The organism is Streptomyces sp. NPDC014995, from assembly GCF_043080745.1.
Lineage (GTDB): Bacteria > Actinomycetota > Actinomycetes > Streptomycetales > Streptomycetaceae > Streptomyces.
Genome location: NZ_JBIBVX010000013.1, coordinates 166,298 through 277,304 on the forward strand (window position 1 = coordinate 166,298; position 111,007 = coordinate 277,304).

The following is a 111,007-nucleotide window of genomic DNA, read 5'->3' on the forward strand; positions in this document are numbered from 1 at the left end:
GCCCATCAGGAAGTCGAAGAGCGGGGTGAAGTACAGGGCGTACAGGCTCGCGATGAACAGCGGGATCGTGAACGCGGGGTGTGTGATCACCCGCATGTACCGGCTGTGCAGCAGCATCAGCAGCAGCTCACGCGGCCCCTTGCGGCCCTTCCCCGCGGTCGGCAGCGCGCGCAGCGCCAGCGTGACCGGGGCACCGAGCAGGACCAGGATCGGCGACAGCATGCTGATCACCATGTGCTGCACCATGTGCACGCTGAACATGACCATCCCGTAGTCGTTCAGCCTGGTGCACATCATCAGCGCCACGGTCAGCACGCCGGCCACGTACGACACGGTCCGCGCCACCGGCCACGCGTCCCCGCGCCGCCGCAACCGCACGACGCCCCAGGCGTACAGGCCCAGCCCCACCAGGCAGGCGACGAGGAAGAACGGGTCCGCCGACCACTGAAGACCCCGTCCCAGCGTGAACGGCGGCAGATCCATGGTCATGCCGTGCCCGCTGTGATCCATCCGCCGGCTCCTGATTCGTGGGGGGTTGTGCGTTTCCTGCCGCCCCAAGACTAGAACCGCCCCCGGCGACTCCTGTCACCGGGGGCGAGTGCACCTGCCCGGGGCGCGGGCGACCACACACGGCCCGCGCCCGCCGGACGGCCTAGAGCACGGTCTCCGCCTCCGCGTACCGCTCCGCCGGAACGGTCTTCAGCGTCTCCACGGCCTCCGCCAGCGACACCATGACGATGTCCGTCCCGCGCAGCGCCGTCATCATCCCGAACTCACCCCGGTGCACGGCCTCCACGGCGTGCCACCCGAACCGGGTGGCGAGGACACGGTCGTACGCGGTCGGCGTACCGCCCCGCTGCACATGCCCGAGGATCACGGGGCGGGCCTCCTTGCCGAGCCGGGACTCCAGCTCGATGGACAGCTGCCGCGCGATCCCGGCGAACCGCTCGTGCCCGTAGATGTCCTTGCCGCCCTCGTCGAAGGCCATGGTGCCGGGGGCCGGCTTGGCGCCCTCCGCCGCGACGACGATCGCGAACCGCTTCCCCGCCTCGAACCGCTCGCCCACCCGCCGGGCCAGCTCATCGATGTCGAAGGGCCGTTCCGGTACGACGATGGCGTGGGCGCCGGCCGCCATGCCGGAGTGCAGCGCTATCCAGCCGGTGTGGCGCCCCATGACCTCCACGACCAGCACCCGCTGGTGGGACTCGGCGGTGGTCTTCAGCCGGTCGAGGGCCTCCGTCGCCACCCCGACGGCCGTGTCGAAGCCGAAGGTGACGTCGGTGACCGCGATGTCGTTGTCGATGGTCTTCGGCACGCCCACGATCGGCAGGCCGCTGTCCGACATCAGCCGGGCGGCCTTGAGCGTGCCCTCACCGCCGATCGGGATGATCGCGTCGAGTCCGAGTTCCTCGACATGCCCGCGGGCCCGCTCCACACCGTCCCGCAGGTGCGAGGGCTGGACGCGGGAGGAGCCGAGGATCGTGCCGCCGCGGGCGAGGATGCCGCCCACCGCGTCGAGGTCGAGCTTGAGGTAGTCGCACTCCAGGAGGCCCTTCCAGCCGTCCCGGAAGCCGATGACCTCGTCGCCGTGGTCGGCGACGGCACGGTGCACGACGGACCGGATGACGGCGTTCAGGCCGGGGCAGTCGCCGCCGGACGTGAGGACACCAATGCGCATAGCCCGAACAACCTTCTTGACGTGGGCCGGGTCCGGACCACGTTGTCCGGCTCGATTCCCCGCCACCCTAGCGGCACCAGGGGGCGGGGCCGAAGCACACGTCCGCCTGCTGGACGTGCCCGCTCACCTGTGCGGACGCACCGTCAGACGGGCTGCTGACGGCACCCTGAAAATCAGGTGAACGTCCAGGTCGGGCAGGAAACCGCACAGCGACTGCCGCGCAGGCCGCCGCACCGTGATCACGCGGGCTGCTGCGCCGCCGCGATCCGCTCGTTGCGCAGCGCCTCGTACCAGCGGTCGTCGGTCGGCGGCAGCGCGTTCACGTCGAGCGCCAGCTTCAGCAGCAGGTCCGCGATGAGCGGGTTGCGGGCCAGCACCGGGCCGTGCATGTACGTGCCGAACACGGTGTCGTTGAACGCGCCCTCGGTGCCGTCGCCCGTGCCGTTGCCCCGGCCGATCTGGACCCGGGCCAGGGGGCGGGCGGTCGGGCCGAGGTGGGTGACGCCCTGGTGGTTCTCGAAGCCGGTCAGCGGCGGCAGACCCAGCCGCGGGTCGATGTCGGCGAGGACGTCGCCGACGCACCGCTCGCCCTCACCGCGGGTCGTGGTGACGTCGAGCAGGCCGAGGCCCGGCTGGCGCTGCCCCAGGTCGTTGACGAACTCGTGGCCCAGGATCTGGTAGCCGGCGCACACCGCGAACACGATCGCGCCGTTCTGCACCGCCTGGTACAGGTGCCCGTCGCGGCGCAGCCGCTCCGCCGCGAGCCGCTGCGGGCGGTCCTCGCCTCCGCCGATGAGGTAGATGTCGCCGGAGGTCGGGATCGGCTGGTCGCTGCGCACGTCGAGACGCGCCACGTCGAGGCCGCGCTGCCGTGCGCGGCGCTCCACGACCAGGACGTTGCCCTGGTCGCCGTAGGTGCTGAGCAGGTCCGGGTAGACCCAGACGACCCGCAGGCTGTTGTCGCTCATCAAGTGATCGTCCCTCGTGCTCAGTTGCCGACCCGGCGGCGCAGGTCCTGGAAGGCGGTGTAGTTCGCGATGACCTCGATCCGGCCCGGCGGGGCCATCTGCACGGCCTGGTCGACGCTCTCGCACACCTGGAAGTGCTGGTTGGCCACCTCCAGACGCACCGCGAGGTCCAGCTTGCGGTCGCCGATGACGAAGATCGGGTGGCCGGTCAGGCGGGTGTAGTCGACGTCCCACAGCCAGGAGGTGTCGGTGCCGTCGGCGCCGCGCGCGTTCACCGACAGGATGACCGGGGTGGGCGGCGGATCGATCAGGCTGAACGTTTCGAGCCAGCCCGCCGGGTTCTTCGCGAGCAGCAGCCGCAGGTCGCGCTGCATGAACTGGACGACGTCGTAGCGTCCGGCGACGGCCTGCACCTGGTACATGCGCTCCAGCGCCACCTGTGGCGGCACCCCGAAGACGGCGGCCACGGCGGCCGAGGAGGCGGCGTTGGCCTTGTTGGCGCGGCCCGGCAGCTGGAGGTGGATCGGCCAGGCGGAGCCGTGCGGGTCGAGGACGTGGTCGCCGGAGAGCGCCCAGCTCGGCGTGGGCCGGCGGAAGCCGCACTCGCCGCAGAACCAGTCGTCGCCCGGACGCTGCATCACGCCGCCGCAGGACGGGCAGGACCAGGCGTCGTCCTTCCACATCTGGCCGGCGGCGACCCAGATCACGTTGGGGGAGGAGGACGCGGCCCACACCACCAGCGGGTCGTCGGCGTTGGCGACGATGACGGCCTTGGAACCGGCCAGCCCCTCGCGCCAGTTCTCCGCGAGCATGCGGGTCTCGGCGGCCCGGTCGAGCTGGTCGCGGGAGAGGTTGAGCAGGGCGATGCACTTGGGGGCGGTGTCGCGGGCCACGCCCGCCAGGTACTTCTCGTCGACCTCGATGACGCCGTATCTGGCGTCCGAACCGCCTGCCAGGGCCGAGGTGATGCCGGCCGGCATGTTGGCGCCGAGCGCGTTGGAGACCACGGGTCCCGCGGCGCGCAGCGCCTCCGCGATGAGACGGGTGGTCGTCGTCTTGCCGTTGGTCGCCGACACGAGGACGACGTCCAGGTTCTGGGCGAGCCGGGCAAGGAGGTCGGGGTCGAGTTTCAGCGCCACCCGGCCGCCGATCACCGAACCGCTGCCGCGCCCAGCGGCACGCGACGCCGCAGCGACCGCCTTGCCCGCGGTCACGGCGATCTTGGCCCGCGGCGTGAGCGGGTCCGAGTTGCCTGCCATCAGTTCTCGATCCTCCTTGCGTACGCGCCGCGCCTGAAGCCTGACGGCAACGTGGTAGGTGGTCAGCCTATCGAGATCCATTCGCACTCCCGAATCCCGGCACCGCCTCACGCTGCGTACGGCATGCGCGTGTCAGAAAGGACCGTACCCTTGCCGCCATGCGACACGGCTCCATCCCGGGCGCCCACGGGCAGGTCCGGCCTCTCACTCTGCTCGGTGACCCCGTCCTGCGGGAACCCTGCCGCGAGGTCACCGGCTTCGGCCCCGAACTCGCCCGCCTCGTCGAGGACATGTTCGCCACGATGTACGCGGCCCAGGGCGTCGGCCTGGCCGCCAACCAGGTGGGGGAGGCCCTGCGGGTGTTCGTGTACGACTGCCCCGACGACGAGGACGTCCGGCATCTGGGACACGTCGTCAACCCGCGCCTGGTGGAGGCGGACGGGCTCGTCGTCCGAGGCCCGGAGGGCTGCCTGTCCCTGCCAGGCCTGGAGGCGGGGACGGAGCGCCACGACCACGCGGTGGTCGAGGGCTTCACGGTGACGGGCGAACCGGTGACGGTCCACGGCACCGGATTCTTTGCCAGGTGCTTGCAACACGAGTGCGATCACCTGGAGGGCAGGGTGTACGCCGACCACCTGACCGGCTGGCGACGGCGCAAACTGATGCGCCAGGCGGCGCGCGCCTCGTGGGCCAGGACCGGGTCGCTCACCTAGAGGGCGCGTCAGGGTGCGGCTCCACCGCGTGGCCGCGGCCGGTCCCGCGAGGCCGCACCCGGCACACCACCCTCAGAACCCGGGGCCGCCCATCTTGTCCCCCGCGGCCGCGAGCCGCCCCCACAGCAGGTCGGCGAGGCTGCGCACCAGCTCGGCCCGCGAACACGGCCGCTCCCCGAGCCACCAGTCCCCGGCCGCGTGCATCATCCCGACGATCCCGTGCCCCCACACCCGGGCCAGCTGCTGACTCCCGGGCCCGAGATCCAGCCGCTCCTCGATGACCTGGGCCAGCTCCTCGCCCATCCGCCGCAGCAGCGGGGCGCTGTGCTTACCCACGTCGAAGCCCTGATCCCCGCCCTGCCCGCCCTCGGAGGGATGCATCAGGAACCGGTAGACCTGGGGCCGGGCCTCGATGGCCGCGAGGTAGGTGTCGAGGGTCGCCTCGACCCGCTCCCGACGCTCGGCGGGGGCGTCCAGTGCCGCCCGCAGCGAATCCAGCAGAGCGTCCGTGTGGCGTTTGGCGAGAGCCGCGTACAGTCCTCCCTTGTCGCCGAAGTGGCGGTAGAGGATCGGCTTGGTGATGCCGGCCTCCGCGGCGATCGCGTTCATCGACGCCTGGGGCCCGTCCCGGAGCACCACTCGGTCCGCGGCCTCCAGCAGCTCGCGCCGTCGGCGGTCGGCGGACCGCTGCTGCTCGGTCCGCTGCGTGGTGTCCATGTGCTCTCCCCACCCGTGCTGATTCGGTGACGCCTGCGCAAACTAGCACCTGACAGCGGTCCGAGATCGAACGGGCTGCCGAGGTGTCATCAGGAGTTGACTTTTCCTACCGGCGGGTAACAGACTCGGGTTACCGCTAGTAACACGCACTGCCGCTGGAGGGGACATGGCCGAGTTCACCATGGAGCTCAACGACGAACAGAAGGAGGTCCGGGACTGGCTGCACGGCTTCGCCGCCGACGTCATCCGCCCCGCGGCCGCCGAATGGGACGAGCGTGAGGAGACTCCCTGGCCGGTCATCCAGGAGGCCGCGAAGGTCGGCATCTACTCCCTCGACTTCTACGCCCAGCAGTACTTCGACCCCACCGGCCTCGGTATCCCGATGGCCATGGAGGAGCTGTTCTGGGGTGACGCGGGCATCGCCCTCTCCATCGTAGGCACCGGCCTGGCCGCCGTGGGCGTCCTCGCCAACGGCACCGAGGAGCAGATCGGCACCTGGATCCCGCAGATGTACGGCGACGCCAACGATGTCAAGGTCGCCGCGTTCTGCTCCTCCGAGCCCGACGCCGGCTCGGACGTCGCCTCCCTGCGCACGCGCGCCGTGTACGACGAGGCCAAGGACGAGTGGGTGATCAACGGCACGAAGACGTGGGCCACCAACGGCGGCATCGCCAACGTCCACGTGGTCGTCGCGGTCGTCGACCCCGAGCTGGGCTCCAAGGGGCACGCGTCCTTCATCGTCCCGCCGAACACGCCCGGTCTCGCCCAGGGCCAGAAGTTCAAGAAGCACGGCATCCGCGCCTCGCACACCGCCGAGGTGATCCTCGACAACGTGCGCGTCCCCGGTTCCTGCCTGCTCGGCGGCAAGGAGAAGCTGGACGAGCGGCTGGCGCGGGCCAGGGAGCGGGCCAAGTCGGGCGGTGAGCGGGTGAAGAACGCGGCGATGGCCACGTTCGAGGCGAGCCGCCCCGCGGTGGGAGCCATGGCGGTGGGGACGGCCCGCGCCGCCTACGAGGTCGCCCTCGACTACGCCAGGACGCGGGAGCAGTTCGGGCGGCCGATCATCGACAACCAGGGTGTGGCCTTCCAACTCGCCGACATGCGCACGTCCATCGACGCGGCGCGCCTGCTGGTCTGGCGTGCCTCCTGGATGGCGATCAACGGGAAGCCGTTCACCGCGGCGGAGGGCTCGATGTCCAAGCTCTTCGCAAGCGAGACGGCGAAGAAGGTCACCGCTCAGGCGATCCAGATCCTCGGCGGCAACGGCTACACGCGGGAGTACCCGGTCGAGCGGATGCACCGGGACGCGGCGATCTACACGATCTTCGAGGGGACGAGCGAGATCCAGCGGTTGGTGATCGCCCGGACCCTGTCGGGGATGCCGATCCGGTAACGCGCCCGACGGTCGCGGGCGGCCGGTCGCGCCGTTCCCCGCGCCCCCGAGGTGGGTCCACCGCACCCGCCGAAAGGGACGCGGTGAACGGCGCGACCAGCCACGACGCACCCGCACCCGGCGACGAACCGGACCTCTTACGGCGCCCCGCCGCTGCTGTGGGCGATGCACGCCACGTCGATCCGGTCGGCCAGTTTCGCGAGCTCGATGGTCAGCGCAGCGACGGTGTCCTCGTCCAGCCCCTCCGCCCCGGCCTCGACGAGATGCAGCCACCGGCCGCCCAGCGTCCGCAGCAGCTTGCTCACGTCGGCCGCGGCCACCTGCAAGTGCCCGCGGTCGTCGACGATCAGAGGCAGAGTCACTTCGCGGTTCACAGACGGGATCGTAGCCGTGGAAGGGTCACGCACCGTGCCAAACGGTGGTGATGTTGCAGAACTCCCTGATTCCGTGCCCGGACAGCTCACGGCCGTAGCCCGACCGCTTGACCCCGCCGAACGGGAACGCCGGGTGGGACGCCGTCATGCCGTTGACGTACACGCCGCCCGCCTCCAGATCCCGTACGAAACGGTCGACCTCGGCCTCGTCGCGCGTCCAGACGTTGGAACTCAGGCCGAACGGCGTGTCGTTGGCGATGAGGACCGCCTCGTCCAGGTCGGCGGCCCGGTACAGCGTCGCCACGGGGCCGAAGGCCTCCTCGCGGTGGATGCGCATCTCGCGGGTGACACCGGCCAGGACGGTCGGCGGGTAGTACCAGCCGGGCCGGTCCGGCCGTTCGCCGCCGCACAGCACGCTCGCGCCGCCGCGCCTGGCGTCGTCCACCAGCTCCTCCAGGTCACCGCGCCCGCGCTCGCTGGCCAGCGGACCGATCTCGGTGTCCTCCTCCAGCGGATCGCCGATCTTCAGCGCCTTCATCCCCTCGGTGAAGCGCTCGGCGAACCGGTCGTACACGTCCGTATGGACGATGAACCGCTTGGCGGCGATGCAGGACTGCCCGTTGTTCTGCACGCGCGCCGTCACCGCGACCTCGGCGGCCCGGTCGACGTCCGCGGACGGCATGACCACGTACGGGTCGCTGCCGCCCAGTTCCAGCACCGTCTTCTTGATCATCTGGCTGGCGGTGGAGGCGACCGCGCGGCCCGCGGGCTCGCTGCCGGTGAGGGTGGCCGCCTTGATCCGCTCGTCGCGCAGGAGGTCGTCGACCGCGCCGGAGCCGATGAGCAGGGTCTGGAAGCAGCCCTCCGGGAAGCCCGCCCGGTGGAACAGGTCCTCCAGGTAGAGCGCGGTCTGGGGGACGTTCGAGGCGTGCTTGAGCAGGCCCACGTTCCCCGCCATCAGCGCGGGCGCGGCGAATCGGACCACCTGCCACAGCGGGAAGTTCCACGGCATCACCGCGAGCACCGGCCCCATCGGCCGGTAGCGGACCAGGGCGCGGGAGGCGCCGGAGTCCTTCACATCGGCCTCGGACGGCTCCTCGTCGGCGAGCAGCGCTTCGGCGTGCCCGGCGTACCAGCGCATCGCCTTGGCGCACTTCGCGGCCTCCGCCCGCGCCTGCCTGACCGGCTTGCCCATCTCGGTGGTCATCACCCGGGCGATCTGCGGCCCCTCCTCGTCGAGGAGGTCGGCGGCCCGGTTCAGCAGCCGGGCGCGCTCGGCGAACGCCGTGGTGCGATACGTGCGGAACGTGGCCTGCGCGAGCTGGAGCCGGCGTCCGAGCTCCTCCTCGCCCATGGCCTCGTACGTCTTGAGCGTCTCGCCGTTCGCCGGGTTCACCGTTGCGATGGGCATGACCGACCTCCTGGAAACTGGCTGTGCTTCGACCTTCGCGCGCCGTGCCGAGCCCCGCAACGCGACGCGTCCGCTCAGCCCGAGTGCTCCGCCAGCCGGTCGAGAAACGCCGTCTGGGCCCGCACGATCACCTCGCGCGCCCGGTCCAGGCCGTACCAGGCGACCCGGTCCAGCTCGGGGAACTCCTGGGTCCGTCCGGAGCGCGGCGGCCACTCCATGACGAACGTGCCCGGCTCGATCGCCGCCGGATCGAAGTCCGCCTCGACCGCCCACGCCGTGACGATCTTGCCGTTCGCCTGCCGGACCTCCCCGAGCGCGACCGCCTCGCCGTCCGGCGGCGCGACCCCCAGCTCCTCCTGGAACTCGCGGCGGGCGGCCTCCCAGGCGGGCTCGTCGGGTTCGTACTCGCCCTTCGGCACGGTCCACGCTCCGGCGTCCTTGCGCGCGAAGAACGGGCCACCCATATGTCCCAGCAACACCTCCAGGCCGCCGTCGCCGTGCCGGAACAACAGCAGGCCCGCGCTGTGCCCGGCCGTCACGGCCGCACCTCCGGGTGGGCGGCGAGCAGCGTCTCCACGGTGTCCGCCTCCTCGGGGCGCTTGTCCTCGCGGTAGCGGACGACCCGGGCGAAGCGGAGGGTGACGCCGGCCGGGTAGCGGGTGGAGCGCTGAAGGCCGTCGTAGGCGATCTCGACGACGAGTTCGGGGCGTACGGTCACCACCCAGCCGTCGTCCTCGACGGCCAGCTCCCGCAGGCGCTCGGTCTGCCAGGTGAGCATCGCGTCGGTCATGCCCTTGAAGGTCTTGCCGAGCATGGCGAAGCCGCCGTCGGCGGTGCGGGCGCCGAGGTGCAGGTTGGACAGCTTGCCGGTGCGCCGCCCATGGCCCCGCTCGGCGGCCAGGACCACCAGGTCGAGCGTGTGCACGGGCTTGACCTTCAGCCAGGACGCGCCGCGCCGGCCCGCGCTGTACGGCGCGTCGAGGGACTTCACGACCACGCCCTCATGCCCGCGCAGCAGGGTTTCCTCGAGGAACTCCTCGGCTGCCGGAAGGTCCTCCGCACCGGAGACGACCGTGCGCCGCACCCGCATCGGCTCGGGCACCAGCCGGGCCAGCTCCGCGTGGCGTTCGCCGAAGGACAGGTCGAGCAGGTCCCGGTCGTCCACCGACAGCGCGTCGAAGAAGACGGGCGAGACGGGCACCGCCCGGGCGGCCGTCGCCACGTCCACCCGGGAGCCGACACGGCCCGCCGTCTCCTGGAAGGAGCGGGGCCTGCCGGTGTCGTCGAAGGCGATGACCTCGCCGTCCAGGATGAACCGCTCACCCCTCAACTCCAGCGCCACGGAGCTCAGTTCGGGCAGGCGGTCGGTGATGTCGTCGAGGGTGCGGGTGTAGATCCGTACGCTGTCGCCGTCCCGGTGGACCTGGACGCGGATGCCGTCCAGCTTCTCCTCGACCGCGCAGGCGCCCAGCTTGCCGACCGCCTCGGTCACCGAGGACGCGGTGTGGGCGAGCATCGGCAGGACCGGGCGGCCGACGGTGAGCCGGAACCGGTCCAGGGCCGCCGGCCCGTCCGCGAGCAGCGCCCGCGCCACCGTCTGCAGCGAGCCGGCCAGCATCACCGCCCGCCGCACGTCCGTCGAGGGCGCCCCGGTCGCCTCGGCCAGCCCCTCCACCGCGACCGCGTCCAGCGCGCCCTGCCGGACCTCGCCGGTGATCAGCCCGAGCAGGAAGCGCTGCTCGTCCGCGGTGGCCGCGCCCATCAACTCCCCGACCAGGCGGGCCCGTTCGGCCTGTGAGCCGGGGCCCGCCACCGTGCCGAGCTCGGTGAGCCGGGCGTCCACCTCGCGCACGGTCAGATTCGGCGCGTCGGCCGGGGTGACCGGGCGGCCCAGCACCTTCCAGCCGATGCCGAGCCGGCCCTGGGGGAGCCGTCCGGCCAGGTAGGGGATGACGATCGGTACGTCGTCCGCCTCCGCGTCCCGGAAGAGCTCGGCGAGCAGAGCGATCTTGCGGGAGCGCGCCGAGGTGGCGGCGACCTCCCGGGACACGTCGGCGAGCCGGGTCAGCAGCATGCAGCCATGGTGCATCGCCGGCGCGCCGACTACACCTGGGCGGTCCTCTCCGCGCCCTGGACCGCCGCGTCCAGATCGCTCATCAGCAGCTCCGCGTTGATCGCGGCCCCCGCCCGGTAACCGCGGCTCGCCGAGTTGATCACCTGCTCGGCGAAGCCGGAGGCGTTGCCCGCCGCCCACAGCCCGGGGACGGTCGTCAGGCCCCTGGCGTCGACCACGGGGTAGGTGCCGAAGGGGGTCTCGTCCATCTCGGCGCCCAGCCGGCGCAGCAGGTCGGTCCGCGGAACCGCCCGGGGCGCGACGAACAGGGTCTCGCGGGCGTGGACGGTGCCGTCCGTGAGCCGGACGCCGGTGATCCGGTCGTCCTCGACGACGACTCCGGCCACCTCGCCGGGCACCACGTCGACCCCGGCGGCGGCGAGCCGGCGCAGGTCCTCGTCGGACAGTTCCTCCTCGGCGACCGTGTGCAGGAAGAACGTCACGTCCTTCGACCACTGGGTCACCATCAGGGCCTGGTGCACGCTCAGCGGGCTCGTCGCGAGCACACCGAAGGCCTGGTCGCGCACCTCCCAGCCGTGGCAGTAGGGGCAGTGCACCACGTCCCGGCCGAAGCGCGCGGCGAGGCCCTCGACCGGTGGCAGCTCGTCCCTCAGGCCGGTGGCGACCACGAGCTGCCGGGCGTGGACGGTCCGCCCTCCCCCAGAGGGGGTACCCCCAGCGAGCCGCACGGCGAAGTCCTCGCCCTTCGTGGCGTCGACCGCCCGGTCGCGGACCAGTTCCACGCCGTAGCGGGCGATCTCCGCGCGGCCCACCGCAAGGAACTCGGCGGGCGGCATCCCGTCCCGGGACAGGTAGCCCTGCATGTGGGCGGCGGGCGCGTTGCGCGGCTCGCCCGCGTCCACCACCAGGGTGCGGCGCCGGGCCCGGCCCAGGACGAGGGCGGCGGACAGGCCCGCGGCTCCGCCGCCGATCACGATCACTTCGTAACGGTCGGTCGCTCCGTGGTTCTCGGTCATGTGTGACCACCTCCACGGGCACGGTCGCCCCTCCCCTGCGGCATTGACAAACGTGTTTGCCGAAACTGCAATGGATCCCATGAGTGACGACGACATGGACGAGGTCCTCGCGGAAGTCGGCCCGCGGCTGCGGCGGATCCGCAAGGAGCGGGGCGCGACGCTGGCCGGGCTGTCCGAGGCGACCGGTATCTCGGTGAGCACGCTGTCCCGGCTGGAGTCGGGCCTGCGCAGGCCCAGCCTGGAACTGCTGCTGCCGATCGCACGGGCCCACGAGGTGGCGCTGGACGAACTGGTGGGTGCCCCGTCGGTGCGCGATCCGCGGGTGCGGGCCGAGCCGATCGTGCGGCACGGTCGCACCCACTGGCCGCTGACCCGGCAGCCCGGCGGCCTCCAGGCCTTCAAGGTGCTCGAACCGCAGCGCAGGCAGGAACCGGACCCGCGCACCCATGAGGGCTACGAGTGGCTGTACGTGCTGTCCGGGCGGCTGCGGCTGGTGCTGGGCGACCACGACGTGGTGCTGACGGCGGGGGAGGCGGCCGAGTTCGACACCCGGGTGCCGCACTGGTTCGGCTCGACGGGGGAGGGGCCGGCGGAGTTCCTCAGTCTGTTCGGTCCGCAGGGGGAGCGGATGCATGTGCGGGCGCGGCCCAAGCGGTCGTGACGTACCCGACTGTTCCCTGATCGGCAAGCGACCGCTTAGTATGCGATCGACCCCGGTCAGACGACGCAGTCCCGTGGAGGCTCCGCATGCAGGCATGGCAGGTGCACGAGAACGGCGAGCCGAGCGAGGTGATGCGGCTCCAGCAGGTGGAGCCGCCCACGCCCGGTGACGGCCAGATCCTGCTGAAGGTGCGCGCCGCGAACATCAACTTCCCGGACGTGCTGATGTGCCGGGGCCACTACCAGGTCCGGCCGCCGCTGCCGTTCACGCCCGGCGTGGAGATCTGCGGCGAGACCGAGGACGGCCGCCGAGTGATCGCCAACCCGGCGCTGCCGTACGGCGGTTTCGCCGAGTACGCCGTCGCGGACGCCGCCGCTGTGCTGCCCGCGCCCGACTCGCTGGACGACGCCGAGGCCGCCGCGCTGCACATCGGCTACCAGACCGGCTGGTTCGGCCTGCACCGCCGGGCGGCGCTGGAAGCCGGCGAGACGCTGCTCGTCCACGCTGCCGCCGGAGGGGTCGGCAGCGCGGCCGTGCAACTCGGCAAGGCGGCCGGCGCCACCGTCATCGGGGTCGTCGGCGGAGCCGACAAGGCGTCCGTCGCCCGGGAACTGGGCTGTGACGTGGTGATCGACCGGCGGAGCGAGGACGTCGTCGCCGCCGTCAAGGAGGCCACCGCGGGCCGGGGCGCCGACGTGATCTACGACCCGGTCGGCGGCGAGGCCTACGCCCAGTCCGCCAAGGTCGTCGCCTTCGAGGGCCGGATCGTGGTCGTCGGCTTCGCGAGCGGGACGATCCCGAGCCCCTCGCTCAACCACGCCCTGGTGAAGAACTACTCGATCCTCGGCCTGCACTGGGGCCTGTACAACACCAAGAACCCCAAGCTGGTCCAGCACTGCCACGAGCAGCTCACCGACCTGGCCGCCCGCGGTGCGATCAAGCCGCTGGTGAGCGAGCGCGTACCGCTGGACGGGGCCGCCGCCGCCGTCCAGCGGGTCGCCGACGGTGTCACCACCGGCCGGGTCGCCGTCGTACCGCAGAACGGAGCCGCCGCATGACCGACGCAGCCGAACTCAGGCGCCGGACACAGGAGTTGCTGTCCGCCCACCCGCCCGCCGGTACCGACCGCCTCGACTTCCTCAAGGCCCGCTTCGACGCCGGCCTCGCCTGGGTGCACTACCCCGAGGGTCTCGGCGGACTCGGTGCCCCGCGCTCCCTCCAGGCCGTCGTGGACGCCGAACTGGAGGCCGCGGGCGCCCCCGACAACGACCCGCGGCGCATCGGCATCGGCCTGGGCATGGCCGCGCCGACCATCCTCCAGTACGGCACCCAGGAGCAGAAGCGGCGCTTCCTGCGGCCCCTGTGGACCGGCGAGGAGGTCTGGTGCCAGCTGTTCAGCGAGCCCGGCGCCGGATCCGACCTGGCCGCGCTCGGCACGCGGGCGGTGCGGGAGGGCGAGGGGGACTGGGTGGTCAACGGGCAGAAGGTGTGGACGTCCAGCGCCCACGTCGCCCGCTGGGCCATCCTCATCGCCCGCACCGACCCGGACGTGCCCAAGCACCGGGGCATCACGTACTTCGTGTGCGACATGACCGACCCGGGCGTCGAGGTCCGGCCGCTGCGGCAGATCACCGGTGAGGCCGAGTTCAACGAGGTCTTCCTCACCGACGTCCGCATCCCCGACACCCACCGCCTCGGCGACGTCGGCGACGGCTGGCGGGTCGCGCAGACCACGCTGAACAACGAGCGCGTCGCCATCGGCGGCATGCGGCTGCCCCGCGAGGGAGGCATGATCGGCCCGGTCTCCAGGACCTGGCGCGAGCGGCCCGAGCTGCGCACCCACGACCTGCACCAGCGGCTGCTGAAGCTGTGGGTGGAGGCGGAGGTCGCCCGTCTCACCGGCGAGCGGCTCCGTCAGCAGCTCGCCGCCGGCCAGCCCGGCCCCGAGGGCGCCGGCATGAAGCTCGCCTTCGCCCGCCTCAACCAGGAGATCAGCGGCCTGGAGGTGGAACTCCTCGGCGAGGAGGGCCTGCTGTACGACGACTGGACCATGCGCCGTCCCGAACTCGTCGACTTCACCGGACGCGAGGCCGGCTACCGCTACCTGCGGTCCAAGGGCAACAGCATCGAGGGCGGGACCAGCGAGGTCCTGCTGAACATCGTCGCCGAGCGCGTCCTGGGCCTGCCCGCCGAGCCGCGCACCGACAAGGACGTCGCGTGGAAGGACCTCGCCCGATGACAACCCAGCCGACACAGCCCGACCTGCTGTACTCGGAGGAGGAAGAGGCTCTCCGCGCCGCCGTCCGGGACCTGCTCACCGACCACTGCGATGCGGCGGGCGTGATCGCCCGGACGGAGTCGGACGCCCCGCACGACGTGTCGCTGTGGAAGGCGCTCACCGAGGGCATGGGCCTCGCGGGCCTGCTCGTGCCCGAGGAGATGGACGGCCAGGGCGCCACGCACCGCGAAGCCGCCGTCGTCCTGGAGGAACTGGGGCGGGCGGTCGCGCCCGTGCCGTTCCTGACGAGCGCCGTGGTGGCCACCGAGGCGCTGCTGGCCTGCGCCGACGAGGAGTTGCCGGGCCGGCTGGCGTCCGGACGCACCATCGGCGCGCTGGCGGTCGGCCTGCACACCGCTCCCGACGGCGCCTTCAAGGCCGTACGCCTCCAGGACGGCACCCTGCACGGTGAGCTGACCGGGATCGCGGACGCGGCCGTGGCGGACGTGCTGCTCGTGCCCGCCGACGACGGCGGGCTGTACGCGGTCGACGCCTCCACCGTGACCGTCACCCCGCAGGTGTCCCTCGACCTGACCCGCCCGCTCGCGACGGTCACCCTCGACGGGGCCCCGGGACGGCGGCTCGGCGAGGCAGAACCCGCCGTACGGCGCGCCCTGCGCGCCGGGGCCGGACTGCTCGCCTCCGAGCAACTGGGCGTGGCCGACTGGTCGTTGACCGAGACCGTCCGCTACCTCAAGGAGCGCAAGCAGTTCAACCGGCCCGTCGGCGGCTTCCAGGCGCTCAAGCACCGGCTCGCCCAGCTGTGGCTGGAGGTCGCCGGACTCCGCGCCGCCGCCCGCAACGCGGCCGACGCGCTCGCCGACGCAGAGTCCGCCCAGGAGGCGGCCGTGGCGGTCGCCGTCGCCCAGGCCTGCGCGGCGCCCGTCGCCGTCCGCGCCGCCGAGGAGGCGCTGCAACTGCACGGCGGCATCGGCATGACGTGGGAGCACCCTGTCCACCTCCACCTGAAGCGGGCCAAGGCCGACTCGATCGCCTACGGCACCGCGGGCGCCCACCGGGACGCGCTGGCCGAACTGGTCGACCTCCGGGCGCCCTGACGTACGGCGGCGGAAGGACAGGGAAAGCCCGCCCCACCTGGGGCGGGCTTTCCCGTGCGCCCGGTGAACAGGCGGCGGCGGTCCGGCCAACTCCTGCCCCGCACACGCCCGTCGGGGCTGCCGGAGCGTGATACTCCCTGAGGTCCCGTACGGCATCCCAGGGAGGCAGGCATGGCCCTCACCACCCGTCGCAGAGCCCTCACCACCCTCGGCGCCGCCCTCACCGGCGCGGTCGCCGCGCCCGCCGGAAACGCGCTGGCGGTCGAACGCAAGCCCCACGTCCGCCCGTTGTGGCGCGCCCACGCCCACAACGACTACGAGCACCCCCGCCCCCTCCTGGACGCCCTCGACCACCGCTTCGGCAGCGTCGAGGCCGACATCTTCCTCGTCGACGGGCAGCTCCTCGTCGCCCACGACCCCGTGGACCTCGACCCGGCCCGCACCCTGGAGTCCCTCTACCTCGCCCCGCTCGCCGCCCGCGTCAAGGCCAACCACGGGTCGGTCCACCGGGGTGAGCGCACGCCGTTGCAGCTCCTCATCGACATCAAGACCGAGGGCGCGGCCACGTACCTCGAACTCGACCGTCAACTGCGGCGCCACCGGCACCTGTTCACCTCGTACGCCCACGGCCGGGTGCGCCGGGGCCCGGTCACCGCCGTCATCTCCGGTGACCGCGCCGCCCGTGTGCCCATGGAGGCGCAGACCGTGCGCCGGGCCTTCTACGACGGGCGCCTGGCGGACCTCGGCAGTTCGCAGGCCTCCTTCGCCGCGCTGATCAGCGACAACTGGACGCTGCACTTCACCTGGCGGGGCGTCGGCGCCTTCCCCGACGCCGAGCGGCGGAAGCTGCGCGGGATCGTCGGCGCGGCACACGCGCGCGGGCAGAAGGTGCGGTTCTGGGCCACCCCCGACGTGCCGGGCCCCGCCCGGGACGCCCTGTGGAGCGAACTCCTCGCCGCCGACGTCGACTACCTCAACACCGACGACCTGGCCGGCCTGGAGGCGTTCCTCGACGCACACCGGTCGGCCTAGAGCACCCTGGGGCGGTGTCCTTCGGACCGTCCCGAGGCCGCGGGGCCGAAGGGCACGGCCTGGACACCACTCGTTCGGGGGACAGGTCAGCCGCACGGACGAACCCTCCACTACGCCACACTTGCGGCCGAATGCCGCGAAAGCGGACGTGGCGGAGGAGGTTGACGTGGCCGTTTCCATTTCCGTGGTGCTGTTGCTGCTGATCCTGGCGGTGATCTTCCTGCGCAGCGGCGGACTGAAGATCTCGCACGCGCTGGTCTGCCTGCTGCTCGGCTTCCTCCTGGCCGGCACGAGCATGGCCCCCACCATCCAGAGCGGCCTCACGGCGACGGCCGACGTCCTCGGCAGCCTGCGGCCGTGAGGCCGGCCGGGATCACTGCGTGAAGACGCCGATGCCGTTCGGCACGGGGCGCTCCGCACCACCGGAGGGGTGGTTGCGCACCGTGACCTTGCTCGCGCCCGGCGCCCGGGCGACCAGCGTCGTCGAGCCGCCACCGTCCAGGCTGAAGCCCTCGGTGGCACCGAGGCTCTTCAGCGCCTTGGCGACCTCGGCGATCGTCAGGCCCTTGCGGTAGGCGGCAGCGCCGTCCACCGCGAACAGCAGGACGCGCTGTCCGCCGTCGGCGAGGCCCACGGCCGTGCGTACGGCCGAGGTCCGTGCGTCCAGCCCCGTCAGGGACTGCCCGCCGGAGAGCACCGGATAGCCGCCCAGGGCGAAGCGGTACGCGCGCTGCGACGCGGCCGTCAGGCCGTAGCGCACCGCCACCCGCTGGCCCTTGACGAGCTTGCGCAGGCGCTGAGCGCCCGCCTCCCGCCCGACGAGCACGGTCGTGTCCGCCGCGATGGTGCCGCTGCCCGGGGTGACCGAGGTCGACACCACCACGCCCTTCCTCACGGTCACCTCGTAGGTGCTCGCGCTGCACTCCGCGGCCCGTTCGGTGTCCGTGCCGCAGGTGGCCCGGAGCCGGGAGACGCTGCCCCAGTCGGACGTGTACGCGCCGATGGAGTCCTCCGCCAGCGCGTACTGGTTGAGACCGCCCAGCGGCATGCGTCGCCCGGGCGTGCTGACCGACCCGCTGACGGTCAGGCTGTCCAGCCGGGCCCGCCCGTCGGTGCCGACACCCACGACGTTCTTCGTGGTGGTGCCCGACGGCAGCTCGGGCCCGAACCGCTGGCCGTCCGGGACGGCGCCCTTGAGCACCTTCCCGGCGGCGATCGCCGGGCCCACACTCGCGCCGGTCGCGGTGACGCCCGGGTGCTGGACCTCGGTGATGTTGAAGAAGTCGCCGTTGACACCGGCGACGGCCTTCTGCGCCGTGGCCAGTTGGGAGACGGTCGCGCGGGCCGCGACCTTCCCCGGGTACAGCAGGCCGAGGCGGACGTGGGTGTTCGTCAGGTCGACGCTCAGCACGTGCACGTGCGTGGTGCCGGCCGAGGCCGACAGGTCGTACTGACGGTAGGTCACGCCCGCCGCGATGGTGGTCCAGGTCGCGGCGCCGGCCGGTGCCGCCCCCGCCAGCAGGCCGCCGGTCAGTGTGCCGAGGGCCGTCAGAAGTGTCAGCGACGTTCTGCGCGTGCCGGACCGTTTTTGACGTCGTGTCACAGACCCCCCTGGGTAGTTCGGGCCGCAACTCTCTCATGACCAGCGGGGACGTACGCCGGGGGGTCGGTGTCAACACCACGAGAACGGGTGAGAGACGAGTGGGAAAGACCACGTTTTCGGCGGCCTTGCTCACCCGTTCGGCCGCACGGCCGGGCCTGTGCCCCGCGTCGGACCGCGCGTCAGGGGGTTCGTCAGTTGCCGACGGGCGCCGCGTAACAGCGCAGGGCCACCACCTGGTCCGGGCCCCAGCGCTGGTCGACGACACCGAGGAGTTCCCAGCCGAGCCGCTCGTAGAAGGCGGCCGCCGGGTGGGAGTCGACCACGTCCAGGACCGGATGCAGACCGCGGGACCGCGCCTCACCGACGGCCCGCTCCATCAGGGCCGCTCCGACGCCCCGTCCGCGCACCGAGGGCGCGACGAACAACCGGTTGACGGAGGCGGCCGCGGCACCGGCCCGGCGCGCGCCCCACAACGCGGGCGCCGGATCGCCGTCCTCGCCCCGGCACAGCACCGCGTGCCCGGCGATCCGCCCGTCCAACTCGGCCACCCATGCCGTGAGCATCGCGGACGGAGTCAGCCAGGTGCCGGGATCGGACGGCCGGTTGACGGGATAGCCGCTGTGTTCGTGCACCTGGGCGAGCAGGGCGACGCAGGCGTCCATGTCGGCCGGGACCCGAGGACGGACGGAGCAGGGCGGCGACGTGGTGGGTTCGGATGTCATCGCCGCATGCAAGCACGGCCGGTGGCCGGCCGTCCACGCACTCGCGTGCGTACGGCCTGAGTTGGGCCGGCGGGGGTCGGTCGGGAGGTCCGGGCGCCAGGCGGCGGGGGAGCCGGCTCCCCGTACGGCCTGCGTGACCCCCGCCCTTCGGAAGGCAGTTCGCCGGAAAGGGGTTCCTCGGAGGGCGGTTCCTCGGAAGGCGGTTCTTCGGAGGGCGGTCGAGGCTTCGAGCGCGCCGTGCGCTGTCGGGCCGACGCCCGTGCGCTCAGGGACACGCCCCGCGCCCGGGCCGGTCCTAGCGTCGGTGCCCTGCGGCCGGTCGGACGGCCGTACGCACTACGAGAGGCGCGGGCATGAACGAGCGGGTGGATGTGGTCGTCGTCGGCCTCGGACCGGGTGGCGAGCACGTCGCGGGCACGCTGGCCGAGGCGGGGCTCGACGTGGTCGGTGTCGAGGCGGAACTCGTCGGCGGGGAGTGCCCGTACTGGGGCTGTGTGCCCAGCAAGATGATGATCCGGGCCGCGAACCTGCTGGCCGAGGCGCGGCGCGCCCCCGCGCTCGCCGGGGAGACGGCGGTGATCCCCGACTGGACGAAGGTCGCCGACCGCATCCGCCACGAGGCCACCGACGACTGGAACGACCAGGTGGCCGCGGATCGGCTGGCGGCCAAGGGCGGCCGGCTGGTCCGGGGCGTCGGGCGTCTCGCCGGTCCGCGCCGGGTGAGCGTCGGCGACCGTACCTTCGAGGCCCGCCGCGGTGTCGTGCTCGCCACGGGCGGCCGGCCCCGGATCCCGCCGGTGGAGGGGCTGGCCGGTACGCCGTACTGGACCAACCGGGACGCGATGGCGGCGAAGGAGCTGCCGGCGTCGCTGATCGTCCTGGGCGGGGGCGCCATAGGGGTGGAGGTCGCGCAGGTGCTCGCCCGGTTCACCTGCCGGGTCACCGTGGTCGAGGGGCAGGCGCGGCTGCTGTCCCAGGAGGAGCCGGAGGCGGGGGAGCTGGCGGCCCGGGCGCTGCGGGCCGACGGGGTGCGGGTCCTGACCGGCGTCCGGGCGCGCCAGGTGGCCTACGACGGCGCCGAGTTCAGCGTGCGGGTCGACGGCGAGGCGCTGCGGGCCGAGCGGCTGCTCGTGGCGACCGGGCGGTACGCCGACCTCTCGGCGCTCGGCGTGGAGACGGTGGGGCTGGACCCCGCGGCCCGGGCCGTGCCGACCGACGGCCGGATGCGGGCGACGGACGGGGCGGGACCGGTGGACGGGCTGTGGGCGGTCGGCGACATCACGGGGCGCGGGGCCTTCACCCACGTGTCGATGTACCAGGCGCAGATCGCCGTCCGCGACATCCTGGGCCGGCCGGGCCCGGAGGCCGACTACCGGGCACTGCCCCGCGTGACCTTCACGGACCCCGAGATCGCGGCCGTGGGCCCGACCGAACGGCAGGCCCGCGCACGGGGGCTGCGCGTCCGGACGTCCCTGGTGCCCCTCTCCTCCTCCACCCGGGGCTGGATCCACGGTCCCGGCGGGGAGGGTTTCCTCAAACTGGTCGAGGACGCCGACCGGGGCGTCCTGATCGGCGCGACCTCGGCGGGCCCGGCCGGTGGTGAGCTGCTGTACGGCCTGAACGTCGCCGTGCACGCGGAGGTGCCGGTGGCCCGGCTCCAGCACATGATCCACACCTACCCGACGTTCCACCGCGCGATGGAACCGGCGCTCGCCGCCCTGCGCTGACGTGCTCTAGTGGACGGGGTGCTTGCTCAGGATGGAGACCCGGTTGAAGGCGTTGATGGTGACCGCCACCCAGATCACCGCCGAGATCTGGTCCTCGGTGAGGACCTCGCGGGCCCCGGCGTAGGCGGCTTCCTGCGCGGCGGCGTCGGACGGGACGGTGGTCGCCTCCGCCAGCGCCAGGGAGGCGCGCTCCAGGGGGGTGAAGAGGTCGGTGTCCCGCCAGGCCGCGAGCACCCCCAGCCGTCGCGTGGTCTCGCCTCCGCGCAGGGCGGCCTTGGTGTGCACGTCGAGGCAGTAGGCGCAGCCGTTGAGCTGCGAGACGCGCAGGTTGACCAGTTCCACGACGGTGCGCTCCAGGCCCGCGTCGGCGGCGGTCGCGCGCACGGCCTCGGACGTCTGCACCAGCGCGTGGTAGGCCTTGGGGCTCTGCTTGTCGATGAAGATCCGTCGAGTCATAGTTGAATATCAAACATTCCTGGGAAGGGTGAGCGGCCGGGATGGAACCGACGAGAGGTGGTCCGCAGTGAGCAAGGTCGAGGTACTCTCCCCGCGGGCCGTGCCGCTGGGCGGCCCACGGGCCATGACCGTACGGCGGACGCTGCCGCAGCGTACCCGCTCCCTGATCGGCGCCTGGTGCTTCGCCGACCACTACGGCCCCGACGACGTCGCCGAGTCCGGCGGCATGGACGTCGCGCCGCACCCGCACACCGGCCTCCAGACGGTGAGCTGGCTCTTCAGCGGCGAGATCGAACACCGCGACAGCCTCGGCAGCCATGCCCTCGTCCGCCCGGGCGAGCTCAACCTCATGACCGGCGGTCACGGCATCAGCCACTCCGAGGTCTCCACCCCGGACACCGGCGTCCTGCACGGCGTCCAGCTCTGGGTGGCGCTGCCCGACGAACACCGCGCCACCGCACGGGACTTCCAGCACCACGCACCGCGGCCGGTCCGCCTCGACGGCGTCGGGATCAGGGTCTTCCTGGGCACCCTGGCCGGATCCACCTCCCCCGTGCGGACGTTCACCCCGCTCCTGGGCGCGGAGATCGTCCTCGAACCCGGCGCGGGGACCGCGCTGCCCGTCGACCCGGCGTTCGAACACGGCCTGCTCGTCGACACCGGAGAGATCCACTTCGCCGGGACCTCCCTGCACCCTGCGGAACTGGGCTTCCTGCCGGCCGGCGCCGCCCACCTGACCCTGGCCAACGAGTCCGACGCCCCGGCCCGCGCCGTCCTGCTCGGCGGTACTCCCTTCGAGGAGGAGATCGTCATGTGGTGGAACTTCATCGGCCGGAGCCACGAGGACATCGTGCGGGCGCGGGAGGACTGGATGGCGGGCCTCGGCGGCCCCCGCTTCGGTGAGGTCCGGGGCTACGACGGGGCGCCGCTGCCCGCCCCGGAGCTGCCGTCGACCCCGCTCAGACCGCGGGGCCGGGCGCGCTGACCGGGGGGTGACGCGCGGGCGCCACCCGGGTGGAAGGCCGATGAGCCGTTCGGGTGACCAGCGGGTGAGGTCAATCGACGTACGATTCGAGCGTGCCGCGACGCCGGATGTCGAGCGTCGCGCAGTGGAACGAGCCGCCGAACGGCGCGTAGTGCAGCAGGTCGCACGGGATCGGCTCGAACCCCCAACGCTCGAGCGCCCGCAGCATGCCGGTGTGGTGCCGCTCCGCGATCACCCGTTTCTCGTCGATCATCAGAACGTTCATGCTGAGCCACTTGCCGCACATCGAGGTGATCCTGAGCAGGCGTTCGTCGATGGGGTCCGGCTCGGGGGCGATCAGGACGTCCCACGAGCGCACGGCGTCGGGCAGGCGGTCGACGTCGACGTATTCGGGATTGACCAGCACCTTGCCGGGCCCCAGCGGGACGAACGTCGTGTCGATGTGCATCGGCATGCGGCAGCGGCTCTCGATCTCGTGGACGCGGTAGCCGGATCCGAGGTGACGGCGCAGCCATTCGATGCCCATGTGGTTGGTGACGTTGCTCCGCGTGACGAACAGATCGCGTCCCGCGCGTACGAAATCAGCCGCGTCGAACACCGGCTCGAACTCGGTGAGGATGTGGCGCACCGGCTCGCCGGCCTCGGGGATGCGGAAGTCCGTCTCGAACAGCTCGTCGGTGAGCTGCGGCTTCGGAGCCGCCGTCCAGCGCGCGCCGCGCCGGAAGTAGTCCTTGAGGATCGTGCGGTAGGAGTGGGTCTCGAAGTATCGGCACGGCCACGCCATCGGGGTTTCGATGATCTCGTCCCCGATCACGAGCATGCTGTCGCGCGGACAGGTGTTGCAGAAACCGCGCGAGGACCAGTCGGGGGTGCCGAAGCGCCGCCTGTGGTCGACCGGGTCCGGGCGCCTGACCGTGATGTCGAGGGACTCCAGGAGAGCGATGAACTGGTCCAGCTCCTGCCGCGCTCGCTCGATCAGCACGCGCGGATACCTGAAGCCGGCGGCAAGGCCCTGCAACCGTGCCGCCCAGGGTGGCATGTTGCAGGCCACGACCGGATGCTTGGAGGGGATCGTCGCGTCGTCGAGACGCCCGACGATGATCTCCTCCAGCGGATCCCACTCATTGTGCGAATTGACCGGCGAGCCGCCGGGCATGAGCATGATGATCTCCTTGTGCACGCCATCCGGGACGTCCGAGCACCGCGCCCGGCTCTGTGGACACTTCCCCCCAGAATCGCCCGGCCACGACGAATCCACCATCCCGTGTGCGCGGGGGAAGGCGGCCCGCCCCGCACGCAGTCACTCCTCGGCCGCGCCCAGCACGAGCACCTGGATGGCGAGTACGGCGGCGCCGCGGGCCCGGTCGTGGAAGTCGGAGACCTTGGTCTCCAGGCCGACCGGTGCGGCCAGGGGATGGCGGTGGGCGCGCGGGGTCTCCTCGACGGTGCCGCCCGCCACGTCCATCAGCCCGACGCCCTCCCCGGCGAGAGGATCTTCTGCGGCATCGCGAAGTCGGCGACCTGGGCGACCAGCGTGCCCAGGGCGCGCGCCGTCTCGGCGGCGACCCGTGCGGGCAAGGGGTCGCCGTCGGCGGCGAGGGCGAGCGGTGTCGGGGACCCCGGCTGACGGAAGCGGGGGAGTGGGTACGGCGGCGGATCGGCCCTTCGGGCCCGCGGCCGACCGCGGGTGGGAGTCAGCAGCAGTCCGCGGCGCAACCACCGGTGCCCGCTTCGGCGTCGGCGGGTGCGGGGGCGGCGGACGGAGCGCAGCATCCCTTGCCCCGCCACGCGTCGTGTCCCTCCTTGACCGCCACCACGGCGATCACCAGAGCGGCGATCGGGTCGGCCCAGGACCAGCCGAACAGCAGGTTGGCGAGCAGGCCGGCCAGGAGGATCGCGGAGAGGTAGGTGCACAGCAGGGTCTGCTTGGAGTCGGCGACGGCGGAGGCCGAGCCGAGTTCGCGGCCGGCCTTGCGCTGGGCGGCGGACAGGAAGGGCATCACCGCCAACGAGAGGGCGGCGAGCGCGATGCCGGGCACGGATCGGTCGGCTTCGCCGCTGCCCGTCAGCGCGCGTACGGAGTCGACCGTGACATAGAGCGCGAGGGCGAAGAAGGAAGCGGCGATGATCCGCAGCGCCGTTCTCTCCCGGGCTTCGCGGGCCGCGTGGTCGCGAGCGGAGAACTGCCAGGCGACCGCCGCGGCCGAGGAGACCTCGATCACGGAGTCGAGTCCGAAGCCGACCAGCGCGGTGGAGGAGGCGATGGTGCCCGCGGTGAGGGCGACGATCGCCTCGACGACGTTGTAGGTGATCGTCACGGCGACCAGCAGGCGTATGCGCCGGGTCATCGCGGCACGGCGGGCCGGACCGGGGGCGAGGGAGGTCGCGGCCATTCAGCAGCACCCGTCCTTCGCGGCGTCGGGGCAGGTGCGGTCCGCGTCCACGGCGACCACGGCGGTGCGCAGGTCGTCCAGTGCGTGTCCAAGGCGTTCGTCGGCGAGCTCGTAGCGGGTGCGCCGGCCGTCGGGAACGGTGACGACCAGCCCGCAGTCGCGCAGGCAGGCGAGGTGGTTGGACAGCCGGGTCCGGGAGATCTCCAGGGCGTCGGCAAGGGCGGCGGGGTAGGCCGGGGCCTCGCGGAGGGAGAGGAGGATGCGGCAGCGGATCGGGTCGGCGAGCGCGCGGCCGAACCGCGCCAGCACCTCGATGTCGGCAGCGAGAGTCAGCACCCCACGACAGTACATCGAATCCTGAATTCAGGAAATCGTGGACTCTTGGTCCGGCTGGGCGGCAGCGAGGTGTGCGGGTGCCGGGGAGGCAGACCGGAGCCGACCCGCTCCCGGGGCGGGGAGCGTGCGCGTCCCCTCGGGCGGCAGGGCGGACGATGTCCGGTCCGGCGTCCGAGGGGACTGCGGTGTCGCGGTGGTGTCGGCCGGTCAGGTGCCGTCGATCAGCGCCTCGGCCAGCTCCGGCGAGAACGAGCCGGCCGCCGGGGAGTTCGCCGGGCACTGCGCCGAGTCGCCGTCCGAGTCACCGGGGTTCTTGATCCACAGCTGGTACTCCGCCCCGCCGGCGCTGCCCGCGCGGGAGGTCACGCCGAGCTTGCGCCCGGGCGGATTGCAGAACCCCACGTGGCCGCTGTCGGGCGACCCCGGGACGACATGGCCGCCGTTGCCGTTGCGGGAGGTGTCGACCACCCAACGGGTGGTCAGGCCGAAGTCGGCCTCGAGCCGGGCGGCGAGCCGCTGGGCGTAGTCGTCGGATACGGCGGTGTCGTCGAAGTTGGACACGTTCACCGAGACCCCGCGGGCCATGGCGACACCGGAACGGTCGAGCAGGTACGCCATCCTCTCGAGCCCTATGCCCTGCGTGCCGTCGAGATCCGGGCCCAGCGTCCAGGTGGCGTTGCCGGCGTCCAGGTACGTCCGCACCGACGTGCCCTGCTGCCGCAGCCGACCGGTGGCGTGCCGGAGCATGTCGAAGCGCTGCTCGGCGCCACCGTTCATACAGGCGTCGTCCGAGGACTGGGCCACCGCGTCCGGCTCGAGGACGACGATCGCCGGGCGGCCCGCGATGCCCTGGGCGAACTCGTCGATCCACGCCTTGTACAGGTCCGGGGAACCGGCACCGCCGGAGGAGGCCCCGCCGCAGTCCCGGCCGGGGATGTTGTAGGCCACCAGGACCGGCAGCCGGCCCTCGGCCGCGGCGGCGCCGACGTAGTCGGACACCTCGGTCCGGATCCCGGTGGCGGGGTCGCCGTCGGCGTCCCAGTCCCCGTACCACTTCACGGTGTTGTGGTCCGCGATGGAGGCCTTGATCTTCGCGGCGCGGGGGTCGTCGGAGTGGTTCCCGGCCCAGGCCGCCGCGTTGTTGCGGGGGTCGGTGTAGAAGCCCTCGCGGGCGGTGGAGGTGGTCAGGGACACGTTGTCGAGGACGACGTCCGTCGTCACCGGCTGTCCGCCGAACTGGAAGGTGAGCGCGCCCGTCGTGGTGTCGATCCCGGAGGTGAACGTCCAGGAGAAGTGCCGGGAGACGGTCGTCAGGTCGACGGTCCGGTCCAGCGCCGGGGTGTAGGGCGCGGCACCGAGCTGCGCGGTCGCGCGCAGCGTCGCCGCCGCGGAGGCCCTGGCGTCGAAGGACAGCGTGTACCTGACGCCGGGACGCAGCCGGATGCCGCTCTGTCCGACCATGGCGTCCCACGGGTTCGCGGTCCCGGCGTCGACGGTGGCGGCCAGCGCTCCGTCGGCGGCCGTCATGGTGGCGCCCGCGGACCACCAGCCGGCGGTGCCGGCGACGAACGCGCCGTTGTCCGCGAGCTCGCCGTAGACCGGCTGCGCGTCGGCCGCGTCGGCCGGCAGGGTGGCGGACGTCAGAAGGGCGGCGACCAGCACGGGGGCGCCGACCGCCCGGAACAGTCCGGGTGTCGTGATCATGGGAAACGGTCCTTCGTCGGTCGTGAGGGGCCGGCCGAGAACGGCACACGGGCACACCCCGAGCGAAGGTCCCCCCTTTACGCAGGCCATGATCCCCTGACCGTCCCTCAGGGCACCGCGGAAGAGGGGAGCTGTGACGTGTGCCATACCTCCGGCCGGCCGCAGACATGGGAGCGCGTCCCGGTCGCCGGTGTCGGTGGGCCGTTCGGGGGGCAGTGCTGTGAGCCGGGGGAAAAGACGGGCACCCGTGGGGTGACCCGGTGCCGGGCGGTGGCGGATGCGGTGGACGGGAGTGAGGAGACGTGGTGGACGTCGACGCTTTCATGGGGCGACTGGACCCCGACATGTGCGTCGTCACGGCCGCGGTGGGCGAGGAGCGGTCGGGGTGTCTGGTCGGGTTCTCCTCGCAGTGCTCCATCCACCCGGTGCGGTTCGTCGTGTGGCTGTCCAAGGTGAACCACACCTACGGGGTGGCCCGCGGCGCGGACTGCCTCGCCGTCCATCTGCTGACCCGTGACCAGCACGAGCTGGCCACCCTCTTCGGCGGGGAGACGGGCGACCGGGCCGACAAGTTCACGCAGGCCCGCTGGAAGCGGGGACACGGTGGCGCGGTGGTCCTCGAGGACGCGGCCGCCTGGTTCGTCGGCACCGTCGAGCGGTGCGTCGACGGGGGCGATCACGTCGGCTTCGTCCTCGAACCCGTGCAGTGGGGCGAGCGGGCCGACGGCCCCCTGCTGCGCCTCGGTGACGCCCTCGACATCAGCCCCGGTCACCCCGTGGACTGACACCTCCCCCCGCTTGCCGGAGCCGCGGACACGCATGCGGGTCTGTTCTCCCTGTCCGCGGCTCCTGGCCTGCGGCCCGCTCCGGAGGGGCTTCGTCTCTCAGGCGGTGTGGCGCAGCCACCGCTGGAGGGCGGCGTTGACGCTGCGGGGCAGGGCGCTGAGCTGGTCGATGGCCTCGCGGTCCTCGGGGCGGGGCGGAATGCCGGCCGCGGTCAGGGCCGCGTGCAGGTCGAGGCGCCGACGGTCGCGGGGGTCGAGGGCGGGGGCGGGGTGCAGGCGCTGGGCGGGGTCGGGCGGCGGCAGCAGGTAGTCCGCGTCCGCGTCCTGCGGCTGCCCGGCCGGGGCCGGCCAGACGGGTTCGGTGTCGTCGACGGCGTAGGGGTCGACGAAGGCGTGGGGCGAGCTGTGCTCGACGGCGGTGGCGGTCACGTCTGTCTCCTCACCAACTGGTTGCGGATCTGCTGGACAGGAGCGCCGTGAGGCCCGCCCCGGTTGCGGATGTGGCGGCACGTCATGCGATCGGCGTCATCGGCAGCTCATCGTCCGGTCGGACCAACGCACAGGTGGACCCCGCCGAGTCCATGATCGCGGAGGAACCCGGCGGGACAACCCGTTCGGGGCAGCGGCAAAACGATCCACTGGGTGAACCGGCCGGTGTTCGCTCCGGCGGGGGTGCGGCGTGGTGGTCATCCTGTGGCGTGCTTTCCCACGATCAGATCCAGGGCGCCCACCACGCCGGCCGGACCTGCTGACCAGCTTTCCGGGGTGCGGCTCCCGTGCGGACGGGAGCCGTGTCCGGCCGGCCGGGGGCGGTGCCGGCGGCTTCCGCCGGATCCTCCGCCGGTCAGAAGCCCGTTCCCAGTGTCTGTGTGGCGTAGGCGCACTCCGTGTAGAGGTAGCCGGACGAGAGCTTGGCCGTGTCCGAGGCGGGCGAGGAGAGCCCGTCGTTCTTCGGCTTGTGCAGGAAGTACGTGGTGCCGGGCGGCAGGCTGATGGTGCGCTGCGGATAGTTCCTGCCGCTGTCGCCGCAGGGCTCGAAGCCTGGCGAGAGAGTGCTGCTGAGGGAGTACGTCTCGCAGCTGCCGCAGGCCTTGAGGGTGAAGCTGCCGGTGACCGGGCCCGTGTAGAGCACGGTGATCTCGTCGGGGCTGTCGTTCTGCACCGTGACGGAGATGCTGCCGCCGGTACGCGTCGTGGGCAGGCGCTCACCGGCGGCCGGCACCGTCTGCGCGATCTCCGCCGCGATCGCGATCTTCTGGGCCCGGGCCCGGTTCTTGGCGTTCTTGTTCGCCTCGACGAACTCGTTCATGGTCGTCCGCGCGGCCTCGAAGTCACCGTCCTGGTACTGGTCCACGCCGCACAGGTACGTGCCCGAGCCGGCGTTGGCGGTGGCCAGCCGGACACTCTCGGCGAGGCCGTCGGCGATGCCCGCCTCCTCGCCCGGCAGGCTCTCGATCCGGGAGCCGAGACCGCGCAGTCGCTCGACCGCCGCGCAGGGGTCGTCGCCGTGCAGGTCCTTCCCCGCCCGGGTGACGGCGGCGCCCACCGCCGGTTCGACCTTCGCGGCCTGCTCGGACTCGGGGAAGGTGGTCAGGAGGTCGTCGAAGTGTGAGGCCCAGCCGGAGTCGCCGCCCGCGAGGCTCTGCGCGCCGCACTCGTACAGGGATGTGGCCAGGCGGTCGTCGGGCCAGTCCGTCAGCTCCCCGAGGTCCGTGCGGGGCATGCTCTTCGGAACCGTGCGCAGGTAGGTCAGCGGCTCTATCGCCTCGCAGTGGTCGCCCTGCGCGTAGGCGGCGCCGACGGTCGAGTAGAAGGTCGTCATCCGGGCGGGCACCCGGTCGGCCGCGCGGGAGCCGGGGTGGTCGGCGCTCAGGTTCTCGTAGAGATCCAGTGCCTCGCGGTAGCCGTCCTTGCCGGCACTGAACGCCTGCCTGCCGGATCTCGCCACGAGGCGGTCGGCCCGCTCCAGGCGGTCGAGCAGCATCTGCTGCACCGCTTCGTCGCGCGCGTCGTCGTAGAGCACGACGCCCCCGGCCGGCACGGCGAGCAGCATGAGGCCCAACGCCAGCGCGAGGGGCGCGGGTCGGGGCCACGTCGGACGGGCGCGCAGGCCCACGCGCGCGCCGTGCGCCGCCACCGCGGCCAGGAACACGGCGTACCCGACGAGGGCGAACACCGGGACGCCGTCCGGATCGGCCGGGAGCGCCACGAGCAGCAGGGCGGCCGTGGCGATCCAGCACAGCAGCATGAGGCCCCAGCGGCGCACGAGCGCGTACCCCAGACCCAGCCCGCCGAGGTTGAGGACCGCCACCGCGACGGCCCGCGCGCCGTCCGCCGGAGCCGGCGGCGGGGCCGGCGGCATCGGTGGGATCAGGAACTCGTGGTCGTGCACGCCGTACCCATCGCCGGACATGGCTGGCCCCCCGTCAACTGCGCCCGCGCGCCTGTGATTTGTCAGTGTAAGGGCGAAGATGACCTGCGAACAGCGCCGCGGATACGTGGAGTTGTCGCGTTCCGTGGGGCTCCCATCGACGGTGCTCCGCCCGTCGCGGCACCTCCTGGGCTCCTGTGGCGCACGGCCGCGACGAAGCGGGGCGCTGGGGTGCGTGGCCCACCGGGCCGGCGATGGTCGGCCGGACCTCCCCGCTGACCCGGGCGCCGGGCGCGCACCGGTCGAGCAGGGCCCGGCCCACCGGGTGCTGACGGGAGCCCCGGCACCCCTTCACCGCCCCGCTCATGGAGACGACGGCCCGCCTGGAGGCGAGGAACACCGCCCTGAGCGGACCCGGGACAGCGGGCACCGAGGAACACCGGACGGCCCCACTCCTCGCGCGGCGTATTCGAGGGGCCGTCCGCTGGCCGGGGGACGCGGGGGCGTGGAAGCCGCTCGCGTGCCGCCGCGTGCGGTGTACTGCCGGGACGGGTCGGAGTCGGAGGTGATGGGTGGCCAGAGCAGCGTGGGCGGCCGTGCGGACCACGGCCGTCGCGGTCGTCCTCACCGGCACCGCCGGCGCGTGCGGCACCGTTGCGGAACGGCACGACGCCGTACGGGCCGCCGCCACCGCGTTCGAGAAGGCGCTCGACGAGGGCGCGTACGACCGGATGTGCGGCGCCCTCGCACCGGCCACCCTGGAGGAACTGGAGCAGTCGGCCGGCAGGCCCTGCGCACAGGCGCTCGCCGAGGAGTCACCGCCCGCGGGCGGCGCCGTACGCGGCACGGACGTCCACGGCAACCAGGCGCGGGCGGTGCTCGCCGGGGACACCCTGTTCCTCTCCCGCTTCACCACCGGGTGGAAGGTCGTGGCCGCCGGGTGCAGGCAGCGGCCGCAGCGGCCCTACCAGTGCCGGATCAAGGGCGGGTGAGCCGTGCGGACGATGTTCGTCACGGTCCTGCTGCTCGTCGGGGCCGGCCTCGCCTGTCTCGCGGCCGTGGGACTGATGCAGCGATGAGCCAGGGATCGCCCCGTACGCGGGCCTCCGAGCCCGGACGCCTGTGGGGCTTCGTACGGGACAACGGACTGGGGCTGTTCTTCACCGTCGCGTTCCTGCTGACCCTGGTCGGGCAGGCGATCGCCGGACAGGCCGACTTCAACGACCAGTTGGCCGCCGACCGGCTCCGGCCGGTCGGCTTCGTCGAGTACGTCACCTCGTCCGACTTCGCGGTCGACGTGGCGGAGAACTGGCAGTCGGAGTACCTGCAGTTCTCGCTGTACATCGGTGCGACCGTCTGGCTGTTGCAGCGGGGTTCCCCGGAGTCCAAGGAGCCGGGCAAGTCCGGCCCCGAGTCCGACGAGGACCAACTGGTCGGCGACCACGCCAGGGAGGGCTCGCCCAAGTGGGCCGCGGCCTCCGGATGGCGGCGCACGGTGTACTCGAACTCCCTGCTGCTGGTCATGGGGACGATCTTCGTGCTGTCCTGGCTGGTGCAGTCGATCACCGGGGTCGCCGCCTACAACGAGCAGCGGCTGAGACGGCTTCAGGCCCCGGTCGGCTGGGCCGAGTACCTGGGCGCGGCGGACTTCTGGAACCGCACCCTGCAGAACTGGCAGTCCGAACTGCTCGCCGTCGCCTCGATGGCGGTGCTCTCGATCTACCTGCGGCAACGGGGCTCACCGGAGTCGAAGCCGGTCGGTTCCGCGCACAGCGCCACGGGCGTCGAGGGCTGACGCCGTTCCGGTCGGCTCAGCGCGGGGCGCCGACGGTTTCCCGGTGCCCGCTCCACGCCTCGGCCCGCAGACCCGCGTCGTACAGGACGTCCACCGCGGTGCACGCCAGGGCCTCCGTGGCGGCCGTCAGGACCCGCCGGGCCCGGTCGGAGGCGGCCGCGGCGGCGAACCCGGGTGTGTGGTCGGAGCCGTCCTCGTCCATGATCGCGACGAAGGGGTGGATGGCCGGCACCCGGGAACTGACGTTGCCGATGTCCGACGAGCCCAGGTACACACCGGGCGCGGGCGGCGTGAGGGCGATCCCGGCGCGGCCCAGGTGCGCGGCGAAGCGACCGGAGAGCGCCTCGCTGTCGCGGAAGTGCTCGTAGCGGACCGTGGCCCGCTCGACGGCGCACGTGGTGCCGGTGGCCTGCGCCACCCCCGCGGCGGCGGAACGCAGCTGCCCGGCCAGGTCGTCCAGGGCCTGTGTGGTCGCGGCGCGCAGGCCGAACAGGCCCTCCGCGTACTCGGGGACGATGTTCGTGGCCTTGCCGCCGTGCGTGATGATGCCCTGGACGTGGGAGGCCTCCGGCAGGCGCCGGCCGAGCGCGGCCAGCACGTTGAACAGTTCGACGAGGGCCGCGAGCGCGTCGACGCCCTCCGTGGGGTTGCCCGTCGGATGGGCGGCGCGGCCGTGGAAACCGACCCGGTACTGTTCCTGCGCCGTCAGCGGTGCGCGGGCCCAGTCGTACACCCCCGGATGGAACATGAGCGCGGCGTCCACGTCGTCGAAGACGCCCGCCTCCACCTCCCGGACCTTGCCCCCGCCGCCCTCCTCGGCCGGGCTGCCCACCGCCAGCACCGACCCGGCACCGGGCTCCACCACGGCGCGGGCGGCGAGCGCCGCCCCGAGGCCCGCGGCGGCGATCAGGTTGTGCCCGCAGGCGTGTCCGAGGCCGGGCAGCGCGTCGTACTCCAGCAGCAGCGCCACCGCGGGCCGCCCCTCGCCGGAGCGCGCGGTGAAGGCGGTCGGCATCCCCGCCACGTCCTGCCGCACGTCGAACCCGGCCCGGCGCAGTTCACCCGTGAGGAGCGTGGCCGCCCGCCGCTCGGCGAAGGCGTACTCGGGGTCGGCGTGCAGTGCCGACGCGATGTCCCAGAGCGCGTCGGCCCGCTCCGTGACCTCCTGGCGGATGCGACGGTACGTGGTGTCGGGGACAGACACACGCGCCTCCCGGGCGTCGGCGGACCTTCCTTCCGTGACACCGGGTTCCACCGGGCGCCGCGCCGACACGCGCGGGCCGGGGATCAGCCGTCGGCCGGTACCGGGGGAGCGGCGGGCGACGCCGTCAGGGCGGCCAGTTCGTCCGGGCTGCGGGGGCCGTCGTCCCCCTCGGCCAACAACCCCTGGGAACGCAGCAGTCGGGCGGCGGCGATGCCCCAGGGCAGCCGGAGTCCCGCCTGCCGGAGCAGGTCCGTGCGGGCCAGGGCCGTGGCCGCGGGGCCGGTGTGGGCGCCCGAGGGGGTGAGGAGGGCCGCGTCGTCGGCCCAGCGCAGGGCGAGGTCGACGTCGTGGGTGGCCATCACCACCGTCGTACCGGACGCGCGCAGGTCGTCGAGGGTGGCGAGGAGGCGTTCCTGGCCGTCGGGGTCGAGTCCGGCGGTCGGTTCGTCGAGGATCAGGACGCGGGGCCGCATCGCCACGGCGCCCGCGATCGCGGTCCGCTTGCGCTGGCCGTAGGAGAGCAGGTGGGTGGGGCGGTCGGCGAGGGCGGTGATGTCCAGGGCGGCCAGCGCCTCCGCCACCCGGGCCCGCACCTCGGCATCGGGCAGGCCGAGGTTCAACGGCCCGAACGACACGTCCTGCGCGACGGACGCGGCGAACAACTGGTCGTCCGGGTCCTGCACCACCAGCTGCACGGTCGTCCGCAGCCGGGTCAGCCCCTTGCGGTCGTACGCCACCGGGCGGCCCTCGACGGTCAGCTCACCGGTGCGCGGGCGCAGTCCGCCGCTGAGCAGCCGCATCAGTGTCGTCTTTCCGCTGCCGTTGCGGCCGAGGAGGGCGAGCGCGCGGCCCTCGCGTATCCCGAAGTCGAGGTCGTCGAGCACGGTCGGGCCGTCCTCGTAGGCGAAGGAGGCGCCTCGCAGGGCGACCAGCTCGCTCATGTCAGGGGCCTTTCCAGTACGAAGGTGAGGGCGGCCAGGGCCACCAGGAGCCCGGCGGCGGCCGCCGTGAAACGGGCGGAGACGCGGGCCTCGGGCACCAGGACGCGCAGGGTGCCGTCGTAGCCGCGTCCGGCGAGGCCGGTCTGGAGCCGCGCCGCCCGGTCGAAGGCCCGCACGAACGCGGTGGCCCCCAGGCCGGCCAGGGAACGCCACTCGGCCGCCCGGGAGGTGTGCCCGAGCCGGGCCGCCTGCGCCTCCCGGATCCGGCGCACGGAGTCCAGCAGCAGGAAGCTCATGCGGTACGTCACCAGGGCGACGTCGACGACCGGCGCGGGCACACCGGCCCGCACCAGGCGCGGCAGCAGGTCGGACATCGGAGTGGTGAACGCGAACAGCAGCACGCCGAGGGAGGCGGCCGACGAACGCAGCATCAACTCCCCGGCCCGCACGGCCCCGCCGTCGGCCAGGCTCACGAACCCGCCGGGACCGCCCACCTGGACGAGCAGTGTGACCGCGCCGGTCGCGCAGAACCCCAGCGGCACCCGGTAGGCGCGCCACAGCCGGCGGGCCGGCACCCCCGCCGGGCCCAGCAGCAGGGCGAGCGCCGCCACCAGCACCAGGGCCGCGCCCGGCCAGGGCGGCAGCGAGATCGCGAGCACGGTGAGGCCGAGTCCGAGTACGGCCTTGTCCACGGGATGACGGCGGCGCCAGCGACTGCTGTGCGCCGCCGCGTCGATCGGCAGCACGAGCGATCAGACCCGTCCCGTCGTGGACTTCTCGGTGTCCGGCGCGCTCTCCACGCGCTCCGGGCGCTCGGCGCCGTCCGGGCTTGCGGCGCCGTCGGGGCTTCCCGCGCCGTCGGGGCGCTCCGGGTCCGGGTCCCCCGCGGAGTCCTGGGCCTCCCAGCGCGCCCGCGCCCGCAGTTCGCCCTGACGCCGGCCCCGGCGCAGGCCGAAGTAGTAGGCGAGGACGCCCGCGCCCAGGGCCGCCTGGACGGAGAACAGCGCCGACTCGATCTCCCCGGACGGCGGTTCGTACAGGGGCGAGAACCACGGCTCGTAGTCCGGCTCGATCTCGGTGATCGCCGTCTCCGCCTCGCCGTCGGAGCCCGCGAACGGCTGCTCCTTGTGGTCGCCGAGGCCCAGGGCCAGCGGCAGCACGGCCAGCGCGACCACCACGGCCAGCAGCAGGACGTTGATCTTCGTGTTCCGGTTCATCGGGCCACCGCCTCCGTCCCGGTCGGCGCCGGCCGGCCGGCCACGAGCACGCCGAGCCGGGTCAGTTCGCCCTTGCTGGACTGCACCAAAAGCCGCATCACCAGCACCGTCAGGAGACCCTCGCTCACCGCGAGCGGGATCTGCGTGACGGCGAAGATGGAGCCGAACTTGCCGAGTGCGCCCAGGAACCCGCTGCTCGGGTCGGGGAACGCGAGCGCCAGCTGCACGCTCGTGACGCAGTAGGTGGACAGGTCGGCGACGAACGCGCCGAAGAACACCGCCACCATCAGCGGCACGGCGTACCGCCGCAGCAGCCGGTACATGCCGTAACCGGCCCACGGGCCGACGATCGCCATCGAGAAGACATTGGCGCCGAGCGTGGTCAGGCCGCCGTGGGCGAGCAGCAGCGCCTGGAACAGCAGGGTGATGGTGCCCAGCACCGCCATGATCGGCGGCCGGAAGAGGATGGCGCCCAGCCCGGTGCCGGTGGGGTGCGAACAACTCCCGGTCACCGAGGGCAGCTTGAGGGCGGACAGTACGAACGTGAAAGCCCCGGAGGCACCGAGGAGCAGGGTGCTCTCGGGGTGCTCCCGGACCTCGCGGCCCAGTGCGCGGACTCCGTGGACGACGAACGGCGCCGACGCGACGCCCCAGGCGACCGCGTGCACCGGAGGCAGAAAACCCTCGGCTATGTGCATGGCTCAGCAGACCCTCTCCAGCACCTCGTGGATGGTTGACGCGCCTTGGCCGGTCTCCTGGCTGACGGGTACCACCGCCCGTACTCCGCCTTCCCGGGTCCGAGGACCCAGTGGCTGCCCGCAAGGGCCGGAGCCGGACTTCCCGATCACAGTGGCGAGGGCCGCACCGGCATCACACCGGATTTCCCGTTCACCAAGGCGTGGTGACAGTAGTGCGCCGACCGGGGCGGTGACAAGCGGCAACGGGGGCGCGCGGGCGGCGGACGACGGCTCACACCCCGGCGCACGGGGGTCCCCCGGCGGGGCTCCGGGGGCCCCGGCGGCGCGGTCACCGGTGATCTCGACCACAGGAACACCCGCCGTTGGCCGAGCGGATCCGCGCCGTGGGGAGGCCGGGCCCACCGGGGGTTCAGCGGCCGCGCCAGTCCAGGCAGACCACCAGGGCGTCGTCGTCCGGGGCCCGTCGGCCGCGATGGCGCGGCAGCTCCCGCAGGACCGCGTGCGGGACCTCGGCGGCGGGCAGCAGACGCGTGGACAGGATCGCCCGGCCGAGGGCGGCGTCCCCGTACGCCTCGCCGCCGGGGGAGGTGACCGCGTGGACGCCGTCGCTGACGAAGACCAGGCGGTCGCCGGGCTCGATCCGGAACTCCTGCGCCACGTAGTCGGTCTCCTCGAACATGCCGAGCGGCAACTGGGCGTCGAAGTGGACCCGTTCCACGGTCCCCCTCCGCAGCCGCAGCAGCTGCGGGGAACCGGCGTCCACCACCTGGGCGCGCCCCGTGGCGAGTTCGACGTCGAGCATGAGGGCCGACAGGTAGCAGCGGCCCCCGTAGTGGGCGTGCACGGCCTGGTCGGCCAGGGCCGCCTGGTCGGCGAGGGGGATGCCGGCCCGCCGTGCGTTGCGCAGCGCGTTGACGGCCAGGTTCGTCAGCAGGGAGGCCTCGGTGCCCTCGCCCATGCCGTTGGCGACGTACAGCATCAGGTGGTCGGCCGTCGCAGACCAGTCGTAGGTGTCGCCGAAGACGCCGTAGGCGGGCTCCAGCTGGGCCCCCAGCTCGTACTCGGGGCGGGTGCTGGAGCGGCCCGGGAGCAGCTGCCACTGCATCTCGGCGGCCAGGGTGAGCCGGTCCCTACGTCTGGCCCGGACGTAGCGGTCGGTGTCCCGCTCGGCCACGATCAGCTCGCGCCCGAGCACCTGCGCGATCTCCGCCAGCTCCTCCCTGTCGGCGTCGGCCTGCTCCGGCAGGGTCACCGTCAGCACGCCGAGCCGGTCACCGCGCACGGTGACGGGCAGGTGGGCGCGCACCAGTCCGTCGCGGACGGGTTCCACGAACGGTTCCTGCGCGCCGAAGGCCCGGCCGGCCGGGCTGTCGTGCACCGCCACCGGTCCCCCGGACCGCGGCTGCTCGGACACCGGTTGCAGCACCGTCAGGCCGTAGTCGGCCAGGAACAGCTCGACGGAGTCCGCCGTGTACTGCTCGACCAGTACACGGCGGACAGCGTCGAGCAATTCGTGGGGTGCCGCCGTACGCAGGGCGCGCTCCGCGATCACCAGTCTCTTCACGATGGTCAATCACCAACCCTTCGGGAAAACATGTCGGCCTCGTACGCTGTGACGAGGCCCTTCGCCGCGAACGCGCCGGTCGCCCCGCGGCACCTGTCCTCGGCTCCTCGCTCCGCCCGGCCAGGGCCCGTCGTGCGGAACAGGTCGCGGACGCGGGTCCTGGCACGCGCATCCGCGCCGACGAGACGCCGTCGATTCCCTGCGACCCGATCCGCACGACAGGCCCTAGTACGCTGGCGGTCGTCCCAGTGCCTGCGAGAGTGTGACCGTGACTGCCTTCCGCCACCGCCCGGAGCCCGACGAGGTCGCACGGGTGACCGCGACGGCCGCGGAACTGCTGGAGGTCCTGTGGGGCCGGGCCTCGACCGCGCCCGCCTCCGCCTCCCAGCTGCGCGTGCTGCTGATCCTCGAACACCACCAGGACATCAATCTGCGCACGCTCGCCGACTCCCTCGCCTCCACGCCGCCGTCGACCAGCCGGCTGTGCGACCGGTTGCAGGCCGCCGGTTTCGTCGAACGCGTGGTGAGCCCGGCCGACCGGCGTGAGGTGCGGCTGCACCTCAGCGGCAGGGGGCGCACCTTCCTGGCGGACCTGCGCGCGCGCAGGGAACGGGAGCTGGAGGCGGTGCTGGCAGGGATGCCCGCCGCCAAACGGGTCGCGCTGCTGGAGGGGCTGGAGGCGTTCTGCGACGCGGCGGCGACGCGCATACACGAGGACACCGGGGATCCCGGCAGCCGGATCGCCTGATCATGGCCCGTCCTCCTTCCCGCTGTGCGGTCGCGTCTGGGAACCCGGGTACCCCGAACCGTCCCCGACCTGCGTCGCCCGTGGCGAAGGTCTCGGTGGATGTCTCCGCCGGCGGTGGCCGGGCCGACGCATGAGGCGGACCGTGAGGGTTACTCCGGTGGTATGGCACGGACATCGAAATCCCGGCCGTCGCCGGGACCGGACGAGCAGGTGGAACGGCGCGCACCGGACGAGCCCTCCCAGTTGCCGAAGCGGTCCTGGGGGGCGGTGCTGAAGGGCACGCTGAAGGAGTTCAAGGACGACGAGCTCACCGACCGCGCGGCCGCCCTGACCTACTACGGGGTGCTCTCGCTGTTCCCCGCCCTGCTGGTGCTGGTGTCCATCCTGGGCATCGCCGGCAGGTCCGCCACCGACCAGGTCCTGCAGAACCTCCGGCAACTCGCCCCGGGCTCGGCACGCGACATCATCAGTGACGCGGTGCAGCAGCTCCAGGGGCGCGGCGGGATCGGCTCGATCATGGCCCTCGTCGGCATCGTCCTCGCGGTGTGGTCGGCCTCCGGCTACGCCGCCGCCTTCATCCGCAGCGCCAACGCCGTGTACGACATGCCGGAGGGCCGCCCCGTGTGGAAGGTGCTGCCGGTGCGGGTCGGGGTGACGGTGGTGCTGCTCGTGCTGGCGGTGGTCAGCGCGCTGATCGTGGTGTTCACCGGCGACCTGGCCCGCCGGGCCGGCACCGCGCTGGGCATCGGGGACACCGCCCTCACGGTGTGGTCGATCGCGAAGTGGCCGGTGCTGGTCGTCCTGGTCACGATCATGATCGCGCTGCTGTACTGGGCGACGCCCAACGTGAAGGGGCGCGGTTTCCGCTGGATCACCCCGGGCAGTGTGCTGGCCCTGGTGATCTGGCTGATCGCCTCCGCCGGCTTCGCGTTCTACGTGGCGAACTTCGCCTCGTACAACGCGACCTACGGCGCGCTCGCCGGTGTCATCGTGTTCCTGGTGTGGCTGTGGATCAGCAATATCGCGATCCTGCTCGGCCTGGAGTTCGACGCGGAGCTGGCCCGGCAGCGGGCCGTCGCGGGCGGACTGCCACACGACGAGGAGCCGTACGTGCCGCCGCGCGACACGCGGGCCTGGAGCGAGGAGGACCAGCGCCGCATGGGCTGAGCGGGCTCGCCGATTGCCCTGCTAGGCATCGACCGGACGGGGAAGTCGAAGGTCATGAGTATGTTGGCGGAGCTTCGGGACGGGGACCGACGGCTGTCCCGGCGGGTGGCGTCATGGCGGTCGTCCTGTGCGCGGCGTGTGCTGCCGGCGGTGGAGGATGCGGCGCAGCACACCAAGCTGTGGTGGGGTGCGGCCCTCCTCATGAGCACGGCCGGCGGCGGGCGGGGACGCCGGGCCGCGGCGGCGGGCCTGCTGAGCATGGCCGTGGCGGAGGCGGTGTCCAACGGGGTGGTCAAGCAGCTGTGGGAGCGGCGCCGGCCGCCCAAGGAATGGATCTCGCACGAGGAGGTCCACGACCGGCCCGACTCCTCGTCCTTCCCCTCCGGCCACACCGCCGCGGCCGTCGGCTTCACCGCCGCGGTGGCCGGGGTGTGGCCCTGGGCGGGCGCCGCGTGCGCGGTGCCGACGGTGATGGTGGCCCTGGAACGGATCCACACCGGCGCCCACTACCCCTCCGACGTCGTCGTGGGCGCCGCCATCGGCCTGACCACCGCCGTCCTGACCCACCAAGCCCCTGATCTGACGGCCCGGGCGCTGCTCGCGAAACTGACCTGAACCCGCCCGGCGTACCGTCCGCGACGGCCACCTGCCGGGCGGCGGCCGCGGGCGCCCACGGTCGCCCGCGCGGGACGGTCGGGCCGTCCGCCGGGACCGTCGGGTCGACGGTCGGGGGCGTAGCTCGCGACGGACCAGGACGCCGGGCCGGGCACGCCGGCCGCCAGGGTGGACGGTCAGGCCGCAGAGGCGGACGGTCAGGGCGCCAGGGCGGACGGTCAGGTCGCCATGCCAGGCCCTCAGGTCACTGGGCCGGTCGGCAGGTGACTGGGCGGCGCTCGGTCGCTCGAGGCCGGGGCGGTGCCCCGGCCGGGGCACCCAGCTCGCTCCGGCCGGGACGGGCAGGCCCACGGCCGGGACCGTCAGGTCGCGTCGGCGGTGCCGCCGTGGCCGGTGACCTCCTCGTCCGCGCGGTCACCCCCGGGGCCGTACGAGGTCCGGATCGACTCGGGTAGGGCGGCGTGCGTCGCCTGAGTACGCGTACTCATGAGGGCGCTCCCCGCTTGGCGCAGGCTGGTCGCACAAGCCAGCGAGAGGGAGTCAACCGTGCGTAGCCCCAACCGAGTTCAGTCCCCGATGCCCGTGCAGCCCGCGGTGCCCGGGCGGTCGGCGGCCGGCCGTCGTGCCGGGCGGTCCGTGCTGGGCCTCGCCCTGGCCGGTCTGACCGCCGTGCTGCTCACAGGCTGCTCCGCCCAGGAGGCGAGCTGTGGCGGTGGTGAGTACCCGGTCCTGGCCGTGGGCAGCACGGGCAGCGCCTGTGTGCCCGACGGCGAGGAGCCGCCCGCCGGGTACGCGCGCTATCCGGAAGGCAAGGTTCCCGAGCACGTCGGCGACAAGTGGGACGAGTACTGGAGCACCCGCACCCTCGACGAGAACGGCAACATCATCAAGGCGCCCGAGGCCGGGTGACGTCAGGCGCCGGGTGACGTCAGGCCGGCGTCGCGTCCCGGGGCAGCGGTGAACGGCTCACCCGGATCTTCGACTGGCCGTGCGGCAGCTGTTCCCAGTCGTCCATCAACCGTGCGGACAGACCGTGCGCGCGGGCGAGGGACAGCAGCGTCTCGGCGCGGTAGTAGAAGCCCTCGCGCAGCACCTGGTGCTCGGTGCCCTCGGTGCGGTCGAAGGTGAAGTCGAAGAAACCCCGGTCCGTCAGGACGCGTCCGACGTGGGCGAGGCACTCCTCGATGACGTGCAGCGGGGAGTGGGAGAAGACGCTGTGCGCGTGGACGACGTCGAAGTGGTGATCGGGCAGGAAGTCCAGGGTGAGGTCGCCGGTGAGGGTCAGGTGCGGCAGTTTGTGCTGGAGCCGGCGCTCGGTCAGCGTCTTTGTGGCGGCGATCAGGATGTCGGGCGAGATGTCGATGCCGTAGTAGTTGCCGGGGTCGAGGTGGTCGATGAAGCGCCGGCCGCCGCGCAGGTTGCCGCAGCCGATGTCGAGCATCCTGTGCTCGGGGAGCAGGCCGTGTCCGACGAGGTAGTCGAACTGCATCCGCCCGAGCGCCAGCCAGCGGTCGTGGGACCGGCTGCCCACGGCGGCCTCCGGGTCGCGGCGCGTGTCCGACGCCATCACCGCCCGGTAGTAGCCGACGTGGTCGGGGTGCTTCAGACGCAGCCAGGTGTCCCTGGTGGCGCGGCGGAGGTACGGGGCGATGCGGCCGGGGTGCAGCAGGGCGTAACCGATCTTGTGGGTGAGCGTCGAACGGTTGCGCTCCAGTCTGTCCCAGGACCGCGACCGCTTCCGGCTGCTCCGGGACCGCTTCGGACTGCTCAAGGACCGCTCCGGTCTGTTCCAGGGCCGCTCCGGTTCGTTCCAGGACTTCGTGTGCCGGGCCATGGCGGTGACCTCCGTACGGGCGATCCCCGGTGCGGGGACGGGCCTCTGACAGCGCTGCCTCCCACGCCACCACCGCTTCCGCTCTCCCACCAGCGCACCGGGCCGTCCGCCTGACGGCCCGTCCCCGGGCCCCGTGCCGCAGCAGCCCTACTCGGCTACTCGGCGAGGGTCCGGTGCGGCGGGCACCCGTAGGCCGCGCGGTACAGGGCGGCGAAGCGGCCCGGGTGGAAGAAGCCCCAGCGGGCCGCGACGTCCGTGACCGTGGTGCCGTCCAGCGGGGTCGCCGCCAGCAGGTCGGCGTGCGCGTGGGACAGGCGTACCCGGCGCAGATGGGCCAGCGGGGTGGTGTCCAGGTGGCGCCGGAAGGCGTACTGGAGGGCGCGGACGGTGACGTGGGCGGCCTCGGCGATGTCGGCGACGGTGATGGGCTCGTCGGCGTGGTCGTCGATGTAGGCCAGCGCGTGGCGCAGGGTGACGGGATGGGCGTCGTTGCGGTCGGTCGCGGTGGGCTCGGTGAGCGCGGTGTTGGGGAAGGCGGCCAGCACGCCCGCGGCCAGGTGCTGGGCGGCGGTGGAGGCGATCAGGGGCTGGACGGCGAGATCGGGGTCGGCCAGCAGGTGGTCGCGGAGGTAGCCGATGGTGCGCCGGAGGTGCCGTGCCGCGGCGGGGGAGTGGGGCCGGTGGTCGGTCAGCCGCACCGGTTCCGGTCTGCGTCCGGGCGCGCCGGCGGCGACGCGGGAGAGCAGGTCGGGCTCCAGCATCGTGATCGTGTAGCGGGCCTTGCAGATCCGGCCCGAGCACGGCAGGTCCGGCGGCGCGAGGGACACCAGGTCACCGGGGCCGAAGGAGTCCTGGACGCCGTCGACGCGGTGGTCCTCGATGGTGCCGTCGTGGACGAGGCACAGGCAGATCCGGCCCAGCGGTGTGACGCAGTAACGCATCTCGAAGTCCAGGGCGAGCTCGTCCACGGTCACCGACGGCAGGGCGGTCCGGGTGACCCGCATCCGGCCGGCCCGCGGGTCGTCGCTGCCGATGCGCATGCGCGCGTAGGCCCTGCTGAGGAACTCCTCGGTCAGGTCCAGGTTGTCACTGTCGAAGAACAGCGTGTCCATCTCGGTCCCGTCCGACGTCAGGCAGGCTGCCCTGCACGGTGCAGGTGGGACGCGGCGGGTACGCCGCGGCAGCCGCGGCGGGGAACGGTCCGCCGGTCGCCCGCCCACCTCGTCTGCCCCGCATCGGGGACCGCATTCGTTTTCCGGATTGACCCCGGCGATGTCGTTCGTCATGCGTGCCGCCCGAGCGGGTCGCGCCGGGCAGGCTGGGACGGGACGGCACAGTGATCGCCGTCGGCACCGTGATCACCGTGGACATCGGCGGCGCGGATCTCGTACGAGAAGAGAGAGGGGGTCCGCCCGTGGCAGCGGAGGACGAGCTCGACGACCGGATCGGCGTCCTGGAGGAGGAGGTCGTCCAACTGCGGCAGGCCCTCGTCTCGCACGCCGTCGTCGACCAGGCCATCGGAGTGGTCGTCGCCGTCGGTCACCTCCGCCCCGAGCAGGGCTGGGAGGTCCTCAAGGAGATCTCCCAGCACACCAACACCAAACTGCGCGAGGTCGCGGAGTACGTGGTGCAGGGAGCCCACTGCCGGTGGCTGCCCGACGAGATCCACGAGGCGCTGCTGGCCGCCCTGAAGCGCGTGAAGGCCCAGTGAGTCCTCCCGCGACGCCCGCCCCTTCTATGTGACTCTGGGTAACCCGCCTCGTGACGTACAGTCGACGCGGGGGAGGAACACCGGAGGGGGATGACGTGCCGCTGGAGTCGGTGCGGTTCGCGGTCCTGGGGCCCGTGCGCGTGTGGCGGGGGGAGACGGAGCTGGAGCCCGGAGGGCCGCAGGAACGGGCCTTTCTGGCACTGCTGCTGGTCAGGGCGGGGCAGCCGGTCGCCGTGGACGAGATCGTCGACGTGCTGTGGGGCCCGCGTCCGCCGCGCAGCGCCGTGAACGTGGTCCGTCGGCACGTGGGTACGCTGCGGCGCCTGCTGGAGCCCTCGCTCGCCGTGCGCGCCGAGGGCCGCTGGCTGGTGCGGGACGCGGGCGGGTACCGGCTCGTCACCGACGGTGACTCCCTGGACCTGCTGAGGTTCCGCGCGCTGCGGGAGGCGGGGCGCCACAGCGCGGGGGAGTCACCCGCACGTGCGGTGCACCTGCTCACCGAGGCACTGTCGTTGTGGCGCGGCCCCGTCGCCGCCGGGATCCCCGAACGGGCCCGCGCGCACCCGGCGTTCGGGGCGGCCGGCCGTGAGCGGCTCGCGGCCGTACGGGAGGCGGCCGACGCGGCCCTGCGCGCGGGAACGCCGGACGCGGTGCTGCCGCAGCTGCACGCCGCCGCCGCCGAGCATCCGCTGGACGAACCCGTGCAGGCCGGCCTGGTCCTCGCCCTCGCGGCGGCGGGCCGCCGGCCGGAAGCGCTGGGCGTGTACGACGCCGTACGGGCGCGGCTGGCCGAGGAGTTGGGCATCGACCCGGGGCCGGAACTGCGGGAGGCCCGCGAGGTGGTGCTGCGGGAGCCCCCCGAGGTGGTGCCGCCGGGTGCTCCGGCCGACGGGCCGAGGGCGCCCGTCACCACCGCGGAGGCCTTCACCGCCCCGGCTCAACTGCCGCACGACATCACGGGGTTCACGGGCCGTCACGCCGAACTGGACGAGGTCCTCGCCCTGTCGGGCGGAGCCGGGCCGTCCGCGGACACCGTCGTGATCACCGCCATCGGCGGCATGGCCGGCGTCGGCAAGACCACCCTCGCCGTGCACTGGGCCCACCGCGTCGCCGACCGCTTCCCCGACGGCCGGCTCTACGTCAACCTGCGCGGCTTCGACCCGTCCGGCGCGGTCATGGAGCCGGGAGAGGCCGTCCGCGGATTCCTGGACGCGCTCGGGGTGCCGCCGGAACGCATACCCCACGGCCTGGACGCGCAGGCCGCGCTCTACCGCGGTGTGCTGGCCGGACGGCGCGTCCTCGTCGTCCTCGACAACGCCCGCGACAGCGACCACGTACGGCCGCTGCTGCCCGGCTCACCCGGCTGCCTGGCCATCGTCACCAGCCGCGACGAACTGTCCGCACTGGTCGCCGCCCACGGTGCCCGCACCCTCACCCTGCGGCCGTTCGACCCCAGTCAGGCGCGGGCGTTCCTCGTCCGCCGCCTGGGCGCCGAGCGGGTCGAGGCCGAGCCGCACGCCGCCGACGAGATCGGCGAGCTGTGCGCCGGGCTGCCCCTCGCCCTCGCCTGCGTGGCCGCCCGGGCCGCCGCCCACCCCCACTTCCCGCTCGCGGCCGTCGCCGCCGAACTGCGCGAGGCCCACGGCAGCCTCGACGCCTTCGCGCGCTCCGACGCCTCCGTCGACGTGGGCACGGTCTTCTCGTGGTCCTCACGGGAGGTCTCGGAGCAGGCCGCCCGGCTGTTCCGGCTGCTCGCGCTGCACCCCGGCCCCGACTTCTCCCTGCCGGCGGCGGCCGCGCTGGCCGGCCTGCCGGCACGCCGCACCCGGCCGCTGCTGGCCGAGCTGACCGGCCTGCACCTCGTCACCGAACACGCCCCCGGCCGCTTCGCCTTCCACGACCTGCTGCGCGCCCACGCCGCCGAACTCGTCGACGAGCGGCACACCGAGGAGGAGCGGCGGACGGCCCTGCACCGGCTGCACCACCACTACCTGCACACCGCCCACGCCGCCGACCGGCTGCTCGCCCCCCACTCCGACCCGCTGCCCCCGCCGCCCGCGCCGGACGGCGTGCACCCCGAACCACTCGCCGACGACGAGCGGGCCCTGGCCTGGTTCACGGCCGAGCACGCGGTCCTGCTCGCCGTCGTCGACACGGCCGCCGCCCACGGAGACGAACGACCGGCCTGCCACCTGGCCTGGTCCCTGGAGCCGTTCTTCGACCGGCGCGGCCACTGGTACGACGGGCTCGCCGTCCAGCGCACCGCCCTGGCGGCCGCCCGGCGGCTCGCGGACCCCGTCCTGCTGGCCCGCGGACTGCGCGGACTGGGCCGTATCGAGGGCCGCCTCGGTCTGCACGGCGAAGCCGTCCCCCGCCTCGAACGCGCCCTGGAGCTGTTCACCCGGCTCGGCGACGACACCGGCCGCGCCAACACCCACCGCAGCCTCGGCTGGGAGTGCGAGCAGCAGGGCGACCTCCCCGGCGCCCTGCGCCACAACCAGCTCGCCCTCGACCTGTTCCGCGCCCTCGGCGACCGCGCCGCCCAGGCCAGCGTCCTGAACTCCGTCGGCTGGTACCACGCTCTGCTCGGCGAGTACCGGCAGGCCCTGGCGCACTGCTTCGACGCGCTGACCATGCTCCAGGAGCTCGGCGACCGCTACGGCCAGGCCGCCACCTGGGACAGCATCGCCTACGCCCACCACCAGCTCGGCCGCCACCCGCACGCCCTCCTCGGCTACCGCAACGCCCTCGCCCTCCTGCGCGAGCTCGGCGTGCCCCACCTCGAGGCCGACACCCTCACCCGCATGGGAGACACCCACCGGGCCATGGGCGACCAGGACAGTGCCCGCACCGCGTGGCGCGAGGCACTCACCCTGCTCAGGGCCCTGGGCCACCCCGACGCCGAGCGGGTCGAGGCCCGCCTGACCGGACGGGACGGCCATGCCGGCGCCTGCTGACCGCATCGCCGCGCCCGCTGCCACCCTCCTCACCACGAGGCCGGTCCCCGCCGCCCGACGCCGGGCCCACCGGCGCGAGTGCCCCACCCGCACGTCCGGCTCCGCCGGCCTCGCCGCCCCGCGCGAAGGGGTCGGGTGAGGAGATGCGGTTCCAGGTACTGGGGCCCGTCCGGGCGTGGCGGGACGATGAGGAACTCGACCTCGGGTTCCCCCAGCAGCGTGCCCTCCTCGCCCTGCTCCTGGCCGACACCGGCCGGCCCGTGCCGACGAGCGGCATCCTCGACGTCCTGTGGGCCGAACGCCCGCCCGCCAGCGCGCTGAACGTGGTGCGCCGGTACGTCGGTGCCCTGCGGCGGCTGCTGGAACCGGAGCTGCCGCCCCGCGCCCCCGGCAGCCGCCTGCTGCGCCGGCCCGGCGGCTACCTCCTGGAAGCGGATCCGGACGAGGTCGACCTGCTGCGCTTCCGCGAACTGACCCGGCAGGGCAAGCGGGCGGCGGCCACCGGGCGGGCCGAGACGGCGGCCCGGTGCTTCACCGAGGCGCTGGGGCAGTGGCGCGGCCCGGTGGCGATGGGAATCCCCCCGTCCGCGCGCGAGCACGTCCGGTTCACGGCCGTCGAGCGCGAACTGCTGCACACGACCCGTCTCGCGGCCGACGCTGCCCTGCTGTGCGGCCGCGCCGAGCACGTCCTGCCCGCCCTGCGCCGGGCCGCCGCACTCGACCCCCTCGACGAGCCGCTGCACGCCCGGCTGATCCTCTCCCTCGCCGCCTGCGGTCTCCAGGCGGAGGCGCTGACCGCGTACGAGGACGTCCGCCGGCGGCTGTCGGCGGAACTCGGCATCGCCCCCGGCGCCGAACTGGCGGCGGCGCAGACGCGGGTGCTGCGCCAGGAGGTGGGACGGCTGAGGGCCGGACCCACCGTCGCCCTGGGGCGGGACCTGCCGGTCGTGCGGGTGAGCACCGCCCGCGGCGCCTCCTCGCCCGCCCCGGTCGGCCGCCCGGCCCAACTGCCCCCCGATCCCGCCGCCTTCGCCGGTCGCACGGCCGAACTGGAGTGGCTGACGTCCCACGCGGGACCTGCGGACGCGGGCACCGGGGCGCCGCCGACCGTGCTGATCGGCGGGATGGCGGGCGTCGGCAAGACCACGCTCGCCGTGCACTGGGCCCACCGCGCCGCCCACCGCTTCCCGGACGGCCAACTCCACGTCCGGCTCGGGGGGTCCGACCCGGTCGAGCCCGCCGTGCCGCCCGAGGAGGCGCTGCGCGGCATGCTCACGGCGCTCGGCGTCCCCGCTCCGCGCATGCCGGACGGTTTGGCCGCCCTGACCGGCCTGTACCGCACCCTGCTCGCCGGCCGACGCGTCCTCGTGGTCCTCGACGACGCCGTCGGCACCGAGCAGTTGCGTCCGCTGCTGCCCGCCGCACCGGGCTGCCTGGCGCTGGTCACCAGCCGCCACGCCCTGCCCGGCCTGATCGCCTCGGGGGCCCGTCCGCTGCGCCTGGACCCGCCCCCCGCCGAGGACGCGCGCGCGGCGCTGGCCCTGCTGACCGGCGCCGACCGGCCGGCCACCGAGCCCCGCGCCACCGACGAGATCGTCACCCGGTGCGGCCGGCTGCCGCTGGCCCTGGCCGCCGTCGCCGCCCGCGCCGCCGCCCGCCGGGACCTCTCCCTCGCGACCGTCGCCGCCGAACTGCGCGCCTCCCACGGCAGCCTGGACGCCTTCTGCGCCCCCGGCACCACGCCCGACGTCCGCGCCGCCTTCCTGGGGTCCTACCGTCTTCTGTCGGCGGAGAGCGCCCGCCTGTTCCGCCTGCTGCCCCGGCACACCGGACCCGGCCTCACTCCGGCCGCCGCCGCCGCGCTCGCCGGCCTGCCGGTGCGCCGGGTCCGTCTCCTGCTCGCCGAACTCGCCGACGCCCACCTGCTCACCGAGCACACGCCCGGCCGTTACACGCTGCACGACCTGCTGCGGGCCTACGCCGCGGAGCTGGCCGCGGAGGAGGGCGCGGAGGAGGGCGTTCGGTCGGCCCGCTGAGCGGCGACCGGGGGCGTGAGCTGGGGGTGTCACCGCGTTGTCACTCTTTTTGCACATCTCCCGGCCTACCGTCCCGTCGAACAGACTGACGGTCGCCCTGGAGGCAATGGCGGATGTCCACAACCAGCACCATCGACACACGGGTCTGCCGGACGCCCCTCGGCGTCGAGATCGTGACCGGGGAGCGGGGCCCGGGGCGACTGCCGGGGGAAGGCACGCCGCGCCCTGCGCACCGGTTCCACGCCACGGACGGCGGCGAGTACCTCTTCGTGGGCCTGCGGGACGCCGCCGCGCGGCCCGGCACCGAGCCCCTCACCCTGTCCCTCGCGCCGGGCGACGTCTGCTTCTACGACACCCACCACCCGGCCGCCCTCGACTTCCCCGAGCGGTTCCGGGCCACGGTGTTCCTCGTCCCCCGGGACCTGCTCGCGCTGACGCCCGGCGACGTACGGCGGATCACGCGGACTCCGCTCACGCGGGCGTCCCGGCTCGGCACGCTGCTGTCGCCGCTGCTGTCCGACCTCGCCCGCACCGCCGCCGAGGCCCGGCCGCCGGTCGGCGAGATGCTCGCCCGGAACGCCGTGAACCTGCTGGCGACCCTCGCCGCCGAACAACTGGGCGCGCAGGCCCCGGGCACACGGGACGGCCAGGCACCGGTGCTCGCCCGGATCATGGAGTACGTCGAACTCCACCTGCCCGACCCGGACCTCTCCCCTGAGGTCATCGCCCGCGCCCACTACATCTCCGTGCGCTACCTGCACAAGCTGTTCCAGGACGAGGGCACCACGGTCGGCCGCTGGGTCCTGCGCCGCCGGCTGGAGGAGTGCCGGCGTGACCTGGCGCGGCTCGGGCGGGGGAGCCGCACCATAGCGGCGGTCGCGGGACGCTGGGGCTTCACCAGCGCCACCCACTTCAGCCGCGTCTTCCGCACCGCCTACGGGATGTCCCCGCGCGAGTGGCGTGACGCCGCCGGGCACCGCTGAACTCCCGCCCCCACTACCCGGCTCTCCGGCCCACGGGTTCTCCGGCCCACAGGCTCCCCGGTCCCCGGGCTCCCCGGTCCGTGGGCTCCCCGGGCCCCGGGTTCTTCGGCCCCCGGTTCTTCGGTCCCTGGGTTTTTCGGCTCGCGGGTTCTTCGGTCCACCCGGGTTCTCCGGCTCCTGGGTTCACCGGCTCCTGGGTTCTCCGGCCCCCGGGTTCTCCGGCTCCCCGACCCTCGGGTTCCCGGCCCCGCCCCCGGGTTCTCCGGCTCCCCGACCCTCGGGTTCCCGGCCCCGCCCCCGGGTTCCCCGGCCCCCGCCCCCGGGCTCTCCGGCTCCCCGGCAGCCGGCGGGTGTGCGGGCCGCCGACCGGTCCCGTCACCGGAGCCGCCGGGAGGGCGGCCCCGGTCCCTCCGTGCCGCCCGGGTCGGTCAGCCCGCCGCGTGGGCGCCGATGACGGCCTGGGCGTAGACGATGCCGAGGCCGTAGGCGCCGCCGTGCTCGGTCACGACGCCGGTCGTGGCGGCGTACGTCTCCGTGCGGGCCCAGTCGCGCTGGAGCTCCAGCAGCACCTGCACCCAGGTCACCGGGATCGCGCCGCCGCGCAGCATGCGCTGGATCGCGTGCTCGTGGGCCTGCGGGGTGACGCCGCCGGACGCGTCGGTGACGACGTACACCTCGTAGCCCTGCGCGAGCGCGGACAGGGCGGGCAGGACCACGCAGACCTCGGTCCACAGGCCCGCGATCACCAGCTTCTCGCGGCCGGTGGCCTTGACGGCCTCGACGAAGGCCAGGTCCTCCCAGGCGTTCATCGTGGTCCGGTCGATGATCTTCTGCTCCGGGAAGACGTCCGCGAGCTGCGGCAGGATCGGGCCGGAGAACGACTCGGCGGCCACGGTGCTCAGCACGACCGGCACGTCGAACGCCTTCGCGGCCTTCGCCAGACCCACCGTCGAGTTGATGATCGCGGTGCGGTCGCCGCTGCCGGTGCCGAAGAACATCTGCGGCTGGTGGTCCACGAACAGCACCGCGCAGTTGTCCGGGGTGAGGAGGTCGGGGCTGGGCGACGCGGTGACCTCGGCGATGTCGACCATGGAGGAACCTTTCGGTGGAGGGGTGAACAGAGAAACCGGGGAAGCCGGAGAAGCCGGACCGCCTCTTCGCCCTACTTGATGCGCGACGGCAACTGGCCGAATTCCGCCACCGGTACCACGACGGCGGTGCATCTCTCGGGAAGTTCGACACGGTGCGACTCCCTCCCCGAATCCAAAACCGCTTCCGGCGCGGCGACGAATCGCGGTCGCTGTCGTCAACTCCCCGCGATTCCCGGCGACTTCCGCTGGCAACCCAAACCCCTCCACGGGTGGCCGTGTGTTCCGTGAGCGCACCGGACAAGTCCTCACAGCGCACCGCTCTCTGTGCGCTGTGGGGACAACGCCGGTGCACGCGCGGACAATGTCCGGCCGCCCGGCGGAATTAGCGTGACGGCGCAAGACAGCGCACATCGAGGAGCAGGAGAAATCCATGTCCGACGTCGTCGAGCCGGTCCGGCCGGTACTGGAACCCGAGGCCGCGGCGTTCGCCGAGGCGACCGCCAATCCGCCGTACCTGTTCGACCTGCCGCCGGCGGAAGGTCGCAAGGCGGTCGACGAGGTCCAGTCCGGCGAGATCGACAAGCCGGCCGTCGACGAGGAGTGGATCACCGTCTCCGGCGGCCCCACGGGCAGCGTCCGCGCCCGGATCGTCAAGCCCGCCGGAGCCGAGGGCACCCTGCCGGTGATCCTCTACATCCACGGCGCCGGCTGGGTGTTCGGCAACGCCCACACCCACGACCGCCTGGTCCGTGAACTCGCCGTCGGCGCCGCGGCCGCCGTGGTCTTCCCCGAGTACGACCTCTCGCCAGAGGCCCGCTACCCGGTCGCCGTCGAGCAGAACTTCGCGGTCGCCCGGTGGGTCGTCGAGCAGGGCGCGTCCAAGGGCCTGGACGGCGCACGGCTCGCCGTTGCCGGCGACTCCGTCGGCGGCAACATGACCGCCGCGCTGACCCTGATGGCCAAGGAGCGCGGCGGCGTCCCGCTGGTGCAGCAGGTGCTGTTCTACCCGGTCACCGACGCGGCCTTCGACACGCCGTCCTACCACCAGTTCGCGACCGGCTACTTCCTGCGGCGCGACGGCATGCAGTGGTTCTGGGACCAGTACACGACCGACGAGGCCGAACGCGCCCGGATCACCGTCTCCCCGCTGCGCGCCACCACCGAGCAGCTCACCGGCCTGCCCCCGGCCCTCGTCATCACCGGCGAGGCCGACGTGCTGCGCGACGAGGGCGAGGCGTACGCCAACAAGCTGCGCGCGGCCGGCGTCCCGGTCACCGCGGTCCGTTTCCAGGGCATCATCCACGACTTCGTGATGCTCAACGCCCTGCGCTCCACCCACGCCGCCGAGGCCGCCATCACGCTGGCCGTCGGCACCCTGCGCACCGCCCTGCACTCCGCCTGAACCCGAGGGACACCCCGACATGACCACCACCACGCCCACCGTCCTCCTCGTCCACGGCGCGTTCGCCGATGCGGCCAGCTGGTCCGGCGTCATCGCCGAACTCCAGGGCCACGGCATCCCCGTCATCGCCCCGCCCAACCCGCTGCGCGGCCTCGCCTCCGACGCCGCCTACGTCGCCTCCGTCGCCGCCCAGATCGACGGCCCCGTCGTCCTCGTCGGCCACTCCTACGGCGGCGCCCTCATCACGGTCGCGGGCGTCACCGAGAACGTCGTCGGCCTCGTCTACGTCGCCGCCTACGTACTGGAGGAGGGCGAGAGCCTCGGCGAGCTCCAGGGCCGCTTCCCGCTCTCCCCGCTGGTCGCCAACCTCAAGCAGTGGACGTACCCGGTGCCGGGCGGCGAGCCGGCCGTCGAGGTCACCATCGCCGAGGACGCCTTCCCGTCGGTGTTCGCCGCCGACGTGCCGGCCGACGTCACCCGGGTCCTCGCCGCGGCCCAGCGCCCGCTGGCCGCCGCCGCGTTCGAGGAGACCGCCGCCGCGGCGGCCTGGAGGACCAGGCCGTCCTGGGCGCTGATCGCCGGTGCGGACGAGGCGATCAATCCCGAGGTCGAGCGCTTCGGCGCCAAGCGGGCCGGGGCGACCGTCGTCGAACTCGAGGGCGCCTCGCACGCCGTCGCCGTGTCCCGGCCGAAGGAGGTCGCGGACCTCATCCGCGACGCCGTACGCGCCACCGGCTGACCGCCGGCCGCCCCGGACCGCCGCGCGGACGCATTCCCCCGTACCGCGTCCGCGCGGCTCCCGCCGTCACCTCGCGCCGCCCCGCCGGTCAGCCGCGGGCCCGGCGTACGAGGTCCTCGGCCGCCCGCGGCCAGTCGGGGTGGTCGAACGTGAAGCCCTTCTCGAGCAGACGGCCGGGGACGACGCGGCGGCTCTTGAAGAGCAGTTCGGTGTCCGAGCGCAGGACGAGGGCGCCGAGTTCGGCCATCCACTTCGTCGCGGGCAGGCCCACCGGGACGCCCCACGCGCTGCGCAGGGAACGCATGAAGGCCCGGTGGGGGAGAGGTGCGGGGGCGGCGAGGTTCACCGGCCCGCTGATGTCCTCCCGATCGGTCAGGAACCCGACCGCGCGGACGAAGTCGTGGTCGTGGATCCAGGACACGTACTGCGCGCCGCCCGCGACCGGACCGCCGAGACCGAGGCGGGTCATCCTCGACAGGACGTCGAAGACGCCGCCCCGGTCGGGGCTCATCACCATGGCCGAGCGCAGGGCCACCTTGCGGGTGTGCGGCGTGTCGGCCTCATCCTGCTCCCGCTCCCAGTTCCTGGCGATGTCGACGCTGTAGCCCCAGTAACCGGGGACGCCGGGTTCCGTCCCACCCATGACACCCGTGGCCTCGTCGTTCGGCGCGTCGAAGCGGTGGGCGTAGATCGTGGCGGTGCTCATCTGCAGCCAGACCCGGGGAGGCCGGGCCGCCTCGGCGATCGCCTCGCCCACGACGCGGGCGGAGTGCACCCGGGAGTCCATCATCGCCCGGAGGTTGGCGGGCGTGTAGCGGCAGCTGACGCTGCGGCCCGCCAGGTTGATCACCACGTCGCTGCCGTCGACCGCCTCCGTCCAGGGTCCGGGGGTCCTGCCGTCCCAGCCGACCTCGCCCGGCCCCGCGGGCCGTCTGCTCAGCACCACGACCTCGTGTCCGGCCGCGGTGAGCGCACGCCGCAGGACCGTACCCACCTGCCCGGTCCCCCCGGGTATGACGATCTTCATCAAGAGGCTCCCCTCCTCGTTCGGAGGGGAGCCTACTCTCATTTGAACGCGTTCAAAACTTCTCTGGTGGCGGTACCGCGGTCAGGCGGTGTGCAACTGGTACACGTTGAACGCCCGCCGGATGACCGGCTGCGCCACGTTCCTCACCCGGACCCCGCCGGCGGTCATCCCGTGTTCGGTGCCCATGTGGGCGTGGCCGTGCACGGACAGGTCGGCGCCCGCCGTGTCGATCGCCTCGGCCAGCAGATAGCTGCCGAGGAACGGGTAGATCTCCAGCGGCTCACCGGCGAGGGTGTCGGCCACGGGCGAGAAGTGGGTCAGGGCGATCCGCACGTCGCAGCCCTCCTGGCCCAGCTCCTCCAGTGAGGTGCGCAGCCCGTCGGCGCTGCGGCGGGTGTAGCGGACGAACTCCTTCATCAACGGCTCGCCGAACTCCCCGGCGCTGCGCCCCACGAACCCGCCGCAGAAGCCCTTCGTACCGGCGATGCCGACGCGCGTCCCGTCGCACTCGACGATCGTGCCCCCACCCTCCAGGACCGTCACGTCCGCGTCCTGGAGGATGGCGGTGACCTTCTCCGGCTGTTCGTCGTGGTGGTCGTGGTTGCCGAGCACCGCCACCACCGGCACGCTCAGCCCCCGGACCTCCTGGGCCACCACCCGCGCCTCCTCCGGCGTGCCGTGACGGGTGAGGTCGCCCGCCAGGAGCAGCAGGTCGGCACAGTCGGACAGGGTGTCGAAGGCGGGCCGCAGCAGACCCTGGCTGTCCGGCCCCATGTGGATGTCCCCCACGGCGGCGACGCGGATCATGGCAGGTCCTCCGCATGGTCGGGGGAGGCGTTGTCCGCCACCACGACGTCGGTGTGCACGGCGAGCCCGGACAGCTCCTCGCGGACGGTCCGCAGCACGGTCTCACGGCACTGCGTGGAGGGGACCGTGCCCGTCACCACGACCGACCCGGCTCGCACCTCGGCACGGACGCCCAGCTCACCGAGTTCCTCCGCGGCGAGCCGGTCGCGCAGGTGGGCGACGCGGTACTCGACGTTCTCGGCGGCGGGGCCGGCGCTCCCCCCTCCGCCCGCGTGCTCCGCGGGCGTCATCGCTGGGGGCCTCATCACTGTTCCTCCCTCGGCCTCGGCGGAATGACCTCCAGCCGTTCCAGGAAGTAGAAGAACGCGTCGGGCATCGGCTGGTCCCCGCAGGCGCGGCGCACCGTGTCCCAGTCGACCTTCTCCCGCAGCGTACGGGCGATCGGCAGCACCGCCCCGAAGTCGCAGTGGTGCTCGGAGAAGGCGGCCAGCAGGCTGTGCACCAGGTCGGTCGGCGACAGGACCGGCATGAAGACCGATTCGACCGACAGCTCCTGGGTCCGCTCCAGCAGCTCGGTGGTGACCGGCTGGTGCGCCAGCTCGAAGATGAGGTCGACCTGCTGGCCGAGGCAGCTCGACTTCAGCAGCCAGTCCTCCGGCGGCGTGTACACCGCCAGTCCGGCCTCCCGCAGGGTCTCGGCGACGGCGTCCGCGTCCTCGGGACGGAAGCAGAAGTCGACGTCGTGCTGGAGGTTCTGGGTCCCGCCGTGGGCGTACACCGCGACGCTGCCCGCGAGGGCGAACTTGTGCCCCTTCCGCTTCAGGATCGAGCCGACCTGCTTCGTGGCCTGGAGGATCGCCTGGTTGCGGTCGAGCGGGAGATCCTCCGCGAGTACACCGTTCTGCGCGAGCACGTCGTTCTGCGGGACGAGCCCGGGATCACCCGTGGCCAGACGCAGCTCCGCGACGCCCGCTTGCTGGTCGAGAGCGTTGTCGTCCGCGTGCTGCGTCATCACTGCCCCCTTGTTCCCTGTGTTCGCTGGTCGTGTTCTTCCTGGTCGGCCCGTCGCCCGCCGGCCCGCACCCGGCGGACCGTCCGCGAAGGACCGTGACGGCGAGCTCCCCGAGTACCCGGGCGTGGCGGCTTAGACACGGACCGGGGCGATGGATCGCGCGGACGTCTCCCGCGCCCGCATCCGGGGCACCCGGCCCTCATGGACAGCGAGAAGCAGCAGCCGGCCCCGTCCGAGGACCGCCGGACCGTCGAGCGGCTCGTCGCGGCGTGGCTGGAGGAGACCGAGCGACACGACAGGGCCGCGGCCCGCGAGGCCCGTAGCGGATGGGAGCGCGGCTCCCTGCCGGCCGGGTCCGCCCAGGACCTGGCCCACTGGGTGACCGCCCGGGTCACCGACACCGCCTTCAACGAGGACGAGGGCCCTCGGGTCGAGGGACCGGTCCGGATCACCCCGGCGGACAAGGAGACCGTCCACCGGTGGCTGGCGGACCAGGGGCACCGGATCTGACGGCACCGGCGGCAGGCCTCCGCACCGGAGTACGCCTGCCGCCACGCCCGTACGGCGCCCACAGCACCCCGGCCGTCCGTGCCGACCGTGCGCGGGGGTGCCGCCGCCGTGTCCCGGGTCGGCGCCCGCAGGTGCCTGAGCACGTCACCGGGACCGGCCGGGCCGCCGGGGTACGGCCCGCTCAGGGCCAGGCGCCGGAGAAGTCGACGGTGCGGGCCCACTCCGGGTGATCTATCAGGGGATTGCGGTTTCCCTGTATCTCGGCGATGGCCGCGTTGCGATGCAACTCGTACTCGGTCACGGGCTCGTCGTCGTGCCACTCCAGGAGGACGGGCAGCCGTTCCTCGGGGAACTCCTTCGCCTCGTCACCGGCTTCGTCACCCACGAGTCCGGGGTACCGCAACAGGAAGTACAGGGTGGCCCTGGCCACGGCCCCCCTGCTGTGCTCGGGCTCGAACCCCGTCCGCTCGCGCATCCCGCAGTCCTCCCGTACGGCCTCGTCGAAGCCGGGGAAGTCCATGTACGGGATGTTGCCGCGGAAGCTGTTGCACGCCGGTTCGCACGCGAACAGATGATGCAGGTCACCGCGCATGGGCTCGCGCTTGGCGAACCAGGACTGCGGGACGACGTGTTCGCAGTTGAAGGGCAGCGACGCCTCCAGGACGTCCAGTTCCGTGGCGAGTTCGGCCGGGCCCGCCGTGCTCTCGCGCAGCAGGAACTCCTGCAGACCCCTGAGCCGGGCCGCCTCGGCGGCGGCGTCGGCGCGGATCAGTTCCTCCGCGGTGAACGTCTTGCCGGAGTAGACGCTGCGCAGGAGACGGTCGGGGTGGATGTCGACCCACGGGTAGAGCAGCCGCGAGGGCTTGTAGGAGGGGCGGCGCTCGTGGCTCTCCTCCAGCAGGCCGGTCAGCGCACGGCGCAGCGCGTCGCCGTCCGCGCCGTCGTCGATGCTCGCGTAGTAGGCGTCTCGCGCCTCCCGGTCGGCGTCCCGGTCGTAGTAGACGCGGCCCTCCCCGAGTTGGACGTTGCGCAGAGCCGCGCGCAGATCCCGTTCGGCGGCGTCGCCCGCGGCGGCGGAGCCGCCGTCCACCTGCCCTGCCGAGGGGAAGGGTGCGAGGACGGCGGCCGTCCCCGTCGAGGAGGTGGGAGACAGGGCCGGGGTTTGCTGTCCGGGGGGCGGCGGACCGACGCCGATGGTGATCCTCAGCGGCACGGTGAGGCCCACGGCTCCGCCGACGGTGACGTGTGCCGAACCGTTCTGTGCGATGCCGTCGACCGCCGGCCCCGCGGCCGCCGTCTGCGGTGTCCCCTCGACCGGCCGCGGTGGGCCGGGCGGCCTGAACAGTTCGTCGCGCAGCCGGGCCGCGGTCCCGGTCAGCGTGAGCCGGCTCAGCGCTTGCAGCACGCGGCTGATGCGCACCCCTTCGTTGGCCTTCCACGCCAGCCGGTGCTCGCCCATCCCCGGCCGCCAGACCGTTCCGTCGATGGCGAGGGGCCGGCCTTCGGCGTCCGTGTTCGGCACGGCCGAGTGGTGCAGGGCGATGACCTCCCATTGGTCGTTGAAGACGGGCGATCCCGAGGAGCCCGGCGCGGTGTCGGTCGCGTAGTGGACGAACCGGTCCAGCAGATCGACGATCTGGTTCTCGCGCAGTGCGAGCTGTTTGGGCTCGCCGTTGGGGTGCTGAATGATATTGACGAATTCCCCGAGGATGGCCTTGCCCTGCGTCCCGTCCAGGGGCAGCCAGGTGAAATCGGCGAGCCGCTCGCCCCGCTGACCGCGCTCCGCCACGGCGACCACGCTGAAATCCAGGGCGCGGTCGGTCGCGAAGAACTTCTGGGGCTCGAGGGCGAAGACCACCGGGTCGAGGGGGAGCCCGTCGAGTCCGGCCTGGAAGTTGAATTCGATGACGGCGCGGCCCGCTTCCTCGGGGCTGCGCAGTACATGGTTGTTCGTCATCAGAAGCGAGGGGGACACCATGAAGCCGGTGCCGTGGTGCCCGCCCGCCGGTGCCCTGACGGTCACCCGCCCGATCGACCGGGCGGCCACGTACCCGCCCTCCAGGAACGCCACCCCGGTGAGGTCGTTACGCCCCATCAGGCGTTCCAGGCCGAGCACATCGGCGCCGAAGGTCTCCGGTGTCAGCGGGAGGGTGCTGCCCGTCGAGGTGGCGGGCGTCGTCGGTATCCGTTCGATCGACCTGGCCAGTGACCAGTCGGCGTTCAGCCGCGCCAGCCGCTTCCTGACGCGATCGGGCTCGTCGGCGTACAGCACGCCCCGGCGCTCGATGGTCCGGCGGGTCTCCTCGCGCTGCGCGGTGCGGCTTTCGAAGCGCTCCGCGGCTGCCTCCAGTTGCGCCAGGTAATCGGTCTCCGCCTCGGAAACGTGTTCTGCGGTGATCATGAACGCCTCCGTGTTTCTCGGCTCTCCTTTCCATTGTGTGCACCGGCTTCCATGATTTTCCCCTCGTGACTTTCTTCCCTAGCTACTGGTCACCGATTCAAATGTCACCCGGTCAATCAGCCGTGTTGAATCCCCAAGTCCTCCCCGTGCGCGCGCAGATGAACGTGCATAACATAAAGGAACGGAAAGAGGGGGCGCGTACCCAGGCGCGGAGGAGGAAACCCGGAGTGACCACTCAGGTCTGCAACCACACCAAGTCCCGGCCGACGGTCAGGCGCGGCTCGTCAGGAGCGGCGGTGAAACAGGCGCAGTGTTATCTGAACAACTCGCTCAGGGGCCGACGACTCGTCGAGGACGGGGTGTTCGGCCCGGTCACCGATGCCGCGACACGCAGATTCCAGCAGTGCGCGGACATCACGGTCGACGGCATCATCGGCGCCCAGACCTGGTCGCACCTGACCTTCTGGGCCCACAGCCCGGACTACGTCTGCTGAACGCGTGTGTCGGGAGACCTCGACACCGACCCGGCACCCCACCTGCGGGGCGCCTTCGCTCCGCGCGCCCGGCTGATCGAAGAGGCCGAGGCGGCGGACGTGACCGCTCAGCGCCCCGATGTCACCCGCTCAGGCCGAGGACGAGACGTAGCGTGTCCGTCAGCACCGCGGTGGGAACGGCCGGGTCGGCGACCCGCTGGACGCCGAGCCCGATCCCCAGGCTGAGCAGGGTCATCGCGGCCTGGTCGGCGGGCATGGCCAACGTGGCGCCCAGTTCCCCGGCCAGAGCGTCGAGGAGCTGGGCGAGCGCCTCGCGGATCGCGCCGACGCGGGCCGTGATCTCACGCCGGAGCTCGTCGTCATGGCGGGCCCGGATGAGGAACTCCACCTCGAGCGTGGTCCAGGCCTCGTCGCCGATGTGGGCCTCGCCCCAGGCCGCGAAGGTCGCGAGACGGTCGTCGATGCGGCCCTCGCGCATGACGGAGTCCGTGAGCAGCGTCAGCTGTTCGGTGCGGATGTCGTCGAGTACGGCGAGGCAGAGGTAGTCCTTGTTGCGGAAGTTGGAGTACACGGCCCCCTTGGAGTACCCGGCCGTCTCCGCCACCTGGCTGAGCGACGTGGCGCCGTATCCGTTCCGCAGGAACAGGTCCCGCGCGGTGGCGACGAGCCGCTCGCGCGTGCGTTCCTGACTCTCGACGCGGCTGAGGCGGGCCATGTCTCGCTCCCTTTCCCGTCCTGCGCGGCTTGCCCTGCGTGCGGATCCCGCAGCTCACGGATCCTATCTCCGCGACGGGCTGCCCCTGGACTTCGGATACCGCTAGTATCCCGATCTCATCGGTATCCGGATGGGCGGAGAGATCAGTGACCACGACCGGCACACCAACGGCCCCTTCCCGCGGACTGGTACTGGGCTGCGGGGGAACGCTCGGCGCGGCCTGGACGATCGCCGCCCTGCACTCGCTCCAGCAGGCCCTGCGGTGGGATCCGCGCGACGCCGACGTCCTGGTGGGCACCTCGGCCGGGGCGGAAGTGGCCGCCATGCTCGGCAGCGGCATCGGCGTGGAGGATCTGCTGGCCGCGCAACTCGCCCGTGCGGGCTCCCCTCCCGAACTGCTCCGTCACTTCTCGACACCGCCCCGACGGCTCCCGCCACGGCCCGCCCTCTTCCCCGGATCGCCCGCGCTGGCGCGCCGCGCACTGGAGCGCACCGTTCCCGCGCTGGCCGGTCTGTCCGGCCTGCTGCCGCAAGGACGCGGCGACACCGGCCGGCTGACGGCCCTCGCCGACTTCCTGGCACCCGGCGCACAGTGGGTCCGCCATCCCGCGACCTGGCTCGTGGCGACCGACTTCGACACGGGCCGGCGTACCGTCTTCGGGCACCCCGAGACCCCATGGGTCGCCCTGCGTGACGCGCTGCGCGCGTCCTGGGCGGTCCCGGGATGGTTTCCGCCCGTCCACATCGACGGCCGACGCTATGCGGACGGCGGTGTCCGTTCCACCGCCTCGGCCGACCTCCTGGTGTCCCACGGTCTCGACGAGGTCTACGTCATCGCGCCCATGAGCTCGCCTCCCACCGGGCCGCGCAGAGGCCTCGGCCGAGCGGAGGCGCTGCTGCGTCGCGTCATGACCCGCACCCTCGACGCCGAATGCGCCGCGCTGCGGGCAACGGGCACACGCGTCACCAGGATCGAGCCCACCGCCGCCGACCTGAAGGTGATGGGCGGCAACTTCATGGACGGCCGACGTCGTCCGGCGGTCCTCGAGACGGCGTTGCGCACCACGCGGGCCGTGGTCCGTGACCGCATCCCACCGCCCGGCGCGCCGCACGGCACCGGCCGCCGCCTCGACGACGCCGGGACAGGAGCCTGACATGTCCCGACCCGACCCCCGTGACCGCCCCGGCACCTCCCCGGCGCTCGTCTCCCGCGAGACCCACGACGTGGAGGCGCTCGTCATCGGCAGCGGCCTGTCCGGCATCGGAGCGGCCATCGCACTGCGCCGGGCCGGAGTGCACGACCTCGTGCTCCTCGAGAAGGCGCACGAGCTGGGCGGCACCTGGCGCGACAACACCTACCCGGGCTGCGCCTGCGACGTGCCGTCCGCCCTCTACTCGTACTCCTTCGCGCCCAACCCGCAGTGGACGCGTGCCTTCGCCGGGCAGGCCGAGATCAGGGCCTACCTCCACCACACGGCGTCCACCCACGGCGTCACCCCGCTCATCCACTTCGGCACCGAGGCCACCCGCGCCCAGTGGGACGTCCACGACGCACGCTGGCACGTGGAGACCAACCGCGACCACTACCGGGCCCGCTTCCTGATCGCGGCGGCGGGGCCCTGGCACGAACCGCTGCTGCCCGGGATCCCCGGCCTGGCCGACTTCCCCGGCGCGGTGTTCCACTCCTCGCGCTGGCGCCACGACGTCGATCTGACGGGCGCACGCGTCGCCGTCGTCGGCAGTGGCGCGTCGGCCGTGCAGTTCGTTCCCGCGATCCAGCCCCGGGTCGGTCGCCTGCACCTGTTCCAGCGCACCGCCCAGTGGGTCCTGCCGAAGCCCGACCACCACGTGCCCCGCGCCGAACGATGGCTGCTGCGGCGCCTTCCGGCCGCGCAGCGGGCCCTGCGCCACGCCGAGTACGCGGCGCTGGAGACACTGGGCCTCGGTTTCCGCCACCCGTCCCTGCTGCGCGCGGTGCAGAGGGTGGGCACGCTCCACCTCCGGGCCACCGTCAAGGACCCGGGACTCCGCCGGGCGCTGACACCCGACTACACGCTGGGCTGCAAACGGCTGCTGCTGTCGAACACCTACTATCCCGCGCTGACCCGGCCCAACGTCACCGTGCACGCCACAGCGGTCGAGGCCGTCGACGGCGGTCGCGTCATCGGTTCCGACGGCAGCGTCGCGGAGGTGGACACCATCATCCTGGGCACCGGTTTCCACATCCTCGACATGCCCGTCGCCCGGCGTGTGTTCGACGCCGACGGCGCGAGCCTGGACGACCACTGGAAGGGCAGCCCGGACGCCTACCTGGGCACCACCGTCAGCGGCTTCCCCAACGCGTTCCTCCTCCTCGGGCCGCACCTGGGCACCGGACACTCCTCCGCCTACACGGTCCTCGAAGCACAACTGGACTACGTGTCCCGCGCGGTGCGCCACTTCCGCTCCGCGGGCTGGACCAGCATGGACGTACGCCCGGAAGTCCAGGCCGCCTTCAGCGCCGAAGTCCAGCAGGCGCTGCCCCCGACCGTGTACAACGCGGGCGGATGCTCGAGCTACTACCTCGACGGCAACGGCCGCAACAGCTTCAGCTGGCCCTGGTCGACGGGCCGGATGCGCCGGCGCCTGGCCGCATTCGACCCCGAGGCCTACGTCGTCACCTCGGACACGGAGAAGGCGAGGCCGGCCCCGCCTCTGGTGTCCCGCGGGTCCGGCCTCGCTGTGCCGTGAACGGTCGCTCCGGGCCGGCCGCCGCTCAGGCGAGGGGCTTGCCCTCGCGGTGGCGGCGCAGGCCCTCCGGTCCCTCGACGACGGCGGCGGTCAGTTCCTCGACGCTGGTGTCCTCCCGGCGCACGTCGAGGATCTTGCGCCCGTGGTTCATCACGATGTGCCGGTCGCAGATCTGGTAGGCGTGGTGGAGGTTGTGGGTGACCAGCACCGAGCTGACTCCCTCCTGCTTCAGCCGGAGCAGGTAGTTGAGCAGCGCCTCGGTCGCGCGCACGGCCAGTGCGCTGGTCGGCTCGTCCAGGATGAGCAGGCTGCGCTTGAAGTGCACGGCGCGGGCGATCGCCACGGCCTGCTGCTGTCCGCCGGAGAGCGAACCCACCAGCTGGCGGGGGCTCTTGATGCCCTCGATGGTGACCACGCTGTCGAGGATCCGCGCGGCGATCTCGTCCATCTTCCTCAGCTTCAGCAGGCCGAGGGCGTTGGTGAGTTCGCGGCCCATGAAGATGTTGCGGGTGATGGTCATGGACGGCACCAGGGCGGAGTCCTGGAAGATCGTCTCGACGCCCCGCCTCTCGGTCTCCTGGCGGTTGGGCGTGGTCAGCTTCTCGCCGCGCCAGAGGTAGTTGCCCTCCTCCGCGGTGACGACTCCGGACATCGTCTTGACCAGAGTCGACTTGCCGGCGCCGTTGTCGCCGAGCAGGCCGACCACCTCGCCCTGGTGGATCCGGAAGCCGACGTCGTCGAGGACGGTGTTGGCTCCGTACCGCTTGGTGATGCCGGACAGCTCCAGCAGGACCTCGCCGGTGCGTTCCGCGGTGGCGGTGGGGGACATGGTTGCTCCGTTTCCGGCGGTGGGCTCGGCGGTGCTCACTTGGCCTTCCCCTCGATCAGGCGGTTGAAGAAGGCCGCGGCGACGATGATCAGACCGACGAAGAGGTCCAGGTAGAAGCCGGGCGCACCACCGAGCAGCAGGATGTCCTGCACGGTGAGGATGAGCGCGGCGCCGAGGACCATGCCGAGCACACTGCCCCGGCCGCCGGACAGCGCGACCCCGCCGACGACGGCGGCCGCGATCGCCTTCAGTTCCATGCCGCGCCCGGTGCCGGGCTGGACGGAACCGGTGCGGACGGCGGTCAGGACGGCGGCGAGGGCCACGCACAGACCGAGGATGCCGAACGCGATGATCTTGACGCGGTCGGGGTTGATGGAGATGGCGCGGGCGGCGGCGGGGTTGCCGCCGACGGCGAAGACGTGATTGCCGAGCCGGTGCCGGTGCACCAGCAGCCAGAACACGACGCCGACACCGAGCAGCCACAGCACCTGACCGCGGAAGAAGCCGAGGTCGGCGGTGAAGACCCGCTTCAGCGTCTCGCTGGGGACCACCAGGGCGGCCGTGGTGCCGTTGTAGAAGAGCGCCGCCCCTTCCCAGAAGAGCATCATGCCGAGCGTCACGATGAAGGAGGGGATCCTGGCCTTGGTGACGAGGACGCCGTTGAGCAGTGCTATCGCGATGCCGGTGACCAGGGCCATGCCGGTGGCGGCCCAGGCGCTCGTCCCGTCGGAGTACCACCGGGTGAACACCAGGGCGCAGAAGGTGAAGTTGGCGCCGAGCGACAGGTCGAACTCACCGGCGATGATCAGGATGCCGGCGCCGATGGCGAGGATCGCCAGCACGGGGATGCTCTGGCTGAGGACGTTGAAGTTCGACTTCTCCAGGTAGGGGAAGCCGACCGGGTCCACGAGGTAGTAGATGACGCAGCCGAGCTGCACGAGGAGGAAGACCAGGCCGATCTCCAGCGCCCCACGCCCGCGGATCTGGCGCAGGCGCTCGGTCAGCCGGTCGGCCGTGGTGGCGGGGGCGGAGTCCGCCGGAGTCCGCTTCCGGGCGGGCGCGTTCCCCGCCGTGGCGTCCTCCTCCACGGCGGCGCCCCCTGCCGCCGGGATGCTCGCCGCGGTCACCTGACCGCTCCGCTCGCTCATGGTGGTACTGCCTTCCTGGTTGAGATGGGCGGGGCGGCCGGCCGATGGCGCCTGGCCGCCCCGAGCCGAATCGTCGGCGGGTGAGGGGGTGTGCCGGAGGTCCGGACGGCGCGGGTCAGCGGACCTTGCCGGCGAGTTCCTCGGCGATGCCGACGTTGGACTTGTCGACCAGGCCGCTGCCACCGGAGTTGATGTCGGCCGGGCTGAGACCGAAGTCGAGCTTCAGACCGAGCTGCACGACCGTCTGGAAGCCCTGGACGTAGCCCTGCTGGTCGGCCGCCGCGTCGATGGCGCCGGACTTGATACCGGTGACGATCTGCGGTGCCAGGTCGAAGCCGACGACGGGCACCTGCACACCGGAGTCCTCCATGGCCTTGACGACGTTGCGGTGCGGGGTTCCGCCCAGCGGGACGACGGCGGCCGTCTTCTTGTGGCCGAGCAGATACTGCGTGATCTTGTCCAGGGCGGCGGAGTCCTCGATGCCGGTGCCGAGGATGTCCGTCCTGGCGCCCACCTCGTCCAGGGCGCGCTTGACGCCGGCGTGGCGCTGGACCGCGTACACCTGGTCCGGGAACTCCACGGGGGTGAGGACGGTGTCACCCTTGCCGATGTCGGGGTGGTCGGCGAGGAGACGCTTGCCGAGCAGATAGCCGACCTCTTCGAAGTCCTGTCCGACGAAGCCGAGGGTGCAGGCGCCGACCGCGCCCTCCTGGGTGATGTTGTAGCTCATCACGGGGATGCCGGCCTTCTGGGCCGCGCAGACGTTCTCGGTGTACTTGTTGGGGTCGTCCAGGACGACGGCCAGAGCCGCGGGCTTGTCGGCGACCGCGCTGCCGATGAGGTCGTTGTACTTGGCCTGGTCGCCCGAGCTGGTCTGCATGTTCAGGTCGAGGTCGAGCAACTGCGCGGCGTCCTTGGCACCCTGCGCGATGGTGGTCCAGAACGGGTCTCCGGGGTCCTGGGGGAGCAGGAAGGTGACCTTGCGGTCCTTGGCCTTGCTGCCGAGGCCCGACCCCAGCGACGTGCCCTTGCCGGAGGCCGAGGCGGTGCCGTCCGAGGCCTGGGAGCAGCCCACCGCGAGCAGAGCCAGTGCGGGGACGACGGCGAGTGCGCGCAAGCCGGAGACCCGGCGGGTTCTTCGGGCTGCTCTGGGCGAGTGAGCGGAGTGCGGCATGGTCCTACCTCTCCTGTGGAGGAATAAGTACGGGGGAGAAAGAGACGAGGTCCTGAATTTTCCGTGGCGCGGCCGGTGACCTCTTTGGCGAAAATTAGCGCCCGTTTGGCCGAAGGTGTCAATACGGTGAGGCAGGATGAATTCAAACGAACGGGTAACGGCTTCGGGCGTACCTTTACCGCTGCTCAAGTGCCGTTTTTGGGCAGGCGAAAGGGCCTTGCCGGGCGGGGTCAGTGCTCGGCAAGGCTTTCGCTTCGGTATTTATTTATCAGGCGCTCGGGCCAATTAATTTCCCGTCATTTCGCGTTCAGGTGGCGAGTTCCTTGGTGATGCGGTCCAGCATGAACGCGGAGGATTCGCGGGCCCGCTCTTCCCAGGCGAAGACACAGGCGGTGGCGACTCCGTCGAAGCCGAGTTCGCGGAGGGTGCCGAAGAAGGCGTCCCAGTCGACTTCGCCCTGGCCGATGTCGAGGTGCTGGTGGATGCGGGCGGTGGTGCCGGGCGGGTTGAGGATGTAGCGCAGCCCGGAGGAGCCCTTGTGGTTGAAGGAGTCGGCGATGTGGACGTGCTTCAGCTTGTCGCCGGCGTAGCGCATCATCGCGGCGATGTCCGCGCCGACCTGCGAGGGGCCGGAGAGGTGGAAGCTGTGCGGGGCGCAGTAGAGGTAGTTCACCCAGGGCCTGTTGATCGCGCGGACCAGGTCGACCGCGGGGGTGTTCTCCTCGCAGAAGTCGTCCGGGTGGGCCTCCAGGTTCAGAGCGATGCCTTCCCGCTCGAACACCGGCAGCAGTTCCTCCATGGACCGCCAGAAGGCGGCCTCGCTCTCGGCGGCGCGTTCGGGGCGGCCGTTGAACTCGGAATTCATCAGCGGGCATCCGAGGTCGGCGGTGATCTCGATCATCCGCTTCCAGTAGCGGACGGCGGCCTGCCGTTCGGTCTCGTCGGGTGAGGACCACTTGTACAGCGGCAGCACGGAGGAGAGCTGCACGCCGTGCGTGCGCAGGGAGTTCTTCAGCTGCCCGATCCGCTCGTCGTCGGCGCGCGGGTGGAGGAAGAACGGCATGAAGTCGTCGCGCGGCGACAACTCGATGTACTCGTAGCCGAGTTCGGCGACCGTGCGCACCATCTCGTCGATGGGCAGGGCGCGGAACATGTACGGGTCGAGGGCGATTTTCATGCGGCGCCTCCGTAGAAAGCGGGCCGGGGCTCGAGGTCGGTGGCGATCACGCGGCCCGATTCCAGGGCCTCGACGGTCGCGCTGGTGATGACGGTGGCGGCGTAGCCGTCCCAGGCGGAGGGGCCGGTGGGCTCGGTGCCCGCCGCGAGGTTCGCGATCCACTCGCGGAACTCGGTGTCGAAGGCGTCCGCGAAGCGCCCCACCCAGTCCGTCAGGACGTCGGTCGTGTGCCGTCCCGCGCTGCGCACGCCGACCGCGGCCGGGTCGGGCAGCCGGACCAGCCCCTCCTCGCCGACCACCTCGCACTGGATGTCGTAGCCGTACTGGCAGTTGACGAAGACCTCCAGATCGATGCGGACGCCCTCGGCGGTCTCGAAGAGCATGATCTGCGGGTCCTTGAGGTGCTCGAACCGCTTGCCGGTGGCGCGCGGCGTGACCACCTGCGCGGAGACGATCTCGTCGTCGAGGAGCCAGCGCAGGACGTCCACCTCGTGCACCGCGGTGTCCAGGGCGGCCATGGCGGAGGTGTACGACTCCGGGACGGTCGGGTTGCGGTGCGCGCAGTGCACGATCAGCGGCTCACCGATGCGGCGGGAGTCGATGACCTGCTTCATCTGCCGGTAGCCGGCGTCGTAGCGGCGCATGAAGCCCACCTGGACGAGACGGCGGCCGTGGGCCGTCTCCGCCTCGACGATCTTCAGGCAGTCCTCGGCGGTCGTGGCGAGGGGCTTCTCGCAGAACACCGGTTTCCCGGCCGCGATGGCGTTCAGCACGTGCTCGGCGTGCGTCGGCCCCCAGGAGGTGACGAGGACGGCGTCCACGTCGTCCGCCGCGATCAGGGCCGCGCCGTCGGGCAGCACTCGGGCGCCGACCCGTGCCGCCGCCTCCTCGGCGCGGGCGGCGTCGATGTCGGTGACCGCGGTGACGCGGGCCCCGGTGACGGTGTCGGTGAGGCGCCGGATGTGCTCGTGGCCGATCCAGCCGGCGCCGATGACGCCTACGCGCACAGTCATGGGTAGGTCCTTTCTGCGGCCCCGGGCCGCCGTCGGCCCGGGGCGGGAGGGGGTCAGGAGAAGCGCGCCCTGAGTTCGGCTTCCAGGGTTTCGAGCGTGCGGCCCTTGGTCTCGGGGACGTAGAGCTTCACGAAGGTGAGGGAGAAGATCCCCGCCACCACGAACAGGAAGAAGGTGTTGGAGACGCCGATCCCGGAGACCAGGGAGGGGAAGACCAGGCCGATGACGAAGTTGGTCAGCCAGAGCACCACGGCCGCGACACCCATGCCGAAGCCGCGCATCCGCATCGGGAAGATCTCCGACAGCATCAGCCAGGTCACCGGAGAGATCGCGCCCTGCTGGAAGGCGAGGAAGGTGACCGTCATCGCCAGCACGGCGAACGCCCGGGGATCACCGGCGGGCAGCGCCAGGGAGAAGACGCCGATCAGCAGCAGGGCGAGAGTGGTGCCAATCTGGCCGGTCATCAGCATCGGCCGCCGCGGTACTCGGCCGAGGAGCCAGATGCCGACGAAGGTGGCCAGTACCGAGATCACGCCGTTGGCGATGTTCGCCGTGAGCGCGCTGTCGGAGGCGAAGCCGGCGTCGGTGAGGATCTGGGTGCCGTAGTACATGATCGTGTTGACGCCGGTGATCTGCTGCACGATCGCGATGCCGAAGCCGACGAGCATCAGTTTGCGCAGCCAGGGGGTGGCCCTGAGGTCCTTCCAGCCGCCGAGGTTCTCCTGCTCCTCCCTCACGGCGAGCGCGGAGACCTCGGCGAGTTCGGCTTCGGCGCGCTGCTGGGACCTGACCTGCTTGAGGACGTCCAGGGCTTCGCCGAAGCGGGTCTTGGAGGCCAGCCAGCGGGGGCTCTCCGGCATGACGAGCATGCCGAACCAGAGGACGACGGCGGGGAGGGTGGCGATGACGAGCATCCAGCGCCAGACGCCACCGGACTCACCGCCGACCCGGGCGATGATCGCGTTGAAGGTGAAGGCCAGCAACTGACCGCTGACGATCATCAGTTCGTTGCGGGTGACCAGGGCGCCGCGGCGTTCGGCGGGGGAGACCTCCGCGAGATAGACCGGCACGGTCACCGAGGCACCGCCGACCGCCAGGCCGAGCACGAAGCGGGCCACGACCATGATCGCCGTGGTGGGGGCGAGGGTGCAGCCGAGCGCGCCGACGAAGAACAGCGCGGCCAGCACCAGGATCGTGCGCCGCCGTCCGCGGGCGTCCGACAGCCGGCCACCGGCGACCGCGCCGAGGGCGGCACCCAGCAGGAGGCTGCTGGTGACCATGCCCTCGGTGACCGGGGTCAGGCCCAGGTCGTCGGTCATGTAGGGCAGGGCGCCGTTGATGACGCCGGTGTCGTAGCCGAAGAGCAGACCACCGAACGTGGCGATGAGAGTGATCAGCCGCAGCCGCCGGGAGACGGCCGGCGGGGCCTCGTCCGGGACGGCGGTGGCCGGGGTGGGGGCCTGGGGCGTTTCGTTCGTGACGTCCATGGCCACCTCCTACTGGTTGACGGTCGGGCGTCGGGTTCCGGTCAGGCCGCAGCCGGCCAGGTGCTCGCGGGTGCTGAGCGCGATGGGCAGCGGTACCTCGGGCGCGCAGGGGTACAGGTCCTGTTCGACGATCACGAACAACTCCGCGTCCAGGCGCGCGAGTTCGGTGACGACGTCGGCCGGGTTCGGGACGCCCGCGGGGGGTGACACGCACACCCCGCGCTTGACGGCCTCGCCGAAGGAGAGGTTTTCGGCGGCGACCTGGGCCAGGACGGTGGGGTCCATCTGCTTGATGTGGACGTAGCCGACGCGTTCGCCGAAGCGGCGGATCAGGTCGAGGTTGTCGCCGCCGCCGTAGGCGACGTGGCCGGTGTCCAGGCAGAGGTTGGTGTAGCGGGCGTCGGACTCGTTGAGCAGCCGCTCGATCTCCGGCTGGGTCTGGATGTGGCTGTCGGCGTGGGGGTGGACGACCAGGCGTACGTCGTACTCGTCGAGGAGGAGCTTGCCGAGCCGGTCGGCGGCCTTGCCGAAGCCGGCCCACTGCTCCGCGGTCAGCTCCGGGGACTCGGTGAACGCGCCGGTCTTCTCGTCCCGGTACATCGGCGGGATGAGGACGAGGTGGTGGGCGCCGGCGGCGGCGGTCAGGGTGGCGACCTGGCGGACGTGGGCGAGCATGTCGTCCCAGGCCTCGGGGCGGTGCAGGGCGCCGAAGGCGGTGCCGCCGGAGACCTGTAGCCCGCGCGCGTCGAGTTCCGCCCTCAGCCGCTGCGGGTCGGTGGGCAGGTAGCCGTACGGGCCGAGTTCCAGCCACTTGTAGCCGGCCTGCGCGAGCTCGTCGAGGAAGCGGGTGGGGGAAACCTGGTGCTCGTCCTCGGGGAACCACACGCCCCAGGAGTCGGGGGCCGAACCCAGACACAGGTTGCCCGCGATGACGCGGGGAGTGGATGGCGCCGTTGCCATGACGTTTCCTTCGGGGAGAGGGGACGGGGGGACTCAGCTGGAGGTGGGGAAGTCGAATCCCGCGGTGACCTGTTGTGCGGGCTGGGGCCAGCGGGTGGTGACGACCTTGGGGCGGGTGTAGAAGCGGATGCCTTCGGGGCCGTGGATGGGGGAGTCGCCGACGAGGGAGTCCTTCCAGCCGCCGAAGGAGTAGTACGACATCGGCACGGGCACGGGGACGTTGACGCCGATCATGCCGACGTGGACGTTGCGCTGGAATCGGCGGGCTGCTTCGCCGGAGGCGGTGAACAGTGCGGTGCCGTTGCCGTAGGGGTTGGCGTTGATGAGGCCGATGGCCTCGTCGAGGGTGTCGGCGCGCACGATGGCCAGGACCGGGCCGAACAACTCCTCTTTGTAGGCGTCCATCTCGGTGGTGACGTGGTCGAGGAGGGACGGGCCGGTGAAGAAGCCGTCTTCGTGTCCGTCGATCTTCAGGCCGCGTCCGTCGACGACGACGGTGGCGCCCTGGGCGTGGGCGGTGCCGACGGCGGTCTCGACACGCTCCTGGGCGGCCTTGGTGACCAGCGGGCCCATCTCCACACCCGGCTCGTCGCCGGGTCCGACCTTCACTTCGCGGGCCTTGCGCTGGAGGATCTCCACCAGTGCGTCGGCGGCGTCGCCGACGGCTACGGCGACGGAGACGGCCATGCAGCGTTCGCCGGCGGAGCCGTAGGCGCCTGCGGTGATGTGGTTGGCGGCGAACTCCAGGTCGGCGTCGGGGAGGACGACGGCGTGGTTCTTGGCGCCGCCGAGGGCCTGGACGCGCTTGCCGTGGGCGGTGGCCTGCTCGTGGACGTACTTGGCGATCGGTGTCGACCCGACGAAGGAGACGGCCTGGATGTGGGGGTGGGTGAGGATCGCGTCGACGGCGGGCTTGCCGCCGTGGACGACGTTGAAGACGCCGTCGGGCAGACCGGCCTTCTTGTACAGCTCGGCGACGAAGTTCGCGGCGGACGGATCGCGCTCGCTCGGCTTGAGGATGAAGGTGTTGCCGGTGGCGATGGCGATGGGGTGCATCCACAGCGGCACCATCGCCGGGAAGTTGAACGGCGTGATGCCCGCGACGACCCCCAGCGGCTGGCGGAAGTTGTGGACGTCGACGCCGCGGGAGACCTGGTCGGAGAAGTTGCCCTTGAGGATGTCGCCGAGGCCGCAGGCGAACTCGACGACCTCCCGGCCGCGGGTGATCTCGCCGCGGGCGTCGTCGACGGTCTTGCCGTGCTCGGCGGAGATGATCCGGCCCAGTTCCTCCTCGTGCTCGACGAGGAGCTGACGGAAGGCGAACATCACCTGGGTGCGCTGGGAGAGCGAGGATTCCGACCAGGTCTCGAAGGCGCGCGCGGCGGCGACGACCGCCGCGTCAACATCGGCGGAGCCGCCCAGAACCACCCGCGCCTGCTCGGCGCCGGTGGCCGGGTTGAACACCGGGGCGGTGTCCGAGCCGGGGACGGCCGAGCCGTCGATCCAGTGCTGAATAGTCTTCACGTGAGGGTGTCCTTACAGGTAGTGGCGCTGGGACTGCTTGTGGGCGGCGTACGTCTCGTACGCGGCCTGGGTGGAGTCCAGGGCGGAGACCTCGCTGACGGGGACGTCCCACCAGCCGTGGCCGGGCGGGTTCGGCCCGTACAGGTCGGTCTCGACGTGGACCACGGTGGTGCGGCTCGCGGCCCGAGCCTTCTCCATCGCCGTACGGAATTCCTCGACGGTGGTGGCGTGCAGGACGTCCGCACCCAGTGAGGAGGCGTTGGCGGCGAGGTCGACGGGCAGCACGTCGCCGTTGAGGAGGCCGGAATCGCCGTCGCGGTAGCGGTACTTGGTGCCGAAGCGCTGTGAGCCGAGGGATTCCGAGAGGGCGCCGATGGAGGCGAAGCCGTGGTTCTGGACGAGGACGATGATGACCTTCAGCCCTTCGGAGACCATGGTCACGATCTCCTGAGCCATCATCAGATACGAGCCGTCCCCGACCAGGACGACGACCTCACGTGAGGGGTCGGCCATCTTGGCCCCGACGCCGGCGGCGACCTCGTAGCCCATGCACGAGTAGGCGTACTCGACGTGGTAGGCCTTCGGGTCCCGGGCGCGCCAGAGTTGTTGCAGATCGCCGGGCATGGACCCGGCCGCGTTGATGACCACGTCACGGTCGCCCAGGACGTCGTTGAGCGCGCCCAGGATCTGGGTCTGGGCGGGCAGTTCGCCGGTGTTGCGGCCGGGTGCGAAGCACTCCTCCTCGATCTGCCGGGTTCGCGCGATGAGCCGGCGCGTCCGGTCCCGGTACTCCGGGTCGACCTCCCATCCGGCCAGCGCCCCCGCGAGGGCCTCGATGCCGAGTCGGGCGTCGGCCACCAGCGGTTCCGCCGAGTGCTTGACGGCGTCCAGGCGGGCGACGTTGAGGTTGACGAAGGTGACGTCGGGGTTGCCGAAGACGGTGTGGCTGGCGGTGGTGAAGTCCGAGTACCGGGTGCCGATACCGAGAACGACATCGGCGTCCTTCGCCAGCTCGTTGGCGGCGTAGGAGCCGGTGGAGCCGATGCCGCCGACGGCGCAGGGGTGGTCCCAGGACACGGCGCCCTTGCCGGCGTGGGTGTCGGCGACCGGGATGCCGGTGCCTTCGGCGAAGGCGCGCAGGGCGGTCTCGGCACCGGAGTAGACGGTGCCGCCGCCGGCCACGATCAGCGGCTTCCTCGCGGTGCGCAGCAGCGCGGCAGCCCGCTCGACGGCGGCCGGCTCCGGCACCGGACGCCCGATGTGCCACACCCGGCGCCGGAAGAACGACACCGGCCAGTCGTAGGCCTCGGCCTGCACGTCCTGCGGCAGCGCCAGCGTTACGGCGCCGGTCTCCACCGGGTCGGTCAGCACGCGCATCGCGGCCAGCGCGGCCGGGATGAGCTGCTCGGGACGCTGGATGCGGTCGAAGTACTTCGACACGGCGCGGAAGGCGTCGTTGACGGTGACGTCCCCGCCCCGGGTGTCCTCCAACTGCTGGAGGACCGGGTCGGCGGCGCGGGTGGCGAACATGTCGGACGGCAGCAGCAGGACCGGCAGCCGGTTGGTCGTCGCCAGCGCCGCGCCCGTGATCATGTTCGTCGAGCCGGGGCCGGTCGACGCCGTGCAGGCGAAGGTCGCCAGCCGGTCGCGCATCTTGGCGTACGCCACCGAGGCGTGGACCATGCCCTGCTCGTTGCGCGCCAGGTAATAGGGGAGATCGGCCTCTTGGGTGACAGCGGCCTGGAGGAGGGCCTGCCCGACGCCGGCCACGTTGCCGTGGCCGAAGATGCCCCACACCCCGGGGATGAGGCGCTGCTCCTGGCCGTCGCGCTCGCTGTACTGGTTCGCCAGGAAGCGGACGAGAGCCTGCGCGGTGGTCAGCCTGATCGTTTCCATCACTCGTTCTCCTTGGCCCCGAACGGCAGCCGGTCGTCGACGTCCTGGGAGTCCCACGTCGAACGCACCCACCCATGGGCGGGGTCGTCGCAGATCAGCCAGGCGCGGTCCTGCCCGGGACCGGCCATGACGTTGAGGTAGTACAGGTCGTAGCCGGGCGCGGCGATCGACGGGCCGTGCCAGCCGTGCGGGATCAGCACCGTGTCGCCGGAGCGGACCTCGGCCAGCACGTCGATGGGCCGCTCGGCAGTGCCGTACACCCGCTGGTAGCCGAACCCGCCCTCGCCCGCGACCTCGAAGTAGTAGATCTCCTCCAGCTCGGACTCCGCCCCCGGCCGTGCCTCGTCGTGCTTGTGGGGCGGGTACGACGACCAGTTGCCGCCGGGCGTGAGGACCTCGCACACCAGGAGCTGCTCGGCCTCGAAGGTGCCGGGCAGGCAGTAGTTGTTGACCTGCCGCGAGCAGGCGCCCGCGCCGCGCAGCTCGACGGGCACGTCCTCCTTGGGCCCGTACCGAGCGGGGAAGCCGCGCCGTTGTGTGCGGGCGGAGGGCAGTGCGAACCGGCCCCCGCGCGCGCTGCCGATGAGGACCTCCGACTCCCGGGGGAGGTACGCGAAGTCGGTGACCGAGGTGAAGACGTCCGTGCGGCCGTCCAGTTCCAAGGACCGGCCGTCCACGGTGACGGTGCAGCCACCGGTCAGCGGAAGGACCAGGAACTCCGAGTCCCCGGTGCGCAGGGCGTGCGTCTCTCCCGGCTCCAGGGTCAGGATCCTGAGGCCGGAGTATCCCCAGCCCGCCGACTCGGGCGTGACCAGGACGTCGTAGGGGCCGTCGGCCGAAGTCCCCGCGGGGAGGTGGTGCTTGCCGGTGTCGGTCACAGCAGGCTCACCGCCCGGTCCACCGCCCCGGCGACATCGCCGTCCGAGGGATAGAGCAGGGAGCGTCCCACGACCAGACCCTGCGCGGTGGGCTGCTTCAGCGCCTTGCCCCAGGAGGCGAAGGCGGCGTCGGCGTCCTTGACCTCCCCGCCCAGCAGCAGCGCCGGCAGCGTCGAGGAGGCCAGCACCCGCTCCATGTCCTCCACGACCGGCAGCTTCAGCCAGGTGTAGGCGGTACGGCGGCCCAGCCCGGAGGCGATGGTGACCGACTTGATCACGGCGTTTGTGGAGAGGTCGTTGCGGATCTTCCCGTCCTGCCACACCGACAGGAACGGCTCGACCATCGCGATGAGGTGGCGGTCGTTCAACTCGTCGACGGCGCGGGCGGTGTTCTCCAGGACGGACGGGGTCGCCGGGTCCTCCAGCGCGATGCGCGTGAGCATCTTGCCGCCGTCGAAACGCATCGCGGCGATCGTGGCGGCGTCGTAGCCGGTGAATCGGTCGTCGATCTCGAAGACCGAGCCCGCGAGACCGGCGCGGTTCATGGAGCCGAAGACGCTCTTGCCGTCCAGGACGCCGAGCAGCAGCAGGTCCTCCAGGATGTCGGCGGTGGCCAGCACACCGGTCACACCCGGACGCTCCAGCGCCGTGCACAGCCGGTCGAGCAGTCGGGAGCGGTCGGCCATGGCGGAGGGGTCACCGCCGACGCCGTTGGCGCCGCGTGCCGGATGGTCGGCGGCGATGATCATCGCCTTGCCGTGCTCGCCGAGGAGAGACGTGGCTCTGACACGTCGGGCGGCCGCTGCGGCGACGGACCCGGGGTCGTTGACCCGGGCCTCCACGATGCGGCTCACGTTGTCGGACAGCACCTCGTCACGCCTTTCGTTCGGTGGGGGCGAGGCTCGCCTCGCGCAGCTTGGACTCGACCTCCGCGGCCGTCGGCATCGCGTCGGAGCAGGAGAGCCGGCTCGCGACGATGGCGCCGGCGGCGTTGGCGAAGGTGACCGTGCGCCGGGTGTCCCAGCCGGACAGCAGCCCGTGGCACAGCGCCCCGCCGAAGGCGTCACCGGCGCCGAGGCCGTTGACGACGTCCACCGGGACCGGCGGGATCTCGGCGACCGAGCCGTCCCGGTCCATGGCCAGGACCCCCTTCGGCCCCTGCTTCACCACCGCCAGCTCCACACCGGCCGCGAGCAGCGCCTTCGCGGCGGCGTACGGCTCGCGCTCGCCGGTGGCCACCTCGCACTCGTCGAGGTTGCCCACCGCGACCGTGGTGTGGCGCAGGGCCTCGGCGTAGTACGCGCGTGCCTCGGCCGGGTCCGCCCAGAACATCGGCCGCCAGTCCAGGTCGAAGACGGTCGTGCGGGCCTTCGCCCGGTGGGCCAGTGCGGCCAGGGTCGCCGAACGGCTCGGCTCCTCGCTCAGTCCCGTCCCCGTGAACCAGAAGACCCGCGCGTCACGCACCGCGTCCAGGTCCAGCTCCTCCGGGCGGATGTCCAGGTCGGGAGCCTTCGGCAGCCGGTAGAAGTACAGCGGGAAGTCGTCCGGCGGGAAGATCTCGCAGAACGTCACCGGAGTCGGCGCGATGCCCGACGTCCCCACGAAGCAGGTGCCTACGCCGTAACCCTCCAGCGCCGTGCGGACGAAGTCGCCGAACGGGTCCCGGCCCGTCTTGGTGATCACAGCCGACGAGCGGCCGTACCGGGCCGCGGCCACGGCGACGTTGGTCGGGCTGCCCCCCAGGTACTTGCCGAACGACGTGACCTCCCCCAGCCCCACGCCCGTCTGGAGCGGATACACGTCCACTCCCACACGGCCCACGGTCAGCACTTCCCACGGCATTTCGCGGTTTCCCTTCGCTCCGGGAGACTTTCGGGTACTTGTCACGGAGGATCACTGCCGCGCTCTACTAGCGCGCTCTAGTGCGAGTACGATGACCCCTGTCCAAATGTCATGTCAATAGCTTGTTGCCGGGAGATTTCAGGGGGTGCCCGTACAGTGGGCGCGTCGAAGGGTGGTTCACAGGTGAACGCATCGGGCAAGCAGCGGCCCACGATGGCGGACGTCGCCGCGAAGGCCGGCGTGTCCAGGGCTCTCGTCTCGATCATCTTCCGTGACCAGCCGGGGGCGAGCCAGGAGACCCGCGAACGGGTCCTGCGCGTCGCCGACGAGATCGGCTACCACCCCGACAACGCGGCCCGGCTGCTGGCCCGCGGCCGCAGCCGCACCCTCGGCGTCATGTTCACCGTCCACCAGACCTTCCACGCCGACCTCGTGGAGGGCATCTATCCCGAGGCCGAGCGGCTCGGCTACGAGGTGCTGCTCTCCGCCACCGCCCAGGGGCGCGGCGAGGCAAAGGCCGTCGAGGCGCTGCTCGGCCACCGCTGCGAGGCGGTGATCCTGCTGGGCCCGGACACGGCGACCGCCGACCTCGACGCCCTCGGACACCGTACGGTCGCCGTCTCGGTCGGCCGCCGGGTCCCCCACGCCCGGGTCGACAGCGTGCACACCGCCGAGGGCAAGGGCATACGGCAGGCCATGGACCACCTGGTCGAGCTGGGGCACCGCCGGATCGTGCACATCGACGGCGGCCGTGGCCCCGGTTCGGCGGAGCGGCGGCGCGCCTACCGGGCCGCGATGCGCCGGCACGGGCTGGAGTCGGAGGTACGGGTGATTCCCGGCGACCACACCGAGCAGTCGGGCATCGAGACCGGGCGTCTGCTGCTGGCCGAGCGCGACTGGGGGCAGGACCTGCCGACGGCGGTCCTCGCCGGGAACGACCGCAGCGCGATGGGCCTGTTGATGTCCCTGACCCGGGCCGGTGTCGAGGTGCCGCGCGACCTGTCCGTCGTCGGCTACGACGACAGCCACCTCTCCCACCTGATGCCGATCGGCCTGACCACCGTCCGCCAGGACTCGGTCCTCATGGCCGAGCACGCGGTCCGGTTCGCCGTGGAGCGCCTGGAGAACGCGGAGTTGGCACCGCGGGAGGCGGTGCTGGATCCGAAACTGGTGGTGCGGGGCACGAGCGGGCCGGCCCCGGAGGGGCCGGCCTGACAGCTCGGTGATCCCCCTCAGGTCCGAGGGTCCGTGCGGCGCCGCGCGCGGACCCGTTCCATGGCTTCCTTGAACGCGGGCTGGTGCAGGGAGCGCACCTGGCGGTCGAACTCGACGTCGACCATCCGCGTGAAGTCGGGTTCCGCGCCGCTCTCGTACAGGCTCTGCTTGATCGTGCGCAGCAGGGCGGGGTCGGTTCCCGCGGCCCGCCCGCCGAGGGCCACCGCCTCCTCGACGAGTCCGGCGCCGGGAAGGCAGCGCAGCGCCAGTCCTGCGTCGGCGGCCTCCCGCCCGCTGAGCGGCTGGGAGAGCAGGAGCATGGTGGCGGCCCTCTGGTGGCCGACGGCGCGGGTGAGCATCCAGGTGTGCCCGCCGCCCGGGTGCAGTCCGAGCCGGGCGAACCGGCAGTCGAACAGGGCCTCTTCGGAGGCCAGCCGGATGTCGCAGGCCAGGGCGAGATTGAGCCCCGCCCCCACCGCGGGGCCGTTGACGGCGGCGATGGTCGGCAACCGGCACGAGGCCACCCGCAGGAAGCCCGCGTACACCTCCCGCAGCCGGTGCTCCTCGCCCTCGGCGGCGGCCAGCAGGTTGTCCAGTTCGGCACCCGCGCAGAAGGCCGGGCCCGCGCCCGTGAGCACGATCGCGCCGACGGCGTCGTCCTGCTCGCACGCCTCGACGGCGTCGACCAGGTCCCGCACCATCCGCGGCGACAGGACGTTACGGCGGTCCGGGTCGTCCAGGCGGAGCACCGCCACCGTGTCCCGGATCTCCTGGTGGACGAGTGGCCGGTGTGCCCGCGGCTCGTTCATGCTGCTCCTTGCTGGTCTGCCGGACGGTCGACGAGGTCCTCCCCGGACACCTTGCCAGGGCCCGCCCTCCCGACGGACCGCGTCCACGGGGTTGCCCCCTTTGCGCGAGTCGTTCACCGGCGGCAGCTCGGCCGCAACCCGGCCTGAACCGGACGGCTGCCACGGCGGTGCGTCGACGTGACCGCTCAGCCGCCGCCGCAGACCGGGAGCGTCGGGCCCCGGTCGTCGCGCAGGGCGTCCAGCCGTCGCAACTGGTCCTCCAGCCCGTCGGGCGCGACGAGGAAGTGCAGGACCGCCTGGTGGAAGGCGTTGCGCAGGGCCGGGGGCATGGTGTCCGACGCGTCCCAGCAGAGCGTCTGCCGCGAGTCGCGCAGGATCGTGCCGATCCTCCGCTTCACCGGCTCCTCCTGGCCGTCCGGTGCGGCGGCCTTCCTGTTGGCCGTGAAGTCCGGCAGCCCGGTACCGGGATCGGCCAGGAAACGGATCAGCTTCCTGGCCTCGTCCGTCGCGTTCAGCATGGCCGCGAGGTCGCCGGAGACCTCCCAGTGGTCGGAGTCCGGCCGGGCGCCGGGAATCACCTCGGCGGAGTGGACGAAGTCGCCGTCGGCGTGCTTCCAGTCGGCGTCGCGGAACGACCCCTGGTGCTCCAGGCGCTGCTGCGGGCAGGCCTGGCCGAAGGGGTCCGTCAGCGCTCGCTCGACGCGGTTCCCGTCGCCCGCGCCCACCAGGTCGCCCCAGGTCTCCCAGGCCTTTCGGACCCGCGCGTCCGTCCACGCGAGGTCGCCGGTCGCCCACTGCTCGTAGACCCGCGGGCCGGCCTGCTGGAGCAGGATGTCCTCCACCCAGTCGGTGCCCGGCCAGCCGGAGGTCGCGCCGGACTCCAAGGCCAGGCACCAGCCGCCGGGTTCGCCGCCGACCTCGGCCATCTCGTCCTCCGACACGTCTCCCGCGTGCCACACCATGCTCTTCAGGCCGGTCTTGACCGGCAGCCAGTACGTGTGTTCCCGACCGTCCTCGCCCGCCACTTTCGGCGTCCACACGCCGTCGTAGTCACCGGCCTCGAACAGGCCGTCCAGCGGCTGGAGTCTGCCCTCGGCCGCGTAGGCCATCAGTTCACCCGGTCCCGGCAGCACGGCCACGTCGGGTTGCGTACCGGCCGCCAGATCGGCGGCCAGCACCTGGCTCAGGGCGTTGCTGCCCTGGTAGACGACGTCGATGCGGTGCTCCTCCTCGAACTCGAGGACGGCCCGCTCGAACTGCTCCTTCTCGCCGCCGCTCCAGTTGGCGAGGACGGTGACCGATCCCGTCCAGCCCCGCGCCCAGCGCACACCCGCGACCCCCGCCACGAGCAGGATCAGACAGACGCCGACGATGCCGAGGGTGCGGGTGCGCGGCCGTCTCATCGCGGCACCCTGGTACTCGGAGATCCGCGGCCACAGCCCCACCAGCGTCAACGTCATCAGCAACACGCCTCCGACGAGGACCCACCCGGACAGCGACGCCCAGAAACCGGCATCCGCCAGGTAGCGCTCCACGTCCCCACCGGCCTCGGGGATCTCGTCCGCGGCCCGGGTCTCGCGGAGCTCGGCGAGGGAGTCGCCCATCGCCGTGTGCGCCCGCACGGTGAGCCAGCCGAGGACCGCCACCCCGGCCCCGCACAGGACGGTGGCGGCGAGCAGGGGCGGGTGCACGGCGCGGCGGAACCGGCGCCGCGCGAACCGCTGCGCCTCGACCAGCGCCGCGCACAGTGCGAGGCACAGCACCAGGACCGCGCCCCAGCCCAGTCGCAGCGGCCAGGGGAAGGACGCCTGCTCCTCGGCGACGTCCAGTTGTTCGTTCCGCAACTCGTCGAGGCGGTCGACGATGTCGTTCCGGCCCTGTTCCGCGTAGTGCAGATACGCCCGGCGCAGCGAGGCGTTCGGTTCCTGGCCGGCCCGCTCCACCCACGCCGAGTAGACGGTGATCAGGCCGGTGACGGTCTGCAGGGTGTGACGGTCCGCCAGGCCGGTGACGTTCTCCGACGCCGCGACGGCGATGCTCTGGTGGGCGACCGAGATCTGCGTGTGGAACTCACCGGTCGTGTCACCCGCCGGCCCGCCCCCGTCGACGGCGGCGTGCGCCCGTTGCAGCGCGTTCTTCGCGGTGTCCACGGCCAGGATCCCCGGGGTGCTCGACGACGCCAGCGGGACGGTGTCGTCGTGCACACCCCGGTAGGCGCCGAACAGCACGAGGGTGGTGGCGGCCCCGAGGCCCAGCAGCCACCAGAGCCTGCGGGCCAGGTCCCGCCCGGTGGTGCTCACGGCCGATCCTGGAGCCGGTGACCGCACAGCGGGCAGAAGCGCGCGCCCGCCGGAGCCTTCCCGTCGCAGGCCGGGCACCGCACGGTGGCCGCGGCCGGTCCGAGGAGGTCCACGCCGTCGGCGGAGCCCGACCCGGGGCCGTACGTGCTGTGGCTGCTGGCGGTGATGAGGTGCTCGAAGTCGACGGCGGCCACGCCGGGACGGAGCCTGACCCGCCCGGCGGCGGCGTCGACGATCTCCACGAGCTGTTCGAGCCGGTCGAGCGACTGGGCGGCGTCGATGGCGTGGGCGAGGTGCACGGCCCTGCCCAGGTGGTGTTCCGCCAGGTCGCGCTCACCGCGGCGGTGGGCGTCGGTCGCGGCCGCGACGGCCTCGCCGAGCCTCTGGTGCTGCTCGAAGTGCACGACCTGGACGTCGGTGTGCCGGGACAGGGCCGGATCGTCGGTCCAGTGCACGACGCACGGCTGGGGCGGCGACAGCCGTACGCCCTCGCCGCCGGGCACCTCGAGGGCGACGACCGCGAGTTGCAGGTCCTCGCCGCGGGGCCGCCCGGTGGGGTCGGCGGACAGGCACAGCTGGTAGCGGCGGGTCTCGTCGCCCCACGCACGGGTGACGAACCGCTGCGTCCCGTCGTCGCGCCCCGCGTCGTCGGGGGCCAGCTCCACCTCGGCAGGGAAGACCTGCTTGAGGTAGCGCACCCCGGCCCCGGCCATCGGGGTCACCGAGATCACCAGCTCGGGAACGCTCTTCGCGAGCAGACGGTGCATCAACTGCTCGTACTCCCCCGCGAGCGCGGCCTCCTCCCGGACCGAGGACGCCTCGCCGTGCAGGCGGCTGGTGATGCGCAGCAACTCCCGGCCGTCCCAGCCGTCGCCGATGCCCCAGGCGTCGCAGACGAAGCGGCCGGCGCACGCCTCCAGCACGTCCGACAGCGGCATCAGCTCGTCGTGCTGGTTCTTGCCGTCGGTGAGCAGCAGGACGTGTCCGATGGGCGCGTCCTGCTCCGTCAGCAGCCGGCGGGACAGGTCGAGCCAGCTGCCGATACAGGTGCCACCCCCCGCGATCAGACGGTGCACGGCCTGCTCCGCCTCCGCTCGCCGGCGGGCGTCCGCCCGGGCCATCGTCTCGGTCTGCGGATAGACCATGGCCGCCGACTGGGTGCCCCGGACCACCGCGAAAGGGGTGCCGTCCGGCAGCATCCGCAGCGCCGCCACGGCCGCCTGGTGGGCGGCACGGAGCTTCTCCTGCGGATAGGCCATCGAGCTGGAGCAGTCCACGGCCAGGACCTGGGCGAGTACCGGGCCCGCCCCGCCGCCGTTCGCCGTGCCGTCGGCCCCGACCGTCAGGATGGCGTGCATCTGCGGCTCACGCGCCTCGGTGGACAGGTACTTCCACTGGCTGATCTCGAGGCCGACCGTGGCGTTCCCCACCGCCCCGCCTCCCGCCGCGTGCATGCCCGCCGCCTCTCTCTTCCCGGATGCGCCTGTGTCCACGGTGTCGTGTTCCTCGCCCTCGTCCGTGGGCCGGCCCGCCCGCCGGCCCGTTCACGGCCCGCCGGTGTCCCACCGGCGGGCCTCGCACCCTCACGCCGCCCGCCGCCACCCCCGGAGCAGATCCCGCAGGCCGGCCGCCTCGGGGAGCGCCGCGTAGGCCCGGTCGAGCAGGTCACCGCGTTCGGCGGCGCCGTCCGCCTGGTCCGCGAGTCCCTTCAGCGAGCGGGACAGCAGCTTGCCCAGTGCCCTCGGTGTGTCCTCCTGCCCGAACAGCTCGCCGGCCGGGAAGCCCGGCCCCCAGCCGGCGCGCGGACGGCGGTCGAAGGCGTTCTCCCGGACCTCGGTGACCAGCCGGTCCCATGCCTTGCCGCCCACGAGGTGCTGTGCGGTCGCCCTGAGCAGCGCCAGCCGCCGGTCGGCGTCGGCCAGCTGGGCCGCCGTGGGCCCGGCACCGGGCAGCCGGCCGGTGAGCACCCGGATCGCGGCGATGCGCGCGGCGTCGTAGTTGCGCGAGGTCGTCGGCACCTCGTCGAGTACGGCGACGGCCCGCGGCCGGTCTCCCCGGCGCAGGTGGAGCCGGGCGAGCCCGAAGGCCGCGCTGCCCTGCGTCCTGTCCCGCCGCCAGACGGCCTCGTAGTACGCCTCGGTCTGGCGCTCCTCGGCCAAGAGGTACTCCGCGCAGTAGCCGAGGGCCAGCTTCGGCGCCGACTCCCCGGGCAGCGCGGCGTAGGTCGCGGCGAACTCGCCTTCCGCGTCCTGAACCTGACCCTCCATCAGCCACACCAGGCCCTGGTGCCAGAAGATCCGCCAGTCGTACTCGCGGCTCTGCTCGCGGGCCCTGCCCAGCCACCGGCCGGCCTCGCCCGGGTCCCCGGCCTGGAGGTAGGCACGGCACAGCCACAGCGCGGTCTCGACCGTGCGCAGTACCGGCTCGCGTTCGGCCTGCTCCGCGATGCGGCCCGGATCGCCGGACACGAGGCCGCCGAGCAGCACGGCGGCGTCGTCGTGGGGGTCGGGGATCGGGACGGGCAGGGCCCGGGCCGTGTCCTGGGGGGCCGGCGCCGCGATGGGCAGGTCCGGAACCTCGGGGCCGGAGCGACCGGTCCAGTGGACCAGCGCCGGCACCGTGCCGAGAGCCGAGCCGAACACCGCCGCCGTCGGCTCGAACCGGGTGGAGCGTTCCGGGTAGGGCTCGTGCCCGCTGAGTGCCTGGTGCTCGCGCAGCACCTCCCACAGCTGGCGGGACATCTCGGCCGCGGAGGTGAACCGGGCCGCCGGCTCCGTGTGGCTGGCGCGTCTGATCAGCGCGTCGAAGGAGCGGGCGGCGAGTCCGGCGGCCGGCTCGGCCCGGGCGGCGAGGGCCTCCAGGGTGCGGCCGACGGTGAAGAGGTCGGTGTCGATGTGGAAGCCGCGCCTGTCGCGTTCCTTCTTCGGCGGTGCGTAGCCCGACGTGTAGACGAGGTTGGAGGAGCGGTCGTCGGTCCGGCGGATGGCTCCGAGGTCGATGACCTTGATGTCGCGTCCGTAGTGGATGACGTTGTCGGGCTTCATGTCGCAGTACAGCAGGCCCTGGCCGTGCAGGTACTCCAGGGCGCCGAGGATCTTGCAGCCGTAGGTGATCACATGGCCGATGCCGAAGGAGCCGCCGAAGAGCTGTGCCAGTTCCCCGTCGGAGGCGCGCCGGATCCAGGCGAGCGAGCGTCCGCCGACGTACTCCATCACGATGTACCCGGTGGGTTCCGCGTCGCCGGGCGCCTGGTGCTGCACGTGCGTGACGATGCGCACGATGTCCCGGTGGTGGAGCGTGGTGAGCGAGCGGCGCTCCTCGACGGCCGACCGCCGGGCGACGGCGTCATCGGTGTTGATCAGCCCTTTGAGGACGACGTGCAGGTCCGGCACCCGGGTGTCCTCCGCCAGGTAGACCCAGCCGAGTCCGCCCGCAGCGAGATAGCCGAGCACCCGGTAGTGGCCGCCGACCCGGTCGCCGGGGCGCAGCTTCGGCCGGAAGGAGTACTCACGGCCGCACTGGGGGCAGAAGCCGTGGTCGAGGGTGGGGCCTCCGACGTAGGCGACGCCGATGACGCCGGTGCAGTTGTCGACGCCGCAGCGCCGGCCCCCGGTGGGTGGACTGGCGGTGGTGCTCGCGGCTTCCGACGGATCGGGGGAGGGGACGTCCGGGAGGGTCAGCAGGCCGTCGTTGTCGAGCGCGTCGGCGGCCGGGGCGGCCGGCCGGCGCGGGGCCTCGGGCTCGGCGGCGGGCCGCGCCGGCGCCACCCGGGCCTCGTCGGGGGCCTTGCGGTGGCAGGTGTCGCAGTAGCCGGTCACCATGATGTGGCCGCCGCCCGGGCAGTCGGGTCTCGGGCACGGCGTCGGTAAGGACGTCATGACGCGGAGGCACCTCCCCGTCCCTGTCTCTCCGGGTCCCGGCCGTCGACGCGGCGGGTGTAGGCGTCGACCGCGGCCTCGGCGGCACGCACGTCGCACGGCCTGGCCCGCAGGAGTTCGTAGGCGCGCAGATGGAGGGCGTCCACCGTCAGGTCCTCCTCGTTGCCCCGCAGGGACGTCTGGTGCAGCAGGTGGTAGCTGCGCAGCCTGCCTTCCAACTCGTCGCGCCGGTCGCGGAGCCTGTCGAGCGTGCCGATGGTCCTGGTCATCCGGTCGGCCACCCGCTCGGCGAGCCGCTCGTAGCGGGCGAGGTCCGGGCTCGGGCCGCCGTCACCGGTGGCGCCCTCCGGGCGGGTCAGGTCCGCCAGTGCGGCGTGGGCCCGCATCAGGTCCGCGTCGGCGGGGCGCGCGTCCTCGGCCCGCACGGCGGCCGTGCGCCGGTACAGCGCCCTGGCGAGCGGTCCGGTGATCTTCTCCAGTCGCTCGACGAGGCGTGCGCGGCGCTCGCGTTCGGGCTTGACCACCAGTTCGTACCGGGCGCGGTGGTAGGCGGCGTCCGCGGTGCGGAAGACCAGCAGCAGGCGGTTGCCCTTGGCGCGCAGCGTTTCCAGCAGGTCCAGGAGGGCCGGTGGGTCGACGGCCTCGTCGACCCCGACGACGACCAGGGTGAGGGTGACGTCCGCGGCTTTGATCCGCTCGCCCACGGGGTCGGCCGGGTGCTGCCACAGCCCCATGCGCTCGGCGATGCGCTCCGCGATCACGGTGGAGGTGAGCCCCGTGGCGTCCACGGCCAGGTCGTGGCCTCCGGCCGCCGGGACGGTGCCGGGCGGATCGAGGGAGGCGCGGTCGACGGACGCCGGGGTGCGTAACTCCCGGTCGGCCAGGGTGATGGCGCGGCGCAGGGTGGCGGACCGGACGGCGTCGTCGGCGGGCACGAGGCTGATCTTGACCTGGTGCCGGCCGTCCCGGAGCCAGTCGGCGAGGCGCTGGGCGAACGGCTCGTCGAGCAGCGACTCCGCCGCGTCGTCCCCCGTGGACCTGAGCCCGTCGTCGACGGCTGTCCTGCCCCGGGTCCACTGGTCGACCTGGGGGAGGTGCCGGACGATCGTCTCGGCCGGGCTCATGAAGGAGAACAGGTTCCCGTGACGGTCCTCGAGCCCGCTGAGGACCATCCCGATGACCTTGCCCGTCAGGGTGTCCACCACGCCCGAGCCGCTGCATCCCGGGCTGGCGCGCTCGCCGGGGCTCGTCGGGCTCAGTTGCACCTGCCCGTCGCGTCCGCAGCCGCCGACGATGGTGGCCCGGAACCAGATGCCGCCGTTGTGGTCGTACGGGAAGCCGTACATCCGCACCGCGCGGTTCGGCGCGGAGAGCCGGTACAGCAGTACGGATTCACCGACGGGTCTGGGACGTTCGAGCCGCAGCAGGGCCACGTCGCCGCTGGGATCGCCGTCGGCGTCCCGGGTGTTGGGCACGTACGCGTCCCCGTCGACCCAGGCCGCCACCGAGGGCACCGCGGGGCTGCGCGCTCCCACGAACTCCGCGGTGACCCGCGCTCCCCGGCCCACCACATGGGCGCAGGTGAGAACCGTGTCGGGGCTCAGCAGAATGCCGGCGCCCGCGATCTGCCCGTCCGCCCGCCGGATGCGCACCGCCCAGGAAGGCGTCTCCAGTGACGAACCATCATGGATACCCCCGTCGGCCGCCATAGCACGACTATACGGGCGCAGGGTCCTGTCGCATACTGGGACGCAATAGATCAACGGGCTTTCGGGGGGTACGAGTTGACGGATGTGCCGGGGTTCGTGGGGCTGGCCGAGGTGATCCGCCAGATCCGGGGGGAACTGGAGCAGGCCCGGGAGGAGGCGCGGGGCCGCGCCCTGGGCTTCACCGTGGAGAACGTGAACCTGACGTTCACGGTCCAGGTGCACCACTCCGGAACCGGCCGCGGTGGAGTGCGCATCGGCGTGGTGACGGCCGAACTCGGCGGCTCGGTGGACCGTCAGACGACCCATCAGGTCCAGGTCGATCTGAAGCCCGAGGTGACGGGAGGCGGCCGGGTCATGGTCGGTCGGGGCGACGCCTCGTCCGGAGCGGCCGCGGACGAGGGGTCGTCCGGCCCGGATCGGCGGTAGGCGACCTCCGCCGGCCTCGCCTTCCGCAACCCCGCCCCCGAGGACGCCCTCCGCTCCGCCCGCGGCCGGGCCGAACCTCCGGTTCCCGGTGGTGGGGTCGTCCCGGTGGGGCGAGGGGAGGACCGCTGGACGCGGGTGAGGGCCCGGGACGGCCGGAACGCGAGCATGGGCTGCCCCGGATGTCGGGGCGTGGTCGGGCGTCGGTGGGTGGTCAGGTTTCGGTGCGTGCGTGCGCCCCGGCGGGGACCACGTGACCGACCCGGCCCGGGCCGCCGTCCGGGGGCTGGTCCGCTCCGACGGATCGGTACGCCGGGGCGAGTCCTTCCCGCCGTATGCGCGGCGCCACCTCGAAGGCGACGGTGGCGCCCATGCCGGGGCCGGAGAAGGCCGGCCGCGGTTCACGGGCGAGTCGGGGGAGCAGAGCGTCGAGCACCCGGTCGGCCGGCGTGGCGATATCGGTGACCGGGGTCTGCGGCTCGCCGGTCCTGACGTCCCGAACGGCGCGCCCCGGGCGTCGGCCCCGGGTCACGCCTCCTGTAGCACCGCGGCGGGGCGCTCTCCCGAGCCGCGGACGATCAGCCGGGTGGGAACCGTGATGGTGCGGGTGCGGGAGCGGTCACCGTCGAGGCGGGACAGCGCGGTGGTCGCCGCCGCCCTGCCGATCTCCTCGGGATCCTGGGCGACGACGGTCAGGGCCGGTTCGAGCGCCTCGGCGAGCGGTACGTCGTCGAAGGCGACGACGGCGACGTCCTTCCGTCCGCTGCGGGCGAGTTGGGTGACTATGCCCAGCGCGACGATGTTGTTGCCGGCGAACAGGGCGGTCGGCGGATCCGCCAGGCCCAGCAGTTGGGAGGTGGCGGCGGCGGCCCCGTGCTCGTCGTGGGCGTTGGCGACCAGGGCCCGGTCGTAGGGGAGGTCGGCCTCCTGGAGGGCCGAGCGGTATCCGGCCAGGCGCTCGCGGCGGGTGTAGAGCTTGATGGGCAGGTCGCCGATGAAGCCGATGCGCCGGTGCCCGTGGGCGATCAGGTGGGCGACGCCGTCGTGGGCGCCCGCCCGGTTGGAGCTGACGACGCTGTCCGTGGACAGGCCCGCTCCCGGACGGTCGATGAAGACCACGGGCAGGCCGCCGGAGCGGTGGGTCTTCAGGTGGGTGTGGTCGGCGCCGACGGACGGCACGACCATCAGGACGCTGATGCGGCGGGCGAGGAACTTGTCCGTCAGCGCGCGCTCGCGGTGGGGATCGTCCGCGGAGGAGCCCATCAGCAGGGTCAGCCCGCGGTCACGGACGGCGTCCTCGATGCTGCCGGCCACGGCGCCGAAGAAGGGGTTGCCGAGATCGGGGATGACCAGTCCGACGGTGGTGTCGGGTCCGCCGACGCGGATGTTGCGTGCCATGAGGTTCGGCTGGAAACCGAGTTTGGCCACGGCGGCGAGAACCTGCTCCCTGGTCTGCGCCGAGGCGGGTCCGTCCTCGTTGAGGACGCGGGAGACCGTCTTGGCGCTGACGCCCACCTCTCGTGCGACGTCGGCCAGGGTGGGGCGGCGGTTCGCTGCCATGGGGGAAACGTCTCCTGTGCTCGTCGGTTCCGGCCGCGGCCTCGGCCGGACATCCGTGAGTGATGAAGTCGTGTGGTCAAGTGGCCTGGACACCGGCGGCCTTGGCGGCCTCGGAATCCGCTACGACAGTACCTCCGGCCTCGTCGACGGTGAGCGCGCCGGTCATGATGGCGACGACCTCCGCCATGGAGTAGTCGGAGGGCTTGATCAGGGCGGCGCGCCGGCCCAGCCGGTGGACGTGGATCCGGTCGGCTATCTCGAAGACGTGCGGCATGTTGTGGCTGATCAGGACGACCGGCATGCCCTTGTCGCGGACGCGGCGGATGAGGTCGAGGACCTGGCCGGACTCCTTGACGCCGAGCGCGGCGGTGGGTTCGTCCATGACGACGACACTGCGCGCCCAGGCGACGGACCGGGCCACCGCCACGGCCTGCCGCTGTCCGCCGGAGAGGGTCTCCACCGCCTGGGTGAGCGACCGCAGCCCGATCTTCAGGTCGGCCATGTGCTCCGCGGCCTCCTGGCGCATCCGCTTCTTGTCCAGCATGCGGAAGACGCTGCCGAGGACGCCGGGGCGCCGCAGTTCGCGGCCGAGGAACATGTTGGAGGCGATGTCCATGGAGGAGGCCACGGCGAGGTCCTGGTAGACCGTTTCGATGCCGTGGGCGCGTGCGCTCTGCGGGCCGGAGAAGGTGATGGGTTCGCCGTTGAGGCGTATCTCGCCCGCGTCGGGGACCACGGCACCGGTGAGGGCCTTGATGAGGCTGGTCTTGCCGGCCCCGTTGTCGCCGATGACGGCGAGGACCTCGCCGGGCAGCAGGTCGAAGTCGGCGCCGTCGATGGCGGTGACGTGGCCGTAGCGCTTGACCAGACCGCGGGCCTGGAGGACGGGGGTGGGGGAAGGGGTGGCGGTCATCGGGCCTTCTTCCGGGAGATCTGGTCGACGGTCACCGCGAGGATCACCAGGACGCCGGTGATCAGGGTCTGGTAGATGGAGGCGACGCCCATCAGTTGCAGGCCGTTGCGGAAGACGCCGACGATGAGGACGCCGATGAAGGTGCCCAGGACCGACCCGCGTCCGCCGAAGAGGCTGGTGCCACCGAGGACCACGGCGGTGATGCTGTCGAGGTTGTCGGTCTGTCCTGCCTGCGGATCGCCGACCCCGGTACGGGAGATGAGCAGCAGGGCGGCGATCCCGTACAGCAGGCCCGCCACGGTGTAGACGCCGATGGTCAGGCGGGAGGTGCGGATGCCGTTGAGCCGCGCCGCTTCCTGGCTGTTGCCCAGGGCGTAGACGTGCCGGCCCCAGCCGGTGCTGCTGAGCGCGTAGGCGAGGAGGAGGAACAGGGCGATGGTGACCAGCGAGCCGTAGGTGATGTCGGTGCGGCCCAGCGGGAAGGTCTCGCCGAGGGCCGTCAGCGGGCCGGGCAGGTTGGTGACGGTCTGTTCCTCGGAGTAGATGTGGGTCAGCGCGAACGCCACGTTGAGCATGCCGAGGGTGACGATGAACGGCGGCAGCGGGATCTTCTGCACCAACAGCCCGTTGAGCAGGCCGAAGCCGCCGCAGACGGCCAGCCCCAGCGCGATGGCGACGAGCGGGGGCAGGGAACCCTCGGCCGCCATCTTCGCGATCACGATGCTGCCGAACGCCATCACGGCACCGCACGACAGGTCGATGCCCGCCGTGAGGATGATCAGGGTCTGCCCGATGGCGAGGGTGCCGACGACCATGACCTGCTGCACGATCAGGGAGAAGTTCCCGCCCGTGAGGAACTGGTCGGTCGACAGGGAGAAGAAGACGCAGGCCAGGACGAGGGCGGCCAGCGGACCGGTGGTCGGTTGCGTGAGCAGTCTGCGGACCGTGGTCGGTGCTTTGAGCTCGGCGTACGGCGTGGAGGTGGACGGTGGCGTGGACGTGGCAGTCATGCGGAGTCCTTGTCGGAAGACAGAAGTCCTTGTCAGTCCCTCGCGCAGGACAAGGGGACGAGGGGACGAGGGGACACGAGGACGAGAGGTGCGGCCGGCCCCGGTCGGGGAGGTGGGGCCGGCCGCCCCGCTGAGGGGGTGTGGACGGCGGCCGCTCGCGGGCGGGCGGCTCAGCCCCAGCAGTTCTCCAGGCCGTAGGCGGTGTCCTTCGAGGTGACCCCCGCCTGCGCCTTGTCGCTGATCAGGGTGACGCCGGTGTCGGTGTAGCCGGACGCCTTCTTGCCGTCCTCGGCGTACGTCACGACGGCCTTGACGCCCTCGGCGGCCATCTTCAGCGGGTACTGCTGGGACGTGGCGGCGATCTTGCCGTCCTTGACCGCCTGGGTGCCGGTGCAGCCGCCGTCGACGGAGACGATCAGGACGTCCTTCTCCCGGCCCTTGGCCTTGAGCGCGGTGTACGCGCCCAGGGCGGCCGGTTCGTTGATGGTGTAGACGACGTTGATGCCCGGCTCCTTCTGGAGGCAGTTCTCCATCGCCGTCTGGCCCTTGGCCTGGTCGCCGCCGGTGTCCTGGGAGCAGACGACCGCCGGGTCCTTCTCGCCGATGCCGAAGCCCTTGAGGAAGCCCTCGTGCCGCTGGACGCCGACGGAGACGCCGGGCGCGAGGTCGAGGGTGGCTATCTTGGCCGTCTTGCCCTGCATGGCGGCCTTGGCGTACTGGCCGATCAGCTCACCGGCCTTGACGTTGTCGGTGGCGAAGAGGGCGTCGACCGCGCTCTCCGGCTCGGTCGGCGTGTCCAGGGCGATGACCAGCACGCCCTTGGCGCGGGCCTTCTCGATCGCGGGCACGATCGCCTTCGAGTCGCTCGGGGTGATCAGGATGCCCTTCACGCCCGAGGCGACCATGTTCTCGATGGCGGTGACCTGACCGGCGTTGTCGCCGTCGAACTTGCCCGCGGCGCTGACCAGTTGGGCGCCGTTCTCCTTGGCGGCCTGTTCCGCGCCCTCCTTCATCTTCACGAAGAAGGGGTTGGTGTCGGTCTTGGTGATCAGACCGACCTTGACGCTGCCCGAACCGGTGCTCGCGGAACCCGATCCGGAGCCGGATCCGCAGGCCGTCAGGGTGAGGGCCGCGATGCCCGTGCACGCGGCGGCTCTGAGGAGGGAGAGGGGCAGACGAGTGGTGCGCGACATGAACGACTCCTGCGGGATTGCGAGCGGCGCGGCCGGCATCGGAGCATGCCGTCCCGAGGTGTCATCGTTGACTTATGTCATCGTTGACACTGCATGGCGAGGATGATGGACTCCGTCTCCCGGCAACGTCAATGCCTTGCCCTCGTCACAAATCGGCAACGTCCACGGCCGTCGCCCACCCGTAGCCGTTCGGCGGCGCTGCGGTGCGACGCGTCCGGGTGGCCCGTGCCCGGCAGAGAAGAGCAGCCCATGAGCCTGCGTCAGATCACCGTCCTCGGAGAGTGCGTCGCGGACGCCTTCGCCGAACCCGCGAGCGCCTCGAACGAACTCGCCCTCCGAGTGCTGCCCGGTGGCGGACCCGCGAACACGGCCGTTGCCCTGGCCCGGCTGGGCACGCCGGCCCGCTTCCTCGCGCGGCTGTCCGGCGATGTGTTCGGCCGCCTGTTCCGGTCCCACCTGGAGGCGTCCGGAGTGGACCTGTCGTGCGCCGTCCCGGCTGCCGAGCCCAGCACGCTGGCCGTGGCCGAGCTGGACGCCCGGGGGCAGGCCGCGTTCTCCTTCCACGCGCAGAACACGGCCGACTGGCAGTGGAGTACGGCGGAACTGGCCGGGGTGGACCTGTCCGACACCAGCTGTGTGCACACGGGCTCCCTGGCCCTGGTCCGCGAGCCCGGTGCGGCGGTGGTGGAGGACTTCCTGGCGGCGGCCGCCGCCCACGCCACCGTCAGCATCGATCCCAACGTCCGGCCGCTGCTGGTGCGTCCGGAGGTCTACCGGGCCCGGCTGGCGCACTGGTGCGGCCTCGCGGACGTGCTGCGGCTGAGCGAGGACGACCTGGCGCTGCTCCTGCCCGGAACGCCGCCCGAGCAGGCGTGCGACCTCTGGCACGCCGCGGGGGCACGGCTCGTCGTGATCACGCGCGGCGCCGACGGCGCCCTGGCCTCGCTCGACGGCGAACGGGTGGAGGTGCCCGCGGTGGCGACGCGGGTGGTCGACACGGTCGGGGCGGGGGACTCCTTCACCGCCGGGCTGCTGCACCACCTGGGCGCCCGCGGACTCCTCGGCGGCCGGCTGACGGACCTCCGTCCCGGCGATGTCGCGGAAGCCTGCCTCTTCGCCACCCGGGTCGCGGCCCTGACCTGCTCGGTCGCCGGCCCCAACCCGCCGTGGCAGAGCCGGCTGGCGCAGTGCGAGACAGCCGATCACGCATGACGGGCCGTCGAACCGCGCCGGGCCCAACACCCCCGCACCGTTGACGCGTCGGCCGCAGTGCCCACATCATCGGGCAACTCGATGTCATCGATGACACAAGTCGTCGATGACGCAAGTCGACGATGACACTCCTTGTCGGCGCCGTGGACGACGGCGCCGACAAGGTGTCACCGTCCGGTCGTCCGCGCCGGACAGCAGGCCCACGGCGTGGACGGCCGCAGACCGGACCGGGGGTTCATCCACCACGTTCCTCCCCCACGTTCCTCCACCACGCAAGGACACGACCGTGAACAAGACCCTGCTCGCCGAGTTCACCGCCCGCGAGGGAGCGGAGAACGACGTGGCCCGCCTGCTGCTGGACTACGCCCGCACGGTGCGTGAGGAAGAGGGCAACCTCGCCTTCGACGTCTACACCAAGGCGTCCAATCCACGGGCTTATTGGATCTTCGAGGTGTACCGGGACGAGGAGGCCTTCCAGGCGCACCTGAACGCCCCGTACGGCGGACCGTTCAACACCGCACTGGCCCCGCTGATCGAGGAGGACGCGTCCGTGCTGACGTTCCTCGATCCACTCGCCTGACACGGCCGGGAGGCGGACACCTCGCCGGCGCTGTCGTCGGGCAGCGGCACCGAGGGCGCGGGGGCCGCGTACCGGCCGGGCCCGCCTCGCCGACGCCGAGGGAGTACCCCTCGGCCCCGTCGGCCCCGGCGGGGAGGCCGCCCCGGCACGCCGCTGCGGATCGGGATTCGTCCGGCCCCGATCCGGCCCCGGCAGGTCCGACCCCCGCGGGGCGGTTTCCTCAGCCGCGCTGATCGGCCTCCTGCCCGTCCGCCTCCCGATCACCGGCATCGCCGCCCCCGCCGCGAATGCTTTCCGCGGCGCGCGACAGTTCGGTGAGCACGGTCCGCACCGCCCTGCGCGCCGCGCGCTCGGGGCGGTGCAGCACGTCGACGTGGCGGAGCGCGTGAACGCCGTCGAGGGGTCTGAGGACCACGGCCGGATGCGGGCGGGCCGTCCAGCGAGGCATCAGGGCGACTCCACCGCCGACGGCGACGAGTTCGGCGACGACCGAGATCTCGTTGACGCGGTGGGCGATGTCGAGTCGCTGTCCGGCGGCGGCGGCGATGGCATCGATGGTGGCAAGGAGCGGGAAGCCGTCGTGAACGGTGATCCAGGGCTGGTCGGCGACATCGCGCGGGGTCAGACGGGGCTTCGCGGCGAGGGGGTGGTCGGCGGGCAGGGCGACATCGAGCGGTTCACGCAGCAGGGCGGTGGCCGTCGCGGTCCGCGGCCACGCCGGTGCGTGATCGAGCCGGTGGGCGATGACGAGGTCGTAGTGGCGGGTCAGGGGTGGGAAGTCGTCCTGCGCGACGTCCTCGTCGTGGAGGGAGAGCCGGGGCGATCCCGGGACGTGCAGGCGCCGCAGCAGCAGGGGGTAGAACGCCGCGGCCGCGCTGTGGAAGGCCGCCACCGACACCGCACCGTCGGGCCGGTCGACGAACTCGTCGACGGTGTGGCGCGCTCGGGCGAGCGCCGTCTCCACCCCGATGGCGGCGTCGGCCAGGGCCTGTCCGGCGGAGGTGAGGACGAGCCGCCGTCCGTCGCGCTCGGTGAGCGGGACGGGAACCGAGCGCTGGAGGAGCCGGAGCTGTTGCGAGATCGCCGAGGGCGTCACCCGCATCGCCTCCGCGACCGCGGTGACGCTTCCCAGCTCGCCCAGTTCGCGCAGGACCCGCAGCTGTCTCTCGTCCACGGGGTCAGTGTAGCTTCGCTAAAGGGTCGTTTGAGCAACTCGTCGTTTACTTCACTGTGCTGGTCGGGAATGGTGGGCGCCATGCCAGCCACCCGTCGTACGGACGCGGTGCTCCTGGTCGTCGCCGTCGTCTGGGGCTCCAGCTACCTGACGGCGAAGGCGGCCACGGACGCCACTCCGGTGCTGATCGTCCTCTTCCTGCGCGCCTTCCTCTCCGCCCTCGCTTCCGTCGTCGCGGTCGTCGCCGCCGCACGGGGGTCCGGTCTCTTCACCCGGGATGAGATCGGCCGTGGCGCCCTGCTCGGCCTCACCCAGGCCGCGGTCCTCGCCCTGGAGACGTACGGCGTCACGCAGACCAGCGCGGCCAACGCGGGCCTGATCATCAGCCTCACCCTCGTACTCACCCCGCTGCTGGACCGTGTGGGACGACGGGGCGGCGTGGCGGGGAGGTTCTTCCTCGCCGCGGGTCTGTGCGTCGGGGGCGTCTGCCTGCTCATGTCCGGCCAGGGTCTGCGCGTCCCCGGGACCGGCGATCTGCTGATGCTCGCGGCAGCCGTGGTGCGGGCTGGGCATGTGGTGCTCGTCGGACGGATCGCCACCGGCCCGACGCTGCGTCCGCTGCACCTGACCGCCGTGCAGAGCGTCGTCGGCGCGGTGGTGTTCCTCCCGCCCGCGGCGGGCGGGCTCCCGGTTCTCGCCCGGGCCGACGCCATGACCTGGGCGCAGCTCTTCTACCTCGCCCTGTTCTGCGGCCTGTTCGCCTTCCTGGCCCAGACCTGGGCGGTGCAGCGCACCTCCGCGACTCGGGCCAGCCTCCTGCTGGGCACCGAACCGGTCTGGGCCCTCCTGGTGGGCATCGGCTTCGGCGGTGAGCACCTCACCGCGCTCTCCGCCCTCGGAGCCGCGCTGATCGTCACCGGAACGTACTGGGGGCAGTCCATCGAACGCGCCCACCGCGGCCGGGGCGCGAGCGGGCCCGCCGCCCGCGTCGCGCCTGCCCCGGTCGTGGCGGTGGGGCCGGAGGCGACCGGGTTTCCGGTCCCTCGCCAACGACCGGGACCCGGCACCTGAGCCCCTGGCCGCGCAGGGCCGGACGAGGGACGGCCCGCGTCAGGCCGGCAGCGCAACGGGGTGGAAGGTGCCGCAGCGGCCGCCATGGAAGAGCAACGGGGAGTCGCCCGTGCCGGACGCCAGGTGGTGGACGGCGCACAGAGCGATCACCCGGTCACCGGCCCGGTACGCGTCTCTCGGGCCCGGACGTCCCGGATGTCAGGTCCGGGCGGCGATCAGGACATCGGCGAGTTCCCGCACGTCCTGCGCGGTGCAGGTCGGCTTCGACATGGTCCGCGGGTAGACGTCCGCGCCGCGCCGCAGCCAGGCGCCGCCCAGCCCCGCGCGCAGCGCGCCGTCGACATCCCAGGGGTGCACGGCGACCAGCAGCGCCTGCTCCGGCCGCACCCCGACCTCCTTGACGGCGTACCGGTAGGCGGTCGGTGCGGGCTTCCAGCGCCGCGGACCGGCCACGTCCAGCAGTGCCTCGAACGCGTCCAGCAGGTCTGCCTGCGCGAGCAGTCGCTCGGTCAGTGCGGCGCTGCCGTTGGTCATCGTCACCAGCCGGAACCCGGCACCGCTCAACCGCCGTACCCCGTCCGGGACGTCGGGGTGCACCCGGAGGTGGGCGAAGCCGTCCATGATGTGCCGGACCGCGGTTTCCACGTCACCGGTCCACCCCCGCACGCCCGGCAGCAGGGCCCGCAGCCCGTCCGCGGCGACGGACGCGAAGTCCGCGTACGCCCCCGCGGCCGTCAGCGCGAACCCGTCCCGCAGCACCCCGGCGAACCACCTGGGCAGGAGATCCCCCGGTGCGCCGAGGTCCTCGAAGCGGGTCCGCAGCGGGGTGAGGTCACTGAGCGTCTCGTTCACGTCGAAGACCAGGACCCGCGGATCCCGGTGGCCGTCGTCGGGCATGTCTTCCTCCCGTCGTGCGCAGGCCGGCCGCCTCGCGCGGTCGGCCCCCGCACCAGCAGACAGGCTGGTACGACGTCCCGCGCGCCGGCTCGCCGGGATCAGGCCGCCGGGCCGCTGAACGCGTGGAGGGCGGTGGCCACCGTCTTCCTGAGCTGATCCGCGTCCGCCCCGGCCCGGGATCGCAGGTTCACCCCGTGCGTCAGCAGCGCCAGCACCTCGGCCGCGGCGGCGGGATCGGTGCCCGGGGCCAGTTGCCGAACCGGCCGACATCCTCACCGCCCTCGACGCCCTGCGCTGACCGGTCCGCAAGCCTCGGACGGCGAGGGTGGTGCCGTCGCAGCGGCCGGCTGGACCGCTCCGCCGGGGTGTGCCCCGGTGAGGAGTGCTCGGAGCCGCTCCCCCTGGCTGGCGCTGCGGCGCGAACCCAGCCGGGCGGTACGGGCGGCGGCACTGACCGCGTGGGCGGCACCGGTGGTCACCGTCACGGCCGTCGCCGTCCACCGGGCCGCATGCCCGACAGGCCCCGTCCCGCACTGCTGCGCCCGGCCGCCGCGATGCAGGCGGTCGTCGCCGTGCGGCACCTCCGGCGCCGCTGAAGCCGGTGGCGGCGCGGCGCGCGGGCAGGTCCCCGACGTCAGACCTCCCGCTGCTCGTCGATCTCGGCGATCAGCGCCTCGATGCGCGTCCTGATCTGGTCCCGGATCGGACGGACGGACTCGACGCCCTTGCCGGCCGGGTCCTCCAGGGCCCAGTCGAGGTACTTCTTGCCGGGGAAGATGGGGCAGGCGTCGCCGCAGCCCATGGTGATGACGTAGTCGGACGCCTGGACGGCCTCGGTGGTCAGGATCTTCGGCTTCTGGTCGGAGATGTCGACGCCGACCTCCCTCATGGCCTCGACCGCGGCCGGGTTGACCTGGTCGCCCGGGACGGAGCCGGCGGAGCGGACCTCGATCCGGTCGCCCGCGAGGTGGGTGAGGAATCCGGCGGCCATCTGTGAGCGCCCGGCGTTGTGGACGCAGACGAACAGCACGGAGGCGAGCGGGCTGGAGGACATGAGTTCTTCCTTCGCGGTGTGGATCACGCAGATGGTGCGGGGTGCGGGTACGGAGTTCAGGCGCTCGGCAGGGAGTCGAGCGGTTCGGTGACGCGGGCGTCGGTCCCGTCGCGGAGACCACGGACGACGACGGTGAGCGGGTCGCCCTCGGGGGCGGTGACCGGCCGGTCCAGGTAGCGGCGGCCCGGAACGACCGGGCGGGCTGCCCCGCACCCCATCGTGCGGACGATGTCGGCGGCCCGCACGACCTCGTCCGTCGGCGGCTCGGGGAACGCGCCCGCGAGGTCCGTGCCCGCCTCCGCCGGCACCCGCGCGAGGACCGGCTCGGCCCCGGCCGCCGGGCGCGTGCCCGCCGACGACAGGACTGCGCGGCCTCCGGCGCGGTGCGCGAGCGCGGCGGCCATCCGGGAACGGCCGGCGACGGCGGTCTCCCCGCGCGAGGCTGTCCGCGCGTGGGGGAGGCCGCACACGGACAGCCCGTGGGGCAGGCCGCTGCCAGGCGCGCCCTGGACCCGCGCGAGCGCGTCCGGCTGCTTCGTGGCCGGCTGCTCGGCCAGGACGACCAGGTGGGTTCGGACACGGGCGTGCTCGATCGGCCGCTCTCGCGAGTCGGTGACGAGGCGCTGGATGGCCTCCGGCGAGAAGCGCCCGCGGTCGCGACGGGCCGGCCGGGCGGCACCGGACACGAGGCGTTCGCCGGGCAGGGCGGGCGGGGATGACGCGGTCACGGGAATTCCCCTTCGGGGGTGGGTCGCCACGGGGGTGGAGACGAAAGTCCCAAGGATCAGCCCAGGCTGGTGTCAGCCCGGAATGATGTGACAGTATCAGTCCATGATGACGTCAGTCGACACTGATCTGATGAGGGTTCTCGCGGACCCGCTCCGCCTCCGGATCGTCACCCTGCTCGCCCGGGAGACGCTCTGCTCCACGCACCTGATCGAGGAGACCGGGGCCAGGCAGACCAACCTCTCCAACCACCTGAGAGTGCTGCGCGAGGCCGGTGTCGTCGACACGGAGCCGTGCGGCCGCTACACGTACTACAGGCTGCGCCCGGACGTCATCGCCCAGCTCGCCGGCCAGTTCGCCGACCTGGCCGAGTCCGCACGCAACGCCGCCGACAACAAGAGGGCCTGCCCGTGACCCGCACCGAAGCACCCGCCACCACCGAGGAGCCCTCGGTCGTGGCGAAGCTTTCGACGCTCGACCGTTTCCTCGCCGTGTGGATCCTGATCGCCATGGCCCTCGGCCTCGGACTCGGCCGAGCCATCCCCGGCCTGAACGACGCCCTCGCCAAGGTCGAGATCGGCGGCATCTCCCTGCCGATCGCCGCCGGCCTGCTGATCATGATGTACCCGGTCCTGGCCAAGGTCCGCTACGACAAACTCGACGCCGTCACCGGCGACAAGAAGCTCATGGTCTCGTCGCTGGTCATCAACTGGGTCCTCGGCCCGGCCGTCATGTTCGCCCTGGCCTGGATCTTCCTGCCGGACCTCCCCGAGTACCGCACCGGCCTGATCATCGTCGGCCTGGCCCGCTGCATCGCCATGGTCATCATCTGGAACGACCTCGCCTGCGGCGACCGCGAGGCCGCCGCCGTGCTCGTGGCGCTGAACTCGGTCTTCCAGGTACTGGCGTTCGGCCTGCTGGGCTGGTTCTACCTCGACCTGCTGCCCGGCTGGCTGAACCTGGGCGACGGCGAGCACCTCGACATCTCGATGTGGAAGATCGCCCTGAACGTCGTCATCTTCCTCGGCATCCCGCTGCTGGCCGGCTTCCTCACCCGCCGCGTCGGCGAACGGAAGCTGGGCCGCGAGACGTACGAGAACGGCTTCCTGCCGAAGATCGGACCGTGGGCGCTGTACGGCCTGCTGTTCACGATCGTCATCCTCTTCGCCCTCCAGGGCAAGACCATCACCTCGCAGCCGCTGGACGTGGCCCGCATCGCGCTGCCGCTGCTGGTGTACTTCGCGGTGATGTGGTTCGGCACGTTCGCCCTCGGCAAGGTCATCGGCCTGGCCTACGACCGCACCGCGACCCTCGCCTTCACCGCGGCCGGCAACAACTTCGAGCTGGCCATCGCGGTCGCCATCGCCACCTTCGGCGTCACCAGCGGCCAGGCCCTCTCCGGCGTGGTCGGCCCACTGATCGAGGTCCCGGTCCTGGTCGCCCTCGTCTACGTGTCGCTGGCCTGGCGCAGGAAGTTCACCGCCGGTACGGCCGAGCCGCTGGAGGCGACGCGGTGACCTGCCCGGACCGCACGGGCATCGGGGCGCAGACCGCCGCGGCCGGCGTCCGCGCACAGCGCGGCGCCGCCGTGCGCGCCGCCCGCTGCGGGGTCTCCGAGCGGGCCCGCGCGGCCTGCCGCCCGCGGACCGCGAACACCCTCCGCACCTGGTGACGGGCGACCGGCACACGCAGGTGGTGGTGATCGGCGGCGGCCAGGCCGGGCTCGCCGCCGGCTACCACCTGCGCCGCCTCGGCGTGGACTTCGTCGTCCTCGACGCCCAGGCCGAGCCCGGCGGCGCCTGGCAGCACACCTGGGACTCGCTGCGCCTGTTCTCCCCGGCCGCCTTCTCCTCGCTGCCCGGACGCCTCATGCCGCCGCGGAGCGGCGAGCGGTATCCGGACGCCGCGCACGTGGTGGCGTACCTGCGCGACTACGAGAAGCGGTACGAGCTGCCCGTACGGCGCCCGGTCCGGGCGCTCGGCGTGCACCGCGACGGTGACTTCCTGCGCGTTCGGACCGACTCCGGCACCTGGTCGGCCCGCGCCGTGATCAGCGCGACCGGCACCTGGTGGCGGCCCTTCCTCCCCGCGGTCCCGGGCCGCGCGGACTTCGGCGGCCGGCAACTGCACACCGTCGGCTACCGGCGCCCGCAGGACTTCGCGGGCCGCCGGGTGATCGTGGTCGGTGGCGGCAACTCCGGCGCCCAGATCGCCGCCGACCTCGCCCACGAGGCCGAGCTGACCTGGGTGACGCCGCGCCCGCCGCGCTTCCTGGCCGACGACATCGACGGCCGCGCCCTCTTCGACGCGGCCACCGCCCGCCGCCGCGCCCTGGACCAGGGCCGCGGCGACACCGGCGGCGTGGCCTCCCTCGGTGACATCGTCGCCGTCCCACCGGTCCGCGAGGCCCGCGACCGCGGCCTGCTCGAGGCGAGCCCCATGTTCAGCCGGCTCGTGCCCGGCGGCGTGGCATGGGCCGACGGCAGCCGCGCCGAGGCCGAGGTGATCATCTGGTGCACCGGGTTCCGGCCGGCCTTGTCCCACCTCGCACCACTGCGGCTCCGGGGCCGGCGCGGCCGCATCGTCACCGAGAACACCCGGGCGGTGGACGAGCCGCGCCTGCATCTGCTCGGGTACGGCGACTGGACCGGCCCGGCCTCCGCCACCCTCATCGGGGCCGGGCGCCCCGCCCGCGAGGCAGCCCGGGAGATCGCGGACCTGCTCGCGTAGGGTCCGGACCGCACGAGCATCCGGCCGGGGGTGGTCCGGGTCGTGCGGGCGTCGGGGCTTCCCGGTGGTGAAACCGGGGCGGCGGTCAGGCGGCGGCCGGCGCGATGGTCAGCAACTTGCCCATCGCGGCCAGCACGGACGGCTCGACGCGGTAGTAGACCCAGGTGCCGCGCCGCTCGGAGGTGAGCAGCCCGGCCTCCCTGAGCTTCTTCAGGTGGTGGGAGACGGTCGGCTGGGAGACGCCCACGTCGGAGATGTCGCACACGCACGCCTCGCCGCCCTCGTGCGAGGCGACCGCCGAGAACAGTCGCAGACGGACCGGGTCGCCCAGGGCCTTGAACATCCGCGCGGCCGTTTCGGCCTCCTCCGCGGTGAACGGGCGCTCGGTGAGCGGCGGGCAGCACGGCGTCACGGTGGCGGAGACCTCGGGCTCGAGCAGCGGCAGCACCTTGGTGTTCGACATGCCTCTATGTTGACACATGTCGAACCAAGCGGCGGGGGAGACGGTCTCACCGCCGCTGGAGGTGAGCGGCGAGGTGCTGCGCGACCCGGGCGGCGTCCCGGCCCACGCCGCGCAGGGAGTTCGACGACAGGCTGCGCTGCCACTCCAGGCCGACGTAGGCCAGTCCGGGGTGGGTCGACGACAGCCCTTCGCGGTGGCGGGGTTGCCCGGACGCGTCGAGGGCGCCGAGCGGGGCGAGGTAGTCCAGGTCGGGCCGGTAGCCGGTGGCCAGCAGGATGGTGTCGACCTCCTCCGTGGTCCCGTCGGCCCAGGTGACCTTGGGGCCGTCGGCGCCGGCGAACACCGGGCGCCGGTCCGGCGACCCCGCGGCGACCGCGTTCCGGTACCGGCCGTCGTCGATGACCGGCTGCGCCGGCGGCGTGCGCAGGAACCGGCCGACGGGAAGGGGGTCGATCCCGGTGCGCGTCAGCCACCAGTGCAGATCCCGGCCCAGCGCGCGCTGCCGGGCGAAACGGACCGGACGCCGTGTGGCGAGGGTGACCCGGGCGTGCCGGGCCAGCTCGGCGGCGATCTGCACCGCGGAGTTCCCGGCCCCCACGACCACCACGCGCTGTCCGGCGAAGGGCCGCGGCGAGTGGTACTCGGCCGCGTGCAGCACCGTGCCCGTGAAGTCCGCCAGGCCCGGCAGTGCCGGACGGTACGGGCGGCCGAAGGTGCCGGAAGCCGCGACCACGGCCCGCGCCGACAGCCGTCCGCCGCCGTGCAGCGCCAGAGTGAAGGCACCGTCGGCTGCTCGCACCTCCCGTACGCGTGTCCCCGTACGGATGTCCGCGTCGAGGTGGTCGGCGTAGCGCAGCAGGTAGCCGACGACCTCGTCGCGGTGCGGGTAGCGGTCGGGGTCCCCGCCGAAGGGCCGGCCCGGCAGGGAGCTGTGGCCGGCGGGGGAGAAGAGGGTGAGGCTGTCGTAGTAGCGCGGCCATGACCCGGCCGCCTGCGCGGACGCCTCGAGGATCACCGGCGCCACGCCCCGAGCCCGCAGTTCGCGGGCCGCGGCCAGCCCGGACTGACCGCCGCCGATCACCGCCACATCGACCTGATGCATGCAGGCCTCCTGGTTCGAAGAATGTCTATGTTGACGCGTATCGAATCAGGTGCCATGCTGGTCGCGCAAGACATCGACAAGCGTCGAAACAAAGGGGAATCGCCGTGACTGCGCCTATTACCGAGGGGCCCGCCACCGACCAGCTGCCCGTTCTGGTCGTCGGAGCCGGCCCCGTCGGCCTGGCCGCCGCCGCCCACCTCGTCGAGCGCGGCATCGAACCGCTCGTCCTGGAAGCCGGCCCGTCCGCCGGCACCGCCGTACGCGACTGGGCACACGTCCGGCTGTTCTCGCCCTGGTCCGAGGTCACCGACCCGGCCGCCGAGAAGTTGCTGGCCCCCACCGGCTGGGTGCGCCCCGACGGGGCCACCTACCCGACCGGCGGCGACTGGGCCGAGCAGTACCTCCAGCCGCTCGCCGACGTCCTGGGCGACAGGGTCCGCTACGGGACGCGGGTCACCGGGGTGGCCCGCGCCGGCCGCGACCGCCTCGTCGACTCCGGCCGCGACGAGCAGCCCTTCACCGTGCACGTCCAGCGGGCCGACGGCGGCGAGGAACGCGTCATCGCCCGCGCGGTCATCGACGCCTCCGGCACCTGGTCCACGCCCAGCCCGATGGGCGCGAACGGCCTGCCCGCCCTCGGCGAGAAGGCCGCAGCCGAACGGATCTCCTACCGCGTCCCGGACCTGAGGGACCCGGCCCTGCGCGCCCGTTACGCGGGCAGGCGCACCGCGGTCGTCGGCTCCGGCGCCTCCGCCTTCACCGCCCTCGCGTACCTCGCCGACCTGGCGAAGGAGGAGGACGGCACGCACGCGGTGTGGATCCTGCGCCGGGGGATCGGCGCCGGCACGTACGGCGGCGGCGAGGCCGACCAGCTGCCCGCCCGCGGAGCCCTGGGCCTGCGCGCCAAGGCCGCCGTCGAGGACGGACACGCCAGCGCGGTCACCGGCTTCCGCACCCAGACCGTGGAACACGACGGCGACCGGCTCGTCCTGGTCTCCGAGGACGGCCGCGGCCTCGACCCGGTCGACGAGGTGATCGCCCTGACCGGCTTCCGCCCCGACCTCTCCTTCCTCTCCGAGGTCCGCCTCGGCCTCGACGAGCGCCTCCAGGCCCCGACCGCACTGGCCCCGCTCATCGACCCCAACGTGCACTCCTGCGGCACGGTCTACCCGCACGGCGTCACCGAACTCGCCCACCCGGAGCAGGGCGTCTACCTCGTCGGCATGAAGTCCTACGGCCGCGCCCCCACGTTCCTCGCCATGACCGGCTACGAGCAGGTCCGCTCCATCACCGCGGCGATCGCCGGAGACCACGAGGCGGCCCAGCGCGTCGAACTGACCCTGCCGGAGACCGGAGTGTGCGGCGGCGCGGGCCTGTTCGACGAGCCCGACGCCGCCCAGAGCGGCGAAGGCGGGGGCTGCTGCGGCGCCGCACCGGCCACCCTGGAGATCGGCATCGGCGCTCCGACCACGTCCGGCGGCTGCTGACCGCCGTGACCAGCCTCGACGCCCGCGGGGCCGCGACCGGAACAGGGGACCGGTCGCGGCCCCGCGCCGCCCTGCCCGCCCTGTGCGTCACCCAGATCACCAGCTGGGGAATCGTCTACTACGCCTTCCCCGTCCTCAACGCCCGCATCACCGCCGACACCGGCTGGTCCACCACCGCCACGACCGCCGCGTTCTCCGGCGCCCTGCTGGTCTCGGCCCTCACCGGCATCCCCGTCGGCCGCATCCTCGACCGCCGCGGCCCGCGCGCCGTCATGACGACCGGTTCGCTGATCGGCGTCGTGGCCGTACTGGCCATCGCCTACGCCCCCGACCTGGCCTCCTTCACGGCCGCGTGGCTGCTGGCCGGGGTCGCCATGGCCGCCACCTTCTACCATCCCGCCTTCGCCGCCCTCACCCGCTGGTGGGGCGAGCAGCGGGTCCGCGCCCTCACCATCGTCACCCTCGCGGGCGGCCTCGCCTCCACCGCCTTCGCGCCCCTGACCGCCCTGCTCGCGGAACATCTCAGCTGGCGCACCACCTACGCCGTCCTCGCCGTGCTCCTGGCCGTGATCACGATCCCCGCCCACGCGACAGCGCTGAGGGCCCCCTGGCCGCCGGCCCCTCCCCAACCCGCGCGACTTCCCCACGGCAGCGGTTCCGTCGCCCGCAGCCGCCCCTTCCTCCTGCTCGCCGCCGCCCTCACCCTCAACGGCTTCGCGATGTACGCCGTCGTCATCGCCCTCGTCCCCCTGCTCACCGAACGCGGAGCGGACCCCACCACGGCCGCCTGGGCCCTGGGCCTCGGCGGCGCCGGACAGACCCTGGGACGCACGCTCTACACGAGCCTCGCCCGTCGCACCGCCGTCACGACCCGCACGGTCGCCCTGCTCGCACTCGGCGGCGGCACCACCGCCCTGCTCGGGACGGTGCCCGGCCCGGTGCCGCTTCTGGTCGTCCTCGCGATCGCGGCCGGCATGGTGCGCGGCAACCTCACCCTCCTCCAGGCCACCGCCGTGACCGACCGCTGGGGCACCACTCACTACGGCCGCCTCTCCGGCCTCCTCGCGGCTCCCGTCACCGTCGCCGGCGCCGTCGCCCCGTTCGCCGGTGCCGCCCTGACCGGTCCGCTCGGCGGCCACGCGCAGCTGTTCACCCTGCTCGCCATCGTGTCGGCCTGCGCGTCCCTCCTGGCCGTGGGGAGCAGACCCGGCTGACCGGACACCAGCCCACCGGACCTGCCCGGCGTGCGAATGCGGCGCGCCCGGCAGAGGTCCGGCACGGATCTTCGCCGGGCGCACCGGATCAGCGGGGGCACTGCTCCGGTCGGATCATCCCTTGAGCCAGGCATCGACCTTGTCGCGGTTGGCGTCGACCCACTTCTTCGCCGCGGCCTCGTCCGACAGCTTGTCCTGGGCGAGGTACTTGGCCACGGTGTTCTGGTCGTCGTTCGTCCAGTTGAAGTTCTTCACCAGGTCGTAGGCGGGGCTGCCGGACTTGGCGAACTTCGCGCTGACGATCTTGTCGAGGTCGTACACGGGATAGTCGCAGGCGACCTTGGCGGGGTCGGCGTCACAACCCGCCGTGTACTTCGGCAGGTCGACCCTGACCAGCGGGACCTCGGACAGGAACCACTGCGGCTCGTAGAAGTAGCCGATCACCCACTGCTTGTTCTTCTCGGCGGTCCGGAAGGCCTGGATGAGCGCGGTCTCGCTGCCCGCGTACACCACCTTGAAGTCGAGCTTCAGGTTCTTCACCAGAGCCGCGTCGTTGGTGACGTACGACGGGTCGCCGTCGAGGAGCTGGCCCTTGCCGCCCGACTCCGACGTCTTGAAGTTGGCGGCGTACTTGTTGAGGTTCCGCCAGTCGGTGATGTCCGGGTGGGCCTTGGCCAGCCACGGAGGCACGTACCAGCCGATGATGCCCTTGTTGCCGGTCGGGCCGGCCTCCACGGCGGTCTTCTGCTGGGTGATGTACTTCTTCTTCAGGTCGTCGTGGCCCCAGTTCTCCAGGATGGCGTCGACCTCGCCCGTCCCGAAGCCCTGCCAGGCGATCTCCTCCTTGAGGTCCTTCTTGGTGACCGTGCAGCCGAGGTCGTGCTCCGCGACGTACGCGACGACCGCCGCGTCCGCCTCGTAGCCCACCCACGGGTTGACCGCGAGGTTGAAGGTGCCGCACTTGCCGGAGCTGCCCGAGCTGTCCGAGCCCGAGGAGCTGTCGCCGACCTTCGCCCCTCCGCACGCGGTGAGGGTGAGGCCGAGGACGGCCAGGCCGGCCGCGCCGGCTCGCCAGTGTCTTGCCATGGTGTCGTGCTCCTTAAGCGCTCGCGCGTCGCGCCGCTGCCTGAGTGATCCGGTCGAACATGACTCCGAGCAAGACGATGGCGAGCCCCGCCGCCAGCCCCTTGCCGTACAACTGTCCCTGCGAGAAACCGGCCACGACGTCGTAGCCGAGGGCGCCGGCCCCCACCAGGCCGCCCACCACAACCATCGACAGCACGTAGATCAGGCCCTGGTTGGTCGCGAGCGTCAGGGCACTGCGTGACATCGGCAGTTGGACCTTGGTGATGATCTGCCAGGTGGTGCACCCGGCGGAGGTCGCCGCCTCGACGGTGGTCCCGGGCACGTCCCGCACCCCGTCCGCGATGATCTTTATCGTGACCGGCGCCGCGTACACGACGGCCGCCACGATCGCCGTGAAGCGGGTCGCGCCGAACAGCGCCAGGAACGGCACGAGATACACGAACGGCGGCATGACCTGCGCCGCGTCCAGGCCGGGGCGGACCACCCGGTCCACCAGCGGGCTGCGCCCCATCCACACGCCGAAGACGACGCCGAGCACCATCACCAGCACCGTCGCGAACACGGTCGACGCCAGCGTCGTCATCGCGTCCGACCACAGGCCCGTGCCGACCAGGAGGCCCACGCACACGACGGTGGTGACACCCGCCCGCCGGCCCCCCAGCACCACGCCGAGCGCGATCAGCACGGCGCCGACGAGCCACCACGGGGAGTCGGTGAGCAGCGACTGGAACGGGTTGAGCAGGCCGTTGGTGAGAACGTCGCGGAAGGTGTTGGTGACGGTCGACAGATGGTCCTGCGCCCAGGCCGTCGCGGTGTCCGTAGCGCTCGCGATGGAGCCGCCGATGCCGCCGCCGCCGGGGAACTCGGCCGCCCACACGTAGGTGTGGGACATGTACACCAGGACCGCCGCGGCCACCGCCCCCGCACCCAGCAGCGGCCTGCGCCAGGTGAGGAAGCGGTTCTTCGAACGCCGGGCCGTCTCCTCGCGGGCGCTGGCCGCGGTCGTGACCCGGTCGAGGACGATCGCCATCACGACGATGGCGAGGCCCGCGTTGAAGGCCGTGCCGACGTCGAGCGACTGCAACGCCTGCATGACGGTCTTGCCGAGGCCGGGCGCGTCGATCAGGGCGGCGATGGTGACCATGGCGAGGGCGGCCATGATGGACTGGTTGACGCCCATCACCACGGTCCGCCTGGACATCGGCAGCAGCACCTTCAGCAGGGACTGCCGCCGGGTCGCGCCCAGCGAGTCGGCCGCCTCGACGGTGGTCTCGGGCACGGAGCGGATGGCGTGCGCGGTGATGCGGATCGCCGGCGGGGCCGCGTAGATCACGGTGGCGATCGTGGCGGAGGCTCCGCCGATGAGGAAGAACAGGGTCAGCGGGGCCAGGTAGACGAAGGTCGGCATCGTCTGCATGAAGTCCAGGAAGGGCGTGATGATCCGGTTGAACCGGTCCGAGAGCCCTGCCCACACGCCCAGCGGGATGGCGAACAGCAGCGCCACGCACACCGCGGAGAGGGTGAGCGCCAGGGTGTCCATGCTCTCCTGCCACAGGCCCTGCAGCCCGAAGAAGGTGAAGCCGGCCACGGCCAGCAGCGCGACCCGCCAGTTGCCCACGGCCCAGGAGACGTAACCGGCGAGACCGACGACGCCGAGCCAGCCGATCTGAGGCAGAGGCCGGGCGTCGGACGGCTGGGAGATCAGGTGCTGGATGAAGGTCACCAGGGTGTCGATGACCAGCCGGATCTCGTTGAAGAAGTACAGGAAGAGCGGGTTGGAGTTGCGGTTGGCGCCGATGGAGTCGTTGAGGTCGTTGATCCACCGGTGCAGACCGGTGAGGTCGGCCGCCGCCAGGGACAGGGTCTGCGTTCCGCGCAGTACGGCGAAGAGCACCAGCCAGACGACGATGATCGCCGCGACCGTCATGGACCGGCTGACCCTGCGCTCGCCCCCGACGGGAGGAGTTGGCTCCGCGGTCTCCGTGTGCTCCGGTTTCTCGATGACGACGGTCATCACGCGCCGCCTTCCCGCCCGGCGACCACCGAGAGGATCTCCTCGTCGCCGACGATGCCGAGCAGCTTGCCGTTCTCGACGACCTTGACCGGCTTCTCGGCCGCGAGCACCGCCCGGGTGGCCTCCTTCACCACGACGTCCGGGCCCAGCTCGGGGCCGTCCAGGGCGTCGCCGTCGGCCGGCGGGCGCATGATCCAGCGCAGGGTGAGGACGTCGCCGCGCGGCACGTCCTTGACGAACTCGCGGACGTAGTCGTCGGCGGGGGCGCCGACGAGTTCGTCGCCCGTGCCGCACTGCACCGTCCTGCCGTCCCGCATGATGAGGATGCGGTCGCCCAGCTTGAGTGCCTCGGAGAGGTCGTGGGTGATGAAGACCATGGTCTTGCCGACCTCGTGGTGGAGGCGGATGACCTCGTTCTGCATGTCGCGGCGGATCATGGGGTCGAGCGCGGAGAACGGTTCGTCGAAGAAGAGCACGTCCGGGTCGCCGGCCAGCGCCCTCGCGAGACCGACGCGCTGCTGCATGCCGCCGGAGAGCTGGTCGGGGTAGGAGTTCTCGTACCCGGCGAGGCCGACGAGTTCGACGACTTCCAGGGCCCGCTTGGTGCGCTCGGCCCTGCTCATGCCGCGGATCTCCAGGCCGAAGGCCACGTTGTCGACGACACGGCGGTGGGGGAGCAGCCCGAAGTGCTGGAAGACCATCGAGAATTTGCGGCGGCGCAGTTCGCGCAGGCGTCCCGCGTCCGCGTCGCGGATGTTCTCGCCCTCGAAGACGACCTCGCCGGCGGTGGGTTCGATCAGCCGGGTCAGGCAGCGCACCAGGGTGGACTTGCCGGAGCCGGACAGACCCATGACGACGAAGACCTCGCCGGGCGCGACCTCGAAGCTGACGTCGCGGACGGCGGCGGTGCATCCGGTGCGGTCCATGAGCTCCCGGCGGCCGAGCCCGCGCAACTCCTCGGAGTCCGGCATTTTCTCGGCTTTCGGTCCGAACACCTTCCACAGTTTGCGGACCGATATCAGCGACTCGTCTGACGGAGCGTCGTCGGCGTCGCGGGCGGGGACCAGTGGGGTCGGAGCCGTCACGGTTACCTCTCATCGTCGGAAGCCAGCGCCCCGCGTGGACCGCCGTCCGGAGAGTCGGTGGCATGTCAGGCCGTTGTTCGGGCCTGCTCGTTCGTCGTGCGAACCATGCCTTCTCGACGTTACTGAGACATGAAAGTGATGTTGCGCAGGCAAACTTCGCTGAAAGTGGTGGAAGGGAGCGGCCGGGCGATCAGGGTCCGACAAGGGCGGGACCCGCTGTTCGCCTGGATTCGGGTGTTCACGGTGGGCAAGCGCGAGGCGGACTCCATTTCGCCTACTGCGCACCAATGAGCTGAAGCGGCCAGGGTGCAGGATCACCCTCGGGTGATGGGCGACTGATATAGCAGTGGACCATAAGAGATGTGTCAGCCGTGGTCAAGGTCTTGCTCCGGTCGCGGAGCCGGGGCGGACAGCCGCACCGGCAGCTCGGCCAGGGGCGGCGCGGCCCCCTTCGCGGGCGCCGTCGGATGCGGGGAACTCGTCTAGTTGCTCGCCTTGATCACCCGCGTGAACGCGTCCCTCGCGTACTCCTCGTCGTACTCCCCACCCGTCAGCAGCACTTGCAGACAGATCCCGTCAAGCAGTGCGACCAGGGCGCGGCCGGTGCGTGCGTCGGTGTGCCGGGCGAGCAGCTCGGCGACCTCCTCGCACCACTCGGCGGCGACGGCACGCAGCGCGGGGCGGCGCAGCGCGGCGAGGTAGAGCTCGTACTCCAGCTCCGCGCCGGGACGGTCGCCGCCCAGCCACTGGCCGGTCAGCCGGGCCAGCTCGGCGGCGAGGTCGCAGCCGGGGTCGGCGAGGGCGCCGCCGTGTTCGCGCACGACCTTGGCGAAGCCCTCGCTGGCCTGGCGGAGGGCGGCCACGAGAAGGTCGTCGAGGGTGTTGAAGTGGTACGTCGTGGAGCCGAGCGGCACATCCGCCTCGGCCGCGACGGTGCGATGACTGAGCCCGGCGATGCCGGAGCGCCCCACCACCCGGATCGCGGCGTCGATGATCCGCTGGCGCCGCTCGGGGTCGTACCGCCGTGCCGCCGCCATCAGTGGGCACCGCCGACATGGAGCAGCACGACACCGACGATCATGAAGGCGATCCCGGCGAGCTTGGCGGGCCCGGCCGACTCGCCGAGGAAGACGATCCCGATCGCGGCGACGGCCGCGGTGCCCGCCCCGGCCCAGATCGCGTACGCGGTCCCGACCTGCATCACCTTCAGGGTCTGGGCGAGCAGCGCGAAGGCGAGCAGATACCCGGCGACCGTGCCGAGCGACGGCCAGAGTCTGCTGAACCCCTCGCTGTACTTCATGGCCGTCGTCCCGGCCACCTCCGCCGCGATGGCTGCGGCCAGCAGTCCGTATCCCATGTGTACGAGTGTACGCATCGACGCGCCGATCCGGACACGGGGGCGACAGCGGTTCTCGGACCGTCCCGCGGAGAGGGATGCCGCCGTTCACCGATGAGGACTTCATCCCGGGCTGGGGGCTGGGGGCTGGGGGCTGGGGGCACAGCGCGGTGCCGGGTGGTCGTCGAGCCGGTCGTGACGTCGGACTGGAACAGCAGACCGCCCTTGCCGCTGCTGTTGTGGGAGAAGCCCTGCTTGCCGAAGTACCACACCAGCAACGCCACCGTGTTGCGGCCGCTGGTCAGGTACGGGGCGAGGTCGATCTCGTCGTAGTACGTGTCCGTGCGGTTCGGGCCCCGCTTGAGACCGCCCTCGAAGACCACGAGCGTGCCGTTCACCCACAGCCAGTACTTGGAGTCCGCCGCGATCTGCGTCACCGCCCTCGACGGTGCCGCACCCAAGGTGAACGATCTGCGGAACGCCACCCACTGGTTCGTCGTGCTGGACGGTGCCCAGATCCACCGCGCGGACCAGGAGACCGCGGCGGCCGCCGTCGGCGCGAGCCCCGGCAGGGCCAGAGAACCCAGAGTGGGAGCGAGGGCCACGGCTATGGCCGAGCGCAGGGCGGACCGGCGCGTGGGAAGGGACATCGCGGGCTCCTGCTGTCGATGTGCGGAGAGGGTGGGAGGGGGTCCCGGAGCGGAAAGGCGGGGAGAAGAATGCCGC

107 protein-coding genes, 1 pseudogene and 1 riboswitch (1 of these 109 only partly in view) are annotated in these 111,007 nt (G+C 72.5%); of the genes and pseudogenes, 38 read left to right on the top strand and 70 right to left on the bottom strand.

All coding sequences use genetic code 11. The features are described 5' to 3' along the window. From ACF1A1_RS25890 to ACF1A1_RS25905, 4 genes are all read right to left on the bottom strand, one after another. Nucleotides 1–510 carry the 5' portion of a cytochrome c oxidase assembly protein gene (locus ACF1A1_RS25890; RefSeq protein ID WP_392003134.1) on the bottom strand. The gene continues 441 nt to the left of window position 1, outside the view, so only the first 510 of its 951 coding nucleotides appear in the window; it begins with the start codon at nt 508–510; its stop codon lies off the left edge, out of view. Between the two features lie 142 nt (nt 511–652). Further along, on the bottom strand, nt 653–1,678 hold the full coding sequence (locus ACF1A1_RS25895) for a 6-phosphofructokinase (protein WP_392003135.1): 1,026 nt from the start codon (nt 1,676–1,678) through the stop codon (nt 653–655). Nucleotides 1,679–1,917: 239 nt separating this feature from the next. After that, a complete protein-coding gene (locus ACF1A1_RS25900; protein WP_392003137.1) occupies nt 1,918–2,646 on the bottom strand; it encodes a type 1 glutamine amidotransferase in 729 nt (242 codons plus the stop codon). 20 nt (nt 2,647–2,666) lie between these two features. Then, nucleotides 2,667–3,905: a MurT ligase domain-containing protein gene (locus ACF1A1_RS25905; protein ID WP_392003138.1), complete on the bottom strand. Its 1,239-nt coding sequence runs from the start codon at nt 3,903–3,905 to the stop codon at nt 2,667–2,669. Between the two features lie 158 nt (nt 3,906–4,063). Here ACF1A1_RS25905 and def point away from each other — a divergent pair, with 158 nt between their 5' ends. Further along, nucleotides 4,064–4,618 carry a peptide deformylase gene (gene def, locus ACF1A1_RS25910; protein ID WP_392003140.1) on the top strand — a complete coding sequence of 185 codons (555 nt, stop codon included), beginning with the start codon at nt 4,064–4,066 and terminating at the stop codon, nt 4,616–4,618. A gap of 72 nt (nt 4,619–4,690) precedes the next feature. Here the strand turns inward: def and ACF1A1_RS25915 are convergent, their stop codons facing one another. After that, on the bottom strand, nt 4,691–5,335 hold the full coding sequence (locus ACF1A1_RS25915; protein ID WP_392003142.1) for a TetR family transcriptional regulator: 645 nt from the start codon (nt 5,333–5,335) through the stop codon (nt 4,691–4,693). A gap of 166 nt (nt 5,336–5,501) precedes the next feature. On the opposite strand from ACF1A1_RS25915, the gene ACF1A1_RS25920 reads away from it, so the two are divergent. Further along, complete coding sequence (locus ACF1A1_RS25920; RefSeq protein WP_392003144.1) at nt 5,502–6,728, top strand: acyl-CoA dehydrogenase family protein; 1,227 nt, start codon at nt 5,502–5,504, stop codon at nt 6,726–6,728. Between the two features lie 137 nt (nt 6,729–6,865). On the opposite strand, the gene ACF1A1_RS25925 is transcribed toward ACF1A1_RS25920, so the two are convergent. The 5 genes from ACF1A1_RS25925 to ACF1A1_RS25945 form a co-directional block, all read right to left on the bottom strand. Beyond that, nucleotides 6,866–7,102 (bottom strand): DUF6213 family protein, encoded by a 237-nt coding sequence (locus tag ACF1A1_RS25925; RefSeq protein WP_392003146.1) that lies wholly within the window; start codon nt 7,100–7,102, stop codon nt 6,866–6,868. A gap of 25 nt (nt 7,103–7,127) precedes the next feature. After that, nucleotides 7,128–8,513, bottom strand: a complete 1,386-nt coding sequence (locus tag ACF1A1_RS25930) for an NADP-dependent succinic semialdehyde dehydrogenase (RefSeq protein WP_392003147.1) — start codon at nt 8,511–8,513, stop codon at nt 7,128–7,130. Nucleotides 8,514–8,587: 74 nt separating this feature from the next. Beyond that, complete coding sequence (locus ACF1A1_RS25935; RefSeq protein WP_392003149.1) at nt 8,588–9,052, bottom strand: NUDIX domain-containing protein; 465 nt, start codon at nt 9,050–9,052, stop codon at nt 8,588–8,590. Beyond that, nucleotides 9,049–10,587 (bottom strand): ATP-dependent DNA ligase, encoded by a 1,539-nt coding sequence (locus ACF1A1_RS25940; RefSeq protein WP_392003151.1) that lies wholly within the window; start codon nt 10,585–10,587, stop codon nt 9,049–9,051. Before ACF1A1_RS25940 ends, ACF1A1_RS25935 begins: the two co-directional genes overlap by 4 nt. A gap of 29 nt (nt 10,588–10,616) precedes the next feature. Then, nucleotides 10,617–11,603 carry an NAD(P)/FAD-dependent oxidoreductase gene (locus ACF1A1_RS25945; protein WP_392003152.1) on the bottom strand — a complete coding sequence of 329 codons (987 nt, stop codon included), beginning with the start codon at nt 11,601–11,603 and terminating at the stop codon, nt 10,617–10,619. A 79-nt stretch (nt 11,604–11,682) separates the two neighbouring features. On the opposite strand from ACF1A1_RS25945, the gene ACF1A1_RS25950 reads away from it, so the two are divergent. The 6 genes from ACF1A1_RS25950 to ACF1A1_RS25975 all read left to right on the top strand — a co-directional run bounded on the left by ACF1A1_RS25950 (nt 11,683) and on the right by ACF1A1_RS25975 (nt 16,993). Further along, entirely contained in the window at nt 11,683–12,264 is a 582-nt protein-coding gene (locus tag ACF1A1_RS25950) for a helix-turn-helix domain-containing protein (RefSeq protein WP_392003154.1), read from the top strand. Between the two features lie 86 nt (nt 12,265–12,350). Then, on the top strand, nt 12,351–13,322 hold the full coding sequence (locus ACF1A1_RS25955; RefSeq protein WP_392003155.1) for an NADPH:quinone oxidoreductase family protein: 972 nt from the start codon (nt 12,351–12,353) through the stop codon (nt 13,320–13,322). Next, nucleotides 13,319–14,503: an acyl-CoA dehydrogenase family protein gene (locus ACF1A1_RS25960; protein ID WP_392003157.1), complete on the top strand. Its 1,185-nt coding sequence runs from the start codon at nt 13,319–13,321 to the stop codon at nt 14,501–14,503. Before ACF1A1_RS25955 ends, ACF1A1_RS25960 begins: the two co-directional genes overlap by 4 nt. After that, a complete protein-coding gene (locus tag ACF1A1_RS25965) occupies nt 14,500–15,600 on the top strand; it encodes an acyl-CoA dehydrogenase family protein (protein ID WP_392003158.1) in 1,101 nt (366 codons plus the stop codon). Before ACF1A1_RS25960 ends, ACF1A1_RS25965 begins: the two co-directional genes overlap by 4 nt. Before the next feature lie 171 nt (nt 15,601–15,771). Continuing rightward, nucleotides 15,772–16,632 (top strand): phosphatidylinositol-specific phospholipase C/glycerophosphodiester phosphodiesterase family protein, encoded by an 861-nt coding sequence (locus ACF1A1_RS25970; RefSeq protein WP_392003159.1) that lies wholly within the window; start codon nt 15,772–15,774, stop codon nt 16,630–16,632. Between the two features lie 166 nt (nt 16,633–16,798). Then, nucleotides 16,799–16,993: a hypothetical protein gene (locus tag ACF1A1_RS25975; protein ID WP_392003160.1), complete on the top strand. Its 195-nt coding sequence runs from the start codon at nt 16,799–16,801 to the stop codon at nt 16,991–16,993. Nucleotides 16,994–17,005: 12 nt separating this feature from the next. Here the strand turns inward: ACF1A1_RS25975 and ACF1A1_RS25980 are convergent, their stop codons facing one another. After that, entirely contained in the window at nt 17,006–18,235 is a 1,230-nt protein-coding gene (locus ACF1A1_RS25980; RefSeq protein WP_392003162.1) for a phosphodiester glycosidase family protein, read from the bottom strand. Nucleotides 18,236–18,426: 191 nt separating this feature from the next. Then, nucleotides 18,427–18,957 carry a GNAT family N-acetyltransferase gene (locus ACF1A1_RS25985; protein WP_392003164.1) on the bottom strand — a complete coding sequence of 177 codons (531 nt, stop codon included), beginning with the start codon at nt 18,955–18,957 and terminating at the stop codon, nt 18,427–18,429. 353 nt (nt 18,958–19,310) lie between these two features. On the opposite strand from ACF1A1_RS25985, the gene ACF1A1_RS25990 reads away from it, so the two are divergent. Then, nucleotides 19,311–20,684: a dihydrolipoyl dehydrogenase family protein gene (locus ACF1A1_RS25990; RefSeq protein WP_392003165.1), complete on the top strand. Its 1,374-nt coding sequence runs from the start codon at nt 19,311–19,313 to the stop codon at nt 20,682–20,684. A gap of 6 nt (nt 20,685–20,690) precedes the next feature. Here ACF1A1_RS25990 and ACF1A1_RS25995 read toward each other — a convergent pair whose 3' ends face one another. Then, nucleotides 20,691–21,140: a carboxymuconolactone decarboxylase family protein gene (locus ACF1A1_RS25995; protein ID WP_392003167.1), complete on the bottom strand. Its 450-nt coding sequence runs from the start codon at nt 21,138–21,140 to the stop codon at nt 20,691–20,693. A 124-nt stretch (nt 21,141–21,264) separates the two neighbouring features. Here ACF1A1_RS25995 and ACF1A1_RS26000 point away from each other — a divergent pair, with 124 nt between their 5' ends. Next, nucleotides 21,265–22,125: a pirin family protein gene (locus tag ACF1A1_RS26000; protein WP_392003355.1), complete on the top strand. Its 861-nt coding sequence runs from the start codon at nt 21,265–21,267 to the stop codon at nt 22,123–22,125. A gap of 70 nt (nt 22,126–22,195) precedes the next feature. Here the strand turns inward: ACF1A1_RS26000 and ACF1A1_RS26005 are convergent, their stop codons facing one another. From ACF1A1_RS26005 to ACF1A1_RS26025, 5 genes and pseudogenes are all read right to left on the bottom strand, one after another. Then, complete coding sequence (locus ACF1A1_RS26005; protein WP_392003169.1) at nt 22,196–23,287, bottom strand: amidinotransferase; 1,092 nt, start codon at nt 23,285–23,287, stop codon at nt 22,196–22,198. Between the two features lie 138 nt (nt 23,288–23,425). Next, a pseudogene (locus ACF1A1_RS26010) lies at nt 23,426–23,730 on the bottom strand (MarR family transcriptional regulator); the annotation flags it as partial. 89 nt (nt 23,731–23,819) lie between these two features. Further along, the gene (locus ACF1A1_RS26015; RefSeq protein WP_392003170.1) at nt 23,820–24,518 is read right to left on the bottom strand and encodes a cation transporter; all 699 of its coding nucleotides are present in this window, start codon (nt 24,516–24,518) and stop codon (nt 23,820–23,822) included. Beyond that, on the bottom strand, nt 24,519–24,854 hold the full coding sequence (locus ACF1A1_RS26020) for an ArsR/SmtB family transcription factor (protein ID WP_392003171.1): 336 nt from the start codon (nt 24,852–24,854) through the stop codon (nt 24,519–24,521). 207 nt (nt 24,855–25,061) lie between these two features. Continuing rightward, complete coding sequence (locus ACF1A1_RS26025; RefSeq protein ID WP_392003172.1) at nt 25,062–26,558, bottom strand: glycoside hydrolase family 6 protein; 1,497 nt, start codon at nt 26,556–26,558, stop codon at nt 25,062–25,064. A 302-nt stretch (nt 26,559–26,860) separates the two neighbouring features. Here ACF1A1_RS26025 and ACF1A1_RS26030 point away from each other — a divergent pair, with 302 nt between their 5' ends. Then, the gene (locus tag ACF1A1_RS26030) at nt 26,861–27,343 is read left to right on the top strand and encodes a flavin reductase family protein (RefSeq protein WP_392003174.1); all 483 of its coding nucleotides are present in this window, start codon (nt 26,861–26,863) and stop codon (nt 27,341–27,343) included. A gap of 99 nt (nt 27,344–27,442) precedes the next feature. On the opposite strand, the gene ACF1A1_RS26035 is transcribed toward ACF1A1_RS26030, so the two are convergent. Together ACF1A1_RS26035 and ACF1A1_RS26040 are read right to left on the bottom strand one after the other, a co-directional pair. Further along, entirely contained in the window at nt 27,443–27,772 is a 330-nt protein-coding gene (locus ACF1A1_RS26035) for a hypothetical protein (RefSeq protein ID WP_392003176.1), read from the bottom strand. A gap of 415 nt (nt 27,773–28,187) precedes the next feature. Further along, a complete protein-coding gene (locus ACF1A1_RS26040; RefSeq protein ID WP_392003177.1) occupies nt 28,188–29,756 on the bottom strand; it encodes a hypothetical protein in 1,569 nt (522 codons plus the stop codon). Nucleotides 29,757–30,286: 530 nt separating this feature from the next. On the opposite strand from ACF1A1_RS26040, the gene ACF1A1_RS26045 reads away from it, so the two are divergent. Next, nucleotides 30,287–30,706, top strand: coding sequence for a hypothetical protein (locus ACF1A1_RS26045; RefSeq protein ID WP_392003178.1), 420 nt, complete (start codon nt 30,287–30,289; stop codon nt 30,704–30,706). An 83-nt stretch (nt 30,707–30,789) separates the two neighbouring features. Then, entirely contained in the window at nt 30,790–31,509 is a 720-nt protein-coding gene (locus ACF1A1_RS26050) for a DUF6766 family protein (protein ID WP_392003180.1), read from the top strand. Nucleotides 31,510–31,525: 16 nt separating this feature from the next. Here the strand turns inward: ACF1A1_RS26050 and ACF1A1_RS26055 are convergent, their stop codons facing one another. From ACF1A1_RS26055 to ACF1A1_RS26080, 6 genes are all read right to left on the bottom strand, one after another. Next, nucleotides 31,526–32,713, bottom strand: a complete 1,188-nt coding sequence (locus ACF1A1_RS26055; RefSeq protein WP_392003181.1) for an amidohydrolase — start codon at nt 32,711–32,713, stop codon at nt 31,526–31,528. Nucleotides 32,714–32,796: 83 nt separating this feature from the next. Beyond that, nucleotides 32,797–33,654 carry an energy-coupling factor ABC transporter ATP-binding protein gene (locus ACF1A1_RS26060; RefSeq protein WP_392003183.1) on the bottom strand — a complete coding sequence of 286 codons (858 nt, stop codon included), beginning with the start codon at nt 33,652–33,654 and terminating at the stop codon, nt 32,797–32,799. Further along, nucleotides 33,651–34,400, bottom strand: coding sequence for a cobalt ECF transporter T component CbiQ (gene cbiQ / locus ACF1A1_RS26065; RefSeq protein ID WP_392003184.1), 750 nt, complete (start codon nt 34,398–34,400; stop codon nt 33,651–33,653). Before cbiQ ends, ACF1A1_RS26060 begins: the two co-directional genes overlap by 4 nt. 6 nt (nt 34,401–34,406) lie before the next feature. Further along, entirely contained in the window at nt 34,407–34,871 is a 465-nt protein-coding gene (locus tag ACF1A1_RS26070) for an energy-coupling factor ABC transporter substrate-binding protein (RefSeq protein WP_392003186.1), read from the bottom strand. After that, nucleotides 34,868–35,569 carry an energy-coupling factor ABC transporter permease gene (locus tag ACF1A1_RS26075; RefSeq protein ID WP_392003187.1) on the bottom strand — a complete coding sequence of 234 codons (702 nt, stop codon included), beginning with the start codon at nt 35,567–35,569 and terminating at the stop codon, nt 34,868–34,870. Before ACF1A1_RS26075 ends, ACF1A1_RS26070 begins: the two co-directional genes overlap by 4 nt. Nucleotides 35,570–35,598: 29 nt before the next feature. Continuing rightward, a riboswitch (cobalamin riboswitch) is annotated at nt 35,599–35,782 on the bottom strand. 196 nt (nt 35,783–35,978) lie between these two features. Next, nucleotides 35,979–37,133: a PP2C family protein-serine/threonine phosphatase gene (locus ACF1A1_RS26080; RefSeq protein WP_392003356.1), complete on the bottom strand. Its 1,155-nt coding sequence runs from the start codon at nt 37,131–37,133 to the stop codon at nt 35,979–35,981. 262 nt (nt 37,134–37,395) lie between these two features. Here ACF1A1_RS26080 and ACF1A1_RS26085 point away from each other — a divergent pair, with 262 nt between their 5' ends. From ACF1A1_RS26085 to ACF1A1_RS26095, 3 genes are all read left to right on the top strand, one after another. Beyond that, a complete protein-coding gene (locus ACF1A1_RS26085) occupies nt 37,396–37,881 on the top strand; it encodes a MarR family winged helix-turn-helix transcriptional regulator (RefSeq protein WP_392003189.1) in 486 nt (161 codons plus the stop codon). Between the two features lie 162 nt (nt 37,882–38,043). Further along, nucleotides 38,044–39,048: a YihY/virulence factor BrkB family protein gene (locus ACF1A1_RS26090; protein ID WP_392003190.1), complete on the top strand. Its 1,005-nt coding sequence runs from the start codon at nt 38,044–38,046 to the stop codon at nt 39,046–39,048. Nucleotides 39,049–39,198: 150 nt separating this feature from the next. Further along, nucleotides 39,199–39,663 (top strand): phosphatase PAP2 family protein, encoded by a 465-nt coding sequence (locus ACF1A1_RS26095; RefSeq protein WP_392003191.1) that lies wholly within the window; start codon nt 39,199–39,201, stop codon nt 39,661–39,663. Between the two features lie 362 nt (nt 39,664–40,025). On the opposite strand, the gene ACF1A1_RS26100 is transcribed toward ACF1A1_RS26095, so the two are convergent. Then, complete coding sequence (locus tag ACF1A1_RS26100) at nt 40,026–40,151, bottom strand: hypothetical protein (RefSeq protein WP_392003193.1); 126 nt, start codon at nt 40,149–40,151, stop codon at nt 40,026–40,028. Nucleotides 40,152–40,239: 88 nt separating this feature from the next. Here ACF1A1_RS26100 and ACF1A1_RS26105 point away from each other — a divergent pair, with 88 nt between their 5' ends. Further along, the gene (locus ACF1A1_RS26105; protein WP_392003194.1) at nt 40,240–40,572 is read left to right on the top strand and encodes an SCO0607 family lipoprotein; all 333 of its coding nucleotides are present in this window, start codon (nt 40,240–40,242) and stop codon (nt 40,570–40,572) included. 19 nt (nt 40,573–40,591) lie between these two features. On the opposite strand, the gene ACF1A1_RS26110 is transcribed toward ACF1A1_RS26105, so the two are convergent. Together ACF1A1_RS26110 and ACF1A1_RS26115 are read right to left on the bottom strand one after the other, a co-directional pair. After that, nucleotides 40,592–41,377 (bottom strand): class I SAM-dependent methyltransferase, encoded by a 786-nt coding sequence (locus ACF1A1_RS26110; protein WP_392003358.1) that lies wholly within the window; start codon nt 41,375–41,377, stop codon nt 40,592–40,594. Between the two features lie 275 nt (nt 41,378–41,652). Further along, nucleotides 41,653–42,609: a helix-turn-helix transcriptional regulator gene (locus ACF1A1_RS26115; RefSeq protein WP_392003196.1), complete on the bottom strand. Its 957-nt coding sequence runs from the start codon at nt 42,607–42,609 to the stop codon at nt 41,653–41,655. Nucleotides 42,610–42,911: 302 nt separating this feature from the next. Here ACF1A1_RS26115 and ACF1A1_RS26120 point away from each other — a divergent pair, with 302 nt between their 5' ends. From ACF1A1_RS26120 to ACF1A1_RS26135, 4 genes are all read left to right on the top strand, one after another. Further along, nucleotides 42,912–43,208, top strand: a complete 297-nt coding sequence (locus ACF1A1_RS26120; RefSeq protein ID WP_392003198.1) for an ANTAR domain-containing protein — start codon at nt 42,912–42,914, stop codon at nt 43,206–43,208. A gap of 95 nt (nt 43,209–43,303) precedes the next feature. Further along, nucleotides 43,304–46,165, top strand: coding sequence for a BTAD domain-containing putative transcriptional regulator (locus ACF1A1_RS26125; protein ID WP_392003200.1), 2,862 nt, complete (start codon nt 43,304–43,306; stop codon nt 46,163–46,165). A 143-nt stretch (nt 46,166–46,308) separates the two neighbouring features. Further along, nucleotides 46,309–48,201 (top strand): BTAD domain-containing putative transcriptional regulator, encoded by a 1,893-nt coding sequence (locus ACF1A1_RS26130; protein WP_392003202.1) that lies wholly within the window; start codon nt 46,309–46,311, stop codon nt 48,199–48,201. Nucleotides 48,202–48,314: 113 nt separating this feature from the next. Beyond that, a complete protein-coding gene (locus tag ACF1A1_RS26135; RefSeq protein ID WP_392003204.1) occupies nt 48,315–49,184 on the top strand; it encodes a helix-turn-helix domain-containing protein in 870 nt (289 codons plus the stop codon). A gap of 428 nt (nt 49,185–49,612) precedes the next feature. On the opposite strand, the gene ACF1A1_RS26140 is transcribed toward ACF1A1_RS26135, so the two are convergent. Then, nucleotides 49,613–50,275, bottom strand: coding sequence for a hydrolase (locus tag ACF1A1_RS26140; protein ID WP_392003205.1), 663 nt, complete (start codon nt 50,273–50,275; stop codon nt 49,613–49,615). Between the two features lie 430 nt (nt 50,276–50,705). On the opposite strand from ACF1A1_RS26140, the gene ACF1A1_RS26145 reads away from it, so the two are divergent. Together ACF1A1_RS26145 and ACF1A1_RS26150 are read left to right on the top strand one after the other, a co-directional pair. Beyond that, nucleotides 50,706–51,677, top strand: coding sequence for an alpha/beta hydrolase (locus ACF1A1_RS26145; protein ID WP_392003207.1), 972 nt, complete (start codon nt 50,706–50,708; stop codon nt 51,675–51,677). Between the two features lie 19 nt (nt 51,678–51,696). Next, complete coding sequence (locus ACF1A1_RS26150) at nt 51,697–52,416, top strand: alpha/beta fold hydrolase (RefSeq protein WP_392003208.1); 720 nt, start codon at nt 51,697–51,699, stop codon at nt 52,414–52,416. Nucleotides 52,417–52,504: 88 nt separating this feature from the next. Here ACF1A1_RS26150 and ACF1A1_RS26155 read toward each other — a convergent pair whose 3' ends face one another. From ACF1A1_RS26155 to ACF1A1_RS26170, 4 genes are all read right to left on the bottom strand, one after another. Beyond that, nucleotides 52,505–53,443 carry an epimerase gene (locus ACF1A1_RS26155; RefSeq protein WP_392003210.1) on the bottom strand — a complete coding sequence of 313 codons (939 nt, stop codon included), beginning with the start codon at nt 53,441–53,443 and terminating at the stop codon, nt 52,505–52,507. A gap of 81 nt (nt 53,444–53,524) precedes the next feature. Beyond that, a complete protein-coding gene (locus ACF1A1_RS26160) occupies nt 53,525–54,250 on the bottom strand; it encodes a metallophosphoesterase (protein ID WP_392003211.1) in 726 nt (241 codons plus the stop codon). Continuing rightward, nucleotides 54,247–54,540 (bottom strand): BON domain-containing protein, encoded by a 294-nt coding sequence (locus tag ACF1A1_RS26165; protein ID WP_392003360.1) that lies wholly within the window; start codon nt 54,538–54,540, stop codon nt 54,247–54,249. Before ACF1A1_RS26165 ends, ACF1A1_RS26160 begins: the two co-directional genes overlap by 4 nt. Before the next feature lie 14 nt (nt 54,541–54,554). Then, nucleotides 54,555–55,262, bottom strand: coding sequence for a nucleotidyltransferase domain-containing protein (locus tag ACF1A1_RS26170; protein WP_392003212.1), 708 nt, complete (start codon nt 55,260–55,262; stop codon nt 54,555–54,557). Nucleotides 55,263–55,463: 201 nt separating this feature from the next. On the opposite strand from ACF1A1_RS26170, the gene ACF1A1_RS26175 reads away from it, so the two are divergent. Continuing rightward, nucleotides 55,464–55,772: a hypothetical protein gene (locus ACF1A1_RS26175; protein WP_392003213.1), complete on the top strand. Its 309-nt coding sequence runs from the start codon at nt 55,464–55,466 to the stop codon at nt 55,770–55,772. A 181-nt stretch (nt 55,773–55,953) separates the two neighbouring features. Here ACF1A1_RS26175 and ACF1A1_RS26180 read toward each other — a convergent pair whose 3' ends face one another. Beyond that, nucleotides 55,954–58,173, bottom strand: coding sequence for an endonuclease (locus ACF1A1_RS26180; RefSeq protein WP_392003214.1), 2,220 nt, complete (start codon nt 58,171–58,173; stop codon nt 55,954–55,956). A gap of 227 nt (nt 58,174–58,400) precedes the next feature. Here ACF1A1_RS26180 and ACF1A1_RS26185 point away from each other — a divergent pair, with 227 nt between their 5' ends. Continuing rightward, on the top strand, nt 58,401–58,667 hold the full coding sequence (locus ACF1A1_RS26185) for a peptidoglycan-binding protein (RefSeq protein WP_392003216.1): 267 nt from the start codon (nt 58,401–58,403) through the stop codon (nt 58,665–58,667). Between the two features lie 121 nt (nt 58,668–58,788). Here the strand turns inward: ACF1A1_RS26185 and ACF1A1_RS26190 are convergent, their stop codons facing one another. Further along, on the bottom strand, nt 58,789–59,382 hold the full coding sequence (locus ACF1A1_RS26190) for a TetR/AcrR family transcriptional regulator (protein ID WP_392003218.1): 594 nt from the start codon (nt 59,380–59,382) through the stop codon (nt 58,789–58,791). Nucleotides 59,383–59,528: 146 nt separating this feature from the next. On the opposite strand from ACF1A1_RS26190, the gene ACF1A1_RS26195 reads away from it, so the two are divergent. Together ACF1A1_RS26195 and ACF1A1_RS26200 are read left to right on the top strand one after the other, a co-directional pair. Continuing rightward, nucleotides 59,529–60,536 carry a patatin-like phospholipase family protein gene (locus tag ACF1A1_RS26195; RefSeq protein ID WP_392003220.1) on the top strand — a complete coding sequence of 336 codons (1,008 nt, stop codon included), beginning with the start codon at nt 59,529–59,531 and terminating at the stop codon, nt 60,534–60,536. Nucleotide 60,537: 1 nt separating this feature from the next. Beyond that, complete coding sequence (locus ACF1A1_RS26200) at nt 60,538–62,112, top strand: flavin-containing monooxygenase (protein WP_392003221.1); 1,575 nt, start codon at nt 60,538–60,540, stop codon at nt 62,110–62,112. A 25-nt stretch (nt 62,113–62,137) separates the two neighbouring features. Here ACF1A1_RS26200 and ACF1A1_RS26205 read toward each other — a convergent pair whose 3' ends face one another. The 12 genes from ACF1A1_RS26205 to iolC all read right to left on the bottom strand — a co-directional run bounded on the left by ACF1A1_RS26205 (nt 62,138) and on the right by iolC (nt 76,040). After that, nucleotides 62,138–62,941, bottom strand: a complete 804-nt coding sequence (locus tag ACF1A1_RS26205) for an ATP-binding cassette domain-containing protein (protein ID WP_392003223.1) — start codon at nt 62,939–62,941, stop codon at nt 62,138–62,140. A gap of 35 nt (nt 62,942–62,976) precedes the next feature. Beyond that, nucleotides 62,977–64,089, bottom strand: a complete 1,113-nt coding sequence (locus ACF1A1_RS26210) for an ABC transporter permease (RefSeq protein WP_392003225.1) — start codon at nt 64,087–64,089, stop codon at nt 62,977–62,979. 115 nt (nt 64,090–64,204) lie between these two features. Continuing rightward, nucleotides 64,205–65,206 (bottom strand): substrate-binding domain-containing protein, encoded by a 1,002-nt coding sequence (locus ACF1A1_RS26215; RefSeq protein ID WP_392003226.1) that lies wholly within the window; start codon nt 65,204–65,206, stop codon nt 64,205–64,207. Between the two features lie 364 nt (nt 65,207–65,570). Continuing rightward, complete coding sequence (locus tag ACF1A1_RS26220; RefSeq protein WP_392003227.1) at nt 65,571–66,440, bottom strand: sugar phosphate isomerase/epimerase family protein; 870 nt, start codon at nt 66,438–66,440, stop codon at nt 65,571–65,573. Next, nucleotides 66,437–67,453 (bottom strand): Gfo/Idh/MocA family protein, encoded by a 1,017-nt coding sequence (locus ACF1A1_RS26225; protein ID WP_392003229.1) that lies wholly within the window; start codon nt 67,451–67,453, stop codon nt 66,437–66,439. Before ACF1A1_RS26225 ends, ACF1A1_RS26220 begins: the two co-directional genes overlap by 4 nt. Nucleotides 67,454–67,506: 53 nt before the next feature. After that, on the bottom strand, nt 67,507–68,940 hold the full coding sequence (locus ACF1A1_RS26230; RefSeq protein ID WP_392003231.1) for a sugar porter family MFS transporter: 1,434 nt from the start codon (nt 68,938–68,940) through the stop codon (nt 67,507–67,509). A gap of 9 nt (nt 68,941–68,949) precedes the next feature. Then, nucleotides 68,950–69,900: a TIM barrel protein gene (locus tag ACF1A1_RS26235; protein WP_392003233.1), complete on the bottom strand. Its 951-nt coding sequence runs from the start codon at nt 69,898–69,900 to the stop codon at nt 68,950–68,952. 33 nt (nt 69,901–69,933) lie between these two features. Further along, nucleotides 69,934–71,424 (bottom strand): CoA-acylating methylmalonate-semialdehyde dehydrogenase, encoded by a 1,491-nt coding sequence (locus ACF1A1_RS26240; RefSeq protein ID WP_392003234.1) that lies wholly within the window; start codon nt 71,422–71,424, stop codon nt 69,934–69,936. Nucleotides 71,425–71,436: 12 nt separating this feature from the next. After that, the gene (gene iolD / locus ACF1A1_RS26245) at nt 71,437–73,320 is read right to left on the bottom strand and encodes a 3D-(3,5/4)-trihydroxycyclohexane-1,2-dione acylhydrolase (decyclizing) (RefSeq protein WP_392003235.1); all 1,884 of its coding nucleotides are present in this window, start codon (nt 73,318–73,320) and stop codon (nt 71,437–71,439) included. Further along, nucleotides 73,320–74,198 (bottom strand): 5-deoxy-glucuronate isomerase, encoded by an 879-nt coding sequence (gene iolB, locus ACF1A1_RS26250; RefSeq protein WP_392003237.1) that lies wholly within the window; start codon nt 74,196–74,198, stop codon nt 73,320–73,322. The genes iolD and iolB overlap by 1 nt, the downstream gene beginning before the upstream one ends. Continuing rightward, entirely contained in the window at nt 74,195–75,067 is an 873-nt protein-coding gene (locus ACF1A1_RS26255; protein ID WP_392003238.1) for an aldolase, read from the bottom strand. The genes iolB and ACF1A1_RS26255 overlap by 4 nt, the downstream gene beginning before the upstream one ends. Before the next feature lie 4 nt (nt 75,068–75,071). Continuing rightward, nucleotides 75,072–76,040: a 5-dehydro-2-deoxygluconokinase gene (gene iolC, locus ACF1A1_RS26260; RefSeq protein WP_392003239.1), complete on the bottom strand. Its 969-nt coding sequence runs from the start codon at nt 76,038–76,040 to the stop codon at nt 75,072–75,074. A 213-nt stretch (nt 76,041–76,253) separates the two neighbouring features. Here iolC and ACF1A1_RS26265 point away from each other — a divergent pair, with 213 nt between their 5' ends. Continuing rightward, nucleotides 76,254–77,255 (top strand): LacI family DNA-binding transcriptional regulator, encoded by a 1,002-nt coding sequence (locus ACF1A1_RS26265; RefSeq protein WP_392003362.1) that lies wholly within the window; start codon nt 76,254–76,256, stop codon nt 77,253–77,255. 17 nt (nt 77,256–77,272) lie between these two features. Here ACF1A1_RS26265 and ACF1A1_RS26270 read toward each other — a convergent pair whose 3' ends face one another. From ACF1A1_RS26270 to ACF1A1_RS26290, 5 genes are all read right to left on the bottom strand, one after another. Further along, nucleotides 77,273–78,064, bottom strand: coding sequence for an enoyl-CoA hydratase (locus ACF1A1_RS26270; RefSeq protein ID WP_392003241.1), 792 nt, complete (start codon nt 78,062–78,064; stop codon nt 77,273–77,275). Between the two features lie 185 nt (nt 78,065–78,249). Then, nucleotides 78,250–80,364 carry an ABC transporter substrate-binding protein gene (locus ACF1A1_RS26275; protein ID WP_392003242.1) on the bottom strand — a complete coding sequence of 705 codons (2,115 nt, stop codon included), beginning with the start codon at nt 80,362–80,364 and terminating at the stop codon, nt 78,250–78,252. Further along, a complete protein-coding gene (locus tag ACF1A1_RS26280) occupies nt 80,361–81,857 on the bottom strand; it encodes a VWA domain-containing protein (protein WP_392003244.1) in 1,497 nt (498 codons plus the stop codon). The genes ACF1A1_RS26275 and ACF1A1_RS26280 overlap by 4 nt, the downstream gene beginning before the upstream one ends. Nucleotides 81,858–81,947: 90 nt before the next feature. Next, nucleotides 81,948–84,242: a tetratricopeptide repeat protein gene (locus tag ACF1A1_RS26285; protein WP_392003246.1), complete on the bottom strand. Its 2,295-nt coding sequence runs from the start codon at nt 84,240–84,242 to the stop codon at nt 81,948–81,950. Beyond that, entirely contained in the window at nt 84,239–85,951 is a 1,713-nt protein-coding gene (locus tag ACF1A1_RS26290) for a trypsin-like serine peptidase (protein ID WP_392003248.1), read from the bottom strand. The genes ACF1A1_RS26285 and ACF1A1_RS26290 overlap by 4 nt, the downstream gene beginning before the upstream one ends. An 84-nt stretch (nt 85,952–86,035) precedes the next feature. Between ACF1A1_RS26290 and ACF1A1_RS26295 the strand changes: the two genes are divergently transcribed. After that, nucleotides 86,036–86,377, top strand: coding sequence for a trypco2 family protein (locus ACF1A1_RS26295; RefSeq protein WP_392003363.1), 342 nt, complete (start codon nt 86,036–86,038; stop codon nt 86,375–86,377). Between the two features lie 211 nt (nt 86,378–86,588). On the opposite strand, the gene ACF1A1_RS26300 is transcribed toward ACF1A1_RS26295, so the two are convergent. The 5 genes from ACF1A1_RS26300 to ACF1A1_RS26320 all read right to left on the bottom strand — a co-directional run bounded on the left by ACF1A1_RS26300 (nt 86,589) and on the right by ACF1A1_RS26320 (nt 91,050). After that, nucleotides 86,589–86,906, bottom strand: coding sequence for a hypothetical protein (locus ACF1A1_RS26300; protein ID WP_392003250.1), 318 nt, complete (start codon nt 86,904–86,906; stop codon nt 86,589–86,591). Further along, nucleotides 86,903–87,934 carry a LacI family DNA-binding transcriptional regulator gene (locus tag ACF1A1_RS26305; protein ID WP_392003251.1) on the bottom strand — a complete coding sequence of 344 codons (1,032 nt, stop codon included), beginning with the start codon at nt 87,932–87,934 and terminating at the stop codon, nt 86,903–86,905. The genes ACF1A1_RS26300 and ACF1A1_RS26305 overlap by 4 nt, the downstream gene beginning before the upstream one ends. A 76-nt stretch (nt 87,935–88,010) precedes the next feature. Then, nucleotides 88,011–88,847, bottom strand: coding sequence for an ATP-binding cassette domain-containing protein (locus ACF1A1_RS26310; protein WP_392003253.1), 837 nt, complete (start codon nt 88,845–88,847; stop codon nt 88,011–88,013). Beyond that, complete coding sequence (locus tag ACF1A1_RS26315) at nt 88,844–89,857, bottom strand: ABC transporter permease (RefSeq protein ID WP_392003255.1); 1,014 nt, start codon at nt 89,855–89,857, stop codon at nt 88,844–88,846. The genes ACF1A1_RS26310 and ACF1A1_RS26315 overlap by 4 nt, the downstream gene beginning before the upstream one ends. A gap of 170 nt (nt 89,858–90,027) precedes the next feature. Beyond that, nucleotides 90,028–91,050, bottom strand: a complete 1,023-nt coding sequence (locus tag ACF1A1_RS26320; RefSeq protein WP_392003257.1) for a sugar ABC transporter substrate-binding protein — start codon at nt 91,048–91,050, stop codon at nt 90,028–90,030. Nucleotides 91,051–91,299: 249 nt separating this feature from the next. Between ACF1A1_RS26320 and ACF1A1_RS26325 the strand changes: the two genes are divergently transcribed. Both ACF1A1_RS26325 and ACF1A1_RS26330 read left to right on the top strand, forming a co-directional pair. Next, nucleotides 91,300–92,262: a carbohydrate kinase gene (locus ACF1A1_RS26325; RefSeq protein ID WP_392003258.1), complete on the top strand. Its 963-nt coding sequence runs from the start codon at nt 91,300–91,302 to the stop codon at nt 92,260–92,262. A 286-nt stretch (nt 92,263–92,548) separates the two neighbouring features. Next, on the top strand, nt 92,549–92,842 hold the full coding sequence (locus ACF1A1_RS26330) for a putative quinol monooxygenase (RefSeq protein ID WP_392003259.1): 294 nt from the start codon (nt 92,549–92,551) through the stop codon (nt 92,840–92,842). A gap of 220 nt (nt 92,843–93,062) precedes the next feature. On the opposite strand, the gene ACF1A1_RS26335 is transcribed toward ACF1A1_RS26330, so the two are convergent. After that, the gene (locus tag ACF1A1_RS26335; protein ID WP_392003261.1) at nt 93,063–94,016 is read right to left on the bottom strand and encodes a LysR family transcriptional regulator; all 954 of its coding nucleotides are present in this window, start codon (nt 94,014–94,016) and stop codon (nt 93,063–93,065) included. 81 nt (nt 94,017–94,097) lie between these two features. Here ACF1A1_RS26335 and ACF1A1_RS26340 point away from each other — a divergent pair, with 81 nt between their 5' ends. Next, nucleotides 94,098–95,087 (top strand): DMT family transporter, encoded by a 990-nt coding sequence (locus ACF1A1_RS26340; protein WP_392003263.1) that lies wholly within the window; start codon nt 94,098–94,100, stop codon nt 95,085–95,087. 198 nt (nt 95,088–95,285) lie between these two features. Here the strand turns inward: ACF1A1_RS26340 and ACF1A1_RS26345 are convergent, their stop codons facing one another. The 3 genes from ACF1A1_RS26345 to ACF1A1_RS26355 all read right to left on the bottom strand — a co-directional run bounded on the left by ACF1A1_RS26345 (nt 95,286) and on the right by ACF1A1_RS26355 (nt 97,766). Next, nucleotides 95,286–95,984, bottom strand: coding sequence for a haloacid dehalogenase type II (locus ACF1A1_RS26345; protein ID WP_392003265.1), 699 nt, complete (start codon nt 95,982–95,984; stop codon nt 95,286–95,288). Between the two features lie 634 nt (nt 95,985–96,618). Continuing rightward, a complete protein-coding gene (locus ACF1A1_RS26350) occupies nt 96,619–97,038 on the bottom strand; it encodes an arsenate reductase ArsC (protein ID WP_392003266.1) in 420 nt (139 codons plus the stop codon). Nucleotides 97,039–97,094: 56 nt separating this feature from the next. Then, nucleotides 97,095–97,766 carry an arsenate reductase ArsC gene (locus ACF1A1_RS26355; protein ID WP_392003268.1) on the bottom strand — a complete coding sequence of 224 codons (672 nt, stop codon included), beginning with the start codon at nt 97,764–97,766 and terminating at the stop codon, nt 97,095–97,097. A 103-nt stretch (nt 97,767–97,869) separates the two neighbouring features. Between ACF1A1_RS26355 and ACF1A1_RS26360 the strand changes: the two genes are divergently transcribed. Genes ACF1A1_RS26360 through ACF1A1_RS26375 form a run of 4 tightly spaced genes read left to right on the top strand, consistent with a single transcriptional unit; the run spans nt 97,870 to nt 100,494 of the window. Next, nucleotides 97,870–98,178, top strand: a complete 309-nt coding sequence (locus ACF1A1_RS26360; protein WP_392003269.1) for an ArsR/SmtB family transcription factor — start codon at nt 97,870–97,872, stop codon at nt 98,176–98,178. Then, nucleotides 98,175–99,281 (top strand): ACR3 family arsenite efflux transporter, encoded by a 1,107-nt coding sequence (gene arsB, locus ACF1A1_RS26365; RefSeq protein WP_392003270.1) that lies wholly within the window; start codon nt 98,175–98,177, stop codon nt 99,279–99,281. The genes ACF1A1_RS26360 and arsB overlap by 4 nt, the downstream gene beginning before the upstream one ends. Beyond that, nucleotides 99,278–99,436 carry a hypothetical protein gene (locus ACF1A1_RS26370; protein ID WP_392003271.1) on the top strand — a complete coding sequence of 53 codons (159 nt, stop codon included), beginning with the start codon at nt 99,278–99,280 and terminating at the stop codon, nt 99,434–99,436. The genes arsB and ACF1A1_RS26370 overlap by 4 nt, the downstream gene beginning before the upstream one ends. Continuing rightward, entirely contained in the window at nt 99,433–100,494 is a 1,062-nt protein-coding gene (locus tag ACF1A1_RS26375) for an ArsO family NAD(P)H-dependent flavin-containing monooxygenase (RefSeq protein ID WP_392003272.1), read from the top strand. The genes ACF1A1_RS26370 and ACF1A1_RS26375 overlap by 4 nt, the downstream gene beginning before the upstream one ends. An 85-nt stretch (nt 100,495–100,579) precedes the next feature. Here ACF1A1_RS26375 and ACF1A1_RS26380 read toward each other — a convergent pair whose 3' ends face one another. Together ACF1A1_RS26380 and ACF1A1_RS26385 are read right to left on the bottom strand one after the other, a co-directional pair. After that, on the bottom strand, nt 100,580–100,957 hold the full coding sequence (locus tag ACF1A1_RS26380; RefSeq protein WP_392003273.1) for an ArsR/SmtB family transcription factor: 378 nt from the start codon (nt 100,955–100,957) through the stop codon (nt 100,580–100,582). Nucleotides 100,958–101,003: 46 nt separating this feature from the next. Continuing rightward, the gene (locus ACF1A1_RS26385) at nt 101,004–102,059 is read right to left on the bottom strand and encodes a flavin-containing monooxygenase (protein ID WP_392003275.1); all 1,056 of its coding nucleotides are present in this window, start codon (nt 102,057–102,059) and stop codon (nt 101,004–101,006) included. Nucleotides 102,060–102,163: 104 nt separating this feature from the next. Between ACF1A1_RS26385 and ACF1A1_RS26390 the strand changes: the two genes are divergently transcribed. Beyond that, on the top strand, nt 102,164–103,546 hold the full coding sequence (locus ACF1A1_RS26390) for an NAD(P)-binding domain-containing protein (protein ID WP_392003277.1): 1,383 nt from the start codon (nt 102,164–102,166) through the stop codon (nt 103,544–103,546). Between the two features lie 5 nt (nt 103,547–103,551). Further along, nucleotides 103,552–104,760 (top strand): MFS transporter, encoded by a 1,209-nt coding sequence (locus ACF1A1_RS26395; RefSeq protein WP_392003278.1) that lies wholly within the window; start codon nt 103,552–103,554, stop codon nt 104,758–104,760. Nucleotides 104,761–104,874: 114 nt separating this feature from the next. On the opposite strand, the gene ACF1A1_RS26400 is transcribed toward ACF1A1_RS26395, so the two are convergent. From ACF1A1_RS26400 to ACF1A1_RS26425, 6 genes are all read right to left on the bottom strand, one after another. Further along, nucleotides 104,875–105,846: an ABC transporter substrate-binding protein gene (locus tag ACF1A1_RS26400; RefSeq protein WP_392003280.1), complete on the bottom strand. Its 972-nt coding sequence runs from the start codon at nt 105,844–105,846 to the stop codon at nt 104,875–104,877. Between the two features lie 13 nt (nt 105,847–105,859). Then, on the bottom strand, nt 105,860–107,860 hold the full coding sequence (locus ACF1A1_RS26405; RefSeq protein ID WP_392003281.1) for an ABC transporter permease: 2,001 nt from the start codon (nt 107,858–107,860) through the stop codon (nt 105,860–105,862). Next, nucleotides 107,860–108,927 carry a glycine betaine/L-proline ABC transporter ATP-binding protein gene (locus ACF1A1_RS26410; RefSeq protein WP_392003365.1) on the bottom strand — a complete coding sequence of 356 codons (1,068 nt, stop codon included), beginning with the start codon at nt 108,925–108,927 and terminating at the stop codon, nt 107,860–107,862. The genes ACF1A1_RS26405 and ACF1A1_RS26410 overlap by 1 nt, the downstream gene beginning before the upstream one ends. Nucleotides 108,928–109,427: 500 nt before the next feature. After that, a complete protein-coding gene (locus tag ACF1A1_RS26415; protein ID WP_392003283.1) occupies nt 109,428–109,982 on the bottom strand; it encodes a TetR/AcrR family transcriptional regulator in 555 nt (184 codons plus the stop codon). Beyond that, the gene (locus tag ACF1A1_RS26420) at nt 109,982–110,302 is read right to left on the bottom strand and encodes a DMT family transporter (RefSeq protein WP_392003285.1); all 321 of its coding nucleotides are present in this window, start codon (nt 110,300–110,302) and stop codon (nt 109,982–109,984) included. Before ACF1A1_RS26420 ends, ACF1A1_RS26415 begins: the two co-directional genes overlap by 1 nt. Next, complete coding sequence (locus ACF1A1_RS26425) at nt 110,242–110,931, bottom strand: hypothetical protein (RefSeq protein ID WP_392003286.1); 690 nt, start codon at nt 110,929–110,931, stop codon at nt 110,242–110,244. The genes ACF1A1_RS26420 and ACF1A1_RS26425 overlap by 61 nt, the downstream gene beginning before the upstream one ends. Between the last annotated feature and the right edge of the window lie 76 nt (nt 110,932–111,007).

What these genes read in the sequence shown, in the direction of transcription:
- ACF1A1_RS25895 (WP_392003135.1), bottom strand. Translation starts at nt 1,678, where the DNA reads ATGCGCATTGGTGTCCTCACGTCCGGCGGCGACTGCCCCGGCCTGAAC.
- ACF1A1_RS25900 (WP_392003137.1), bottom strand. Translation starts at nt 2,646, where the DNA reads ATGAGCGACAACAGCCTGCGGGTCGTCTGGGTCTACCCGGACCTGCTC.
- ACF1A1_RS25905 (WP_392003138.1), bottom strand. Translation starts at nt 3,905, where the DNA reads ATGGCAGGCAACTCGGACCCGCTCACGCCGCGGGCCAAGATCGCCGTG.
- def (WP_392003140.1), top strand. Translation starts at nt 4,064, where the DNA reads ATGCGACACGGCTCCATCCCGGGCGCCCACGGGCAGGTCCGGCCTCTC.
- ACF1A1_RS25915 (WP_392003142.1), bottom strand. Translation starts at nt 5,335, where the DNA reads ATGGACACCACGCAGCGGACCGAGCAGCAGCGGTCCGCCGACCGCCGA.
- ACF1A1_RS25920 (WP_392003144.1), top strand. Translation starts at nt 5,502, where the DNA reads ATGGCCGAGTTCACCATGGAGCTCAACGACGAACAGAAGGAGGTCCGG.
- ACF1A1_RS25930 (WP_392003147.1), bottom strand. Translation starts at nt 8,513, where the DNA reads ATGCCCATCGCAACGGTGAACCCGGCGAACGGCGAGACGCTCAAGACG.
- ACF1A1_RS25940 (WP_392003151.1), bottom strand. Translation starts at nt 10,587, where the DNA reads ATGCTGCTGACCCGGCTCGCCGACGTGTCCCGGGAGGTCGCCGCCACC.
- ACF1A1_RS25945 (WP_392003152.1), bottom strand. Translation starts at nt 11,603, where the DNA reads ATGACCGAGAACCACGGAGCGACCGACCGTTACGAAGTGATCGTGATC.
- ACF1A1_RS25950 (WP_392003154.1), top strand. Translation starts at nt 11,683, where the DNA reads ATGAGTGACGACGACATGGACGAGGTCCTCGCGGAAGTCGGCCCGCGG.
- ACF1A1_RS25955 (WP_392003155.1), top strand. Translation starts at nt 12,351, where the DNA reads ATGCAGGCATGGCAGGTGCACGAGAACGGCGAGCCGAGCGAGGTGATG.
- ACF1A1_RS25960 (WP_392003157.1), top strand. Translation starts at nt 13,319, where the DNA reads ATGACCGACGCAGCCGAACTCAGGCGCCGGACACAGGAGTTGCTGTCC.
- ACF1A1_RS25965 (WP_392003158.1), top strand. Translation starts at nt 14,500, where the DNA reads ATGACAACCCAGCCGACACAGCCCGACCTGCTGTACTCGGAGGAGGAA.
- ACF1A1_RS25970 (WP_392003159.1), top strand. Translation starts at nt 15,772, where the DNA reads ATGGCCCTCACCACCCGTCGCAGAGCCCTCACCACCCTCGGCGCCGCC.
- ACF1A1_RS25985 (WP_392003164.1), bottom strand. Translation starts at nt 18,957, where the DNA reads ATGACATCCGAACCCACCACGTCGCCGCCCTGCTCCGTCCGTCCTCGG.
- ACF1A1_RS25990 (WP_392003165.1), top strand. Translation starts at nt 19,311, where the DNA reads ATGAACGAGCGGGTGGATGTGGTCGTCGTCGGCCTCGGACCGGGTGGC.
- ACF1A1_RS25995 (WP_392003167.1), bottom strand. Translation starts at nt 21,140, where the DNA reads ATGACTCGACGGATCTTCATCGACAAGCAGAGCCCCAAGGCCTACCAC.
- ACF1A1_RS26000 (WP_392003355.1), top strand. Translation starts at nt 21,265, where the DNA reads ATGACCGTACGGCGGACGCTGCCGCAGCGTACCCGCTCCCTGATCGGC.
- ACF1A1_RS26005 (WP_392003169.1), bottom strand. Translation starts at nt 23,287, where the DNA reads ATGCTCATGCCCGGCGGCTCGCCGGTCAATTCGCACAATGAGTGGGAT.
- ACF1A1_RS26015 (WP_392003170.1), bottom strand. Translation starts at nt 24,518, where the DNA reads ATGGCCGCGACCTCCCTCGCCCCCGGTCCGGCCCGCCGTGCCGCGATG.
- ACF1A1_RS26025 (WP_392003172.1), bottom strand. Translation starts at nt 26,558, where the DNA reads ATGATCACGACACCCGGACTGTTCCGGGCGGTCGGCGCCCCCGTGCTG.
- ACF1A1_RS26040 (WP_392003177.1), bottom strand. Translation starts at nt 29,756, where the DNA reads ATGTCCGGCGATGGGTACGGCGTGCACGACCACGAGTTCCTGATCCCA.
- ACF1A1_RS26050 (WP_392003180.1), top strand. Translation starts at nt 30,790, where the DNA reads ATGAGCCAGGGATCGCCCCGTACGCGGGCCTCCGAGCCCGGACGCCTG.
- ACF1A1_RS26060 (WP_392003183.1), bottom strand. Translation starts at nt 33,654, where the DNA reads ATGAGCGAGCTGGTCGCCCTGCGAGGCGCCTCCTTCGCCTACGAGGAC.
- ACF1A1_RS26070 (WP_392003186.1), bottom strand. Translation starts at nt 34,871, where the DNA reads ATGAACCGGAACACGAAGATCAACGTCCTGCTGCTGGCCGTGGTGGTC.
- ACF1A1_RS26075 (WP_392003187.1), bottom strand. Translation starts at nt 35,569, where the DNA reads ATGCACATAGCCGAGGGTTTTCTGCCTCCGGTGCACGCGGTCGCCTGG.
- ACF1A1_RS26090 (WP_392003190.1), top strand. Translation starts at nt 38,044, where the DNA reads ATGGCACGGACATCGAAATCCCGGCCGTCGCCGGGACCGGACGAGCAG.
- ACF1A1_RS26100 (WP_392003193.1), bottom strand. Translation starts at nt 40,151, where the DNA reads ATGAGTACGCGTACTCAGGCGACGCACGCCGCCCTACCCGAGTCGATC.
- ACF1A1_RS26105 (WP_392003194.1), top strand. Translation starts at nt 40,240, where the DNA reads ATGCCCGTGCAGCCCGCGGTGCCCGGGCGGTCGGCGGCCGGCCGTCGT.
- ACF1A1_RS26115 (WP_392003196.1), bottom strand. Translation starts at nt 42,609, where the DNA reads ATGGACACGCTGTTCTTCGACAGTGACAACCTGGACCTGACCGAGGAG.
- ACF1A1_RS26130 (WP_392003202.1), top strand. Translation starts at nt 46,309, where the DNA reads ATGCGGTTCCAGGTACTGGGGCCCGTCCGGGCGTGGCGGGACGATGAG.
- ACF1A1_RS26135 (WP_392003204.1), top strand. Translation starts at nt 48,315, where the DNA reads ATGTCCACAACCAGCACCATCGACACACGGGTCTGCCGGACGCCCCTC.
- ACF1A1_RS26140 (WP_392003205.1), bottom strand. Translation starts at nt 50,275, where the DNA reads ATGGTCGACATCGCCGAGGTCACCGCGTCGCCCAGCCCCGACCTCCTC.
- ACF1A1_RS26145 (WP_392003207.1), top strand. Translation starts at nt 50,706, where the DNA reads ATGTCCGACGTCGTCGAGCCGGTCCGGCCGGTACTGGAACCCGAGGCC.
- ACF1A1_RS26150 (WP_392003208.1), top strand. Translation starts at nt 51,697, where the DNA reads ATGACCACCACCACGCCCACCGTCCTCCTCGTCCACGGCGCGTTCGCC.
- ACF1A1_RS26155 (WP_392003210.1), bottom strand. Translation starts at nt 53,443, where the DNA reads ATGAAGATCGTCATACCCGGGGGGACCGGGCAGGTGGGTACGGTCCTG.
- ACF1A1_RS26160 (WP_392003211.1), bottom strand. Translation starts at nt 54,250, where the DNA reads ATGATCCGCGTCGCCGCCGTGGGGGACATCCACATGGGGCCGGACAGC.
- ACF1A1_RS26165 (WP_392003360.1), bottom strand. Translation starts at nt 54,540, where the DNA reads ATGACGCCCGCGGAGCACGCGGGCGGAGGGGGGAGCGCCGGCCCCGCC.
- ACF1A1_RS26170 (WP_392003212.1), bottom strand. Translation starts at nt 55,262, where the DNA reads ATGACGCAGCACGCGGACGACAACGCTCTCGACCAGCAAGCGGGCGTC.
- ACF1A1_RS26175 (WP_392003213.1), top strand. Translation starts at nt 55,464, where the DNA reads ATGGACAGCGAGAAGCAGCAGCCGGCCCCGTCCGAGGACCGCCGGACC.
- ACF1A1_RS26180 (WP_392003214.1), bottom strand. Translation starts at nt 58,173, where the DNA reads ATGATCACCGCAGAACACGTTTCCGAGGCGGAGACCGATTACCTGGCG.
- ACF1A1_RS26190 (WP_392003218.1), bottom strand. Translation starts at nt 59,382, where the DNA reads ATGGCCCGCCTCAGCCGCGTCGAGAGTCAGGAACGCACGCGCGAGCGG.
- ACF1A1_RS26200 (WP_392003221.1), top strand. Translation starts at nt 60,538, where the DNA reads ATGTCCCGACCCGACCCCCGTGACCGCCCCGGCACCTCCCCGGCGCTC.
- ACF1A1_RS26205 (WP_392003223.1), bottom strand. Translation starts at nt 62,941, where the DNA reads ATGTCCCCCACCGCCACCGCGGAACGCACCGGCGAGGTCCTGCTGGAG.
- ACF1A1_RS26210 (WP_392003225.1), bottom strand. Translation starts at nt 64,089, where the DNA reads ATGAGCGAGCGGAGCGGTCAGGTGACCGCGGCGAGCATCCCGGCGGCA.
- ACF1A1_RS26220 (WP_392003227.1), bottom strand. Translation starts at nt 66,440, where the DNA reads ATGAAAATCGCCCTCGACCCGTACATGTTCCGCGCCCTGCCCATCGAC.
- ACF1A1_RS26225 (WP_392003229.1), bottom strand. Translation starts at nt 67,453, where the DNA reads ATGACTGTGCGCGTAGGCGTCATCGGCGCCGGCTGGATCGGCCACGAG.
- ACF1A1_RS26230 (WP_392003231.1), bottom strand. Translation starts at nt 68,940, where the DNA reads ATGGACGTCACGAACGAAACGCCCCAGGCCCCCACCCCGGCCACCGCC.
- ACF1A1_RS26235 (WP_392003233.1), bottom strand. Translation starts at nt 69,900, where the DNA reads ATGGCAACGGCGCCATCCACTCCCCGCGTCATCGCGGGCAACCTGTGT.
- iolD (WP_392003235.1), bottom strand. Translation starts at nt 73,320, where the DNA reads ATGGAAACGATCAGGCTGACCACCGCGCAGGCTCTCGTCCGCTTCCTG.
- iolC (WP_392003239.1), bottom strand. Translation starts at nt 76,040, where the DNA reads ATGCCGTGGGAAGTGCTGACCGTGGGCCGTGTGGGAGTGGACGTGTAT.
- ACF1A1_RS26265 (WP_392003362.1), top strand. Translation starts at nt 76,254, where the DNA reads ATGGCGGACGTCGCCGCGAAGGCCGGCGTGTCCAGGGCTCTCGTCTCG.
- ACF1A1_RS26270 (WP_392003241.1), bottom strand. Translation starts at nt 78,064, where the DNA reads ATGAACGAGCCGCGGGCACACCGGCCACTCGTCCACCAGGAGATCCGG.
- ACF1A1_RS26285 (WP_392003246.1), bottom strand. Translation starts at nt 84,242, where the DNA reads ATGACGTCCTTACCGACGCCGTGCCCGAGACCCGACTGCCCGGGCGGC.
- ACF1A1_RS26290 (WP_392003248.1), bottom strand. Translation starts at nt 85,951, where the DNA reads ATGGCGGCCGACGGGGGTATCCATGATGGTTCGTCACTGGAGACGCCT.
- ACF1A1_RS26305 (WP_392003251.1), bottom strand. Translation starts at nt 87,934, where the DNA reads ATGGCAGCGAACCGCCGCCCCACCCTGGCCGACGTCGCACGAGAGGTG.
- ACF1A1_RS26310 (WP_392003253.1), bottom strand. Translation starts at nt 88,847, where the DNA reads ATGACCGCCACCCCTTCCCCCACCCCCGTCCTCCAGGCCCGCGGTCTG.
- ACF1A1_RS26315 (WP_392003255.1), bottom strand. Translation starts at nt 89,857, where the DNA reads ATGACTGCCACGTCCACGCCACCGTCCACCTCCACGCCGTACGCCGAG.
- ACF1A1_RS26320 (WP_392003257.1), bottom strand. Translation starts at nt 91,050, where the DNA reads ATGTCGCGCACCACTCGTCTGCCCCTCTCCCTCCTCAGAGCCGCCGCG.
- ACF1A1_RS26325 (WP_392003258.1), top strand. Translation starts at nt 91,300, where the DNA reads ATGAGCCTGCGTCAGATCACCGTCCTCGGAGAGTGCGTCGCGGACGCC.
- ACF1A1_RS26340 (WP_392003263.1), top strand. Translation starts at nt 94,098, where the DNA reads ATGCCAGCCACCCGTCGTACGGACGCGGTGCTCCTGGTCGTCGCCGTC.
- ACF1A1_RS26345 (WP_392003265.1), bottom strand. Translation starts at nt 95,984, where the DNA reads ATGCCCGACGACGGCCACCGGGATCCGCGGGTCCTGGTCTTCGACGTG.
- ACF1A1_RS26350 (WP_392003266.1), bottom strand. Translation starts at nt 97,038, where the DNA reads ATGTCCTCCAGCCCGCTCGCCTCCGTGCTGTTCGTCTGCGTCCACAAC.
- ACF1A1_RS26360 (WP_392003269.1), top strand. Translation starts at nt 97,870, where the DNA reads ATGATGACGTCAGTCGACACTGATCTGATGAGGGTTCTCGCGGACCCG.
- ACF1A1_RS26380 (WP_392003273.1), bottom strand. Translation starts at nt 100,957, where the DNA reads ATGTCGAACACCAAGGTGCTGCCGCTGCTCGAGCCCGAGGTCTCCGCC.
- ACF1A1_RS26385 (WP_392003275.1), bottom strand. Translation starts at nt 102,059, where the DNA reads ATGCATCAGGTCGATGTGGCGGTGATCGGCGGCGGTCAGTCCGGGCTG.
- ACF1A1_RS26400 (WP_392003280.1), bottom strand. Translation starts at nt 105,846, where the DNA reads ATGGCAAGACACTGGCGAGCCGGCGCGGCCGGCCTGGCCGTCCTCGGC.
- ACF1A1_RS26405 (WP_392003281.1), bottom strand. Translation starts at nt 107,860, where the DNA reads ATGACCGTCGTCATCGAGAAACCGGAGCACACGGAGACCGCGGAGCCA.
- ACF1A1_RS26415 (WP_392003283.1), bottom strand. Translation starts at nt 109,982, where the DNA reads ATGGCGGCGGCACGGCGGTACGACCCCGAGCGGCGCCAGCGGATCATC.
- ACF1A1_RS26420 (WP_392003285.1), bottom strand. Translation starts at nt 110,302, where the DNA reads ATGGGATACGGACTGCTGGCCGCAGCCATCGCGGCGGAGGTGGCCGGG.
- ACF1A1_RS26425 (WP_392003286.1), bottom strand. Translation starts at nt 110,931, where the DNA reads ATGTCCCTTCCCACGCGCCGGTCCGCCCTGCGCTCGGCCATAGCCGTG.